Consider the following 96566-nt stretch of genomic DNA (forward strand, 5'->3'; position numbering starts at 1 on the left):
GGGTTGTGTTATTTTTTTACTTGTCATAAATTAATAATACACGAGAGCAGACCCTTTGTGGTCTGTTTTTTTTGTGCACAAAAAAACTGTTGCACGATCAGTTACCTGATTGTGCAACAGCTCCTTTTATCTTGCTATATATGATTAGATTGAGTTACATTGGTCGCACAGATTCCCATAACACTCATGTTGTTCATCAATCTTTTCACCGCATTGTGAACATTTTTTAGGGGGTAACTCTTTGAAAAATTCTACGATGCTAGCAATCATTATTCCAATCTTCCTTTCTATTTTTTTGTTATGATACTGTATTTATTTAGTTAAATTGTATTATAACAGAATGAGAGTGTCAATAAAAACCTTTAAAACATGAAAAAAACATGAGAATAAAGTATAGTTAATTTGATGGGCAAGCTATGTAATAAGGAGTGTGAGACATGAAGTTAACGGTGATTGGCCATTGGGGAGGCTATCCAAAAGTGGGAGAAGCCAGCTCTGGATACTTATTAGAACATAATGGTTTCAAGCTTTTAGTTGACTGTGGAAGTGCTGTATTATCACAGTTGCAATATTATTTAAAACCAACAGATTTAGATGCGGTTATTGTTTCGCATTACCATCCCGACCATGTTGCTGATATTGGCGTGTTCCAACATGCTTTATTAATTGGCAAATACACGGATGGATTTTCTGGAAATATACCGATTTACGGGCATCAAGAAGATCAAGCTGGATTTACAGCGTTAACGTATAAAAGTATAACAACGGGTGTAGCCTATATGGGCGATGAACCTCTACATATTGGTCCATTCCAGATTGAGTTTATCAAGACGATTCATCCGGTACCTTGTTATGCGATGCGCATAAAAGCTGGATCGAAAACGTTGATCTATACGGCAGATACAGCGTACTTTCCCGAATTAGTAGATTTCTCGCAAGATGGAGATTTATTATTATGTGAATCGAATTATTACAAGGATATGAAGAAATCAGCTTTCAATCATATGACAAGTGATCAGGCAGGGCAATTAGCTCAATTGGCGAATGTAAAGCAATTGGTACTTACACATTTACCACATTTCGGTGATTATGAGCAATTAATGTCTGAAGCAAAAGAAAAATATTCAGGGGATACAATTCTAGCTTCATCAGGATTAATCTTAACAATCTAATTAGGAGGTTTTCATATGCTATTTATTGATAATCAAGGGATTACAGATCCACGGGTAAACTTAGCGATTGAAGAATATGCATTAAAGCATTTAGATATTAACCAAGATTATTTATTGTTTTATGTTAACGAGCCATCCATTATCATCGGAAAAAATCAGAATACTATTGAGGAGATTAATACCGATTATGTAGAGAAAAATGGTATTCATGTTGTTCGCCGTTTATCTGGAGGTGGAGCGGTTTATCATGATTTGGGCAATTTAAACTTTAGCTTTATTAGAAAAGATGAAGGGGACAGCTTTCTAAATTTTAAAAAGTTCACAGAGCCTGTTGTAAAAGCATTGAATAAATTAGGAGTACAAGCCGAGATGAAAGGCAGAAATGATCTGGTTGTGGGAGAACGAAAAATTTCAGGGAATGCCCAATTCTCGACTCGCGGAAGAATGTTTAGTCATGGCACGTTAATGTTTGACTCGGAAATTGAAAATGTCGTGTCAGCCCTTAAGGTAAGAAAAGATAAAATTGAATCAAAAGGGATTAAATCGATTCGCAGTAGGGTTGCCAATATTTCAGAGTTTATGGGTGAAAAGATATCGACCAAAGAATTTAGAGAAATATTACTGCGCTATATTTTTGAAGATATTTCCCCTATACCGGAATATAAATTGACTGAACAAGATTGGGAAATCATCCACCAAATCTCAAAAGAGCGATACCAAAACTGGGATTGGAATTATGGAAAATCACCAAAATTTAATTTGCAATTCTCGCATCGTTTTCCTGTGGGACTTATTGAGTTTCGCTTAAATGTGCAAAAAGGCCAAATTACAGACTGTAAAATTTTTGGGGACTTCTTTGGTGTTGGGGATGTAGAAGAGGTTGAAAAAGCCTTAACGAATATTCGCTATGAACGTTCTGAAATTGCCCGCACATTAGAGCATTTGGACATCCCACATTATTTTGGTAATGTCGCTAAGGAAGAAATTATTGAGTTAATTTATTAATTCGTTTTTGTATAAAGAAGGACTCCAAAACTCAATTTGGGAGTCCTTCTTTTTGATATTCCAAACCTTCCTAATCTCCGGTTAAAATTAAATAGATGGACTAGTTCTAAATGAAGAAAAAAATTCTACATATAATAAGAGATGGACAAGGGGGGAGATTATGATTCGGAAATGGGCTTTTCGCGCCATTGTGTTGTATCTTTTATTCGGAATAGCAATATATGCTTATTTGTTTTTCCTTGCGAATACCACGATTCCAGAAGCGTTGCTTGGAACAGCGGTTGATCCAGCGACTTTTCTAAATGATCGAGAATTAATGCTAAGTGAAGATTATTCAAGAATTCGCAATTTACTTTTCTTCTTAGCAACGCCTTATGAATGGTTGTTTTATTTCCTAATTTTGATTTTTGGAGTATCTGCTGCATTTGAGAAATGGGCAAACCATACATCTAAGTTCTATGTCATTCGATCAGCCATTTATTTATTTTGGTTATCTCTCGCTTCTTTTATTGTTATGTTCCCTTTAAGTTATCTATCCTTTAGTATATCGAAATCGTATCAGATATCTACACAGACTTTTTCAAGTTGGATGAAGGATAAGTTAATTGATTTTTGGGTAAGTTATGGAACGACGTTCGTGGTGATTACCGTTTTGTATTTTTTAATAAAAAAGTTTCCAAAACGCTGGTGGCTTGCAGCTTGGGGACTGATGATTCCCTTCACCATATTTATGATGTTCGTTCAGCCGGTTGTGATCGACCCGCTATATAATGATTTCTATCCTTTAGAGGATAAAAAACTTGAAGCAAAAATTCTGGATATGGCTGATCAAGCAAATATTCCAGCTGAACATGTTTATGAAGTCGATATGTCCACGAAAACAAACTCGTTAAATGCCTATGTGACTGGAATAGGTTCCAATTCCCGGATTGTGCTCTGGGATACCACACTTGAACGGTTGAGCGATGAAGAGATTTTGTTTATTATGGCGCATGAGATGGGGCACTACGTTGAGAAGCATATTTACATTGGGATGGCCGGTTATATCGTCTTATCATTTGTAGGACTCTGGCTAACAGCTAAATTAATGGAGCACTGGTTAGCAAGACGTGGAAAAGCTTGGAAAGTAGAGAAGATGAGCAACCTAAGTTCATTGCCTGTTTTCCTTTTGATAACATCTGTTCTATTGTTTGCTGCCAGTCCACTAACGAACATGGTTTCTCGATATCAGGAATCGAGAGCGGACACATATGCGGTTGAAATGACCCAAGATAAAGCGGCAGGGATCGAATCGTTTCAAAGTCTAACAAAAGCAGGACTTAGTCAGGTCAATCCTCCATTGTTAGTGAAACTATTCCGGTATGGACACCCAACAATGCTGGAACGAATAAAAAAGATTGAGGAATATGACATTAATCATTGAGGAATATTTCGATTTTGCAGGTAGAAGAATCAACTTTTTTCTTCTACCTGTTTTTGGATTTGAAATCATGCTATACAAGGGATAAAGCAAAATAAAAATCCCCTTTTCAGGGGACTTAATAGCCAATAAGATCTTTTAATTCTTTTGATAATTTGTTAAAAGTATTTCGATCATTTTGATCAAGTGCATGGTCAATAGCTGCGCGAAGTTCCCGTTCTTTTCTTTGCTGTAGAAGGTCATTTAAAATAAATTCAACATACCATTGCATTTCTTGAGTATCATTTTTGTTTTGTGTCATTGTATATTCTTTTAGCAGCTCTTGGTAAGATTTTCTTTTTTCCATTGCTGATCACCTCTGACACTTTTTTTAATTATAACGAATAAACGAGAAAAAATCAATTGAATAATTGGAATTTTCTTATGGGTTTTTATTCACGGTACTTTTGGATTATTTTGACATTATTTAGTTTATGATTTATACTTATATGTGAGTTTAGAACTATATAAAGGAGTTGTATGAATGAGTAAAGAACTAATTGAGGAATACTTAATTAATCCATTTACCCTAATGATCCGCCGGATCGTAAAAGAAGGCAAAAGCATAACGGAAATCATTGAATTTGAAGAGATTTATTATTCGGCGGAGTCGCCACTTAGCATTGTCAAAAGAAATTGTGGCTACTATGGTTGCGATTACGAAGGTTCAAAGGATATGGTAGTACTAAATGAGGGAATACCTATTTAAATTCAATACTGGTAACGTATATCTTTCTTCCTTTTTGTTCGTAATGCACTTCATTAATGATGTCGTTAATCAAGTATTTTTTCTCCATTGCTTCAAGTGAGTCCCAGTTTTCCTTAACGTTCTTCAAAATATCCTGAATCTCTCCAAATCCGATTTGTTTTTTAGGCTCCTCAACCATATGTTCTTCGATAATGAGTTTTATTTCTTCTTCCTCTTTTTTAGCTTCATTCATTCTTTCTTTAAAATCTTCATATGACATTGCTTCGTCTGACCATGCGTATTGCCATTTTTTCTTTCTTCTTTCTATTTTCTCAAGTTCATTTTGTAAGCTATCAAGATCCACTTCTGGGATTTGTAGTTTATTTAATTCCTTTTCAGCAATTGTTGATACTGAAGATAAAACGTCTATAAAATCAACTTTGCCAATAAAATCTAAAAAGGCTTCTTCTATCCTTAATTCAGTAATGTTTTTCATTCCAGTACAAGTACCATTCTTTTTTCTTAAACATCTGTAATTTTTATAGGTTACTTGTATTCCGTTTGCAAGGGTGTAAAATGTTTTAAAACCCGTCAATGTTCGTCCACAATTAGCACATTTTAACTTACCAGAAAATATATAATCTCCTGCAATTCTCCAAGGTTCTGTATATCGTCTTTCTTCTCTTACTTTTTGAGCTTGATCATATTTTTCTTTTGATACAATTGGGTCGTGTGTGTTTTCAATAATTTCGTCATTCCACAAAAACGAACCGATATAAATAGGATTTTTGATAACTTTCATAAGCGAACTGTCTTGCCAAGGGTTTCCGTCTCTTGTTGTATACCCTTGTTCATTCAGAAATTTACATAGCCTATTACCGCCCATACCTTTTATATACAAATCGAACATTAACCTTACAATCTTTGCTTCGTCCTCTTTAATGATTAATTTACTTATTTTCTTGTCGAGATTATAGCCATATGGACGAAAGTTTAAAGGGTATTTGCCTTGTCTCGCTTTTTCAGTATAGCCCATACTAATTCTCTCGCCCATATTTTCTCTTTCCCATTGGGCCAGTGCCGCAACTATGGTAATGAACATTCTTCCCATAGCGGTGGTAGTATCGTATACTTCTGTAGCAGATTTAAATTTACAATCGTACTTTTCAAAAATCTCTAACATTCTATAAAGGTCCAAAACAGATCGAGTGAGTCGATCTAAACGGTATACTAAGACACAATCGACATCACCATCCTCTATGTCCTGCAACATCTCCTGCAGTTTCGGACGATTCATATCTTTGGCAGATATTCCCTCGTCTGGATAAATGCCTGCTACTTCCCATCCTTGTGAAACACAAAAAGCCATCAATTTTTTCTTTTGGGCTGAAATCGAGTAACCTTCTTTTGCTTGTTCTTCAGTGGATACTCTAATGTATATTGCAACTTTTTTTAAATCTAATGTTTTATCCATTATTAGCACTCCTCCTATTGAAAAAGGGCAGCTATTAAACTGCCCTAATTAATAACCTGGCCAGATTATTAATACATTTTTACTGCTTGTATAATTCTACCTTCTATAACTAAATCAATTTTAGTTAAATCAAAGGTTTGAGGCTGGTGTTCTGGATTACTGCTGAGTGGGATAAGTGTAATAATGTTTTCAGATCGAGAAATCTTTTTTACTGTTGCTTCATTCCCATTTATACGAACAGCAGCTATCTGACCGTTTTCTACCTCACATGTTTTTTCTACCAATACGAAAGAGCCGTCATTAAATTCAAGATTCATACTGTCCCCATTAATTTTTAAATAAAAATATTTCTTATAGGGGCTTAAAAAAGAAGTTAGCGTGGGCATATAACCCTCTATGTTTTGTTCTGCTAATAACGGTAAACCGGCAGCAATAGAACCAACTACTGGAATGTAAGAAATGTTTTCTTGCCTATTGTCAATCTCTTCATATGTAGTTGTATTTCCATAGGAGCTTTGAGCTTCTCTTACAACTAAGCTGTTTGGTCTGGAGGTTGTGTAGAAACTTGGATCAATATCATATTTGTGTACCCCTAAAGCCTCAGCAAGTTTTTCAACATTACCAGGATTGATTAAAGTTTTACAATTTAGGTAATCAGAAAGAGTACTTTTAGATATTCCAGAAACTTCACTTAGTCTAATTTGAGATGAAATCCCTTTTTCTTGCATTATCCTTTTTATATTATCTGCAATTTCTCTTTTTAGTGGTAAATCTCTGTCCATTTTGTCACCTCTATTCTTATTTGTTAATTTAATTATATCCGAAAAAATACGGATTGTAAATAATTATTCCGAATAAATTCGAATTAATATTATCAAAATAAAAAAACTTAAAATCCGAGAAAAACCGGTTGACAATCCGAATAAATTCGGATAATCTATAACCAATCACAAATTTTGGAGGTGAAGAGGATGAAAATCACGCTTAAAGCCGCCCGTGTAAATGCTGGTTTAAAATTAGTTGAAGCGGCGGAGTTATTTGGAATAAATAAAGATACGCTTTCCAAATATGAAAAGGACTCAACGAATGTTCCTAGATCTTTTTTTATAAAGATCGAACAGTTTTATAGAATTCCAGTTGAAAATATTTTTTTTGGTCCTCAATCCGAGTTTTTTCGGAAATCAAAAACGGCGTAAAGGAGGATGACTCTAAAAACGATAGAAAGTGAGTGGTTTACTTATGCAACCAGATAATGTTCCCGAACATATTAAAGAAAAAATCCTGCTGTTCTTTCTTGAAACAAGCGTACCAAGGATTCTAGCAAAGAGGGATAAGGAAAAGGAGGTGCAACCTAAATGAGTCAAAGAATGCCTGAAGTAGTCAATATATTGTCAATATCAGGCGGGAAGGACAGCACAGCGCTATGGTTATATGCTCTTGAAAAACACATTGAAAATCTTACTCCTATTTTTGCGGATACAGGCCATGAGCATCCTAAAACATACGAATATATAGATTATCTCCAAGAAGAGTTAGGAGAAATCACAATTGTTAAACCCGATTTTTCAGAACGAATAGAAAATAAACGCAATTATGTTCAAACGAAATGGCGTGAAGAGGGGATATCTGAAAAGATCATCCGGGATGCTTTGGAAGTTTTACACCCAACTGGAATCCCAATGCTAGATTTAGCAATTTGGAAAGGGAGATTCCCATCCACTCGAGCGAGATTTTGCACTCAAGAATTAAAAGTAATGCCGATTATGGAACAAATATATATGCCGTTGTTTGAACAGGGTGAACATGTCGTAAGCTGGCAAGGAGTAAGAGCACAAGAGAGTATTACAAGGGCTAAATTGCCGGAACGAGAAGAAACACCAGAAGGATTTGAAATTTATAGACCATTAATAAGATGGACAGCTGACGATGTGTTTGCAATGCATGATAAACACGGAATAAAACCTAATCCACTTTATAAAGAGGGCATGAGTAGAGTAGGTTGTATGCCCTGCATAAATTCAGGCAAAGCAGAAATTTTTGAGATAGCAAGACGTTATCCAGAAGAAATTGAGCGAGTAGCCGAATGGGAAAAGATCGTTGCTAAAGCATCGAAACGAGGAGGAGCAAGCTTTTTTCCACACGATGATATTGCAGGAAAAGGAATCTTTGAATATGTGGAATGGTCAAAAACTAGTTTTGGCGGCAGACAATATGATCTCGAAAAGTTGATTGGTTTTGAAGATGTTCCAGTTTGCTCTAGTCAATATGGATTGTGCGAATGATTTTGAACAACCACAGCCTTAACCGGCTCTCTTTTTTAACCTTGTTGCGGAAAATGTTGGTAAATATGTGGAATATTTCTAGGAGGTGATACATAGTGACGACTGCAAAAACTGGCATGTATGGGATGTGGAGTAAGAAATCCCAACGATTCATCTTTGGAATCCAAGAACCTAGTAAAACCAAAGCCAAAAAAGCTTTACAAAAAGAAATTGGAAATTTTAGCTATTATTTCTTTTGGCCGAAGGAAATTAAAGAAGGACACGAGCAATTTCTTCGTAAGGGCTTGGGGGCAAAATTAAAAAATAAATAAAGGAAGGTAAAAAGCAAATGATCACAGCTGGTACATGGTGCAAATTAAGCGCTGATGAAAAGCACATGTTTTTAAAGATACAAAGAACTAAATCGTTTCTGACTTGGAAAATTCGAAAGGAGGGGAAATAAATGCCACAAGTAAAACATGTGGAGGATCATCCAATAGAGGATGTTTTTGGATCGGAAATTCTCCCTGGGGACACTTATTGGGTTTTCAATGGAGTGATTGTCAATGATCTTAACTTAAGGGTTTATCTTTTGGAAAGACAGCAAGTTGAATGTTTCCAAGTAATGTAAAAAGGCCACTCTGCAAAGTGACCTATACAAAAACTAATCAAAGCCATTGTATCACACAGCGGGAGGTAAGGGAATGAACGATCTATCCATTTCAGAATTGATCGATAAGGGCGCAACTATAGAACTACGCTTCCATGGCGAAAGAAGTTTACGTGATGCCTATAAAAAAATTGCTCCATTTAGAAACCTTGGAAATATAAGAAAAGGTTCTTACAACAATATTCAATGGTTAAGAGTTGTTTCAAAGAAAATTGAAGTAACTGTATTTTACGAAGGAGGAAAATAGATGAAAGCAAAAACAATTAAATCTATTTTAAGAAAAAAACATAATAATTTCGTTGTATCAATCAAAGATGAAGAGGTTCGTAAATTAGTAGAAAAGAATTCAATTATCACTGGCGGCTCCATTGTATCCATGCTTTTAAATGAGCCAGTAAACGATTTTGATTACTATTTTACCGATAAAGAAACAGTTTTAAAAGTAGCAGATTATTATGTTAGAGAGTTTAACAGAGAGAAAGATTTTGATGCCAAAATTAGAGAAAAGAATGGCAGGGTGGAAATCTTCATAGAAAGTTCAGGAGTTGCCGGAGATCCAGAAGGTCACGAAACTGATGAATGTGAAAACTTAGATTTACCTGAAAGTGATGAGATGGAAAAGGAACAAGAAATCGAGAACTATAAGCCTGTCTTCCTTTCCACAAATGCTATCAGCCTTTTGGGGAAAGTTCAGTTAGTGATGAGGTTTTATGGGGATGCAGCTGAAATTCATTCAAATTATGACTTTGTCCATGCAACTTGCTATTGGAGATCAGAAGACGGCCATTTATCGCTCCCACGAGAAGCACTAGAAGCTATTATCACTAAGGAACTGGTTTATTCAGGTTCAAAATATCCACTTGCGAGCATAATACGTGCAAGAAAATTTATCAATCGTGGATGGCAAATAAATGCGGGGCAGTATTTAAAAATGGCCCTCCAACTTAATCAAATGGATCTGTTGGATGTGGATGTTTTAGAGGAGCAATTGACCGGTGTTGACTCAGCTTATTTCCACCAAGTCATTAGCTACGTTAGGAATAAACAGGAAGAGAATCCTGAATTCAAACTTGATAATGCATATTTATTTGAAGTTATTAACCGAATATTTTAATCAAAGGGGAGCGTGTAAACATGAATCTATACGAATTAAGCAATTCATATCAACAAATCCAATCCATGATCGAGGATGGGCAAGAGGGGCTTGAGGATACTCTAGAATCCATAAACGATGCCATTGAAGAAAAAGCTGTTGGGTATGCCAAGGTTATCCGTAATCTTGAGGGACAGGCTAATACAATCATGGAGGAAGAAAAGCGTCTTGCCGATCGTCGGAAACATCTAGAAAGAAATATCAAGAGATTAAAAGATTTCTTGGAAGCATCCATGATTAACAATAATCTAAGGAAAATTAAAACTGAATTGTTTTCCTTCAACATCCAAAAACATCCACCTGGATTGGAGGTTTTAGATGATAAACAAATACCAGAAGATTTTCTCATCCCACAGGATCCAAAGCTAGATAGGAAAACAATTATACAAGAGTTAAGGTCTGGCAAGGAAATTCCAGGTGTGCAAATTAAGCAAGGGGAGAGTTTAAGGATTAGATAAGGGGTGATTAGGTGTTTACTCCCAAAAAAGCGAGAAGAGAAAAACAAAAAGCAATCATCGGCTTTATCGGTCCGTCTGGTTCCGGTAAGACCGTATCGGCGTTAAGAACAGCTTATGGAATGATGAATGAAGCCTATCCAGATGCAAGTGAAGAAGAATTGTGGGCGAAAATTGGTCTTGCAGATACTGAACATAGTCGATCTTTATTGTACTGGAATGAGCAATTTGACGATATGCGAATAGGTGATTTTGTCCACATTGACTTCGATGCACCATATACAACAGAGCGTTATAACGGTGCTGTGAAATCTTTAAAAGCAGCAGGTTGTGAAGTGATCGTGATTGACTCTCTTTCCCATAATTGGCAAGGGGAGGGAGGAATCATTGAAACGCATAGCCATATGTCGGGCAACAGTTTTCAAAACTGGGGAAAACTTTCATCTGAAACTACCGATCTTATAAAAACTTTAACTAGAAATGATGTCCATATTCTTTGTACATTGCGGACAAAAACAGAGTATGCCCTTGAAGAAAATGAAAAAGGGAAGATGGCCCCAAAAAAGATTGGTACCAAGCCAGTCCAGAAAGACGAGCTTGAATATGAATTCATGATAAATTTCATTGTCAATATGGATCATACTGCTGAAACATCCAAGGATAATACCCGGCTGTTTGAAGGACAAGTTTTCCAGATAACTGAGGATGCAGGTAGAAAGCTGTATAAATGGCTTGAGCTTGGTGTTGATGTAAAGGCAGAAGAGGCAGCAAGAAAAGCCAAGGAAGAGGATAGACGTATTTCTATTGTCCACACAATTCAATCGATGATGGATGATTCTGACGAAGTAAAAGCGGAAGTGGAAAAACTCGAATTTAAAGCAAATAAGAAAGTCGAAAATTTCAATATCAAACTACTAGAAAGGGCTCTTGAAGTCCTACAAGGAGGAAAATAATTATGTCTATTTTTAAAGTTGATCACACTAAAGGTGAAGCATTTGAACCAATTAAACCAGGTGAGTATGAGGTAACAGTTGTAAATTATGAATTGAAGAAAGCAGAATCAGGGAATAACCGCATTATTGTGGATTATGAAATTCGTTCTGACGTGGAGCAACCATGCCAAGGTCAAAAGATTCTATACGATAACTTTACTGTCACTGATAATGCAATGTGGAGATTTCACCAAGCTTCAAGGGCGGCAAAGTTCCCAGATGGCGTTGAATTTGATTCATTCAAAGAATGGGCTGATACATTTTTAAATAAGCACATTCGCTTGTCTGTAGGTGAAAGAGAATATAACGGAAAAAAATATCCAGAAGTAAAGGCATTTAAGGAGTCAGAAGTTGATGCTCCAGCGCCAGTTGTGATAGATGACTCAGACATACCATTTTAACATATCAAAACACATCTAAAGTGAGGGGGAGGTAATCCCTCCCTCGTTTGTAGGGAGGGCAGCAATTGGATAAGAAAAATTATAATTTTAACGACATACCAAACGATTTAAAGCGACTTGCCCAATGGATCGTGTGGAAGACCGAAAAAAGAAAAGATAAGTTTACAAAAGTCCCTTATCAAGTCAACGGTGAGGAAGCACAGTCTAATAACCGCCGAACGTGGTCTACTTTTCCAACGGCAGTAAAAGCCTATCAAATAGGTGATTATGACGGGATTGGCTTTGTTTTCTCCAGGCAAGATCCATATATAGGGATTGATATTGATAAATGTGTAGCAGATGGGGTCCCTAATAATTTTGCATCTGAAATTATCGACATGATGGACAGTTACACGGAATTTTCCCCGAGTGGAAATGGCGTCCACATCATTGTCGAGGGGAAGTTGCCTGATTATGTTGCCGGCACAGGAAAAAAGAATACAGAGCTAGATTTAGAAGTATATCGTTTCGGAAGATACTTTACTTTCACCGGTCATCGAGAAAACGAAAATGGAATATATGAGCGTAATGATGAATTAGAAGAGTTATTTAACAAATATTTAGGTGAGAGAATAACCGATAGTTCTCCATCTCACTCTGATTCAAAGGAAATTGATCTTTCTAATGATGAGCTGTGGGAGAAGATGTTTAATAGCGCTAGTGGAGCATCCATTAGATCCCTATATGATGGAAACTTAATCAATAACGACCATTCAGCTACCGACATGGCTCTTTGTAATCACTTAGCTTTCTGGACTGGTAAAAGCGCTAATAAGATGGACAGCATGTTTCGCGAAACATCCCTCATGCGTGATAAATGGGATAAGGTCCACCACTCAAGCGGTGAAACATATGGAGAGCGAACCATTTCAATGGCGATCGCTGGGACGGCTGAATCAATTACAGATGGATCGGGGCAATCTGATTATTCCGTTACCATTAAGAATTCCAATGATGATGATTTTAAAAATGAAAAGAAATTTAGATTATCAGAGCTTGGGAATGCAGAACGTTTAGTATATCACCATGGTAAGAATTTAAAATATTGCAACGAGTATGAATGGTTAATTTGGAATGGGAAGTATTGGGAGCATGATAGCAATAGAGAAATCGAATCTTTAGCAGCGAAAACATTCAGAACACTTTATGAAAGTGAAGATGAGCCACTGCAAAAATGGGCGAAGAGATGTGAAAGCCGCTCAGTTAGAATGAACAGTATTTTAGATGCTAGACCAATGGTATCGGTCAAGAAAACCGATTTTGATTCTCATAAATATTTGTTTAACTGTGGAAACGGAGTAATCGACCTAAAAACAGGAGAGCTTCTCCCACATGATAGAGACTACCTCTTTACCAAAACATCAAATGTTCATTATGACAAGAACGCTGATTGCCCAAACTGGAAGATTTTTTTAGAAAGCATTTTCAAAAATGACGATGGAACAACTAATCATGAAATTATCAAATTTCTTCAAAAAGCTGTTGGTTATACGTTGACCGGGGATATTTCGGAGCAGGTCATGTTTTTCTTATATGGTACTGGTAGAAACGGAAAATCAACGTTTATTAACACGATCCAGACACTACTAGGCGCCTACGGAAGGCAAACCAACAGTGATACTTTTATCAAGAAGAAGAACGATAACGCGGTTAACAATGATATCGCACGATTAGACGGAGCACGCTTTGTTAGCGCTGTGGAAAGTGAAGAAGGGCAACAGTTGTCGGAGTCGTTGGTGAAACAAATCACTGGTGGAGAAAAGATTTCCGCTCGTTTCCTTAGACAAGAATTTTTCGAATTTACACCAGAATTTAAAGTGTTTTTTACCACTAACCACATTCCGATTATCAAAAATAATGATGAAGGGATATGGAGAAGAATTCGATTAGTCCCTTTTACTGTGACGATCCCTAAAGAAAAAGTTGATAAGGACCTTCCGAATAAACTTGAAAAAGAAATGCCTGGGATTTTTCGTTGGGCGGTTGAAGGGTGCTTGAAGTGGAAGCAGGAGGGGTTAGGAGAGCCGTCTTCTGTACGCAGGGCAACGGATAGTTACCGACAGGATATGGATATCTTAGGGCCATTTATGAACGAACATTGCATTATAAACCCAATGGCTAGGATTGAAGCGAAAATATTATTCGAAGAATATAAAAAATGGTGTTTTGAAAATGATGAAGGTTTTCCACTGAAAAATAGAGCTTTTTACAGAGCGATAGAAACCAGAGGATTCAAAAAATTCAACGGAGCAAAGAACAGAGTGTTTTTTAGTGGGATCGGATTATCAAGACTAAAAAATGAATCTTGGGTTAACGAAGGGGTTAACGAACAAGAAGAAAATGAGAAGTTTATTAACCAAAATAATGTAACTGAAATCAACAGAAAGAAGCTTTAACCCTAGTAGTATCAACGGTTACACTCTTGTTAACTATTTTAATTATTATTTATGGGTTAATGAGGGTTAACTAATTTACCTGTTCCATTTTATAAGAAAATAAAAATAAAAATATATATATACTCTATGGCGCTGGTAATGTAAAAACCATTAACCTTCATTAACCCGAAGCCTGAAACCCTTGTTGTATCAGCGTTTAAGTGGGTTAATAAACCGAAAATACTTATTAACCCTTCGATAACCCTAAGAAGGGATTTGAGATAATGCACCCAAAACAGATATGTAGTGACGTTCAAACAATGGGATCTCGTTTGGTTTTGGATGGAGACGATTTATACATTGAACATCCAGAGAATGTTTACCCTGAAATGGAGGATGTAATTAAATCTTATAAGTTGCGGATCATTAATTACCTAAAAGGGGACTACTCCAAACAAGAACATGCCGTTGTTCAAACGATCGAGAAAATAATTGGTTTTTACAGAGGGCATGAGCAGGATATTAATTCAAAAATCAATGCCTGGTTAAATCGGGATGATAAATCTACAAGAAAAGTTATGACTCTGTTTATCATCCTTTCTCGCAATGGATGGACAGGCGATGATCCAATTGACCAATACAGGGATGATACGACAGATGAACTTTCGTTGGAAATTTTTAATAAAGCAATGGCTTATTTCAAAGGAGGATGAGGCATTGAATGCGATCCATTATAGATTTACGGATAAAGAATTAAAAGAAGTAATAGATAGCCTTGTAATCATTGTGGATACAAGGGAGCAAAAGAATACCCATGTACTGGAGTATTTCCGTAAAAGAGAAATACCGTTTAAATTTCAAGCAATGAAAACCGGTGATTATTCTGCAATGATTCCAAAAAACGAAGAATTGGGAATCACACGAGATTTATATTTAACAGCAGCTGTCGAACGGAAAAATGGTGTAGATGAATTAGTAGGCTCCATTAAGGATCGTACACGCTTTGAAAACGAACTAATCCGATCAGCAAAGATACCATTTGTAATGGTTGTGGAAGATCTGGAAGGCTACCAGAAAATATTGAACGGTAATTACCGAAGTAAGTACGATCCAAAGGCGCTACTTGGAAGTTTGAAAACATTTGAAGCGAGATATAATTTTTCAACTGTTTTTATTTCTCCAAATACAACTGGGAATTACGTATATCACACACTTTTATATCATGCACGTGAATTTCTAAAACCATAAAAGAGGTGGTCTTGATGTTAGATCGCATAGATCGGGAACAATTGATTTTGCAAATTGCACTTAACACAAAAATCACAGAAGAAGCCCTGTTGAAAATGGACGATAAAAGAATCATTGATTTATACAAAGTAAAAGTACTAAAGGAGGAACAATAATGTCATTCGTAAATTTCAAAGCAGAAGTTAAAAAGGTAAATCTAAAAGCTGACGGGAAGAAGGAAGTCGTTCTTGAGGTGAGTGATCATACCCTCAACGAAAAGTTAAACATGCTTGCAGAAATGATAGATAGCAAGGTGGCGGTAGAACTAGATTCAATGGTGGTTAATTATAATGTCACATTAAATGCTCAAACGAATGAGCCTATTACAGAATATACAGTCGATCAAAGTGGTGTTGTTGAAGAGGTAAAACCGTCTCAAGAGCAACTTGAATTAGATACTGGTTTACCGCCTGAAAAAATTGAAACGAAGGAGCAAAAGGAAAAAGTTGATCGGGAGCAGATTGATAATTTTATCTTAGAAGGACTCGCTCCTAGTTACGATGATCTTCCGTATGACTTTGCGAATGTCGTGAAGAGACGCTTAGAAGGTGAATCATACCGGAAACTTGCAAGTGAGTTAGAAATTTCTTCTGGCAAGATTGTTGAGATTGTGGACGAGTATAGAAAGCGTGTTGCTCCATTGGCTCAAAAATGGGCTGAATGGAAAGAGAGCGAGGGAAAATAAATGCTCGGAAATAAATGGACTTGTGAAAAATGCAGTCGAGTATATGTATCAGCGGATTGGCCCGAAGAAAATTGTGATACTTGTGGAGAATACAGCTGGGCAGCAGATAACGATAAACCAAAAGACAACGTTAACCACCCAAGTCACTATACTGCGGGTCAAATTGAAGTAATCGATTATATCAAGGATAAGCTTACACCAGGAAAATACATTGGATACTGCACAGGAAATGTGCTCAAGTACGTATCTCGATACGATCATAAAAATGGCGTAGAGGATCTGGAAAAGGCTGCCGTTTATCTCAAGTGGGCGATCGAGGTGCTGAAAGATGAGCCAGACCACAATTAAAGATGGCATGCTCTATCCAATACTTACAAAAGATCGGTACAAACAGTGTATACAGCAAGGATGGGGGAAGCGCCGTATTTGTTCTAAATATGGATTAACGAAAGAAGAATTAACCCAGTTGGAAAAGGAGATTTTTTTGAAGGAGGAAGGGTGTAAAATGGCTACAAAAACAGCAGTAAAAAAGGTTAATACATTTGAAAAAGAATACCATGAAGCGATTAAACAGATCGAGCAGCTTGAAGAGAAGAATAAACGTTTGCACCTTGCGACTGATAATTTTAATAAAGAGATTACAGAACTGGAAGAAAAGCTAACAGGTGCTGTAGAAAAGAATAAGGACCAAGAAAAGACAATAAATAGCATTAGTAACGATAATACAGAAATGTTGTTGAAATTGGATTCCGAATACAAGAGAAACCAAACTATTAAAAGTTCCATGGATAGTTTAAAAAATGAAAATCTAAAACTAAAAAATGGAATCCTGAAGAAAGATTATGAAATCACAAACGTTAACCATGAGCACGCAAAGCTAGTGGATGAATTGGACGAACTCGTCAAGGAAAATAACGCTCTTAAAGCGCTGGTGAAGCTATGGTCGTGAAATGCTTTCAATGCGGAAAGACGTTCAAGAAGAAACGGAGCCATTTTTGTGGAGAATGTTTTAGGAAATTAATCGGGAGGGTTTCAAAATGAACTTTAAAGATTTTCAAGCTGATAGCATGCGGACTATGCCTAAAATAAATGACGAATTGGCAATGGCCAATTATTGCATGGGCCTAGCAGGAGAATCGGGAGAGGTCGTGGATCAACTCAAGAAAGTCATTTTCCATGGGCATAACTTTGATCGTGAAGCAATTGAAAAGGAGTTAGGCGATGTGCTCCATTATTTATCGGGGATCGCCACTCTTCTGGATATTTCCATGGAAGAGATAGCTTATAAGAATCTTGAAAAATTAAAAAAGCGTTATCCCGAAGGATTTAGCAAAGAAGCTAGTCGAAATAGGGTTGAATAATCATGAACTACGAAGAAGCCAAACGCCAATTAAAACATGCTCTTGAAAATCAGCAAACGATCTCCATTTCTAAACTTAAAAATTTAATGACGGCTCTGAATATAACTTTGGAGCCTTCTAGAGATAAAGAGGTTCGATATTTAAAGAACGAGATCCGGAAGCTGAATAAGAAGTTAAAGGGTCGGAATTGATAGAGAAGACGACACAACGGAAGGTGATTGAATGAGTAAATTTAAAGCTATAGTTTCTGCACATATTTGGCTTGATGACGATGGTCACAAAGATATCGAGATATTAACACAAGTCGATAATGACGATGATATAGGAGATATATTTTGTGATATTGACCACGCTTTACTTGATAACATTGATGTAGGCGATAGTACCGATTATTACTTTATGGCAATCGTTGAATCTGAATTTGTCAGAACTGAAACTTTAGAAGGTGTGGAATATGATGTTGAGCATTCTGTATCTGAAATAAATTCGGTAACTGATATTTAGGTCACATTTCGAACAATAAGCGAAGGAGATAGAGGGATGAAAAGAAAACTAATAGCGATTATGATGTTGTCTCTAATCATCATGTTAGGGGCATGTACTGCAAAAGATACTGTATCTCAAAACATTAGTAGAGATTCAGATGAATTTAGAGTAGTGAGACGTGTTGTGTTTTACAACTCCATCACAGACACTTACATGATGGAGATGACTGGAAATATAGCAATAGACATAAACCGTGATGGTGTTATAGAGGTAATCGCAAAGATTGGTCCCGATGAATATCAGAAGCATTATTTAGGATTGAGTGATAACGTGACCTACACAGTCGAGCAAATAGGCACAGTTGATGCTTCTGAATATAGATATAAGATGATTTTCAAGCCCGAAAGTATTATCCCAATTGATTTTGATTACAAAAGTGGGGAAGAACCAATGAATGAAGTTGATGAAGTCTTGGAGGGAGAATAATGAATATTAATAAAATGGTTGAATTGTCCAAGGCAATAGATAATGGTTTTCCCAACTCAAAAATAAAAAAATGGGTATCTGAAGAAAATCTTGAAGATATTGAATTAGATACAGAACACGGCTATGTAAAAATAGAGTTTTATCCCAAGGAGGATTCAGAATGACTGATCAGGAACGGTTGGAAGAAATACAGGAACAATTTGATTATGGAGCTAAAAACGGTTTTGAAGACTATAACGTTGCGCTAGCAGATATTAAATGGCTCATTTCCACTGTGGTGGAGCAGCAAAAGTTAATAGCCCATTGGAAAAAAGGATTTGAAAATGAAAATAAAATTGCTGGAAGGCTACGGAAAAAGTTTGAAAGATTAGAGAAGGAAAACGCCCGATTACAGAAGACTTTGGAATTTTATGCAGATAAGAAAACATACGAAACTAACGTAACCGATCAGTGGGAGCCCATTACTCCTATTGATCAGGATCAGGGAGATAAGGCACGTAGGGAATTGGGGGAATAACATGTTACAAACAACGAAGATCACATTCAAAAAAACCGAAGCTGAATGGTACAACTATCACCATACGTTAAAAGAGATCGCTAGGCTTCGTGAGGAAATTATGAATCCATTTGAGGAGGAACCGGATGATCCAACGATCGTGAAAGGAGCTAACTCAGTTAGGTCACCGGGTGATCCTACGGAGAGAATGGCAACAAGGTTAACGACAAGTAGGCAGTTAACTTATTTGATATCGATCGTTGAAGCGATTGAGCAAATATATAAGGCTTTGCCAGATACTCATAAGAAACTTGTTAAGCTTAGGTATTGGACTAAAAACAATCCAAAGACATGGGATGGGATCGCAGATGATCTCAAAGTAAGCAAACGACAGGCGATGAGATGGAGAGATGAAATCATCACGACAACGATAGATTTGTTAGGATGGAGATAATTGTCACTATAATGTCACTTTCGGGCTCTTAAAAAGGCTTATTATGATAGTGTGGAAAAATTATACAAATATCCCTTGCCTGTTACGGATCGTACAAGCAAGGGATATTTTTCTTATTGCAACCTTACTGGAAATATTAGACAATAGTCCTATGTATATCATAGGGGGATGATTAATTGAAAAGGGTGTTGTTTGTCTTTGTTGCCATATTGTTGTTGGCGGGGTGTGGAGACAAAAATAATTATAATGTTTCAGATAAAGAGAAACCAAAAGTAGAAGTGATATCCGAAAAAGAACACAATATCACACTGGTAACAAACGATGATTTGGAAATAACATTAAACAGTTCGAAGCACGAACGCTCTAAAGAGCTAGATACTGTAGAGTTTTTAATGACAATAGAGAATAAGAAAAATAAAACATTTGAATACAACTTTAGAAATTTACAACTTGATAGCAATCGTAATGTAGGTTTGGGGATGGACACTTTCGAGGTAAAACCTAATGAGACCATTCAAATTAAAGTTACGGGAATGGATACAAGTCATTTAGAATTCGAGGAATACATCGGTGGTGAATTCGTTTATAATGCCTATGACAGCGACATAAGGACTGACGAAGTAGCGTTCTCAGAGTATATAAATTAATTTTTAAGACACCCACTTAAATGTAGGTGTCTTTTTATTATACCTAAAAGGAGATGTAGAAAATGGATAAACCGTCGTTTACCTATCGAAGAGAAGGTTCAGGCCCAAAAATAAAGAAAAAGAAATTATTAGTAATTGAATTGCAGGATGAAAACTCAGTGCCGAAGGTATTTTATAAAGGTGAAGAGATTCACTTGAAAACAAATATAACCTTTGATTGGGAAACAACAACTGCTGATCCAAGCAAAGGTGGATTGACATACGCCATTGAACACTACGAGCATGGCAAGGTTCCCACGGTACTCAATAGGATAGAGCGCAGGGTCAATGGTCATGCTACTTGAATACAAAACAGAGGAACAAAAGAAATCTTTTTATAACTCTAATGCTTGGAAGAAGTTAAGGCTAGATGCATTAGAACGTGATAACTATGAGTGTCAACACTGTAAAGAAGCAGGGGGCGTTACGGTTGACAGTAAGAAGGTGGAAGGAAAGAAGAAAGAGATAGTACTCAACGTGGATCATAAGTATCCTATAGAACATTACCCGAAGCTTGCACTTGTATTGGATAACCTACAAACGTTGTGTGTCTATCACCATAATGTGAAAGAAGGCAGAGTATTTAAAAAGAGTAAACCGAAGTGGGACGATGAGAAATGGTAGAGGCCCCCGGTCAAAAACTTTTGTGAAAAATTCTTAGTGGAAGACCGGGCAGATGGCTCGTTTAAGCAGATGTATCAAAATATTTTGCCCCTCCCCTCCCTGGTAGTCGGTACAGAAAGAAGGTGATTAATTTGGATAAACAAAAAGTTGGCTTTCGGATGCGTGAAAAACGGAAAGAGCAAAAGCTTACACAGGTTGAGTTTGCTAAAACGGTAGGCATATCAACAAATTACTATGCAAGTCTGGAACAAGGGAAAAATTCTCCCAGTTTAGATGTACTGGCTAGGATTGCAAAAGCGTTAGATGTATCTGTACTTTATTTGTTAAACGACAGAATCGACGACATGGAAAGCCGAGTGGAGACAGAAGCTAGAAGGTTGAAGAATCTTTTCAAAAGCATCCCTCAAAACCAACTGGATGTTGCAGAAGGATTAATCACGCAAGCTGCACGGCTTAGAATTTTACTCGATGATAACTGGAAAGATATCTTGGAAAATGGGGAGTATGAAAAATTTAAACAAAGTGAAAATCAAGTGCCATATGACCGCAAAAGACCGATTGTTGAGAATTATGACAATCGTGATAAAACCTATCAGTCGATCATTAAACAACTAACCGATTTATTGCCACGAGCCAAACCGGATAGGAAATCGAAGTTACTAGGTCGATAGCCTATGCTGCATAACAAGTATGTTGAGGGTTATATAAAAAAATGGAAATGTGGCAAGATTTTACTTAACAAAAAGAGAATACAATTAATTTGTTTGATTGAAAAACATATACTGCCCCGTGACGATCTTTATTATTTTGATGATGAACAAATTGAAAACTATATAGAATTTAGTGAAAGCTGGTATTTTGAATTAGATGAATGGGAAACGTTTATAGCCCCATTCATTTTTTTATTTCATAGAGAAGATGATGAGCTTGTTTTTGATGAGTTTGTAATCAACATGGGGCGTGGCGGTGGAAAGAATGGTTTTATTTCTACTCTTGCCAATTACTTCATCAGTGAGCTACACGGGATTGATTATTACGATGTATCTATAGTGGCTAACTCAGAAAAACAAGCAAAGAGAAGTTTCCAAGAATGTTATCGCACCATCAAGAAAAAAGGAAACGAAGTTTTAGAAGAAGAGTTTGAAGCTTATAAAAGCAGTATCACAGGTTTAACTACTCAATCTGTTTTTGAGTATAAAACTAGTAATGCCGGTTCCCAAGATGGCGGTCGTGAAGGTACGGTCATCTATGATGAATACCACGAGATGGAAACTACAGAGATAGTAGACGTGTTTTCAGGTGGTTTAGGAAAAGTAGATTGTGGAAGACAATTTTTCATTGGTACCAAAGGATTCGTTCGTGAAGGATATTTTGATATTAAGTACCGAGAATGTGAGGATATCCTAAATGGCCTAATCGAATTTGGGGGGACTTTCCCCTTCGTTTGTGAATTAGATGACCTAGAAGAAATGGACGACCCTTCAAACTGGGCGAAAGCTAATCCAGCATTCCAAGAACCATTAAATAAACGCGGCAAAAGATTATTTAATACGGTCATGAAAGAATATACGAGGTTAGCAAATAACCCATCTGGTCGTGCAGCATTTGTCACAAAGCGAATGAACTTCATCGAAGATAATATGGAAAACTCAGTGGCTAGTTGGAAGGAAATAAAAGCTACTAATCGGCCATTTTTTGAACTCAACACAAAGCCTATTGGGTCCTTGGACTTTGGAAGTGTGAGAGACTTTGCAGCATGCGGATTATTATTTAAAAAAGGCGATGAGTTTGCTTTTAAAACATTTAGTTTTGCGATCAAACAATTCTGTGATGTGCATTATGGGTATTCTAATAGCGCAAATATCTTAGGCACAGAGAAAAAAGCACCTATAAAAGAATGGGAAAAACAAGGGTTGATGAAAGTCATTGATGAACCGTCGTTGAATCCGATGCACATCGTAAATTGGTTCATAAACATGCGTGAAAAATATGGTGTTGAAAAAATAATTGCCGATAATTATAAGCTAGACATATTGCGACCATTGTTAAAAGAACAAGGTTTTGAAGTAGAAGGAATTAGACGCCCCTCAAGTATCCATCCTTTACTTGCACCACGAGTAGAGGATGGTTTTGCAAATCACAAATTTATTTTTGAAGACAACCCATTAATGCGATGGTATACAAACAACATTTATGTAAAAGAAACGCAGGCGGGAAAGCAATTTTTAAAGAAAGAAGAAGTTAAACGTAAAACAGATGGGTTCCAAGCGTTTATCCATGCCTTATATCGAGCCAACGATTTAGAAGAAAACAATGTTGATGATGTACTAGATTTCCTTGATAACTTTGAATTTTAGAAGTAGAAATAAGACCGTGAAAGGAGTGTGACTGATAAATGGAATCTGTTTTATTAATCAATAGTATGTGGGATTACGAAATAATGCACTTATTTAAACAAGGTTTATCTGATGAAAAAATAGCCGAACAAATACCTTTTGGTATTGAATATGTTACTAGATTAAGAGGAAGATTAGCAGAATTATCTTATACGCAACAGAAAGGAGTGTGATCCATATCTAATCCACCATGAAAGGATGTGATTAAAATTTGAGTGTGTTCGATATGTTTAAACGAAATCGGGAGTTGGGCCAAGAAATCAACGAAATTCTCGATTTAGAATTTTGGGGATTGGAAGTTGATCAGCGGCTTTATTTAAAACAGTCTGCCATTGAAACATGTGTCAATTTAATGGGTAGGACCATTTCCACAGCTGATTTTCGCTTTATTAAAAATAAAAAACGTGTAGATCATGACTTTGATTATTTGCTCAATGTTCGTCCCAATTCAAACCAAAGCGCAGCTGAATTTTGGAAAGACTTTATTTATACGCTTCTTGTGGAAAATGAAGTGCTTGTCATTTTAAGTGATACTAACGAATTACTGATTGCTGATAGTTTTGACAAAATACCATACGCGTTATACGAAGATATTTTTAAAAGCGTAACTGTAAAAGGATACACCTTTAAACGTGATTTCAAGATGAGTGAAGTCATTTATATGACCTACAATAATAAAAAGTTTACTAGATTTTTAGACGGCATGTTTAAAGATTATAGTGACCTTTTTTCTCGTATGATCGAAACAAAGATGTATGAAAATCAAATTAGAGCATTGGCGGGAATTGAAACCACACAAAATTTAGATAAAGAAAATCAAAAAAAATTGCATAATTTTATTCAACGTTTGTATCAAAATTTTAGAAAAAGTGCATTCGCTATCGCTCCAAAAGTTAAAGGATTTGATTATGAAGAAATCACCAAGGGACAAGGTACTAAGTCTCAATCAGTTGAAGAGTTGGAAAAGTTAAGAAAAGACACCACAAAACAAGTGGCCAACATTTTAGGGATTCCGTCCGCATTAGTCCTTGGAGAGTTGTCCGAATATGAAACAGCGATGAAAGCTTATATCCGATTAACCGCCAAGCCTTTAGTAGAGCAGATCAAAGATGAACTAACAGCTAAGTTGATTGACGAGCGAGATTACAAGAATGGCTTGCAGCTGAAAGTTTACGGTGTAAATGAAAAGAGCCCTCTTGAAATGGCACAGGATGCCGACAAGCTAAGAGGTTCAGCCGTAGCAAACGGGCATGAAATACGTGAAATGATTGGGCTTGAACATTCTGATGATCCGATTCACGATAAATTCTTTATTACTAAAAACTACAATATGAGTGATAATGCAATTGAAGGAGGTGAGAAAGATTGAAGCATAAAATCAAAGGCGACATTATTTCATGGAATAGTTCCATTTGGGATTTGAATCAAAAAATGAAGTCCATCAAAGAGGATGAAGATATCACGCTTGAAATTAATTCCTATGGTGGCGATGTTTTCTTGGGAATCGACATCATGAATACATTACGATCTCACCAAGGCAAGGTAACAGTAATAATTACTGGTATCGCTGCAAGTGCCGCCTCTATAATCGCAATGGGTGCCGATACAATTAAAATGTTTTCCAATACCCAGCTTATGGTTCATAACGCATGGACTTATGCAACTGGTAACGCTAAAGAATTACGTAAAGTGGCTGACGACTTAGAATCAATTGGTGAATCTGTACTTGCATCATATACACACCGAGTTGACGCTGATACTGTTCAAAAGTTTCTCGATGAAGAAACGTATATGGCGGCCAGCAAAGCAAAAGATTATGGATTCATTGATGAAATTGTGGATGATGTAGCTGAAGAAGTGGAAAGTGAAATATTCTCAAATAAAGCTAAGGAATTCAATAGCTCTATTTCTAAAAATGATGATAATCAACTGGAAAATAAAATTGTTAATCTTGAAAATGAAATTGAAAGACTTAAGAAAAAATTAAATGAACAAGAGCCGAAACAAGAATCCAAACAGCCAGTGGCTGCTAAACAAAGAGGGTTCTTTTTTTAATTTAAAATTAGGAGGAAAATTGTATGACGATTAAATTAAATGGAAAAATGGAAAACTTTAAAGCTAAGAAAGAAACCTACACAAAATTATTGAAAGATGAAAATGCAACACCTGAACAGTTACAAAATGCAGTTGATGAGATGTTTGTTGCTTTGCAAGAAGATTTAACAGAAAAGATTACAGCGGATGCTCGAAACAGCTCACTTGATACGCAGGTGTTAGTGTCTCGTGGCAGTCATGTTCTAACATCAGAAGAAACAGCTTTTTATAATAAAGTTGTTGAGGATGGCGGTTTTAATGACGAATCAATTTTCCCTGAATCTGTACAAGATCGAATTTTTGAAGGGTTAGTAAAAGACCGTCCGTTGTTACAAGCAATTGGTCTTCAAGACTTGGGAGCAGTTACGAAATTCATTTATTCTGATCCGACACTTGCTTATGCTTGGAAAGAAATTTTTGGTGACATTTCTGGTCAAGTTAACAATGCTTTCCGTGACGAAAAAATCACTCAACTTAAACTAACAGCATTTGGTGCGATTCCGAACGATATGCTAGAACTTGGTCCAGTGTGGGTAGATCGCTACATGGTTACTCTTTTAATCGAATCTTTAGCCGCTGGTTTAGAATACGGTCTTGTTAATGGTCGCGGACCAGCACAAGATGAACCAATTGGATTATTAAAAGACGTTGATCCAGAAACCGGGGCAGTTACAGATAAAAAATCTTCGGGAAAATTAACGTTCGCTCCATCTGAACGTGGTGAAGTGGTTGTTGGTGAATTATATGGCATGCTTTCTAAGTTGTCTAAAGATGCAAAAGGCAAGTATCGTAAGGTGTTAAACAAAGTTGTAATGTTTGTTAACCCAATTGACTTATTAGCGGTCAATGCACGTCATACAATCCAAAATGATGCAGGGCAATTTGTAACGAACTTACCATACAACATTAAGCCTGTTGATTCAGAGGAAATCCCTGCTGGTAAGGTTGCTTTCCTTGTGCAAGGCGAATACATTGCCGCTATCGCAGGTGCTTATAAATTGAAGAAATTTGACCAGACATTAGCAATTGAAGATGCTTTGCTTTATACAATTAAACGATTTGCTAACGGTCGTCCAAAGGATAATCAAGCAGTGCTTGTCTATGACCTAGACATTCAATTCCCTGTACCTAGTGAGGAAACGCCCTAAACAGCCTGTAAATGTAAAGGCTAGTGGTACAACCGATAAGCAGACGAAGCTTATCTGGAACTAGCCTTTATACAGGGCTATTTTTTATAGACGAGAAAGGAGAATATTAATGGCATATAACGTCTATCAAGACGATGAATTGATTGCAGAAGAAATTAAGGATAAAGAGTACACTGTTACAGGTTTAACACCTAACACAGAGTATTCTTTTTCTGTTTCAGAAGTAATTGGCGATAAAGAGTCAGAACGGTCCGAAGCTATTATTGTAAAAACAAATTATAGCGATCCGACAGCTGTAGAAGTATCTCCAAAAACAAACAACCTTGAAGTTGCGGCTACTCGTAATTTAACGGCAACAGTTACGCCATCCACAGCTATACAAACAGTTAAATGGTCTAGTTCAGACGCTAAGATTGCAACCGTAGATGCTAACGGGAAAGTGACAGCCATTGCCGCAGGGACAGCAACCATTACAGCGGAATCAACAGAAAAAAATACCATTAAAGGAACTGCTACCGTTACTGTGACAGCTCCCGAACCTGAACCAGATCCAGAAGAACCGGAAGAATGAGAGAGGTGATCTAATTGGTCACTGATGATTTATTGAAAAAGTTTAAAAAACGTATGCACATTTTTCACGATGGTGAGGATGACAATTTGAAAGAGTTGTTGTCCTTTTCTATTGCCTTCGTTGAATCAAAAATTGGCGAGTTTGACATCAAGGAAAACAAAAAAGCAACTGAATTAGTCTTTGAGCGTACTCGATATGCCTACAACGATGCTCTTGAATACTTTGAAGACAATTTCCTAAGCGAAATTATTTCTTTAAGTCTTGAAATGGCTGGTGACGATGATGTGGAAGAATGAATACAAACCACCACGATTAAAGAGTAGTGATTTGCGTATTCCAGTTACGTTTTATGAATACGAAGAAAAGCAAGGACCACTGCCAGGACAAAAAGAAAAGAAAATTTTGTTTGAGTGTCTAGCTAAGATTGATGGCATTTGGCTTAAAGATATGGAGCGAGCTAAACAAAACGGCACCTTATCAGAAGTCACAGTTATCATTCGTGATCCGATCGGTAGTTATGTGCCCACTAATAAGCATTACATTGAGATTAACGATGATTTGTATCCTGATCATTATAATATCAAACACGTCCAGCCTGATGTGCAGGACCGTAGTTTCATCAATATTATTGGGAAATTAGCGTCATGATCAAGATGGAATTAAAAGGTGTGGATGAGTTACTTGCTGAGTTAGAAAGACGTTTCGGCAAAGAAAATATGGAGCGTATAAGCGATGAAGCACTTATAAAAGGCGCAGAATTATTTGTGAAAATATTAAATGCTTATATCGGTACAGGTGGAAAGTATGCTAAGGGTTGGTCTGTCGATGACACATCTATTGAAGGTCCAGTTTATATAGCCGGTATTAAAACAGTGAAGATACATTGGAACGGTCCCCATGGCCGTTATCGTATCATCCACTTGAATGAATGGGGTACGGTTAAAATACCTAATCCACCACGTAAAGGTGCCATTGCAAAAGCGCTGAGAGAGGCAGAACAAGTTTATCGTAATGCTGTAAAACGGGCCGTATTGGAGGGGATATGATGATTTGGACAATTTACAATGAATTAACGGCTGATGGAGTTATCAGTGATTTAATCGGCAATAGAATAAAATTTTACGAATACCCTGAACCGAATGATGTAAAGGAAACTCATATCATCATTGATCCTCTTGATCCCCCGAAGCCAGGTGACTTTGCGGATGATAACTGGCTTACCGATGATTATTTGTTCCAAATTGATGTGTGGTCAAAAGATATGGTCGCGCGCGATCTTATTGCTAATAAAATTCGTCACGTAATGTGGCAATTGAATTTTAGGCAAATAGGCGGTATGGATGAGTATGACAAGGAATATGACATTTATCGTGATGCCCGTCGATACCGAGGAAAAGCTTATAGAAAAGATTTTAATAGATTATAGGAGTGATATAAATGCCAGAAGTAGAAAAGAATTATTTATCCTTTACGGGATTGACTGATTTTTATTATGGGACAACAAAAAATAACGATTCAGGTATAAATGAAACAAAAGCAGAGCATCTAAAGTTTTTACAAAACATTAATATTACTACCCCACAGGAGATTGTGAAGGCATACGGAGATAACGGAGTAGCAGAAATGGCCATGTCCACAGATGCAACCCAATTAACTACTCAGTTCCACAAAATCCCGATTGAAGATCGTGTTGTTATTTACGGTTGGGAAACTGCCGATGATATGCACGGATTATCTGATAACCCTAACCCTCCATACATTACTTGCATGTTCACTCGTACGATGGAAGATGGTTCAACGGAGCATATTGGATTTACAAAAGGTAAGTTTAAGATGGCTGACGTTGAAGGGGAAACAAAGGGTGAGTCTGTCACGTTTGGCAGTGATTCAACAGAAGGGGAATTTATGGCTCGTGATGTGGACGGATTTAAAAAGAAAATGACATTTATCATTGTATCGGATGAACCAGGAGAAACAGAAAACCGCAATAAATTATATAAGAAAATCTTTGGAGTAAAGCACCCTGATGACGTAGAAACACCCTAATAAACCCGTAAATGTTACTGCCACGTCAACTGATAAAACAGTAACTTTAAAGTGGGAGTAATACAGGGATGGATCAATAAAGAGCAGGCCTATAAGGTCTGTTCTATTTTTTATTTGGAGGAATGAAAATGGCTAATTTAAAACGTGAAAAAATTGAACTTATTAAAAATCCTAAAGAAGTTAATAAGGGTGCCGAACCTGAGATTGAAAAAGTGTGGACCAATCCTTTCATTTCCTTTGGGACGTCTCGTGAAGCAGTGACATTACTGAATGACGTGATCGGTAATACAAAGATATCTGATGATGACAAAAACGATAAAATTATTGACTTTTTATCGGGTAAAGCATTTGGCGGCAAGATTACAAAAGATGATATTTATAATCGCTTACCCGGTCCAGGATACACTGACCAAGGAAGTGCTCAGGAAGTGTTGGAAGAATTGCTTTACTTTGTAGCAAGTGGACAGTTGACAGATGATACAAAAAACTTCCTAGCGGGGAAGAAATAACCCCGCAAAGCCTAATGAGAAGTATGGATAAATTCGCACGTGATCTTATGAAGGAAGGCAAGGACATCAACGAAATACTTGATATGCCTGTCCATTACGTTATGGAAGTACTAAAAGAAAAAGTTGAAGTCAAACAAGCAAATTCATTTTTTGATTTGTTAGGTTAGGAGGGATGCAAACTTGGAAAAAATTAAAGGCTTAGCAATTGAACTTGATTTAGACCACTTGTCCGTCGATAGAGGCCTTAGAGGACTAAAAGATAATTTACGAACTGTAAATAGTGAAATGAAACGTAATATGTCAGCATTTGACAAGTCAGATCGTTCTGTCGCTAAATATGAAACTCGTTTGTCTGGCTTGAACAAAAAATTAGAAGTACAAAAAGCGGCAGTCGCTGAAGCCAAAAAAGAATATGAAAAAATGGTCGAACAACATGGCCGTGGATCAAAAGAAGCTGAGAAGGCGGCAAGAGAATATAATAACCAAGCTGCATCCCTTAATAACTTAGAAAATTATATTAAGAGAACGAAAGATGAACTTGTTAAGTTCGAACGTGAACAACGGATTGCCAATTCAGCTTTTACCAAGCTTGGCGATAAGCTAGAAAAAGCTGGTGGGAAACTACAAACTGCTGGGAAAAAGATGGGTGAAGTTGGTAGTACTCTGACAAATAAAATCACCAAGCCAGCTGTGGGAGCCGCAACCGCATTGGCTACATTAGCCATATATAAAGGTTTTAAACGGTTAGTTGGTATTGATACAGCTAGAGCGCAATTAAAAGCGTTACGTTATGATGCTAAAACAGTTGATAAAATTATGGCGGCCGCTTTAAAATCCGTTGAAGGAACATCGTACGGGCTTGATGAAGCCGCCACAACCGCTGCAACTGCTGTAGCTGCCGGAGTAAAACCTACCAAAGAACTTGAAAAATACTTATCTTTAGCGGCAGACACCGCAGCTGTGGCCAACATACCATTTAACGAGATGGGCAATATATTTAATAAGGTACAAACTTCTGGAAAGGCTCAAAATGATGTCCTAAAACAACTATCTGAACGAGGCATACCAATCTATCAATACCTTGGTAAAACGATCGGAAAGAGCACAGCAGAAGTCGAGAAAATGGCAAGTAAAGGGAAAATCGACACCAAGACATTTTTAAAAGCTGTCGATAAAAATATTGGTGGAGCCGCTAAAATTATTGGTGAAGAGTCCTTTGTAGCAGCAGTAAAAAACGTTGGTTCGGATATTGGCCGTATTGGAGCTAACTTCCTTGATGCCGGCGGTAAAGGTGGAGGCTTCTTTTCTAAGTTAAAACCATTGCTTGTAGATTTTCGCGGATTGTTAGCAAAAGCAGAAGAAAAATCTGCTGATCTAGGCGTTAAATTTGGTGAAGCCTTCGAGAAAATGATCGAGAAGGCCAAGGAGTTAAAAGCACGTTACGATGATTTATCTCCTGCCCAACAAGAATTTGTCAATAAAGTTTTATTGATTGCGCCTGCTGTAGCAGTTGGGATAGGCCCTGCATTAACTTTGTTTTCCAAGCTAACGATAGTTAGCGGCGGAGTATTGAAAGTAGCTGGTAAATTATCAAAAGCTATTGGGGTTGCTCGTGGTGCAGGTTTGGTTGCTAGTCTAAGCAGTTTAGGGCCATTAGCGATTGGTGGCATTGCAGTTGCTGGATTAGTGGCTGTGGGTGGCGCTGTGTATGCACTGCATAAAAAGTCAGTCAAAGCTAAAGAGGTAAATCTTGATTTAGCTAAGTCGTTATCAGATGAAGCGACTGAATTAGAAAAAGCGGCTGGGGCATTTGATAAGCTGTCAGGTAAAGCAAAAATCAGCAATGCTGAATTGGCAGAGTTAAATGATTTAAACAAACGTATATCCCAATCGAGCAATCCGGGAGAGATTAAAGAACTTCAAATACAATACGATAATTTAGCGAAGAAATCAGGCTTATCCAAGGACGAATTAAAAAGGCTATTTGAAGCTAATGACGCCATTATAAAACAGTCTCCTGATATCGAAAAAACAATATCCGATCAAGGGAACGCTTTTGCTGAAAATACTGATGCGATTAAAGAACAATTGCAGGCAATGAGGGACTTGTCTGAAAGTGAACTTATTGGACAAAGGGCAAAACTGATAGAAGCGGAAAAAGCAGCAAGGAAAGAAATAGCGGATCAAACAGAAAGACAAGAATTTGCTCAACGCCATCTGATGAAACTAGGTGAGTACAGCAATCTGTCCCAAGATGAACTAAATAAAAAGATCGCTGAAACGCTAGAAAAAAAGAAAGGTGTTAATGCAAGTAGCCAAGAAGGAATGGAAATAGAACAAACCCTTGGCGATTTAGCCGCTGTGAAAAATGGCAAAATTGGAAATGCTGTTGATAAACTAAAAAAATATAATAAAGAAGCCCAACAATCAATTGAAAAAGAACAAAAAAAATTGGATGAATTGGAAGCGACAAATGTACTATTGGCTAATATTTATCTACAAAACGCAGGGATTAATAAAGAGGGAGAAAAAGGCCTTGCTCAGTTAGATGAGTCGATATTAAAGAATCAACAAGAAATTGAAAAGCTAGAAGAAAAGAAAAAGAAAACGGGGGAACTTTCCAAGAAAGATCAAGAGCGGCTTGGAAAATTATCAGAGGAACTTGAAAAACATGAGGACGCCAAACTAAAAATATTTGAACAAACAGGATTGTATAGCGATCTCAATAGTCTAGTTGATACACAGATAAATCAATTAGACAATGTTCAAAAGAAACATATTGCAAACTTAGCAAAAACTTCTGATATTAAGGTTGAAGAGGGCAACATCGTCAAACAGCTTCAAAATAAAAATACCGAATATGATAAAGGTATTGGAAAGCTTGAAAAACAAAAGAAAGAAGAAGGCGCTAATAAAAAAGAAATTGATAAGCAGATTAGTGCCCTCCAAAACAAAAAAACAAAGAACGATGAAGTAATAAAGAAAATCCTCGAAGAATTAGGATTGTGGGACAAAGTAAAAGGTTCGATTGATTCTGGTACCGAAAAAGAAAAGCAAAAGGGAAAAGCTACTGACGATACAACCGCTAAGGCTAAAAATCAGGGTGCCCAGATTGACAATAATAACAAGAAAACAGATGCAGGAATCAAGAAGGAACAGGAACGAACAAAGGAAGCCGGTAAATCGGTAGATAAGAATGTAACTGTAAAAGATAAGGGCACGGTTGCTTTACTTGATAAGAGAGCGCAAGCCGCAAAGGAGAAGATCGTTAGACTCAGAGATAATGGCACAGTGGCTGCATTAAATACAAAGGCCAGTGCTCCTAAGTCTAAACAAGTTAATCTAACACCTGGGGCGTCTCTAACCACTTTAAACAGACAAGCATCAAGTCCGATTACTAAGGTTATTAACTTTGTAAGTAAAGGGTTGCCTTTATTTTCAAAAGGGACACCTCCAGAAGGTCATAAAGGTGGACCTGCTGTTATTGGCGAAAAGGGTTCGGAGCTTGTGAAATTGCCAAGTGGAAGATCGTTTTTGTCGCCTAACACAGACACGTTGCTAGACTTACCGCGAGGAACACACGTTATCCCACATCAAGAAACAAAAAGTATTATCAGAAATGCTCCACGTTATGCGACTGGAACCGATGGCTGGGCTAGTTCGTTAGGCAACAGTGAATTTGCTAGATTACTAATGATGAATGGCAAGAGTGAGTCAAATGTTACTGTGCATGGGAATGGGGATTTTAGCGATTTACTTAAAGAAACTATAAAACAAAATGATTACCTACAAAAGATGGTCGATTTGCTTATGTCATTACTTGATAAAGACCTGGAAGCAGTCATAGCTTTTGAACCTGTTTATAACGCAATAAAACAACGGATAAACGAAGATGATTATAGTCAACGCAAGCAAAGGAGGCGGTAATAGATGATTTTTAACGGTATAGAAAAAGAGTATATTACCGTCTTACGAGGTAGAAAACGACCATTCTTTGAAAGAGATGGAGAAAGGCGTATTGAAGTACCTATTCTTATCAAACATGATGGTTTTTCTCATTATCAAAAATTAAAAGAGGAAATTGCGGAATGGTTAATTCACGAAGATGCAAAGGAACTTATTTTCAACGATGATGATGATGACCGCCGCTACTTTGCAATGACTGATGATATTGAAGAAGGTGACGAATACCTTGATATGTCCTTTGCTACCATCGTTTTTATTTGTCACAGTAAGTATAGTGACGAAAGAACCTTTACGCTCAACAAGTCCTTAACAAAATCCATTGATGGCCATAAATCTACACCATGGAAAACGAAAACAACATTCAGCGCGAATCAAACAGGATATGAAATTAAATTTAATAGTCCAGGTAAAACTGATTTACGTGATATTAATAAAGTAAAGCTTAATTATGATTTTGTTGCTGGTGACATATTGGAGATTGGCTATAGCAAACGGAGAGTTACTTTAAACGGTAAAGACATTACTAATACCGTAGTTATTCTACAAAGTAATTTCATTGAGTTGCCAATTGGACAAGTTGAGTTTACGACTAATCATAAGACGGAGTTTTATTACCATGAAAGGTATTTTTAGGAGGAGTATTAACTATGGAGGAAAATTCAAGAATTCAATATTATACCGAAAATTCAGAGGGAGTTACATGTTTAAAAAATTTTGATGCTTCCTTTCAATTAGATCAATTAGATCGAATAGAGAGGAAGCTAGACAAAATCCTAAGCACATTTGAGGAAAGAGGCAAATATTAATTTTCTTGTAAATACTCAAATGCAATAGTATTTATAACGTTGAGCATGAAGTGGCAATCCTCTTTTATAGTTGCACCAGGGCTGGTGTGTGATGCCATATTTCTCATTTTATAAGCTACTTCTAGTCGTGTATTGTCTCTTCTGGTTATTATTCTTTCGTTGACCAGTCTTTCTTTAAGTTTACCAAGTTGAGTGTCACCAGATTTTATTTTTTTTACGCCATTTTCTTCAAGGATTTTAAGACAAAGAGTTTCTAATACTACTCCTAAGGTTGCGGCACATGGTAAAAAGAGATTTTGATGATAAGCTGCCATAGCTTGGTCTAGTTGATATGCAAAATCGTCATCATTAACCAATTCTATTAGCGGTTTTAGATCTAGTAAAGAAAAAGGAAATTTATAGGCATCTTTTGCAAAATAGCTAAGTTTTTTTGTGTTTACAGTTTTAAATTGATCAATTTCTTTTTTTATCAGGTCTATGACTTTGCGTTTTAAACCTTGCACTGTAATATATCGACTCAAGTCAAACTGATCACTAACTAAAGTTATATTATGCTCTATACTCTCATAATGCTCTCTTGTTTCTAGCATTATTTGTGATTTGTCAAATCCATTAGCAGGTAAAAGCTTTTCGTAAAAAAAGCTATACGACTTTCTATAGCTATCTAAGTCATTTAAATCTGAGTGTTTTAACGTAATGAGTATTTCCTCTCGTTTTTCAGGTGTGGATAATATGTAAGTTTGTACTGCCTGACTCAAATTAAATTCATAAGGAAGAACAAAGGCAATTAATGAACAATTTTCTTTCTTTAGAAATCTAAACGGCTCAGGATTCTGTTCTAAACTATCTTTATTAAATGTTTCTAACCTTTCTAGGTAAATAGTTCTTATCTTATCTTCAGCTAGGTTTAGAGTTTTAATAATTTGTTCCTGTTTATCTGGTTTGTCTATCCCTTTGTAATCAAATTCAATTTTATGTTCTTCTGTCATAAATAAGCACCTCCATTTTCAACTATTCGACATATAGGTACAAAATCCTGCAAGAAAGGAGGAAACCGATGCTTTATATTTTTGACCAGGATGATAAATTTCAAAATATCATTACACCAGATACAGGGCTTATTGATACTTGGTTTAAGGATTATCAAAACCATTTAATCGATGAGCCTTTTGTATTTCACATAGAATCATCGTCCGAACTGCTACCTTTGATAATCGAAGAAAACCAAGTTGCTTTTAGTGACCGAGATAATCGATTACGTTTAATGCGAATCAAGGAGATATATGAAACATCTACCAACCATCAAGAGTATATTGTAACCGCAAAATGTGAACCGTCTTATCTCGAACTATATGATCATTTCATTGAAGATAGACGGATTACAGACGGGACAGCGCAAACCGCCTTGAATCGAGCGCTTGAAGGATCTCGATATATTGGAGAGGTTACAGTCGATTTAGGGCTTGCCAGCGATAATTTTTACTGGACAAACGGTATTGATGGGGTGTTTAAAATCATTAATACTTGGGGCGGTGCGTTAGTTGATACAATTACTCTCGATGAAGATAACGAGATTATTGAGCGTAAGATCATCATTCAACAACGTTTGGGTGCTGATAATGGCTTAATTGTAGAGCCAGATTACAACGCTGAAAGAATTGAGCGTAAAACATTATCTTATCCAATCACAGCTATGTGGGGGCAAGGTGCTAGTTTAGAGATAGAAGATGAAAATGGAGAAGCTACAGGCGGACATACCCGTTACATTACATTTGAAGATGTTGAGTGGAAAGTATCCAAAGGCGATCCAGTAGACAAACCTAAAGGGCAAAAATGGGTAGGAGATCCTCAAGCGTTACATGATTATGGTTATTTGCATGAAGGTAAGTTACTACACCGTTTTGGCCATTTTAGTAATCAAGAATACGAAACACCAGAAGAATTGCTTATGGCTACATGGCAAGCGTTACAGGAACAAACATCACCAGAGATAAGTCATGAATCTACGATAAATGTTGATAGACCGGTGTCTTTAGGCGATACAGTTACAATATTGGATCGTAATTATAATAAACCAATTGAATTACAGTCTCAGATAACTGGCTTGGAATATGACGTTTTAGACATTGATAAAGACGTTTTAATAATCGTTGGAAAATATGTGGACATGAATCAAAATCCACTTGAAAGAGACATCGAAGATTTAAAAGAGGCTGTAAATAAGCCGCGTCCAATTGGCCCGATCACAAATGATCGTTTCCCGGATATAAAGCCCGGCATACCATCTAATGTGGAAGCAACAGGGGCATTTCAAACGATACAACTATTTTGGGACTACAGTAGCGAGGTTTATATCTCACACTACGAGGTCTACGGCTCCCAGGTAAAAGACTTTGTCCCAGATACTCAGCATTTACTGTGGCGTGGTCGTGTATCATCCTTTGCCCATGAAGTGGATACAGATCAAACATGGTATTACCGTGTACGGGCTGTTAATACGAGGGGCACAGCAAGTGATTACGGTCCACAGGTTAGCGCATCGACAGTAAGGATTATCAGCGATGATATTCTTTTCGGTGAAATCATTGCCGACCACTTAGAGGATAATCTGGATATAGCTGATAAACTCGCCCAAAATACGGTTGACCGAATTAATAAAGGTCCCATGGAAGAAATTGTTTATACCCAACAACAGATCGAAGCCACAGAGGAAAGGCTCTCTAAAGAGTTAAATAGTCGTATAGGCGATGTCAGCGCCAATATCGATGGGTTGTATGATGTAGCAGATGATCTTAAAGCGAGGGCTGATGAGACAGACCAATTACTTGCTGAATATGGCGGGAAATTCACCTCAATCGAGACCGATATAGACGAGATCGAGGGGAGCATTTCTGCCACAATCACTAGTGTGGAGCGTATCGATAATACTGTTAATAGCCACAGTGCTACTTTGAGCGCACAAGCTGATTTGATTGCAGCTAAAGTGGATGATTTGACTTACAAAAAGGATAAGGATGGCTTAATTGAAAGCATTGAAGCTAATTCTTTGGAATTGAGTTTACTGGCCGAGGGATTGGAGCTAACTGTCACAAGGAAAGAATTTGAAGCGTTAGAGATTAGCGGCAGGAACTTAGCGAGAGGAACGAGTAGTAATTTAACCACAAGGATTATAGGACAGTATGGGGCTAGTAATTTACTTAAAGTTCCCATCGATGGAAAGCTTGTCTCACATGGTGACCAAGTTACTTTTAGTATTTACGTTCAGGATATTCCAGAAGGCGAAACGGTATACCCTAGATTAGACTGGTATAGGGATGATGGAACATACACCAACGATGTAAATCAGGCCGGGAGAATTTCAAGTAATGGAAGGATACAGATAACTGCAACAATACCGAATGACAAAAGTTTTACAGAAATTCGCGGTAGAATAATGCCTATTAGTTGGACATCAAGTTACACGGTTAAAACTAAAGAGGAACAGTTAGAACGCGGAAACAAAATGACTGGTTGGTCTCAAGCCCCGGAAGATATAGAAAAAGAATTTACTACAATAAGAGGCAGAGTCGCAACGACAGAAGCTACATTAAAAGTACATGCTGATCAAATAGTAGCCAAAGTTGAACGTAATCAAGTTTACATTAAAAGTGAAGTTGATACTGCTTTGGGTAAAAAAGTTGATTTTAATGTTTACGAGGGAAAAGTCAGTGGGATCACAACTGACTTGAATAGTGTGAAAACTAGAGTCTCTAGCACAGAAACAAAAATTAATGGCTTAACTGGTGAGATGTCCAGTGCTTTGAGCCAGATTGCTAGTTTAGATGTTAAGGCTAACGGGATTGTGCAGAATGTCAGTGAGATTAGGAAAGATTTAGACAATGTCGATATTATAAGTTTTGATGGTGGTTCAAAGAAGTTTGAAAATATAACTGCTCGATCTTTTGGTTCATCAAGTGTTACTGGAGCCTTAGTTATAAAAACTCCAATAACTTCTTCGTATATGACAAGAGTTTCTATAACTGGATATAACTATGTTAGTAAAAATTCTGATATAGATTTAACCATATCTTTTTACGCTTATACCAGCAACACTTTTCACCAACATAGTTTTAAAAGTGTTGGTAACTACCCTGTAAATAAAGTTAGACTGGCAAGAGAGAATGGTAGAACGGTAATCATTATAGAAGATGTTGGGAGTAAATGGGCATATCCAAAAATTTCGGTCGATAGTGCGATAATCGGACACAACGCTCCACCAGAATCCTATAAAAACGGATGGGATATTTTAATAGAAAACAATATATCAAAATATACGAATACGGTTAATATTTCTGGCAAGGATGTACAAGAATCGATCACCAAAGCCGAAGGAAGTATCAAAACCCTTGCAGGAGAGGTTGAATTAAGAGCATCTGAAATATCCTTAGTAGACAATAGGCTAAAGGCGGCAGAGTCTACTATAAATTTATTGCCTAATGAGATTGATTTAAAGGTTACGCAAGGGTTGGGTGCTTTACAAATAGGCGGAACAAATCTATCACCAAATAGTGATAAGCTAGATGGTCATTGGAATGCTTATCAAGGTTCAAAAATAACTTATTCAAAAGTTGATATGACAGAAGAGTGGGGATTTAAAGAAGCGTATCGTATAAAATCAAGTGGTGGTACTGAATATATCAAAGGTGTATGGACATCTACCAACAAGATTGAACCCATGACATTTAACGATACTTACACATATTCACTATACGTTAAGAATATGGGAAATTACCCTGTAAGAATACATTTAAACGGTCTTTCGCCTGGTGGTGGTTCACAAGCGACAGAATTGCAGAAAAACGAAAGTAAAAGAGTTGTAATGAGCGGGGTTAGGCGTAAAGATTATGATTGGTTTCAGTCGATTTTACGTGTAACAGACGTATCCCATACCATAGATGTCATTGTTGGTAGGGAACAGGTTGAGAAAGGTAGCAAAGCTTCTGATTGGTCACCTGCTGTAGAGGATATGGTAGGAGTAGATAATGTACTCGCTTCTATCAACCTATCTAAGGAAGGCGTTCGAATAGTTGGCGACAAGATCCATTTATCTGGCCAATCTTTGATAGACGATGCTGTGATTGGTACTGCTGCCATTGCAAATTTGTCTGTTACAAATGGAAAAATAGCCAAGCTAGCTGTAGATACTGGGCAAATTCAAAATTTAGCTGTTACAACAGGAAAGATAGCCAATTTAGCTGTGGACGATGCGAAGATTGCCAACGTATCAGTCACGAAGCTTAAAGCAGGGGAGATCGATACGTCCATCATTAAGATACGTGGTGGATCAAGTACAGATTATTCCCTCATCGATGGCTCTACTATGGAACTAAGAGGTCGATATAATCGAGCTTGGCAAGGATCAACTACAACGCATGACGTTCGTACCCGTTTACAAAACGGCCATTTGCGATTCCGGAATGACAGTTTGGGGCGCTCTCTTTATATGTCTGAATTCGGCATTTCAACTTATTTGGATGGAGAAGGTGAATCTGGCGGATCTTCCGGTACTATTTCTTGGTGGGATAAAACTTATTCAACTACAGGCGCAAACGGATTGACAATTAACTCTCACGGTGGGGTAGTGGCGCTTGAATCTGATAAAAACATCGTTGCTATTAACCCATTTAAAGATGACTCTAACAGCAAGTTTTGGTTCACACGCTCCAACGATTATAACGATGGCTATTTATCCTTTGGTAGTAATCTAGGTGCTCCTTCAATGGCGCTTAGGTTTTTTAATGGTAAAACGGAATTAGCTATGGTGGACTCAAACTATCAACGTGGAGGAAATACTACTTTTGATGTGGGAAATTTAAAAGTAAACACTATTAGAAAGCGTGACGGAAGTGGCGGTGTTTACTGGAATGGCTCTTCGGGCGGGACTACAACTGGTGGAAATCTAGATAACACCTTATTTGCAACAGGAATAAGGTCCAATGATAGCAACATTTATCTTGCTACCGATAATGGCGGAACTGTGCATATAACAGACTATGCAGGTTATAACTCCGGAAAAGGAATCACCTACAGAGATTTATATGCAAGACAAATTTTTGCCAACACTATGCAGTTCAATGCGGATGCAGGTGGTACACACTTGTATCTTAAACCCTCTGCAAGCGGAGAAGTAAAAATCACAGCGCCAAATACTACCGATATTTATCGCCCGTTGAAGACATCGAAACTCTATGAAACTTCAAGTGAAAAGTACAAACGTGATATTAAAATCTTTGAAGATAGCGCGCTTGATATGATAAATAAATCAATCATTTACGACTACGAAAAAGATGGTAGCTATGGCAGAGAAATAGGATTCATCATTGAGAGAGAGATGCCTGAATTATTGGTTGAAGGGGACGCAATTGATGGATATTCTCACCGAAGCTTAAACACAAAAGCCATTCAGGAGCTTGATGTAAAACTGGATACAAAATTTTATGACCTAGAAAGTCGATTGGATGAAAAAGACTTAGAAATACAGTATCTCAGACAAAAAATAACACAATTGGAGGAAAAAGTAGCATGAAAATTGAAATCGAAAACGGGAAATTAGCAGTGGCAATTAACTTTTTGTATGGCTTGAAATTGGCAAGAAAGCAGTCTAGATTCCGTAGGCATTTTATTAAGCTCATGCAGGATCGACTTAAACAGGTTGAAGAAGATCGGAAAGAGCTTCTACAGGAACATTCTCATAAAGACGAAGAAGGCAAAGCGATTGTAAAACCGGACGGCAATTATGACGTCAAGGATATGGTCGCTTTTTCTAATGATGTCAAAGAGTTGAATAGCGAAAAGCTGATCATCGAAGGAGGCGATAATCGTGAGATGATCCGTACCATTAAGGTTGTGCTCAAGAAGTTGGAGGACCAGGAATATGAAGGACAGGACAGTGAGATTTACGATTATCTAGCTGATCAATTCGATATTGACAACGAAAACGAAAAAACAGAAAACGAAGGAGAGGAAGAGAATGATGCAAATTAATCAAATTACACCAATGGAAGATAACGGAGAAATTAAAGGATTGAAGGTTTATTTTTCTGGGAATATCGCCGGGATTAATCTGAATGGAAATATTCCATTTGATAATGGGGAGTTCGAAGAATTTTTCCAGGGAAGTGAAATGAAGACGGCAGTTAAGCAAAAAGTAATTGAAAAGATTATGAACGGGGAAGCTCCTGCTGAATAAGGATTTTTATGATTTCATTTTCCTCCTAGTGTGTCGATAAAGGAAGTAGGAGGAGATTCTATGAAACCGGAAGTAACTATTCTAAAAGTTTATGAAGATGAAATTACAGAGTATGATTTTCCGATATATCTTACTGGTTATGATCCATACACTGACCAAAAATTCAAAGGAAGTTTCGTATACAGTAATGGTTTATTAAAGCCGATTTCATATTCTACGACAAAAGGAGAAAAGATAAGCAAGAAATTTATATCATGGGCAAATGCTGCTATTTTGAGTTTTAAAGAAGAATATTATAAGTGAAATAAATGAATACAGATTAGAGAGTTTATTGCAAAGAGTCCTTAGGGGCTCTTTTTCTATTGGCTGAAAACTAGAGAGAAGGGGGCGGATCGCTTGGAGGTTGGAGACATGGACGTGTGGAAAAATCAGGTGCAACAAGATATTAGCGATTTAAAGCAAGAACAGGGACAAATAAAAAACGACGTGGCGGCATTAAAGATCAACGACAAACTACAAGATAGTGAGATTAGTTACCTGAGGGACATGTTAAAAGAAATTCGCAACGATACCCAGTGGATAAGACGTAAGGTCACGGGAGCAATCATTACAGCAATTATCACGGCTGTAGTCGGTGGGCTAGTCGGTATTGTGTTGACAAAATTATTCTAGGAGGAAATTGAAATGAACAAAATCACAGCAGGTACATGGGCCAGAACAATCGTGTTGATTGTAGCCCTTATTAATCAGGTACTTACGATGTTTGGATTAAATCCCATCCCTTTTAGTGACGATGAAGTCTATAACGGTGTGACGGTGTTGTTTACCGTTATCGCCACTCTAATCGCATGGTGGAAGGATAACGATATTACAAAAGAAACCATTGATAAGAAGGAGCGAGCAGGGCTTAGATAAGCTTTGCTCTTTTTCATTTTAAAATTTGAAAGGATGATAGATTATGGTCAAAGTAGCATTAGATGCAGGTCACGGAGGATTTGGAGTCACACCAGGCAAAAGGACACCAGCAGGTGAATATGAGTGGAATTTTAATGACAAGGTAGTCGTGGCGGCCATTAAATATTTAAAGCAATATAAAGACGTAGAGGTATTGCGGTTAGACGATCCAACAGGAAAGACGGATGTACCATTAACCACACGAACCAACAAGGCTAATCAGTGGGGTGCGGACATCTTAATTTCAGACCACCACAACGCAAATACAGGTAAGTGGGGAAGTTGGACAGGAACAGAAGTCTATACCTATGACAAAAACCTCCCGAGTGCTGAAAAGCTTGCTTCGATTGTCCTTAAACATATTTTAAAAGCTTATGGACTTGCAAATAGGGGGCACAGGAGAGCTAATTTCCATATGCTTAGAGAGTCTAAAATGGACGCCATTTTAATCGAGGGTGGCTTTATGGACAGCACAATCGACATTAAAAAGCTTAGAGATGATAAAGTATTGGACGCCGCAGGAAAGGCAATCGCTGAGGGGGTCGCTGAATATTTCGGACTTAAAAAGGATACTTCTGCATCTAAGCCCAAGCCTGATACTAAGCCCACAGGGAACACTTACAAGGTACTTAAAGCAATCGGCGGCTATTCGACTGCAACGGATGCAAAGGCAAAGAAAAACAAGAAGACGACTGTTAAAGCAGGAACGTATCAAGTATTTAATAAATCAGGTGGCATGATTAATGTAACCACTAAGGCAGGCGTTCCAGGTAGCTGGATCAATCCCCAAGAAAACAAGGCAACTAGTAAGCCTAAGCCGAGCGGAAAGACCTTTTTGATCAAGGTAAAAGCAGATACGTTATGGTACTATGATAAGCCAGATTGGAATGCTAAAAAGGCGACAGTCAAAAAAGGTGAAGTGTTTACTGTGGTAGATACTCTAACGGTGAATGGATCGAAAATGTACAAGCTGAAAAGTGGCACATACATGACAGCTAATCCTAGTTATGTACAGAAAGTGTAATAAAAAATAGCCCTCACGCTTGTGGGGGCTTCACTTGAACAGTTTCTTAATCAATTTGAAAATATCAAACGTAGTGCGATTATAAACCTTATTATATACAGCTTTTTTAGGATTCCTGACTGCACCATATCCCCGCGGCATCTTCACCCCAGCCCGGTGAACCACTTGTCTTTTAATGCTAGTACGTGCGCTTACTCGCTTTTTTAGACTGGGTTTTCTCATTCCAATTTTAACTTTCATTTTTCAACACATCCTTGCGATCTTCCCAAACATCATTCAGCTTCAACGCATTATCCAAAGACAATTTCTTTATTTCTATTTCCCCATTTTTCAACCTTGTAATTGTACTACGATTAATTCCAGTTAATAGTTGGATTTTGTAGGCTGTTAAATCAGACTGGAGCAGCGATTCAATATTTCGAATGATCTCATGCTTAGCGTTCATCATTCAATTCCTCCAGCTCTTTTTGTAGTTTCTTTTTCTTGCGAGTTAAAACCAAACCCCAAATGCCTAAGGCCCCAGCAACACTCCATATAATTGCCATCAGTATATAAAACATAATTTATGTGGTATACTTAGTGAAAGAGGGAAGGGGCTTAACCCCCTCTTCTCTTTCTTCTAATTTCTAGCCTTAGCTTTTCATTTTCTAACTTTGTCTTTTGGTTGCTGAGCCATAATTGACGCATTGTTAGAATTGAAATAGCTAGGGCTATTATTTTACCTAAGCATTCCACTTGTTCCCCTCCTTTCTATACTTTTATTATACCATTTTCGTTGCACGTGTGCAACGTTTTTATGAATGTTTTTCCGTTTATTTTCTTTTATTGTACCAATCGATCGGATCCATTTTTTCCACATTTCTTATTTGCTCAATCGTGCAACTTGTAGATCGACCATTCTTTAAGGATAAGTGTATTTGATTGTCTGTATAGCCAGACACCATACATTCTACGTCTTTATAATAGTTACCGTCTTTTTTTAACGCATTAGCTTGTATAGCAACAGGGATATTATTTATAAAAGCTTGATACAACACTTGAGAGATTTCTTCTTCCGTCATTTCTTTTTTCGGCTCAACCTCTATTAGTCGGCTGTCCACTTTCTCTTTTTTGAGTGCTTCGTTATGGTCACTTAGCATTAGGCCCATCCATTTCATAATTCCCCGATCTTTATAACCTATCTGCTCAGGAGTGATGCGGATTATATTTACTTCTTCCATGTTAACCATTCCCTTCCTGACTTATATTGAAATTATTATATCAGAACGAATGTTTGTAAATCAACTTGAAATAGATCGTACGTTCTTATATAATTAACATAAAAGAGAGAAAATATACAGGGGGAATTTTAGGATGAGCAACTTACAAAAAGAACTTTTTTCAGCGATTAAGGATTATGTGGAGGTTAAGGGGTACTCTCCTTCCTATAGAGAATTGAGGGACATACTAGGTGTTAAATCAGTATCTACAATTTCAAGAAATTTGGACAGGTTAAAAGAAAAAGGTTATGTTTCTTTTATGCCAAGTTCCCCGAGAACACTATCCATAAATAAAGAGATTATTTTTGAATAAAAAGAATCCCCGTCATTTATTTGGCGGGGTTTAGTTATTTTTGTTTACTGTAAAAATCAGCTACAGAGCATCCTAGTAATTCAGCTAACAGTAAACCTTTTTCAAAAGGGATGAACAGCTCAAACTTTTCATATTTCCTTAATTGTCTTGTTGTAGACCCTATTTTCTCTGCTATGTAATCTTTCCTCAGACCACTTTCATTTATCAAATCTTCAATATTACATTTCCACATCTTATATCACCAATGTAAATATTCTTTAAATTGATTCAAATTCCTTCTTAAATAAACTAAAAAATTATAAGCTACCTTAAAAATTCGGGTGGACATGCATTATTTAGGTATTTACCCATACACTGAATTAATCACTGAATAGGAGAGTGACATCATGGACCCTTATACGTTTGGCATGGTTAGTGTGGGAGTGGCTGGCGGATCACTGGTTGTCGTTTCATATTTAGAGTCTCGAGGGGTAGTGATTAATAAAACGTTGATCGGCATAGCCTTGGAAGCTTCAAAACTTGGTGCAATTTGGTATCTAATGAAAGAGATGGCAAAAGTTTTTCTGTAGCCTTGACGAGTGAAACGAGGAAAAGGAAGAATACAATAAGTATTCTTAGTTGCCGCTAGAGTGAAGTTTTAAGAAGCTTGTACAATGCTTGATGTAGCAACGAAAGAACAGTTCAGTGAATCCTTCTCACGATGAAGACTAAACTGAACAATACAGTGAAGAGGTGAGTCTATGATAGAGTGGCTTATTCCCCCTGCATTAGTCCTGGGAGCTTCCATGATCCCCAATAAAAAATTAAGCAACTGGAAATACGATCCTAAATATATTTATCAACATTCTTGGTTGACACCCATCGGAAAAGTTAGGAAAGTGATCTATCACAGCTTTGAAGATTATCCTCACATGCTTGTGGGAGGTACTACACGATTTGGTAAAACCGTATTTTTAAAGAGTTTATTCACATCTCTAATACTATCCAATCCAGACCGCGTGAGAATCCATGTGATTGATCTCAAGGGAGGTTTAGAATTTGGGGAGTATAAACGTCTTCCACAGGTGTTAAACGTTGCAGACGACCTTTTGAGCGCATGTAAGCTTTTGGACATTGTGTACAAAGAAATTAAGGAACAACAAAAGAGATTTAGAGAAAAAGGCTATAAAAATGTATCGGATACGAATATAAGAAAAAGAACCTTCATCATTGTGGATGAAGGAGCAGAAATGTCGCCTAAATTGGTTAGCAAAGAAAATAAGCCATACGCTGAATTGGCTCAAAATTACCTTGGAGAGATCGCAAGGATCGGGGGAGGGTTAGGTTTTAGATTGATCTTTGCCACCCAGTATCCAGTGAGAGAAGCCGTACCTGGGCAAATCAAAATGAACATGACAGCTAGGGTTGCTTTTAAAATTCCGGAGCAAGTAGGTAGCCGTGTCATTCTGGACGAAATAGGAGCAGAAGAATTGGATCCAGTAAAGGGGAGGTCCATCTATAAAGTGGCCAATAAAATAGAAATGCAATGTCCTTATATTAACGACAAGATGATGGAGGGATATTTTAATGAACAGAACAGAGATGATCCTAACGCTAATTGATCGATTAGGCGTAGTGAGTGTAAGGCAGCTTCATGACATTTTAAAGCTTGGTACTTATCGCAATACCTGTAGAGTCATTAATCAACTTTCTACTTATCTTAATGTGGTCAGAAGCAAGGAAAAGATTGTCTATCTTAATAAGGAAGGGAGGGAACTGATCGCTTCTAATAATGAGGTTAAAAAATCTATCCTATTTGATCACATGCTCTTAGCAAATGAAGCTTATATTTATTTTAACTGCCCAATTGACTGGAAGAGAGAACAGATCACAGAAGTGATCAAAGAACCAGAATACAGCTTCAGAATACAGGTTAAGGGATTGAAGCAAGCTGTGGAAAGTAAAAAGATTATCAGCGATTCCATATTTACTCGTAATGGCTATGTTCATTTAATCGAGATCGACAACACTAGGCAGATGTCCGATAATCTTAAAAAAATCAAAAACTATGAATCGATGTGGGATGACATCAAACAAAAATATAAGCTCCAGCCAATTCTTTATTTTTTCACCGTTTCGGAAAACAGGAAAAGAAAGTTGGCCAGAGCCTGTAAAAGTTTAAGGGCAGAGGTATTGAGTTTTAGTGAAATAAAATAATTAAATTTTCATTTAGTACTATCATAACCTACGAAGGACGAAGAAATGGAACAACGAAATTAATTAATATTACCCACAAAGCACCGATCCTCTTAGAATCACACACACCAATTTATTTTTTCCCAACTAAGTCACCTCAACACGAACTTTGCGTATGGATTGCCCATGATCAAGTAAAATCTAGTCGAAAAGGAGACACTAACACTACAACAGTTGTGACGTTTCGAAATAACGGTGAATATACCGTTTCCATCTCGGTTACTCCTTTTAAAACCCAAATGTTACGAACAGCTATGCTTAGAATCGAATATGAGAAAAGTATTGAAAGGATTGAAATGTATAATCTATTAAAGCAATCCTATTTTATGAAAGCTTCTGAGGAAGGAAGACCCTATCGGCCATATAAATAATGTAGGCCAAAGATGATTTCACAAATGGAGGCTGGGACATAATTAAAATACCAAGCTCAAAGATGAGCAACGCATTACCTTAGCGAAGGGAAATATATGCGAGAAGTATGGCAAGCCCCGGGAGGAGGAGCCTGAAGAGACTTGCCACTCGTAGCGGAAAGTAAAGTATATTTCTGAAGCGGGGGATATGCATCATACCAGCTCGTTTTTTTCTTTGGTGAAAATACTTATGTCTCAGCCTTGCTATCTCTTCTTTCCAATCTAACCCCTCCAATAATTCTTCAGTTCCATGCTGCTATTTTGGATTAAAATAATTTCTTCATAGCTTTTATAAGTGACCAGTTCAATTATTTCTAAATCATATGGGGGAATCTTCGTCATACAATTCAATCTCGTTATTGGAGTGTTTGGCTTTATTTCGTTTTCTCAGCTATAAATCATTTGACAAGCAGCAAATTATGGAAAAAGATAAGAGGGAGAGAGATTAACATTAAAATGCGTGTTCAAGAAGCCCGATAAAAAGGACCAAGGCAGCGTAGCTTTGAGAAACGGACTTGTACAGGATGTACTGACTTCCGTGTTGCCCACAGGACGTGGGCGAGTTTAACGGAAGTTCCTCAGTTCCAATACGTGAGTACCGGAAAAGCAAGCCAACGCAGAAATTCGATGTGTCATTTTTGTTGGGCATTTTGAACAACCTCTTAAAGGGAGTGAGTTGGATGGAAAGAAAACAAGGAATGAAACCTGAAGATTTATACGAATTGAAAACAGTGGCAGATCCACAATTTTCACCAAATGGAGAAGAAGTGGTCTATATTGAGACTTATATAGATAAGGAAAAAGATGATTATGTCTCCAATCTTTTTTACATGAATTTAGATGAAAAGAAACCTATACAATGGACCTTTGGTCAAGGCAAAAACTCTTCACCTGTGTGGGCTCCAGATGGAAAACAGCTTGCTTTTGTTTCTTCTCGAGACGGTAAGCCACAAATCTATATCCTTTCTAAAAATGGTGGAGAAGCGCGGCAAATTACCTTTTCTAAAAATGGGGCAACAAATCCAGTCTGGTCTCCATGTGGGAAAAAATTAGCTTACTCAACAAAAATCAAACAAGATGAGTCGGTTCATGATCGTCCAGAGAAAGAGAAAAAAGATAAGGATATAAAACCACTGATTGTTGAGAAAATGAAATATAAATCCGATTCAGGCGGCTTTCTTGATGTAGAGCTAATTACACAGATTGCTGTTGTCGAGTTGGAGCGAAATCAGCTTGAAGCATTAACAAACAAAACATATGATTGTTATTTAGAAGCATGGTCGCCAGATGGAAAATACATATCCTATACAGCTAATGCGGCGGAAGACACAGATTTTTCCTTTGTAAGTGATCTCTTTTTACTTGAATTAGAAACGAAACAAAGCAAAAATATAACAGCTGAAATAGGTAGCTTTTCCCAGTCTTCATGGTCACCGAACAGCCGTTATGTGGCTTACGTAGGAAGCGAACGTGAATATGAAAATGCTACACAAGCAAAACTATGGATATATGATGTAGAGAAAGAGACAAAGATTTGCCTTACAGAAGCGCTTGATGCACCAGTTGGTGATTTTATTGTCGGTGATTTCTTACAAGGTGTTGTGTCTCCACGCGTTCAATGGTTAAATGATAGTCAAAGTTTTTATTTTCAAGTAACTGATCATGGAAACACGATGATCTATTTCGGGAATATCTCTGGAGAAATGTATCCCGCACTTAATGACGATGAACATGTATATGGTTTTTCTCTTAATACGAAGAACGATACGGCAGTTGCCTGTATTAGCTCACCGACTGAGCCGAGTGATCTGTATTATGTATATTTGCAGACAGGAAAGAAAGAACAGCTTACAGCGATAAATAAAGAGTTTCTAGCGACAAGAGCATTATCTTCTCCCGAGATGATTGAATTTCCAGGAAAAGACGGTTGGAATGTCCATGGGTGGATTATGAAACCAGTTCATTTTCAGGAGGGGAAAAAATATCCAACAATTTTAGAGATTCATGGTGGTCCCCATGCAATGTATGGTAATACTTATTTTAATGAGTTTCAAACACTTGCATCTGAGGAATATGTAGTATTATATATCAATCCTCGTGGAAGCCACGGCTATGGACAAGAATTCGTCAATGCTGTTCGTGGAGATTATGGTGGGGGAGATTATGAGGATTTAATGGCTGCTATGGATTTTGCCCTTCGTTCCTTTGAATATATTGATCAAGATCGGCTTGGCGTGACGGGTGGCAGTTACGGTGGATTTATGACTAATTGGATTGTAGGGCATACAGATCGTTTTAAAGCAGCTGTTACTCAGAGGTCGATTTGTAATTGGATAAGCTTTTATGGTGTTAGTGATATCGGCTATTACTTCACTGAATGGCAAATCTTAGCTGACCTAGAAGAAATAGATACTTTATGGAAACATTCACCGCTCAAATATGTAAAGCAAGTACAGACACCACTATTAATTTTACATAGTGAACAAGATTATCGTTGTCCGATTGAACAAGGAGAACAATTATTTATTGCATTAAAGAAGAACGGTAAAAAGACGAAGTTTATTCGTTTCCCTGAATCCAATCATGAATTATCGCGGAGTGGAAAACCAGATTTTCGCGTTAAACGCTTAGAATATATCCGTGACTGGTTTGCAGAATATATAGTGCCGATTGCCTGATGGCTGCTTCACTGCAAAATTCTAGTTACTCGCATATCCATACTTGTTTTCGAGATGGAACACCGGACGAATTTCGGTGTTCCTAAGGTAAGAATCATTACGAACTGCACATACATAACCTACCTTTTAAGAGCAGATTTTTTTTGATATAATCTCTAGTAGAATATCTTGCATAATGGATCGAGGAATAACAAATTATGGACTTTCATTCGTTTAAAGACTGGTTCACATTGGAAAATATTACGGATTTGATTGACCAATATCGCTCATTTGGGCCATTACCAGGAATTTTATTGCCATTGCTTGAAGCGTTCCTGCCTTTTTTGCCTTTGTTTCTTTTTGTATTAGCGAATGCGAATGCTTTTGGACTAGGATTAGGATTTCTATATTCTTGGATTGGTGCCTCGGTTGGCGCACTTCTCGTTTTTTTGCTTGTTCGAAGATATGGAGATACACGTGTATTTCGCTTTTTATTAAAACGTAAAAAAATCCAAAGTTTAACAATGTGGTTGGAGAAAAAAGGATTTGGTCCTTTATTTCTTTTATTATGCTTTCCATTCACCCCTTCAGCTATTGTAAATATTGTAGCTGGAATATCAAAGATTAGTGTTTACCAATATATGATCGCCGTTATTGGCGGGAAAGCAGTGATGATTTTCATATTAAGTTTTATCGGCTATGATATTATCTCATTAATCACTCAACCGATTCGGACGGCTATTGTGCTTGTAATCATCACGATTCTTTGGTTTATCGGCAAACAAATTGAAAGTAAAATTGTCGATAAGGTACAAGAGCGAGGGTAAACGGAGAAGTTACATAAATAGCATAAAAAATTAACAAAAATCTAAAAGTTACCTATGTTAGGTAACTTTTTTCAATAGGAATATGTGTTCTTTATGTTATAATAAAATTATTAAAGTAATTATACCCTCCATAAATAAAAGGAGTTGGAATAGATGTCTTTTCGATTTGTGATTGGGCGTTCAGGAACAGGAAAAACGACCATGTTTTTAAATGAAATAAAAGAGAAATTGGAAAATGAACCAAACGGACATCCGATTTTGTATATTGTTCCAGAACAAATGACCTTTTTGTCCGAAACCCAGCTAATCCATACATCTGGCGTTTCCGGGATGATCCGTGCTCAAGTGTATAGCTTAACAAGACTTGCTTGGCGTGTTCTACAGGAAACAGGCGGGGCAGGACGGAATCGGATTACGAGTACAGGTATAAATATGTTTATTCGTAAAATTGTTGAAGATCATAAAGAAGAACTAAAGCTATTTAAGAAAGCTTCGGATAAAACGGGATTTATTCAGCAAATCGAAACAGCGTTAACTGAATTTCAGCATTATTGTATTACACCTGAGGAACTGGCTGAGAAAAAAGCAGATTTAGCATTCGGAGCCGCAACCCGGGTGCTTGCTGATAAATTGCATGACCTAGAACTTTTATATCGCAAGTTTATTCAGGGGTTAGAAGGAAAGCATATAGGGACAAATGATTATTTAGATTTACTTGCAGAATCCATTAAAGATTCTAGCTACCTAAAAAATGCGGAGATTTATATAGATGGATTTCATCATTTCACACCACAGGAATATCGAGTGATTGAGGAATTGACAAAGCAGTGTAAACGAGTTTCGATCGCCCTTGTGCTTGATCGTCCATTTAAATACGGGATGGTACCAGATGACTTATATCTATTTAGAACGGCAGGAGAAACCTATTCTCGATTGTTTGAGCTTACACGTTCGAATCAAGTTGAACTAGAGGACGATGTCTTTTTATATCATACAAAGAGATTCGAAGAAGCAAGCCTACAACATCTACAGTCACAGTTTGAAAGGCGGCCCCTTCAAGCTTATTCCGAATCTCCAGCGATTGAATTAAAGATTGCTACGAATCGTCGATCAGAAATAGAAGGAATCGCTAGGGAAATTCGTCGGCTTGCTATGGAAGATGGATTTAGATATAAAGATATCGCGATTTTGTTGAGAAATGGACATGAATATCAGGAAATACTAGAATCGGTTTTCTACGATTATGATATTCCCTTTTTTCTTGATCAAAAACGAACGATGCTCAATCATCCTTTGATTGAATTTATTCGCAGTGCTCTGGAAGTGATCAGTAATCGATGGCGATATGAACCTGTTTTTCGCATGGTGAAAACGGACCTTTTATTTCCACTAAATGAAAATCTATCGAGACTAAGAGAGAAAATGGATCGACTTGAAAATTATTGTTTGGCCAATGGAATAAAAGGAGAGCAATGGACAAATTCAAAGAAATGGATATATAAACGTTACGCTGGTTTGGAGCTGGAAAATCTACCGCAAACAGAGGAAGAAAGAGAGCTAGAGGATGAAATAAATACGTCTCGCCAGCTCGTTGTCGCGCCGTTACAAAAATTAGCTAGACGAATGAAAAAGGCGCAAAATGGCCGAGAATTATGTGAAGCTGTCTATCTCTTGTTGGAGGAGCTAGAAATTCCAAGAAAACTTGAAATACGGAGTGTCGAAGCAGAGAAGTTAGGAAGACTACATGCAGCTAGGGAGCATGATCAAGCATGGGATACGGTCATGGGATTATTAGATGAATTTGTTGAAATCCTAGGTGATGAGCCATTATCTATCACAAAATTTATTGCGATATTGGATGCAGGGTTAGAGGCTGCGAAGTTTTCTTTGATCCCACCTGCTATCGATCAAGTCACTGTTGCTAATATGGAATTATCCAGACTTTCTTATGTGAAAGTTGCTTTTATAGCAGGATTGAATGATGGTGTCTTGCCGGCAAGCTTTGAAAACGAAGGTGTTTTTTCAGATGAGGATCGGACAAGTCTAGAACAAACGGGGATAAAACTGGCTCAAAATGGCAAGGACCTTGCTTTGGATGAGGATTTTATTGCTTATCGGGCTCTGACGATTGCGAGTCAGCAAATATACGTTTCTTATCCACTTGCAAATCAAGAGGGAAAAGCGCTATTGCCTTCTCCATACTTAAAAAGAATTCAAACATTATTTCCAGATATGAAAACAAGCTATGAAGTGAATGAACCAATTGAATTAGAGTTTGAGGAACAATTATCCTATATCTCTCATCCGACCACAGCCATTGCTTATTTATCAAGGCAATTGCAAATGAAGACAAGAAATTATCCAACCGCTGATTTTTGGTGGGATGTGTATAATTTTTTTATAGAGAATCCAGAACGAAAAATAAAAGCAGAGCGCATTTTTTCCAGCTTGTTTTCTCATAATCAGACGAGAAAATTATCAGATGAAACAAGTCAAGCGCTGTATGGAAAAGAAATAGTGGCAAGTGTGTCAAGGATGGAATTATTTCATGCCTGTCCATTTTCACATTTTAGTGCACATGGGCTGCGGTTACATGAAAGAGATATTTTTCGATTGGAGGCCCCTCATATAGGGGATCTATTCCATGCAGCCTTAAAATGGATCGCCAACAAAATCAGACAGCAGGACTTAGAGTGGAGACTATTAAAATACTCAGAATGTGTAAAATTAGCGAAAGAGGCAGTTCATGAGTTGGCTCCTAAGCTCTTAAACCAAATATTATTAAGTACCAATCGCTATTTTTATATTAAGAGAAAACTGGAACAAATTATTGCTAGAGCTACTTTTACTCTTGGACAGCATGCGAAATCAAGTGAATTTGATCCAGTCGGAGTAGAGTTAGCTTTTGGTCCATTTAAAGATTTGCCGCCTTTAACCTTTTCGCTCAAAAATGGGACAAAAATGCAGCTTCAGGGGAGAATTGACCGGGTGGACAAAGCAGAAGATGAGAATGGGCTTTACTTAAGGGTGATCGATTATAAATCTAGTGCGAGAGCATTGGATTTAAATGAAGTTTTATATGGATTGTCTCTACAAATGTTGACCTATTTAGATATTGTCATCACTCACGCACCGCGATTAATTGGAACAGATGCCATTCCAGCGGGTGTTCTCTATTTCCATGTTCATAATCCGATGGTGGAAAGTGAGCAAAATTTATCCGAAGATCAGATTGAACAGGAAATTTTAAAGCATTTTAAAATGAAGGGTCTGCTTCTTGGACAGGCAGATGCGATTCAATTAATGGATACTTCCTTAACTTCTGGGACATCGAATCTTATCCCGGCGGGTTTGAAAAAAGACGGTCACATAACTTCTAAATCCAGTGCCGCTAGTCGCGAAGATTTTGGCGCTTTGCAACATTATGTAAGACAACTTTATAAAGATTCCGGGGATCGGATTATGGACGGCCAGGTAGATATTGCTCCATATAAGTTAAATGATCGAACACCATGTCAGTTTTGTGCTTTTAAACCTGTTTGTCAGTTTGATCCTTCACAAGAGGAAAATGATTATCGCCTGATCCCCAAACGAACAGTGGACAATGCTTTGGCGACGATAAAGGAGGCTGTCTATGAAAACGAGCATTCCCATAAAGCCTAAATCTGTTACATGGACAGATGATCAATGGAAGGCCATTATGGCAAAAGGACAAGATATTTTAGTTGCAGCAGCAGCAGGCTCAGGAAAAACTGCTGTCCTGGTAGAGCGGATCATAAAAAAAATAATAGCCAAGGATGACCCAGTGAATGTCGATCAACTTTTGGTCGTTACATTCACAAATGCAGCGGCTGCGGAAATGAGACACAGGATTGGCGAGGCGTTAGAGAAGGCGATCGAGGAAGAGCCAGCATCGACTCATTTACGCAGACAATTAGGTCTCTTAAATAGTGCTTCATTCTCCACTTTGCATTCATTTTGCTTAAATGTGGTCAGAAGTCATTACTATTTAGTTGATATTGATCCAGGCTTTCGAATTGCTGATCAAACAGAGGCTGATCTTCTTCGGGATGAAGTGCTGGATGATGTTTTTGAATATGAATATGGCTTGGAAGAAAATGAAGCTTTTTTCCAACTTGTCGATACGTTCACAAATGATCGAAGTGATCATGCTTTACAAGAATTAGTATTTAAATTGTATGATTTTTCGCGGTCACACCCTAATCCTGATCAATGGTTAGAGCAAATTGTGACGATGTATGATCTTAAAGATGATCAGGTGATTGATGAGTTACCGTTTATGAATGCATTAAAATTTGATATTCAGCTTCAGTTAGCAGCAGCAAAGGACATGCTTCGTTCAGCAGTGGAAATCGCCCAACTTCCTGGTGGACCTTCTCCACGGGAAGATAACTATCTTGATGATCTTTTAATTGTAAAAGATCTAGAAGAGGCCTATTTACAAGGTTGGGAAAAGCTTTATGAAAGAATGAATCAATGGAAATTCTCAAGGGCAAAAACCTGTAAAGGAGAGGAATATGACCCTGCATTGATCGAGGAAGCGGATCAATATCGAAAACAGGCGAAAGCGATATTAGAAAAATTGAAAAAAGAGCTTTTTTCAAGAAAGCCAGCTTCATTTTTAAAAGATATGAAAGAAATGAAAATGGTTCTAAAAAACTTAATCGAATTAGTAAAGACTTTTGCCCAGCAATATTCATTGAAAAAGGCAGAGAAAGCACTTGTTGATTTTGCTGATTTGGAACATCTCTGTTTAGAAATTCTATTAAATAAGGCAGATTCGCTGATCAGCCCTTCGGAAATTGCCCTCTCCTATCGTAATCAGTATAAAGAGGTTATGGTGGATGAGTATCAAGATGTCAACTTGGTTCAAGAAACCATTCTACGTCTTGTCACAGCTGAAAATGAGAATGAAGGGAATTTATTTATGGTTGGGGATGTGAAGCAATCGATTTATCGTTTTCGCTTAGCAGAACCGAATCTTTTCCTAGATAAATATTTACGTTTTTCTTCTATTGGTGAAGAATCTGGGCTGCGGATTGATTTATCTAAGAATTTTCGCAGTCGAGGAGAAGTCTTAGAAGGTGTTAATTTTATCTTTAAACAAATTATGGGGTCGACAGTGGGGGAAATAGAATATAGTCGAGATGCGGAGTTAGTCAAGGGAGCGGGATACACAGAAATTGAATCAGATCGTTTTCCAGTAGAAATTGCGCTTGTGGATCGATCAGATGAGCGTGAAGAACCACCAGCTGAAAATGAAGATCACGAGCTAATGGAACTTGAACAAGCACAATTAGAAGCTCGTTTCATCGCCCAAAAAATTAGGACCATAATCGATGAGCGAAAAACTATCTATCATGTAAAATCGCAAGAGGAAAAACCAGTCCGTTACAAAGATATTGTCATCCTTGTACGTTCACTCGGAATGGCGCCAAATATTGTTGATGAATGTAAAAGCTTAGGAATACCGGTGTACGCGGATCTATCAACGGGGTATTTTGAAGCAATAGAAGTGTCCATTATGCTGTCTTTATTAAAAGTGATAGACAATCCGGATCAAGATATTCCGCTTGCTGCTGTACTCCGATCCCCGATTATCGGTCTAAATGAGGAAGAGCTTGCACATATTCGGATCCAATCAAGGAAAAAAAGCTATTATCATGCTATGAAGCAATTTATTGCCACTTTACCTGACCCAAAATATACACGGGCACATCAGCGTGTATCACAGCTATTTTCCCAATTAGACGAATGGAGAAGTATGGCTAGAGAAGGCTCCCTATCAGAATTAATCTGGCAATTATATCGAGATACTGACTTCTATGAATTTGTTGGTGGACTCCCTGGAGGAAAACAACGTCAAGCAAATCTTCGTGTCTTATATGATCGGGCTTGTCAATATGAGATAACCTCTTTTCAAGGTTTATTTCGTTTTCTAAGATTTATTGAGAGAATGCAAGAGCGAGGTAATGATTTAGGTGTAGCTCGAACGCTCGGTGAGGAAGAAGATGTCGTTCGTATTATGACCATTCATTCCAGTAAAGGATTGGAATTTCCTGTCGTCTTTGTTGGAGGAATTGGAAAAAAATTTAATATGAGGGATATTCAAAGCAGTTTCTTATTTGATAAGGAATATGGATTTGCTAGTAAATACGTCAACCCAGAAAGAAGGATCTCTTATCCTTCACTACCGCAAATCGCTTTACGAAAAAAGAAAAAAATGGAGCTATTAGCAGAAGAAATGAGAATTTTATACGTTGCTATGACAAGAGCAAAGGAAAAATTGTATTTAATTGGCAGTGTAAAGAATCTCGAAAAAGCAGTGAAAAAATGGTCAAATGTAGGGAGAACATCTGGGTGGTTACTTCAAGACCACGAACGAGCGGCTGCGACCTCTTATTTGGACTGGATCGGCAGAGCGCTCATCAGGCATGAACAAACGGAGGCATTTTCAAACGGAATGGAGTTCACTCCACTTCAGCATCCTTCGCAATGGAGAATTGAGATCGTAAATCAGAATTCTTTGTTAGAGGAAAGGGGCGAGGAGGAGTCGGCTGATGGAGAATGGTTGAAGAATGTTCGCGAAGGAGAGGTTATCCCAGTTACTTCACCTGTAAAAGAAGTGATCTATAAAAGATTGGATTGGAAGTATCCACATTCAATCGCCACAGAAAAGATGTCGAAGCAATCAGTGACAGAGCTTAAAAGACTTTTTGAAATAAAGGATGAGGCCAGCGGTACTCAACTGGTCAATCAGGTGCAAAAACCTTTGTATGATCGACCAAAGTTCATGAAGAAAAAAGGCCAATTATCCTCAACTGAAATTGGAACAGCAATGCATACAGTGATGCAACATATTAATCTTTCACTCCCTCCGACATTAGCATCCATTGAAGAGCTGTTGGATGAACTTATAGGCAAGGAAATCCTTACATTGGAGCAAATGGAAGTTATTCCAAGTGAGCAAATTGTCCATTTTTTTGAACAAAAGCTGGGGAAGGCATTGCTGGCAGCAAACAAAGTATATCGTGAAGTACCTTTTACGATGGGAATTCCCGCCCATAGAATATATTCTGATTGGGAAAGTCAAGAGGAGAATATTTTGGTGCAAGGAATTATTGATTGTGTTTGGGAAAACGATGAGGGGATATTTCTATTAGATTACAAAACAGATACGATCCAAGGGAAGTTTCCAGGTGGTTTTGCACAAGCCAAACCCATCCTTGCTAAACGTTATCAAGTACAGTTAGATCTATATGAGCAAGCCCTACAGGAGATATGGGGAGTTCCTGTAAAAGAGAAATATTTATATTTCTTTGATGGAGGTCATTTATTGTCCTTATAAAACTCGTACTTACTCTATTATTGTTTGGTAACTAGAAAAAGAGGAGTGTCCAAAAAAGCCAGCTCATCACCTTTTTTGGACATCCTCTTTAATTATTCCCAACAGTTGGTTGATCAATTAAACTACTATCGACAGTTCCATTTGCACTAATTCCATTTAAGATAGCAATTAATGCTCCGGTACTGTTGGAACCAGATCCTGCGGTTGCTTTGCTACTTGCTTTTGGAGAGATAACAGCCGTATCTCCAAAATGCACAGTTCCGCCCTCTACATTAAAAATTTGTACAGGTCCAATTAAAGCAGGCATTTTTTATTCTCCTTCCTCTTCATTTAAAATTTCAGCTGGTAGATGTCTTATATGATGAACTCTTGAATCCATGGATACATTACGAGTGTTTCCAATTTGCGTAATGGCAGAAGCGGACAGTCCCATGATTTTGATACTTCGTACTTGAATATTCGGTAAAGCATTATATTTTTCAATTCTGGGAAGCTCAGGGAGTGGCGGCATAGATGGAGTTTCAGAAAAAATAGCATATGCATCAAAATTTCCTTCATTGCCAAGAAAGATTTCCTCTTTGCGGTGATCCGCCAATGCTCGGGAGAAGCCTCTTGTTTGAACCGTGTCACCAATTTCAAGAATGGAGCTGAAGACTATATTGGTGATATTAATGATTCGAACCATTGAATTACGTTTCCACATTTTCATTCTCCAATGGAAGTGGAAAGGGTCCGATAATTAAGGATTCTGGTGGGGTATCGAAAGAGGAGGCTAATTGAATTGTGTCTGCATCTCCAACTAATAATAATGAAGAGGTGGTAACACCTGTAATTTTGATATCTCCCACACAAAGTTCTCGATTAATGACATGTAAATTCATCCTAAGTCTCCTTTTTTATTTTCTTGCCCTTGAGGTACTTGGGATATAAAAGCATAGATCCCCTGATGAATATCTTCAACAATCTGCTGATAAATATTCTCTGTTTGCTGGTCCTCTGTTTGCTCTCGATTTGAATGATGTAAGGATTGCTGAATATAATGGTCGATTCTAGCGGGCAATTGTTTTTGAATATCTTCTTTGATGAGTTTTCTATACTGGATATTTAGTTTCTTACTCACCTTTTTTTCCGTTTCTTCTACAATTGAATCCACATTCTCATCTAGGTGTTGATTCACCCTTTCGATAAGCTGCTCCTTTAATTGCGTACGATCGCTATATGGTTTTAGGGGCAGTGACATGTCTTCGATGTTATCAAGGTCAGAGGGGTTTAATCCAATGTTTAATGTCCCTTCCAATGTCTCGACCTTTAATTGATCAAATTTATATTCTAATTTTTCCACAACGATGGACGGCTTTTGCTTCAATTGCTTAAGCTCCGTATTTATTGTATCTAGAGAAGTTTTCAGCTGTTTCAGTTCTTTTTGCTGATGTTGGACTTGTTCGTACAGTTGTTGTAAGTAATAAGGGTCCATTTTGCACCACCTTCCAACAGAATATTCATTAGCTCAAAGGAACAAGGCTCGGCTCTGCCGTTGTTTCACCGACGGTTTCAAGGTTTTTTGGTACCGCTGGTGCTGGAGTTGTGTAACCTCCTGTGTTGTAGAGATGAGAAGCAGGGGTGATCACACCTGCAGTTCCGATCTGCAGAACCGAGGAATTGGTTAGAGCACCAATCTTAATTGCTTGGATATGAATAGTTTGTTGAACATGAATCGTCATAACATTCTCTCCTAATAAAAATTTATAGCGTAAACATGATGCCTTGATCTAGTGTATCGTTGTCATACGTATTTGTAGCAGAATAATGGTTCGTAACAGTGATTTCATCTCCTGTATTAAATGATCCAGCTCCTGCAAATACTTTAGATGAAGAAACAGGATGTAGTTGAAAAACATCCCCAACATTAAAAATTCCAGAGCCACTTATACTAATGATTTGAACGGCTCCGACAAAACCTGGCATGACCGTTCACTCCTTTTTTTCCGTTTCTTAAGACATGTTCAATAATGTGGGAATTTTTAATTCGAGAGATTGTAACAATTTAGTTTATGAAAAGAGAAAAGAAATTGTGCTATCATACCAGTAAGGTTAGAATAAATAGGATGCTAAGAAAAGGAGATGGGGGAGAGGGATAAGTGATGGAACGTTCTATAGGGCCCATTTTAACAAGGGATCGACTACAGTCGCTTGATAGTTTAAGAGGGTTTTCTCTACTAGGAATTTTTATTGTCAATATGCTCAGTTTTCATTCGCCTTTTAGTTATTATAACCCGTATGAATGGTGGCAATATGACGATTTAACCTCTTATATGTGGGTGGATATTTTCGTGCAAGCAAGCTTTTATCCGATATTTGCAATGATGTTTGGCTATGGCATGGTGTTAATGCAGGATCGCTTTCGTATAAAAGATACTTCATTTTTGAAGGTAAGTGTGCGTAGGCTTCTCGTCCTACTGGTATTTGGAATCATTCATGCTTTTCTCGTTTGGCATGGAGACATTCTTATTACATACGCATTAATGGGGTTATTATTACTTCCTATGCTCAGATTATCTGGTCCACTTTTATTGTCTATCGGGGCTTCCATATATATACTGCCACAATTATTTATGAGTTTTATATTCATCATGATATCTGTCATCGATACTTCCACTCTCGGAGAATTTACAGATATTATGAATCTAGAACTCTCTGCTGAGGTTTATGCTGAGGGCACATTTTGGGAAATCACTCAAAGACGAATATTAGATTGGTATATGGCGAATGGTCCGGCAAATTTTGTTATGATCATCTTTATGATCCTTCCTTTAATGATGATCGGAGCAGGAGCAGCAAAATTAAAATGGCTAGAAAAAGCGAATCATCGCAAAGGATTATGGATTATAGTATTTTTTGTGTTTTTATTACTTGGTTTGGCTGGAAAGATTCTACCCCTTGCATTTGGTCAAACCATTAGTTATCAATACATACAGGATATGGTTGGGGGCCCATTATTAAGTGTCGCTTATATTGCCCTTATCGTCTTATTGATGTCTAATCGGTTTATTGCAAAAATATTCCAACCTCTTGCGAGTGCTGGGAGAATGTCGATCACTATTTATATAAGCCAATCGATTATTGGAACATTGATTTTTTATTCATATGGATTAGGTTTGTATGGAAAGATATCCGTAGCAGAGGGCACCTGGCTAGCAATTGGGATCTTTGTTTTACAAGTTATTTTTGCGGAAATTTGGTTGTCTAAATTTAAGCAAGGTCCTGTAGAAAAGCTTTGGCGCATTTTTACTTATGGACGAAATAAGAAGACATGAGCTGCGACTGAGAGTGATAAGAGACAAAAGCTACAATATTGTGAAATAGATGGTTAATTCTGTGGTTTTCAGCCTATATATGATAATATGAAAGCAAATTGTTATCCAGTTGTTATTTTGAGGAGGAAAGATATGTTTGATAATACACATGCCCATATTACGACATGGGTGATCGCAATCATCTTATTTATCGTTGCTGTCGCTCTGCATAAAAGTGGCAAAGAAAAGGCAATGACTATTGTACAAATGATCTTACGTGTTTTTTATTTGTTGATTATCACAACAGGAGTGTTGCTTTTTTCTAAATGGAGCAGCGTTGACCCAGCTCTTTATGGGGTGAAGTTTCTCTTTGGAATAATCGTCATTGGAATGATGGAAATGGTTTTGATCCGGACAAAGCGTGGTAAAAATACAGGCATGTTCTGGGCAATTCTTATCATCGCTTTTATCGTCACTTTTTATCTTGGTGCAAGGCTTCCACTTGGTTGGAACTGGTTTGCATCTTAAAAGATGATGTTCAAAAAGTCCAATAAAAATGACTTTGAACACGCTAAAAAACCGCATGATTGCGGTTTTTTTCTTGGAGGTTATGAAAGTTGCTAAAAAAGATAATGATTATAATTCTATTTAGTCAAATACTCTTGCTAATGACTGTTACAGTTAGTGCAGAAGAACAGTATGGACAAGAATGGCAAGATGAGATGATTTATTCCCTTATGGTTGATCGTTTTGCAGATGGAAATGTGGAGAATAACTTTGATGTCGATGTCAAAGATCCATTGGGTTATCAAGGTGGGGATTTCCAAGGAATTATCGACCAGCTCGATTACATAGAAGAAATGAATTTCACAGTTGTGCAACTTTCTTCTATTTTTACGAACGAAGAAGGTGGATTTCATGGGGAATGGGTTAAAGATTATACACAGCCCGAGCCTCATTTTGGCACGATGAAGGAATTTAACCAACTTGTAGATGAAGTACACAAAAGAAAAATGAAATTAATTCTGGAAATTCCAGTGATGTCTTCAGAGGAATATCCGAATATTGAAGACACTCTCTTAGCGGCGACTCGATCTTGGATTGATACTGGGATCGATGGGATTCAGCTAAATCATCTTGGAGAATTATCTTCAAATTATTGGGAACACTTTATTTCGGAAATTAAAAAAGCAAAATCAGATATATGGATTACTGGATTTGAAAAGGACTCAGATCAAGCCGAATTAGAGGCTTATGAGCAACTTGGATTTGATGGTATGGTGAATGTTCCTGTAAATCACTTATTGAGAGAAGAGTTTTCAGAACCCAATCAATCTTTTCAATCCTTGTTTGATAGATGGGGAGAAAATGAAGAGAATAATCCTCGAAGGTTTACTTTTTTTGATCATCAGTATACGCCTAGATTTACAACAGAAATGCTTGCAGGCGAGATCTACCCGATCACTGGCTGGAAACAGGCATTAGTATTTTTATATACTCAACCAGAAATTCCGATGATTTATTATGGGACGGAAACGACTGTAGAGGGAGAAGAAATGCCTGAAAATATTCCTTTAATGAATTTTCGGTCCGACAAGGAATTGAGTGAGTATATTACAACGTTAGGACAAATTCGTAAGGAACAGCCAGCCTTAACAAGGGGGACAATTGAAATCCTCTATGAGAAAGATGGAATGGTTGTCTATAAACGACAATACGAATCAGATACGCTTGTGGTTGCGGTCAATAATACGACTAAAGATCAATCAATTCGTTTAACGAAAGAGCAATTAGAAGACGAAAAAGAATTAAGAGGTTTACTAAATAGTGATCTCGTGAGAAGTGCAGATGGAGAATATCATCTTGTTATTGATCGAGACCAATCGGAAATCTATAAAATGACGGAAAAAAGTGGATACAATTTCGTATTTATCCTTTCCATTTTCCTCGTATTCGTTCTATTTGGTACGTTTATGTATATGGCATGGCGGAGAGGAAAGAACAAACCGATTGAATAAAATGTTGCCAAAAAGCATCTGAATCTTACTATAAAAGAGGAGCCTTCCAAAAGTCAGTTCATGGACCGTTTTGGAAAGTTCCTCTTTGCTGCTTTACCTTATGTATGAATGATTATCGATAATTGACAAATTGAACATCAATTGGAAGATCAGCCTCTTTGATGAGATGAATGATTTGCTGAAGATCATCACGGTTTTTGCCAGTTACACGGATTTGTTCGTCTTGTGTTTGGTTTTTCACTTTGATCCCACTTTGTTTAATGAGTGTATTGATTTTTTTAGCATTTTCTTTGTCAATCCCTTGAACAATCTTCGCTCTTTGTCGAACCGTACCACCAAAGGAAGATTCAATTTTGCCATAATCCAGATTCTTAATCGCAACTTCTCTCTTGATTAGTTTACTAAGTAATACATCTTTTAGCTGTTTCATTTTAAATTCATCATCAGAAATAAGCACAAGCTCATCATCTTGTAAGCTGATTTCACTTTTACTTCCTTTAAAATCATATCTTGTTTGAATTTCTTTCATGGCAATATTAATCGCGTTCGTGACTTCTGATAAATCTACTTTTGAAACAATATCAAATGAATTTTCTTTTGCCATCTTTTTCCCTCCCATAATATGTTTGCCTTTCATTATAGTAGATTAAAGTTGACGGAACAACTTTCTGGCCCACATGATAAGGGTTAAAATGGTATTGGACTGTACGTGTCGCCTATTTTAAAAAGCAAGCAAAAAGAGGAGCGATCACGCTCCCCGAAATTTAAAGATGATCTGTTTTCTTTGAATACTGCTTTTTCCCAGTTTTACGATTTCTTTCACGTACTTCATTTTTAGCTTCTTGTTCCGCTTGGTTATCCCTACCCTTTTTGTCGTTATCTGAAGTGGTATAACGCATTTTTCCAATCTCCTTTCATGTGGAAATGATGCTTAGTTTTCCATTTTAATGGAGATATTATGCTTGTTCACTGTTTAAGAAAAAAATCGCTAATGTACCTGGACCAGCATGGGAAGCGATCACAGCGCCAATAATATTGATATAGAAATTTTTTGTGCCAAATCGTGCTTCAATCATTTTTCTCATTTCGAGGGCCAGTTCTTCATCATCCCCATGGCTTATCCCAATCGTCTGATTTTGCAAGTTGACACCGCGCTCCTCCATCACATCTAGCATTCGCTTTAGTAATTTTTTCTTTCCACGAATTTTTTCAATTGGAACGAGTTTTCCGTTCTCGACATGAAGAAGAGGTTTAATATTTAGTAATCCACCTAAAAAGGCTGAAGCTTTGGATAGTCGGCCGCCTCTTGCCAAGAAATCTAAATCCTCAACTGTAAATAAATGTTCCATATGTTGACAATGAAATTCAACATCGGCAATGATTTCCTCTAGTGTAGAACCGGCTTTCAATTGTTCAGCTGCTGCTTTTACGCATAATCCATAGCCAATAGAGGCACATTTTGTATCAATAATTGTTAGGTCTAATTCTGGGTATTCTTCTTTTACCTGGTCACGGATCATAACAGCAGTTTGGTAAGTACCCGATAATTCAGAAGAAAAAGCAATATACAACCCTTTCTGCCCTTGTTTTGCTAAATTCGTAAATAATTCCTGGAATCGTTGGGGGGATACTTGAGACGTTTTGGGCATTTTCCCAGCACGAATTTCTTTGTATATTTCATTCGGTGTTATGGTTTCCAAATCTAAATAATTATTGTTATTTACATGAACTTGGAGAGGAATTAAGTGAATATCTTGCTCTTGAAAATATGATAATGGCAAATCAGATGCACTGTCTGCAAATAGTTTTACTGTCATCCCGAATCACTCCTATCGCTAAAATATAATAAAGGCGAGGTTAATTTTCTTAAGTGTACCGATTTTATCTGAAAAGTACAATCACTATTTGGGAAAAGACAGGTAAAACAGCACACCATTTGGCACTTAATCGTTATAGTGATAAGATGAAGATACTTGAAAGTCAATTTTGTAAAGGGGAACCAGCATGATTGAGATTCATAATGAAATGGTAAAAAATATTCCACTTCTCCATGTCGTAAAGAGCGAGCATCGGAATCTTGTTCGACCGATGGTGTTTTTTATTCATGGATTTACATCCGCAAAAGAGCATAATCTTCACTTTGCTTATTTATTGGCAGAAAAAGGATTCCGGGTCGTATTACCGGATGTTGATCTTCATGGTGAAAGAAATAATCAGCAAACCCGCAAAGAAATGATGTTCCAGTTTTGGAGAATCGTTGTACAGACAATTGCTGAATTAGAAGAGATAAAAAACGAATTCGTTGATAAAGAACTGGCTGAAGCTGAGAATGTCGGACTTGTTGGCACTTCAATGGGTGGCATAATTACTTTTGGAGCCTTGACACAGTATAAATGGATTAAAGTAGCTGTTTCCTTAATGGGAAGTCCTAATTATGAGAAATTAGCAAGAGGGCAAATTGCACAATTAAAAGAAGCGGGGATACAGCTTCCCTTTTCAGACGAAGAGTTGGAGCATGAATATGAAACTTTAAAACCATTCGATTTGAGTGTGAGCCCAGAAAAACTAGCACAACGACCTCTATTGATTTGGCACGGAAAACAAGACCCGATTGTGCCATTTCAGCCCACATATGACTTTTATAAGAAACACAAAGAGGAATATACAGAAGTACCTGCCAATCTCCAATTTATTATAGAGGAGAAAACAGGGCATAAGGTAAGCCGTGAGGCGCTTTTAAAAACAGTGGATTGGTTTGACGAACATTTATCTCCTCAACATGATACTGCAATAAATATATAGGATATAGAACTTGAGATCATTTTAGTTTGATTTTTTGACTATTTTGGTATGATAGAAGCAAGGTAACACTTCTAAAAGGAGGAAAAAAGCATGGATGAAGCTTTGAAAGAAAATATATTTGGTGCACTAGAACAAGTGATTGACCCTGAACTCGGTATTGATATTGTCAATCTAGGATTGGTGTATGATGTTGATATGGATGAAAATGGATCAACCAAAGTGACGATGACATTAACATCAATGGGCTGTCCATTAGCCCCTGTTATTGTTGATCAGGTGAATGCTGCACTTGCGGATATACCTGAGGTGAAAGAACTTGATGTCGATATCGTTTGGAGTCCACCTTGGTCAAAAGATAAAATGTCACGTTATGCAAAAATCGCTTTGGGTATATCCTAAAAAAGACTAACCGAGTATTGAGTACGTTAGTTAAGTTCATTGACAGAATGGCGGAAAGCTCCTTTTGGAAGCCTTCCGCTGTTTTTCGTAAGGAAAAGATAAGAGCGAATGAACGAGAGGGTGTGATTAGATGGATCTAAGCAATATGACGATGACCATGCAGGAGGGTTTTGTTGAGGCACAGCAAAAAGCCATAAAGGAGAATCATCCTGAACTGGATATTATTCATCTATGGTATGCCTTATTAGAGAAAAATGATAGCTTATTGGCTGGTTTATATGAACGTTTAGGAATAGGGAAAAGTGAAATTCAGCAACAAATTGATCAGTATATTGCAGCAAAACCTGAAGTGACAGGGGAAGGGATAAAAGGCGGACAGTATCTTAGTTCGGACCTCCAGAATTTAGTGCGGACGGCAGAAACAGTGAAAGCAAAGATGGACGATGAGTATGTATCTGTCGAGCATATGGCCTTAGCTTTAATGAAGCTGCCTTACAATGAAATATACAAATTTTTAGCTCAAAAAGGGATCACAGAAAAAAATCTAAAAAATGAAATTGACCGGATTAGAGGAGGACAGCATGTGACTTCACAAAACCCTGAAGCAACGTATGAAGTATTGAAAAAATATGGAAGAGACCTTGTTGCAGAAGTAAAGGAAGGGAAGCTTGACCCTGTTATTGGCCGCGACCAGGAAATACGGAATGTTGTACGGATTTTATCAAGAAAAACAAAAAATAACCCGGTTTTAATTGGAGAACCGGGTGTTGGGAAAACAGCGATTGTTGAAGGGCTGGCGCAAAGAATTGTCAGGAAAGATGTACCAGAAGGACTAAAGGATAAAACCATTTTTTCTCTGGATATCGGTTCCTTAATTGCAGGGGCAAAATTTCGAGGTGAATTTGAAGAACGCTTAAAAGCTGTATTACAAGAAGTGAAGAAAAGTAAAGGAGCGATTCTTCTATTTATTGATGAAATTCATACGATTGTAGGAGCTGGAAAAACAGAGGGAGCAATGGATGCCGGCAATATGTTAAAACCAATGCTGGCACGGGGAGAGCTGCACTGCATTGGTGCAACCACCTTAGATGAATATCGACTTTATATTGAAAAAGATGCGGCTTTAGAGCGCCGTTTTCAAAAAGTACTAGTCACAGAGCCAACTGCAGAAGATACGATTTCTATCTTACGGGGGTTAAAAGAACGTTTTGAAATTCACCATGGGGTCAATATTCATGACAGGGCTTTAGTGGCTGCAACGACCCTATCTGATCGCTATATAACCGATCGTTTCCTTCCAGATAAGGCAATCGATCTTGTAGATGAGGCTTGTGCTAATATCCGAGTAGAAATTGATTCGATGCCAACAGAGCTTGATGAAGTAACAAGAAGAGTGATGCAATTGGAAATCGAGGAAGCAGCTCTTCGGAAAGAAGAGGATGTAGCAAGCAAAGAACGCCTCGAAATTCTGCAGAAGGAATTAGCAGATCTAAAAGAAAAAGCGGATGAAATGAAGGCGAAATGGCAAGCTGAGAAAGATGAAATTTTACAACTTCAGGGAAAAAGAGAGGAATTAGAGAAATTCCGCAGACAGTTAGAGGACGCTGAAAATCAATATGATCTAAACCGTGCCGCAGAACTCCGCCATGGGAAAATTCCAGCAATTGAAAAAGAGTTGCAAGCAATGGAAGCGAGAGTGATTGCACATCAAGAAGATGAAAACCGCCTTGTGAAAGAAGAGGTTACGGAAGACGAAATTGCTGAAATTGTTTCACGCTGGACGGGTATCCCTGTCATGAAATTGGTTGAAGGGGAAAGAGAGAAATTATTAAAATTGGGATCCATTTTGCATAAGCGTGTGATAGGACAAGATGAAGCGATTGAACTTGTGAGTAATGCAGTTCTCCGGGCAAGAGCAGGGATCAAGGATCCGAATAGACCGATTGGTTCATTTCTTTTCCTTGGACCTACAGGGGTGGGGAAAACAGAATTGGCAAAGGCTTTAGCAGAAACTCTATTTGACAGTGAAGAGCATATGATTCGTATTGATATGTCCGAATACATGGAAAAACATGCCGTATCACGTTTAATCGGGGCACCACCTGGATATGTTGGCTATGAAGAAGGGGGACAACTAACAGAGGCCGTCCGTAGAAAACCCTATTCTGTTATTTTATTGGATGAAATCGAGAAGGCGCATCCTGAAGTATTTAATATTTTATTACAAGTGCTGGATGATGGACGGATTACCGATTCTCAGGGAAGACGGATTGACTTTAAAAATACAGTGATTATTATGACTTCCAATATTGGTTCAGCTCACCTACTGGAACGTGAAGGGGATCAAGAAGAAATTGACGAAAAAACAAAAGAGCTTGTATTGGGGCAATTACGAACTGCCTTTCGACCAGAATTCCTCAACAGAATAGATGATACCATTTTGTTCAAACCACTTACATTTAATAATATCGTGGGCATTGTAGAGAAACTAGCTAATGAACTACAGCAACGTTTAAATGAACAAAATATACAATTAGAAATGACAGAGGCGGCAAAACGTTTTATTGCTGAGGCAGCATATGATCCAATATATGGTGCTCGTCCGCTCAAAAGATATATGCAAAGTCATATCGAAACAAAACTGGCAAAAGAAATAATTGCCGGGCATGTCCATCCTTTTACTACCTTGAAAATCGATGTAGAAGACGAGGAAATTATAATCAGAAATGCAGTCAATGCCTAACAAGAAAAGCGCAAGGCGCCCGCCTATCGGCGACAAGCAAATGTTCTGAGACAAAGAAAGGCGTTCTTTGCCTTTCATTGGCTCAGGTTATTTGACCTCGAGCCGATGGCGCCTGGAGCTAGACATCAACCGCAATGTAAACAGTTATCCACAAGCGACAATTTTATAGTTTCCTTAACAAGAACAAAAGCGCAAGCGCCTTGATGTAAGAAGAAAGGCTAAATTCGCGCCGTCCTGGTGGCAGACTCAAACGCGACGACAATCGATACGTCTGCACTAGTACATCCTGTACGTCGCAACGCCGATGGACTTGCTTCTGCGATCTTTGAGAGGATAGGAGCTGAAGCAAGGCATCGACCGCAACATAAGCAAGTTATCTTCATGCTAGAATTTTACAAATGCCTAAACATCAAAAAACTCGCCAAAAAATGGCGAGTTTTCTTAACGTTCGCTAGCTGGTTGTGGTGATACTGATACTGCCCCGATTAAGGAAACCAAAACAAAGATCACAACACCAAAAATGGACGCAGTTCCAAATTCATATGGAGTACTATTCATAGAGCTAATAACATAACTCACTACATGTCCAAGAATGAAGGCCCATACAAAGGTCATAACGAATTTCATATTACATCCTCCGAAAATTAGTCTATTTTCCTATAATGAATAACTGATACATGAATAATTCAATCATATCATAGCGATAAAAATTAATAAAGTGAAACCTTCCACAGTGATGATGGGCCAATGAACTTTAAAGGATTGTTGTAATAAAGATAAAGAGAGGGGGAATATGCATAGTCTAATAATAACAGTGCAAATAGGGAGATGAAAAAACAATGAAATCTGCTATTGTTTTAGGAGCACGGCAACAATATGGATTTAAGCTATGTGAAGAATTACTGGAACAAGGTTATCAAGTGAATGCAATGGATTTTAATCAATGGCAAACAACTGAGCAGGAAGAAAAATGGTTATTTATTGGAAGGAATGCGAACTTACATTATGCCCCTTTACATGAAAATGAAAATATTTCCGATAATCAAGCCTTAATGCTCATTGTCCCCTTAATTGACTTTTATTCGCGGCAGAAAACAGAAGTACACGATGCATTACTTTCTATTTTAAAAAAACTGAATGAATTGCAGGCTCGAACGCCGCTTGTGCTTATTCAGCCATTGACTATACAGCGCTCCTATTCAACATTTTCTCAAGAAATAGAGAAAATCAAGGAAGATAGAATTAAAATGGGTGGGGGTGTGTTGGAATATCACATTATGATAGGAAGAGACATGGACAATGAAGATATTTATTTTAGAGAGAACGAAAAAAGTGGATGGATCAGAAATATTGAAAGCAAGAAAATACTTAGTTCTATGTGTCGACACATAGAAGAGAGAATACAAAACGAAGAATCGTAAGGAGGACACCTTTAAGTAAAAATAGTTTGTTGCCCAATCATTTACTGGTTTTATTTATCCCGAATTAATAACTGGCAGTAAGACCCCCTTCCAAGAATTTGAGGTGGAAACGAGAATTGTAAGTGAGGGGCAAACTGCCAATAAATACCCGATTGGTTCAGGCCTGCAGGACGCAGGTCACAAAGGGGTTGCGACGCACAAGACGTACTAGTGCGGGCGAAACGACAGGATGCTGCGAATTTAGCCTTTGATCCTTTACATTCAGTGGGGATGAAAAAAACCCACTGAATGAAGTTTCACTTTATGGAAAAAGAGGGAAAGCTAATTAAATGACGAAGTATATAAGTGAATTAGTCTTACAAATCAAAAGAGGGCAGGAAAGCGTCTGGCGAATACAGGCAATTTACAATGAAAATGTATGATGGTATACTTAGTACCAAGTCTTAATATATGATGATAATGTTTGTATTTAGAAAGTGGGGGCACAGGATGGGTGTTGGAATAATTGGGATTGGTAAGTATACTCCTGAGAAAGTTTTAACAAATAAAGATTTAGAGCAAATGGTGGATACCTCTGATGAATGGATTCGTACTCGTACAGGAATCGAAGAGAGAAGGATCGCTTCAGATGATATAAATACTTCCGATATGGCCTATCAAGCTGCAAAGCAAGCTATGGAGGATGCTGATGTGTTACCAGAGGAGATTGATTTACTTATGGTCGCAACAGTAACACCAGATCAGCCGTTTCCTACGGTATCTTGTATTCTCCAAGAACGACTAGGTTGTAAAAATGCTGCAGCTATGGATCTTAGCGCTGCCTGTGCGGGATTTATGTATGGTATGATAACAGCTAAGCAGTTTATTGAAACAGGTTCATATAAAAATATATTAGTAGTAGGTGCAGAGAAATTATCGAAAATTACGGATTGGGATGATCGCAATACAGCTGTGTTATTTGGTGATGGGGCTGGTGCAGTGGTTTTAGGCCCTGTTTCCGAGGGCAAAGGCATTCTAGCTTTTGAATTAGGGGCAGATGGATCTGGTGGCAAATATTTGTATCAAGATCAACATATTATGATGAATGGCCGAGAAGTGTTCAAGTTTGCGGTACGCAAAATGGGTGATGCTTCCGTCAATGTGATCGAAAAAGCTGGTCTTACGAAAGATGATGTTGATTTCTTAATTCCGCATCAAGCTAATATCCGCATTATGGAAGCTTCTAGAGAACGTTTGGAATTACCATTAGAAAAAATGTCAAAAACTATTCATAAATATGGAAATACTTCATCTGCTTCCATCCCACTTTCCTTGTATGACGACTTAGAATCTGGAAAGATTAAAGAAGAGGATGTCGTCGTCATGGTAGGTTTTGGCGGAGGTCTTACGTGGGGTGCCATTGTTATGAAGTGGGGGAAATAACAATAAAAGCGGAAGACGGTTGAAACGGGAACTCAGCTAAGCTCATCACGTCCTGCGGGATAGCGGTAAGTAAATACTTTCCAAGTCGAAAGGGTGCTGTATTCTGATATTTGACCTCAAACTCTACCGCCTAAAGCTAGACAAACAAAATCAGGAACATTAAAATTAATAATTTATAGAGGATGTTCAAAAAGTCTGGTAAAAATAACACTTTGAGATAGGGATCTTTGACTAAGTACCGACACGTCCTATGTCGAACCACGAAGTCACCACAACCTCGTTGGCTTGCCTGTCGGTGTTGCTGGCAGGACGTCAGCACTTTTAACTGACTTGGTCTTTTTTATCCTCCTTTTTGAACACGCAATTATCCTTCTTTTTTTATTAAAGGAGCTGGAAAAATTGAAAAGAAGAGTTGTAGTAACAGGGATAGGCGCTATTTCTCCTGTAGGGAATGACGCGAAAACATCATGGGAGAATGTTATTGCTGGAAAATCTGGTGTGGGACCTTTAACGAGATTGGACCCAGAGCAGTTTTCTGCGAAGGTAGCGGCAGAAGTAAAAGACTTCGATATTGAAAAATATATCGAGAGAAAAGAAGGCCGTAAAATGGATCGATTTACCCATTATGCATTAGCTTCTGCGATGATGGCAGTAGAAGATGCACAATTAAAGATTGATGAAACGAATGCAGACCGAGTAGGGGTTTGGATTGGTTCTGGAATTGGCGGACTGGAAACATTAGAAAATCAATTCGAAACATTTCAAAAAAGAGGCTATCGTCGTGTAAGTCCATTTTTTGTACCGATGATGATTCCGGATATGGCAACTGGCCAAGTGTCCATTTATCTTGGTGCAAAAGGAGTTAACTCATGTACTGTAACAGCTTGTGCAACAGGCACGAACTCAATTGGCGATGCTTTTAAGGCTATTCAAAGAGGCGATGCAGATGCCATGATTGCTGGCGGTGCTGAAGCTCCGATTACCCGAATGTCTTATGCTGGATTCTGTGCGAATACGGCATTAACAACAAATCCTGATCCTCAGACAGCGAGTCGACCGTTTGATCTAAATCGTAATGGTTTTGTCATTGGAGAAGGTGCGGGGATTGTAATTTTGGAAGAGTTGGAACAGGCTTTAGAACGTGGAGCCAAAATTTATGCTGAAATTGTAGGCTATGGATCGACTGGTGATGCTTATCATATCACGGCACCTGCACCAGATGGTGAGGGTGGCGCAAGATCGATGAAAATAGCGATCGAGGATGGTGGATTGAAACCTGAGGATATTCAATATATCAATGCGCATGGGACAAGCACGGACTATAATGATAAATTTGAAACAACAGCTGTAAAGACTGTTTTTGGTGACCATGCTTATCAATTAGCCATTAGCTCAACTAAATCGATGACAGGCCATCTCTTAGGAGCTGCAGGTGGTGTAGAAGCTATTTTTACTGTAATGGCGCTTAAAGAAGGAATCCTGCCTCCAACGATCAATTATGAAACACCTGATCCAGAATGTGATTTGGATTATGTACCAAACGAATCACGCTCAGCTAACATCACTGCTGCAATTAGTAACTCCCTTGGTTTTGGTGGACATAATGCCACCATAGCTTTTAAAAAATATGAGTAAAAAACTCGGCCCTCACCCGGTTAATATAAAAAATTGAATGAGGGCTAATTAAATATGAGTAAGAAAAAGAGATATTGCATTGGCAGTATCTCTTTTTCTTGTTGTGTATAAACCAAATTGATGGTAACCGTAAGAATAAAAAGTTAAGATGTAAGTAAAAAGGCTCCTTTTAAAATATTGTTTACGTATATAAAGATACGAGGTGGATACACGAATGAACATACTAATTGTTGAAGATGACATTAACATACAAAAGCTAATAATTTCCAGCATACAAGAAGTGGAGAGCGATGTAGAAGTTTATACTACAGATCGTTCAATGAGTGCGCTCGAGATTGCAACGGAAAATTCAATTGATATATTCATCTTAGATATTCAACTCACAGATTATAAAGGCACGAAATTGGCAAAAGAATTAAGGACGATGGAACAATACCGATACACACCAATGATTTTTGCTACAGCTCTGGCAAACGAAGAAATAAACGCTTATCGAGAAATCAAATGCTATAGCTTTTTAATAAAACCTTTTACGAAGGAAGAAGTAAAGCAAACAATTTCAGAAGCAATCGATTATCGCAATCATTTTAGTGAAAAGATAAAATCGATTCGTATTGAGCAGAAAAGTCATATATTTGAATATAATCTGAGTGATATCATTTATATAGAGTCTTTTAGAAAAAAGATGACCCTTCATTTACAAACTGATCAAAATGGTATAACGATTGAAGAAATATCAGGTTATACGCTAAAAGGCATGTTAGAACTTATAAATGATGCTCAATTTGTTCAATGCCATAAAAGTTATATTATTAATAAAAGCTATATTGTTCAGATTTCAAAGGTAGAGGGGCAGATAGCTTTAAAGAATGTTCAACAATCGATACCGATTGGAAATAAATTTAGAACTCAATTGCTGGGGAATATATGATGGACTTTTTTCATTTATTTGCGCAAACCTTTTTGGATACATTATCCATGTATTTGTTATCTAGCTTTATTGCAAAACATCAGATAAAGTTAGATAAAAAAAGCATATATTGGTTTCTGCTCTTTCAACTTTTTTGTATCATTGTACGATTAGAATTTATTTCGGCTACAAATATCTCCTTTAATCAAGTTGATTTTCTAAATTATGATATTCTACCAGTGAATTCATTTGGTGGGGTGTTATTTTTACTCCTGTCCATGCTCGTACTGAACAGCTTATTTTTTAAGTTGACGAATGTGGCTGTTGTATTTACAACAATTCTTACATTTGTTTTATGGATGCTGATTCGAATGTTCAGTGTTGTTGTCACCGGCATTTTTATGGAGCCGGATTTAATGTTGTCTTCTTATGTATATCGTGTATTAACAGTGCTTCTAGCAGGGGTCATTTATTATAAACTCTCTATTATGTTGTTGAATTCATACACAATACGTAAAAGTATCTTTGCAAAAGTTATGTTGGTGAACACACTCATTGCACTATTACTTATAGTGATTTATGTGAATTTCGATACAACGATTCTATTGAAGAATATCTTATATATTGTCATTGCCTTTTCATTTGTCATCATCATTAATCTGTGGATTGTATATGAGCAAAGCGATTCGGTTAAACGAGAAAAACGCGTGGATGCGATTGAGCATTATATTCCAGTTATTGATGAAATGGTATCCGAAATACGTGCAAGACAACATGAATTTAATAACAAGCTACTTGCCATTACGAGTATCGTAGAAACCGCAGACGATTTGTTGAGTGCAAAAGAACAAATTCGGACATATACACACAATGTGGTAACGACAGACAAGTTGAATGAAGTGTTATTAAGTGACAGTAAAGTCATTGCTGGATTTTTATATACAAAAATGAAGATGGCGGAGTTAAAAAAAATTCAAATGAAGACAGAAATTCATACAAGCTTTCAACAAATACATGTAGAGGAATATGAGATTGTTGAAGTGTTAGGAATTTTACTCGATAATGCGATTGAAGCATGTCAACCTTATGATAAAATTTATGTTCAAATTAATCGTGTGGAGGAACAAATTGAAATTAAAGTGTCTAATCCACATAGTTATATTGTAAAATCTACGTTTATAAAGATGTTTGATAAAGGGTACACGACTAAAAATATTCATTCGAGAACAAGAGGCTTCGGTTTGTATAATGTGAAGCAGATTGTTTTGCAATGTGGAGGGAAGCTGATCACGAGTAATCTGGAAATCGATGGTCGCAATTATGTGACAATTGGTGTGCAGCTACCATAATGATCGATCAATGGATAAGTATGAACAAGGGTTTTAGAGGAATGAAAAATATTGATTCCTCTAAAACCCTTGTCTGTTTCTTACGTATTGTAGAACATTTCAATCAAGGTTATAGTAACCGCAGGAGGTTTAGAAAATGAAAAAATTACTATTACTTGAATGGAAGAAAGTGAAGTGGCCAGTACTTATTATGCTGTTTGTTGCGACGGCGGCATCGATGATATTATCCAGTACATTGTATAAGAATTACTCACTTGAATATGATCTTGAGGCATGGGAAGTTGGAATGGAATATATTATTTTTTTATTTCCACTTATTGCGACACTACCAGTAGGTTGGTTAGTCTACTATGAGCGAAAGGACAACTTTTTAATTTATACCCTTCCAAGAATATCTAAGAACAGATATTTATTATCGAAATGGATTGTTCTGGCAGGAAGTACAGGGGTAACAATGTTTATTATCATGTTTGCGGGCGTGCTTATCGCGCTTTATATAAAGCCGGAGATTATACCTGATCTGACATTACTCGATCCTATAACAGGAGAGCTTACATCATCTATACTTTCGAACCACTTCTTTGGGGAATTATTTGCACATCAACCACTTGTTTATGGATTATTACTAAGTGTATGGCGTGGGGTATTAGCAGCACTCATCTCAACGTTTGCCTTTTTATTATCTCTCTATGTCGAAAATCTGTTTATTATTTTAACTGGCCCCTTTATTTACGAAATTTTAGAAAACTTTATTTTATCCGTACTTGGCATTCCACAATATCGCTTAGTAACAGCATTTGATCCAACTGCAGTGAGCTCATCTGTGATTAACGGCTATTCTTTTCTGGGTGGCCCACTTCATTTAGTGATTCTTATGGTTTTATTATTGGTGTATTTTAAGAGAATAAAGAAAATGACTGTGTATCCATCGTAGGAGGGTTCGGGATGAAGGCAATTATGTTGCGAGAGGTTCGGCAATTTTTCAATGGGAGAATTTTGTTGCTATTATTTGGTTGCTGCCTATTCGGATTCACAGAAAGACGGGATACAAGTCTTTCCTATGAGCAATTCATTTTAAATATGATAGCTGAGCATTATTACTTAACCTACTTCATGATTCCAGTATTTCTTCTTTTTACATATAAGAGTTTAGAAGAGGATATGGATTATGTTTTAATCAGAAGTCGTTATTATTGGAAATACTTTTTAGCGAAAGCGTCAGGTTTTTTTATAAATATAATAGGCTTTGTTGGTTTTCAATTTGTTGCAATAATGTTAGTAGGTATAGGACTTCAGAAAGATAATTCTTTTTCACTTATTAAGAATCATTTTTCAGGAAGTGAAGAACTTTTTATAGAATACGCTAAGTATTTTCATACACCATTGTTTGCTTCAAGTGTAGCAGCTATCTATATGGTTGTTGGATTGACAGTACTATTTATTGTTTTCTTATTACTTCATCATTTTCTAGAGAAAAAAATAGTCTTAATTGTCATGATCACTCTTTATTTTTTTATGACATTAGGAATTAAAGTTCCAGGTTTGAATCGCATTCCTTTTTTCTTTATGGATAATTACATTATTCTTCATCATAACTTTACTGAAAATGGCAAAATTGTGATGAGCTTAATATCGATGCTGCTGCTATTGATTGTTGCTGCAATTCTTGTAAAATATTTTTGGAGAAAACGACTTACTTGGGCAATAAAGGTGCAAGGAAAAGGCATTACATTTTATTATGCAAGGTATTTATTTACTAAAAAGAATGCAGCAATTTTACTTGTGATTTTACTTTTTATTAGTTTATGGCGAATGATTAATATCTCTTTTGCGGAAAATCCAAATGCTGAAGATTTTTTCTTGTCAATGTTTTACGGGCATGGCGTAAATGAGTTTCATATGCTTCGTTTTATAGAAATGCTTATTTTAAATGGCGGACCGCTCTATTTGTTTGCTATCTTTATTGAGTCAATCAGTAATGAACAAAGCTTGGGGTTAACCATAAGATTAAAATATAAACGTAATTGGGTTCGGACAATTTTACAAATTACAGCTGTATTCATCACGTTTTATGTGGTGCTAATGATTGGAATCGGGGTTGTTCTATGTGTAATGAATAATCTATCAATTTCTGGGTTAACAGTATTTTTGATTCAACTATCCATACTCAAGTTTCTAGACATCCTTTTTCAATTTTTCGTATTCCTTATACTGTTTACTTGGAAAAAGAATGTCACGATGGCTTTCTTAATTGTTTTAGCAACGAATGGGCTGAGTTTATTTCCCGTGACATGGATGATTTACTTTCCAACAGGTTTATCAAGTATGGCTAGAAGTAGCCTTATACTTGGGCAAGCAGGTGTTACATTTCAAATTGGAGTGCTCATTTTAGGTAGTTGTGTTTTACTTCAGTGGGCTTACATCAAGTTTCATGGTTATAAAAAGGTATTAGGAGGATGAAAAATGAATTATGATATTCAAGTAAACAATGTATCAAAAACATATGACAGTGTTTCGATTTTAGATAATGTGAATTTGATGATTGAGAAAGGAACAACTGTTGGCATTGTTGGTGGGAACGGTAGTGGGAAGTCTGTGTTATTTAAAGTAATTTGTGGATTTACAGCTCCTGATACAGGTACAGTCGATATTAGAGATAAACGTTTAGGGAGAGACATTGATTTCCCAGAAGATGTAGGTGTTTTTATAAACTCTCCAGGTTATATTAGTCTTTATAATGGTCTGCAAAATTTAAAGTTCCTTGCGGATATTAATGGAAAAATAGGTATTAATAAAATCAAAGAAACGATGAAAATTGTCGGGCTAAATCCTGATAATAAAGCGAAGGTAAAAGACTATTCACTTGGTATGAAACAAAAACTTGGTATTGCGCAAGCGATTATGGAAGATCAAGATATTGTTGTGTTAGATGAACCCTTTAATGCGCTGGACTATAAGACATATAATGATATTAAAGAGATTATTAAACATTTACAAGAGCAGGATCATACAATGGTGCTAACAAGCCATAACTATCAGGATATTGAGGAGCTATGTGATATTGTTTACTTAATTGATGAAGGCCGATTAAAACCACTTACGGACAAGTTAAAAGAGGAGTATTTTAGCAGATAATCCTAGGTATCAACCAGATGAGTGTAAACAATTTAGATTATGTCTTTATGAAGAAATTAACAGCATATCTGTTTTATAACACAGTCAATTTTGTCTGTTGCTAAGAAATGGTCACTAATCAATATCCATACAGAGGTTGGGACAAAAGTATTTCTACGAAGAAAAAGCCCGACTACTAAGGTGCATAAATCCCTGTTCCTGAAAAGGACTAGGCGGAAGCAACAAGATATTGTGCTTTGATCCTGTCACCAGGACGGGCGTGATCCGAGATCTCACCGATATTTTCCGACGAACGTGATGTTTTAGCTTCGGCGTCGCTCACATCCTGTGACCGACGCCGACCTTCCACAGGAGTCTAGGTATATTTCCTCTACTAAGGAAATGCAATGTTCGTCTTTGGTGTTTTGCATTTTAGTTATCTCACAACCTCGCTACAATTTTTTATCAGCGAATACTTGAAAATTCCTTCCTTAATTCTGAACCACCCACCACTATTCCTACAATGAGAAATGGTATTTAAGAAAAAACGAAAAAAAGGTGCTTGACAAGAAATGCAAGTGCGTGTAATCTGTAAATCGTAACTGTTACGATTTACGTTTTTAAAAAAAAAGGGGATGGATAAATTTGAAGAAGACTCTTATATACTTATTAAGCTTAATGACTTTAAGTATTTTTTTAGTGGCTTGTCAAAATGTGAAGGAAGAGACAGCCACCAGTAATCAATCCGAAGAGGAGGAAACAGAAGTACATACATCTGGAGAGATAGATATAGAAGGTGTCGCTGACCACTATCATACAGGAGATGCCATCGAGCTGGCTGCCGTGCCTAGTGATGAAGTCGATTATGACCACTGGCAGTGGCATACGAAGGAAGATGAACAGTCCGATTGGGAAGTCGTCTCTGGGCAAGAAAACGAAACATTCACAGGGGAAGCAGTTACTAATGGTTTAGAAATCAAAGCTATTTTATACGATAATGACAATGAAATATACGCAGAATCTGCCCCTGTTACTGTAGTAATTGATGATCACCATGGACATGATGAAGAAAGCAGAAACATTTACAAGGGATACTTTGAAGATGAGCAAGTGAAAGAGCGAGAATTATCAGATTGGGATGGAGATTGGCAATCTGTTTATTCATATCTTTTAGAGGGAGATTTGGACGAGGTATTTGAACATAAAGCTGAAGAAGGGGATATGACTTCAGAAGAATACAAAGACTATTATACAGTCGGCTACGAAACCGATGTAGAGCGTATTACGATTGAGAATAACATGGTTACCTTCTTTACAAATGGTCAGGAAATGTCAGGGGAATACACAAGTGATGGGTATGAAATTCTGGAGTATGAAGCAGGCAATCGAGGGGTTCGCTTCATTTATAAATTAGTCGATGAATCAGAGGATATGCCAAAATTTATTCAGTTTAGTGATCATAACATTTTCCCTACAGACTCGTACCACTTCCATTTATATTGGGGAGATAACCGTGAAGAATTATTAGAAGAGGTCACAAACTGGCCAACATACTATCCTTCTGACATGGATGCAGCGGGATTGGTCCGTGATATGTTGGCACATTAAACGCATAGGTAAGATACATTGCTTTTTTTCTTCCTACTTCTCTTTTAAACTATCATTTCATAGCATTTTTACAAAAGAGCTCGGTTGATGGATGAGTTCTCGTAGGGGACGATTGTTTGTTTTTATAGATCTGTTTGGCTATGAGTGACAAATTACACAAACTGTAAAAGAGATACCTCTTTCTTAGCAGGTAGAAGCTGAAAAAAGCATGTTCTTCATAGCATTTTTCACAACGGAAAATAGTAATGGACGAAAAACAACTTTTTCAATGCTTGATAATAAACGAATGACTCATGTATGTTTATCCAAGAAGCTGACGATTTGATGGAAGTCAATATTAAATTTGGCACCATTCGATCAATCCTATTCAACCCTCATTTTAAAACGAAGGTTATGAATGAATGGGATTGGCCAACAAAAAAACGCTTCTGTTTCATACGTTGAAGTACAGTTGATTAAAACAGTGCTTCGATATGTAGGGAAAAAACTGGGCCAATGGTCCAACGAAGTTCAGCATTACCTGCGTTATCATGCCATTGAAACTCACGGCCTTTGTGGTCGTGTTTTTTTATTCACCCTTCTTTTACTATTTAATAAAATGTAATAAGTTTTGTTCCATAGTTAATCGTTTAGATTTGTGGATTTTAAGGGGGAATAGACATTGGGGTAATGGAGACAGATCAATGGGGAGAAAAGTATTTTGAGGAGCCATGGAGAATGGGGAAGTTAGCGCGCCCTGAAATTAAAGATGAGCATGATTTCTATCACTATTTATTAAGATTTGGCATGTATGAGCCATCGAAAAAAAGTTTGCATTTATTTAACCAACTCAAGCAAGAAAAGGTTTGGGAACGTATCGAGAACATTTATCGAACATACCGAAAAAAATGGGAAGGTCCAAGTGTAAATATATACTTGTTTCCAATAAACCAGGATAGTCATTTTTTTATGAAAAAACTTCAAGGCCGTGCAGGTTTATCTTTTTCTGACACTATTTTTCTGTTCATTTCTGCAGGTTTAAGTGATGAACAATTAGAATCGCTGTTTGTTCATGAATATCACCATGCAGCCAGAATGACAGCCTATAAAAAGAAGACAAATGAGTATACTTTATTAGATTCCATTTTATTTGAAGGCTTGGCCGAAACAGCTGTATTAAATAGTTGTGGAAAAAAATATACCGCTTTTTGGACCGAGGCCTTTACAAAAGATAAATTAAGAGAAATGATGGAGAAATTTTATTTACCATCTTTTCAGATCAAAAGAAATGATACTAAGCATGATTACTTACTATTTGGGGGTAGAAAAGGAATCCCAAATATGATGGGATATGCGATCGGGTACGAAATTGCAAGGGGGTATATTCGAAACAATCAGATCACGATGAAAGAAACTTTTTCAATTTCCTCTGATAAGTTAATAGAAAACAATTCCTTTCTATCTGACTAGAAAAGGTATACCTCTGTTTTCAGCGCATATATATGAATTGGGACAAGTTGACCAATAGAATAAGCTTGCAAATCTGTTGGATGTATTAAATCCCCTATCCTATGACCCTAAGAACAAATTCATGAGAGGCGGCAATACGGCCCTTTAGGACGTCGGAAAAAATATATGGGGAAGTGCCAATCAATGATATTTAGAGCCATACTATTTTTAACGGGATTTTGTTTAGCTGTGTCAGGTGGAGTTAGTTTAATTGGGTATTTAAATTTGATGGCGTTGGGAAATAATTGGATGGACTATATAAGTTTTGTAATGAAACGACCAGAAAGTTACTTAGTTCCTTTAGGAATTTTCATGATCACCTCTGCTCTAATGGATATAGATAGAAAAATGGATGATTCCATTCCAAAGGAATAAATTTACTCTCGCCTGCCTATACTGATTGACAAATAGTAATGAAGTGAGGGATTAAAATGCTATATCTTCATGATGTATGGGTGAATTGGTTCGAGGGGGAAGAGAGCGGTTATAATGTTTGCCATTTTCATGAATGGAGGAGAGGGGAAGATGTGATCGAGCTTTTAGATCAGGTGCCTTTATTACTAATAGATACCGCTCTCTTTCATTACATTGAAAATAATATGGCAGAATTACCACAACAATTAATGAATGATATTTACAAAAAAGCATATTTAAGAAAAAATCATGAACGAGTTCAACTAGAAAATTGTTTTGTTGTAACGGATCGTAAAGGGATTATTGCTGTTGATACGCTTGGTTATAATATCCCACTAAGAAAAAGCAGGCTTATTCCCCGTCAAGAGCAGCTCGTTTATGAAATGACAGAACAAAGTAAAAAGACACACTATAAATGGAAGGAAACTGATAGGAAAAAAGAGCATCATATTTTAGCACCAGCACCTACGTTAATGTTTGGATTGACTAGGAAAGAAAGGCAGTTAAAGCATCTAATGTTTATGGCTCTTGATCAGCTTTATGCCTCCAAAAACACCTCAGAAATAAGATATTGGTACACTGAATGGGCGCCACATCGGTATCAGGACATTCAAACTATGCCATTTGAGGAAGTTTGGGAATGCCTCTATGAGGAAACAAAGGTTGGCTGGTCCAGTAAACATCTCAAGCTATGTGAAAATATGATTAAAGGACAACCATTCTTTGAAAAGCTATGGGAAATGGAATCTGACTCAAAAGTAAATTAACAAAGAAAAGCGCAAGGCGCCCGCTACCTTCGACAAGCAAATGTTCTGAGACAAAGAAAGGCGTTCTTTGCCTTTCATTGGCTCAGGTTATTATGCAGAACATCGGCTAAGTTCGCGCCGTCCTGGCGCAACGCCGATGGCGCCTGGAGCTAGACACCAACTGCAAAGGTAAGCTAGTTATCCACAAACCGGAAATTTATAAATTCCTAGACCAGAACAAAAGCGCAAGTGCCAGCTAACCAGGCCGCTTGCGCTGAATCTTAAAAAAACAAATTATCTTCTTTTTCTTCCCAAACCCATGGCGTTTTCCATTTTTTTCACCATTTTATTTGCTTTTGTAGCTGCTTTTGCAGCACCCTCATCCAAAATATCATCCAATTCTTTTGAATCCACTAATTGATAAAAGCGTTCTTGAATAGGCGTAATATAATTTAAGACAACCTCAGCTAAATCAGCTTTGAAGTCCCCATAACCTTTACCAGCATACATTTCTTCAAGTTCTTTTATACTTTTATTTTCAAGAATAGAATAAATGGAAAGCAAGTTCGATACACCCGGTTTATTTTTTTGATCAAATTGAACAATTCCATCTGAATCTGTTACAGCGCTTTTTATTTTCTTTGTGATTTGCTTAGGTTCATCTAGCATTGTAATGAAAGCACGTTGATTCGTATCTGATTTACTCATTTTTTTCGTAGGATCCTGTAGGGACATTACTCTAGCACCTACTTTGGGAATCCGTACCTCTGGAATAGTAAATATATCATTGTAACGATTATTGAATCTCTCGGCTAAATCCCTCGTCAATTCTAAATGTTGCTTTTGATCTTCCCCAACAGGTACTAAATCTGTCCCGTATAATAAAATATCTGCCGCCATTAAAGGTGGATATGTTAATAGTCCAGCAGAGACAGCATCTTTTCCTTCAGATTTATCTTTAAATTGAGTCATTCTTTCTAATTCGCCAATATAAGCTATACATTGCAACATCCAAGCTGCTTGGGAATGAGCAGGGACCTCTGATTGAACAAATAAAGTAGCCTTTTGAGGATCTAAACCAGCGGCGATATATAAGGCAGCTAAAGATCGAATGTTCTTTCTTAAGGTTAATCGATCTTGAGGAACTGTAATAGCATGTTGGTCTACTACACAAAAATAACAATCATAATCATTTTGAAGCTCAATAAACTGTCTGATTGCGCCAATATAATTACCAAGGGTAATGACGCCACTCGGTTGAATACCCGAGAAAATTGTTTTCATCTAAAAATCCTCCTTAAGCAACTAGCTCTTTTCCATTTTAAAAGAAATGTTTTACCTTAAACCATCAGAGGTATAAAGGAACCATATAAGATTATTATTCCCTCATTATACCTGCTCATAGAGGGACAAGCAAGCAAGGTACAAAGTACCAAACTGCTCGTCAAGCAAGAGGAAATGGGAAAAGTTATTTAATTAAGCTAAAAATATTGTTAGAATGAAAATGACATAATCTAACAAGAAAAGATAAAGTTCAACTCACAATCAATAGGGTTTTTTATTCCCACTGATTGAAGAAGATCAAAGGCTAAGATTGTAACATCCTGTCGTTTGGCCTGCACTAGTACGTTCTATACGTTGCAATGCCTTTGTGATCTATGTCTTGCAGGCTTGAACTATCGGGGATCTACTGACAGTTAATCCCTCACTTACAATGCTTGTTTTACTTTGAATTGTTGTAGTGGGGGGGCAATACTGCCAGTTGATTCGGGATAAAAATAGATATTTTATTTAAAAGGGAGAGATTGTTAGTGAATTGGAAAAAGGGACCTCTGATTATGGGGATTGCTGCTGTATTGTTGTGTTTGACTTCCATAACAGCTGCTGCAGAAACGAAATTTTCAATACAACCTTTGAAGGGGAGAGAATTATTAGTTGATAATAAAATACTTCCAGATGTGATGCCACGATTTGTATATGATTCAGGGAGAGAGTTTGAATATCCGGATGCTGTGAGAGGTGTTTATGCCACTGGACATTCAGCTGGCGGAGGTCGCTTTGATCAGTTAGTTGATATGATTGATTCGACAGATCTGAATGCAATGGTGATTGATATAAAGGACGATTGGGGAGATGTTACATATAAATTACCAAAAGATTCTCCACACGCGGATATATCCCAAGATTACATAACTGATCCTGAAAAGATGATGGATTCTTTAGAGGAAAAGCAAATTTATCCAATTGCTCGAATTGTCGTTTTTAAGGATTCCAAACTATCGAAGGCAAAACCAGAGCTATCTTTTAAAGAAGGAGGCGAGGTATGGGCGAATGGGAAGAAGGAATCCTTCGTTAATCCATTTATGAAAGAGGTCTGGGATTACAATGTTGAGATTGCAATTGAAGCAGCTAAATTAGGGTTTCAAGAAATCCAATTTGATTATGTTCGTTTTCCTGAAGGGTTTGAAACTAGAGATGAATCGTTAACTTATGGTCTGGGCGATTATGAAGATATGGATGAGGATAATGTTCAAAAAAGGGTTCATGCCGTAACCGATTTTGTTGCTTATGCAAAAGAGAAGCTTGCGCCATATAATGTAAAAGTATCTGTGGATATATTTGGTTATACGGCTACACTTCCTGAAGCACCAGGAATTGGCCAAAATTTCCAGAAGATATCTGAAAACGTTGATGTTATATCATCAATGATTTATCCAAGTCATTGGACCTCTTATTTTGATATTGAAAAACCTGATTTGGAACCATACAAACTTGTTAAAGAATATTCAAAAGTCGAAAACGCCAAACTTGAAGAATTAAAAAATCCACCGATCTCACGTCCGTGGTTGCAAGATTTCACCGCTTCTTATTTAGGATCAGGAAATTATCAAGTATATGGTAAGAAGCAAATTGAAGACCAAATAAAGGCCCTTTATGATGAAGGAATCGATGAATTTTTATTATGGAATGCAGGGAATACTTATACAGAAAATGTTGATTATATGATTGGGAAAAAGTAGAGGCTGTCTTACACAATTTGTGTTTAAGGGGAAAGATTTTCATTATGCAGTATGAAGCCATTGATTTTGGGGATAGTAAAAAAAAGGAAGTTCTTGTTTAAAATTAATCTATTAGGGGTAATGAAGGAATAGAACATCAAATTGTAACAGCAATGTGTTTTTTGTGTAACAGATGAGAAAATACATAAAAGAACCTATTCATCATGCCGAATTTGGTGTATAATACATATGTAAGGTTGTTTTATAATCATTAAAACAATATGAGTCTGTTACTTACATATAACTGTTTACATTATGTAGTTATTCATTCAATAGATGAAGCAGGAATTTTAATTCTAATTAGGAGTGTGGTTCTATTATGGTAACGTTGTACACTTCACCTAGCTGCACATCATGCAGAAAAGCAAGAAATTGGCTTGAGCAACAAAATATTTCTTATAAAGAAAGAAATATTTTTTCAGATCCTCTTACATTAGACGAAATAAAGGAAATTTTGCGTATGACAGAGGATGGGACCGATGAGATTATTTCGACTAGATCTAAGATTTTTCAAAAGCTAAATGTTGATCTAGAATCATTGCCCCTACAACAATTATTTGAATTGATTCAAAAAAATCCAGGACTCTTAAGACGTCCCATTATTTTAGATGAGAAACGATTACAGGTTGGATATAATGAAGATGAAATTCGACGTTTCCTTCCTCGTAAGGTTCGGACTTATCAGCTTCGTGAAGCGCAAAAGATGGTCAATTAATCATATCGCGTATGGAATGTTTGAAAAGGCTAAACCTACTCTGTCGTGTATCGACTAGTGGGCTGGCCTTTTTTCATCATTATCAATAAAAGCGTAACCGCTCGTTTAGCGCCGTCCTGGTGGCGGACTTTGATCGCGACGCGCCGTTCTGTTGCTTCGTCTGAGCTGCTACAACCTGTATGTCGCAACGCCAATGGTGTCGCATCTACGAGCCTCAGGCCGATGACGCTTGGAGCGAGACATAGACCGTGACATCAGCATGAACATGCAAATTATTTAGTGTGGATGTAAGAAACTTGGCTATAAGCAAGAGGGAATTTTGAAAATGACCTTGATTTTCTCTCCTATGTTAGATAAAATAAGCAAAACATGGAATTAAGTATAGGCATTAGAGGATTTTAAACTTTAAGGTAGCTTTTGTTTCCATTTATTCGCTACTTATCATAAAATAGAAGTACAAGGAGAATAATATACACTCATTCTTTCTGAGGATAAGAATCTCCGATACGGGATCGTGATCCCTTCACCAACTATTATAGAAGGGAGTGTTGATTTTGGAGATTGAACGCATCAATGAAAACACAGTCAAGCTGTATATATCTTATATGGATATAGAAGAACGTGGGTTTGATCGTGAAGAAATTTGGTACAATCGGGAGCGCAGTGAAGAATTATTTTGGGAAATGATGGATGAAATTCATGAAGAAGACGAGTTTCTTAATGAAGGACCGCTTTGGATTCAGATCCAGGCTCTTGATAAGGGGCTTGAAGTGATCGTTACAAAAGCTCAACTATCTAAAGATGGGCAGAAGCTTGAACTTCCGATTCCCGATGAAAAAAATAATGAAATACCAGTTGATCATGCGATTGAGGACTTGCTCGATCAAAATTTTCAAGTGAATCATTACGGGAAATCAAAACTCATATTTGAATTCGTCTTTGAATTTAAAGATTTTGAAGATATCCTTTCCCTTTCCAAAAATAAAAACTTAGACGAACAAATTAATACACAGTTGTTTTCATGGAAAGATGTTTATTATTTACACGTTCATTTTCCAGACGAACAATTTGATGACAAAAAAATAGACAATGCACTAAGTATTCTTCTTGAATATGGGCAAGAGAGTAACGTAACAGTTCATCGTTTGGTCGAATATGGTAACAAAATTATTGAGAAAGATGTATTCTCCACTCTAAATCAATATTTTGAATAAATCACCGATTTCTAAAAGAAATCGGTTTTTTTGTCTAGCTCCAGCGCCCAGCGACTAGCCAACTTTCGGTGCCTGCTTGCGTAAGTCAACATCGATTCTCCCTTCGCCTTCGGGTTCTTCGTGTTTCCTTTATCTCGTCAGTCTCCTAAAAAGTTTGTACGTCGCTAAACGGGCGCTTGGGCTTTTCTTATGGTTAAGGAAACTATAAAATTCTTGGCTTGTGGATAAGTTATAATTTTGAGTTTTGTCATCCAGCTCCAGCGCCTAGCCTCTCGAGGTCAAATAACCCTGAACCTATGAAGGGAAAAAGCCCCTTCCTAGGTTCAGGAACATTTGCTTGTCGGGGCTGATCAAGGCGCTTGCGCTTTTGTTCCCTAAAATACTTTTTGATCATCGATTAAAAGGATTTTATCAGGTAGTGGCGAATAATGTAGAGAAAGGAGTGAAAAAATTGTTAACTGCATTAAATGAAAAAGGAAAGCTTATATCATTGATTAATGTTCCCCAAACTTTTACGAAACGAAATAGGACCTCCCATTATTATTGTCCCGTATGTGAAGACCCCTTAATTCTAAAAGCTGGAAAAATTCGAATTCCTCATTTTGCTCATAAGCGCTCCGCCGAATGTTCCATCCTCACGACTGAACCTGAAAGTCCCAGGCATTTATTAGGAAAAAAGCATTTATACCAACATTATAAGGCGAAAGGATTAGATATTTATTTAGAACATTACCTTCCTGAAATCCGACAAAGACCTGACCTTTTTTTAAAGGCAGGCGACCTCACATATGCTATTGAATATCAATGCTCTCCATTACCTAGACAACGTTTGGAAGAAAGAAATGCAGGTTATCAGAAACTCGAAATTCTACCTATATGGATTCTCGGAAGTTCACCTTACAAAAAAAGAAAAAATAGTACGTTTGTGTTATCAGATTTTCAATTTTCCCTCAGTACGCATCACCCCGATTCTGGATTAACCCTCTTAAGTTATATACCTGAGAAAAAGGCTTTTCTCCAGCTTTCACAAATGATTTCCATAACATCTAATAAGTTATTAGGAGTGTTACAAGAGTTCCCAATTCTGAATGATAAAAAGTACGCTTCTGTTTTTGATGAGTGTGCTTATGATGCTCAAATTTGGTTGAATGAAAAGAGAATGTGGTTACAACAAAAAGTACATTATGGGGATCTTCATCAAGATTCTTTTTTGAAAACGGTATACACAGCCGGACATAATCCTTTTCTCTTGCCGGAAATATGTGGAATCCCTGTTCCACATGCGCACATCATACATGAATCACCTGTTATTTGGCAATTTTATTTATATCTTGATTGTATACAAGGACTACCAGTTGGACAAAAGCTCTCATTGAAATGGGTGAAACAAAAAGTACTAAAACGAATTAATCAAGGTTTGATTAAGATTCGGAAATTTCCGCTAGATATTCAAAACCAATATAGTTGGGAAATTACTATTTTAGAATATTTTTCTATGCTTACGGCAATGGAATATTTTTCGCAAATAGGTGAAGACTTATTTATGATAAAAAAATCAGTGAAGAAGCCTGAAAATATGGAGGAGACAAGGAGCAAGGAAAAGGAAATATTCCAAAAAGATGCTTTGCGTAAACTAAACGCACCTAATCCTTAAAGTTGCAGGGATTTGGATAAAATAGGTAGAATAGGTAATAGAGGATGAAAATATAACCAGTCAAGATTAGAGGAGGAAGATTATGACGAAAGAAACAACAATTAAATCATTGCCACAGCGGTCAGAGATAACAGAGGAAATGACTTGGCGTTTGGAGGATATTTTTCCAACAGATGAGGCGTGGGAAAAAGAATATGAAGAGATCAAAACACTTGTCAAACAAGCTGGCCAGTATAAGGGGACTATTGCTGAAAGTGCAGCGAAACTAAATCAAGTTCTGCAATTTCAAGGACAGGTGTTTGAACGACTAGGAAAATTATTTACATACGCCCATATGCGCTATGACCAAGATACGGGAAATTCTCATTATCAAGGGTTAAATTCACGAGCTGAAAGCTTATATTCAATCGTTGCAAGTGAATTTTCCTATGTAGTTCCAGAGATTTTGGCAATGGACGAAGACAAGATTGCGCAATTTGTTGAAGAAAATAGTGAGTTACAAGTGTACCGTCATGCCTTAGAAGAAATTAACTTGCAGCGTGGTCACGTTTTATCAGCAGAACAAGAAGCAATGCTTGCTCAAGCTTCTGAGGCTCTAGGTTCTGCAAGTACTACATTCGGGATGCTGAATAATGCGGATTTAGAATTTCCAGTTATAAAAGATGAGAATGGGGAAGAGGTTCAGATTTCTCATGGGAATTATATTCGTTTCCTTGAAAGTCAAGATCGTGAAGTAAGGGAATCAGCTTTTAAAAAGGTATATGAAACATATGGCCAGTTCAAAAATACATTTGCAAGTACGCTAAATGGAACTGTAAAGAAAGATAATTTCTTTGCTAAGATTCGAAATTATGATTCCGCTCGAGAATCAGCATTAGCGGGAAATAATATTCCTGAAAGTGTTTATGATAATCTCGTCAATACTATTAATAAAAATTTACATTTACTCCATCGTTATGTGAAGCTGCGTAAGAAAATTATGAAGCTTGATCAGCTCCATATGTATGATTTATATACGCCGCTTGTAAAGGAAGTCAAGATGGAAGTAAAGTATGAGGAAGCAAAAGATATTGTAGTGAAAGCTCTTGCTCCACTAGGCAGTGAATATATAAACATTTTAAATGAAGGCTTTGAAAATAGATGGGTAGATGTGGTTGAAAATAAAGGGAAGCGCAGTGGAGCTTATTCATCAGGTGCTTATGGGACAAATCCATATATTCTTATGAATTGGCAGGACAACGTCAATAATTTATTCACTCTCGCTCACGAATTCGGGCACAGTGTTCATAGTTATTACACACGCAAACATCAACCTTATCCATATGGAAATTATTCGATTTTTGTTGCGGAAGTTGCTTCCACAACGAACGAATCAATTCTTAACGAATATATGATACAACATGCAAACAATAAACAAGAACAATTGTATTTATTGAATCATTATCTTGAAGGTTTCCGTGGTACTGTTTTCCGTCAGACAATGTTCGCAGAATTTGAACATCTTATTCATCAAAAAGACCAGAATGGAGAAGCACTAACAGCGGATCTATTGACAAAAGAATATTATGAACTAAATAAGAAATATTTTGGGGAAGAGGATATTGATATTGATGATGAAATCGGCCTAGAATGGTCGAGAATTCCTCATTTTTACTATAATTACTATGTGTATCAATATGCGACAGGTTTTAGTGCAGCCGCAGCCTTGTCTAAGCAAATTTTAGAAGAAGGAGACCCTGCCGTTAAGCGTTATCTAGCATTTTTGCAGGCAGGAAGCTCTGATTATCCTATTGAGGTGCTGAAAAAAGCAGGTGTAGATATGACGTCTGCAGAGCCAATTGAAGCAGCTTGCCAAATATTTGAAGAAAAATTAAACGAAATGGAAGCCTTGCTTTCAGAATAACTATTAAAAGCGAAACTTTCTATCAGCTGGATAGGAAGTTTCGCTTTATTTTTGTTAAGGAAACTATTGGAAACTATAAAATTCTTGGCTTGTGGATAACTGTTTACATTACGGTTGGTGTCTAGCTCCAGGCGCCATCGGCTCGAGGTCAAATAACCTGAGCCAATGAAAGGCAAAGAACGCCTTTCTTTGTCTCAGAACATTTGCTTGTCGCCGATAGGCGGGCGCCTTGCGCTTTTCTTGTTTGCTTAAGTCTGAGTTTGCTCTTTTACTGTATCTAATTGGTTTCTTTCTTTTCTTCATCTTTTACCTTCCAAAGTTTCCCCGGCCAAAAAGCATATCTCTCTAATACAGTGGTAATTGCGGGAACAAACAGTGGGCGGACAATAAATGTATCCATTAAAATTCCGATAGCAGTCACGGTCCCAAAGTGGACCAGTACCTGCATTGGCATAACAGCTAAGACAGCAAAAGTACCAGCTAGAATTATTCCTGCTGAGCTGATGACGCTACCTGTTTCACTTACACCTTCTGCAATGGCTTGTTTTAAAGGAATACGTTTTTTGCGTTTGTTCCAAATATTCGCGACTAGAAAAATATTATAATCTTCCCCTAATGCGACTAAAAAAACGAATGAATAAAGCGGGATAAGTCCTTGGATGGCAGGAACGTTGAATCCATAATGCAGGACAATCCAGCCGATTCCGAGAGCGGCTAAATAAGAGAGCCCCACTGTGAGTAATAAATAAATAGTCGCAATGATTGATCTGAAATAAACTAAAAGTAAAATTCCAATGATTAATAACACGACAGGTATGATGATTGATTGGTCTCTGTTTGTAATTTGTTTTGTATCATATAATGTCGCTGTTTCTCCGCCGATCCAAAGATTGTCTTGAGGATTGTTGATACCTGCTTCTTTTAGACTCGAAGATATAACAGAACGAATATCCTCGATTTTTTCAACAGCTTCTGGTGAATATGGATCCATAGCAAACGTGATTTCGTATAATTGGTAATCTTCATCTTTGCCATGTTCTGGTTCAGATACGTTATCTATATACGTAAGATTTTGCAAATCTTGTTGAAGAGAAATATCTTTTTGGGTTGTCTGGATCATCACCTGTGTAGGTGCCACTTCTCCAGGTGGATAATGATCCGAAATAATCGAAAATCCTTCTCGTGAAGGCATATCTGCTGGGAATGAATCCAATAATCCATAAGTAAATTGGATTTTCGGTACAAACGAAATGAAAATTCCTAATAAGACGAAACAACTAATGATAATGGTCCATGGTTTTGTTGTGACGATTTTTCCTAGAGCTATACCAAATACACTTTTATCTCGCTGCCTGCGTAATTTCTTTCCTTTTTTTGCTTCAAGCTTTTGAATCATTTCTTCCGTTCTAGGGATGAAAGGAAAGAATGCAACTCGGCCTAGCAAGGTAAGAAAGGCTGGTAATAAAGTTAGCGCTGTTACGCCCATAATTAATATCGAAACACTAAATGGGATGGCAAATCGATCGTAGGAAGCATAATACGCCAGACTAAGCGTTAGCAAGCCTAAAACAGTTGTGATTGCACTCATCAGGATTGCGCTGCCAGTATTTTCAATCGCCTTTTGCATCGCCTTATATCGATCAGGTTCATGCCTTAATTCATCACGATATCTAGAAATGAGAAATAAGCAATAATCTGTGCCGGCACCGAAAAGTAAAACGGTCATGATGGAGATTGTCTGTTGATCAACTTCTATCCAGCCATTTTTTGCTAAGAATCCGAGTATCGGACTGATCAATCCATAAGCAAAGCCAACTGTAATTAAAGGAATAATCGCTAGTAAAGGGGAGCGATAAAGGACAATTAATAAAAGCAGTACAATTGCTACAGTGGCCATTAATAAAGTGAAATCTGCATTGCTAAATAATGATACTGCATCTGTTTGAATCCCAACTGGACCGGAAATGCGGACATGGAGTCCTTCTTTATCTAAGTGATCATCTAATACAGCGTGGTTGAAAGCCTTATTAATTTGCTCCTTTACTTCCTCTATCCCTTTTTGTAGTTCTTTCGTTGAAGCGGCTGAATCAAAAAATACGGGGGTTGTTAAGGCAGCCTGATCTTCTGATGCGGCTTGTGCTAATGCTTGTGCAGGCGCTTTATATAGAGGCGGTACAAAAGTCTGCTTGTTCACAGGGTTTTCTTCTAAACTCTTAAATAATTTTTGGATATTTTCGAAATCAGTATCTGTTAATCCAGCTTCCTGATACCAGACCAGAAGTAAAGGAGTTCCTGTATCATTTGGAAACTGCTCATTTACTAACTTGGAAGCCCTAATGGAAGAAGCATCATCGGGCAGTAGTTGATTTGAGTTTGTTTTTTGGCTATTAATCTGAGGCCAGGTAACAGAAAGGACACCAAGTATGATCACCCAAATGACCGTTGTGACCCAACGACTTTTCATTCCGGAAACAAAGGATCCCCAGTTCCACTTTTTCATATGCACCATCCTTCACTTAAGTTGTATTATTTTACCATATTATAATTATATATACTGGTTAGTCAATTAAAAATAACTTTCTTTTAATATGGACGAAGTTGGAGGAAATTCTAATTTTATATTAAAATAAACTTATATGAATATCAAAAAGCGTGGAAAGAAGGGAGTATAGTGTCAAAGAAACGTGCGATTGGAAGACCACCAACTGATTTGTTAAAAAAGCCGACGAAGGAAAAAATTGAAGATCATGCTCAAACTTTATTTTTGAATTATTCCTATCAAGAAGTATCAATGGATGATGTTGCCAAAGCTGCTAATGTAACGAAAGCAACTGTTTATTACTATTTTTCAAATAAATCTCGTTTATATACAGAAACGATGATACGGATGTTGGGACGAATTAGGAAACAAGTTCAAGAGATCCTACAAAAGGAGCAATCGTTTGATAAAAACTTATACGAGGTGGCAGAAAGGTTTTTAACAGCGACCCTTCACCTTGATATTGATGCGTTAACACGGGGAACTGAAACCGCATTGGAAGAAAAAGACTGGCAAGATATGAATCAGGCTGTAGAGGGAATTTATGATGCCTTGGAGCAAGGTTTCCAAGCGGCAATGGATAAAGGACAACTACACTCCACTTTTTCAAGCAAATTTAGTTCCAGAGTATTTTTCTCTTTATTAAATGTAGGGAATGGTCTAAATAATATTGAACAGAAAAAAGAGGATGACATAGAGAAAAACACGAAGGATATTATCCGCTTTTTTCAAAAAGGCGTTTTACAATAAATGCATGATGACCAATTGTTTTGTAAGATATAGAATCTTAGTTTATGCCTCTAATCTAAGTTCCGCCCCCTTTTGATTAGTCCTTGCTTCTGTTTATATATGCTTACATTCATTCGCATACGAAGCTTGGGGTATCATCAGAATCCTAATAAGTTGTAAGCGACCGAACGGGTGATCATTTTTTGTTCGCTCGGCAAATTAATGAAATCCTCGAAATCTATTTTTTCCATTCATAAAAGAAACCAGTGAAAATAAGCCAACAAAAAGGAGCGGAGACGTGATATAAATCGGAATTAAGCGCATTAATGCTAAAATATGAAGGAAGAAACATGTGATAATAAATACAATAATAAGAAGGAGACTTACCTTTCGCATCATTTGGACTCCTTTCATGGTTGTACCTTTATTCCATTCATATATATGTATACAACCTTCTTTTCATGATAAAAAGCATCCCTTCAAAAGGATGCTTTTTAACAATTTACATTGCGCTTTGGCCTACAGCTTCCGTTTGCGTAAGTCAACATTGGCTCATGCTTCGCCGTGCTGTCTAGCTACAGACGGCAGGAGCGAGAGACTCGAAGGATGCGAGTCCATCGGTGTTTCGACAGACGTCGAGCCTTTACCGATGTTCCGCAAAATAACCCTAAATCGCAGAAGGGAAAATTCACCCTTCTTCGTTTCAGGAACATTTGCTTGTCGGGGCTAATCAAGGCGCTTGTGCTTTTGTTCTTGTTAAGGAAACTATCACTAGCGTTGCATTAAATTTCCAGCCAAAAGTCAAGAGGAAATAACTATGCCAAAATTATGAATAATGGCAATTATCACTATAAAAGTCCATAAAAAAAC

General features: G+C 37.2%; 109 protein-coding genes and 1 pseudogene. 89 read left to right on the top strand and 21 right to left on the bottom strand.

From position 1 onward, the window contains the following. Nucleotides 1–144 precede the first annotated feature (144 nt). Nucleotides 145–270: a protein YhfH gene (yhfH, locus tag KI375_RS22120; protein WP_212975578.1), complete on the bottom strand. Its 126-nt coding sequence runs from the start codon at nt 268–270 to the stop codon at nt 145–147. A 167-nt stretch (nt 271–437) separates the two neighbouring features. On the opposite strand from yhfH, the gene KI375_RS22125 reads away from it, so the two are divergent. From KI375_RS22125 to KI375_RS22135, 3 genes are all read left to right on the top strand, one after another. Then, nucleotides 438–1172: an MBL fold metallo-hydrolase gene (locus tag KI375_RS22125; protein WP_212975579.1), complete on the top strand. Its 735-nt coding sequence runs from the start codon at nt 438–440 to the stop codon at nt 1170–1172. 15 nt (nt 1173–1187) lie between these two features. Next, nucleotides 1188–2177: a lipoate--protein ligase gene (lplA, locus tag KI375_RS22130; RefSeq protein WP_212975580.1), complete on the top strand. Its 990-nt coding sequence runs from the start codon at nt 1188–1190 to the stop codon at nt 2175–2177. Between the two features lie 160 nt (nt 2178–2337). Further along, on the top strand, nt 2338–3600 hold the full coding sequence (locus KI375_RS22135; protein ID WP_212975581.1) for a M48 family metallopeptidase: 1263 nt from the start codon (nt 2338–2340) through the stop codon (nt 3598–3600). 115 nt (nt 3601–3715) lie between these two features. Here the strand turns inward: KI375_RS22135 and KI375_RS22140 are convergent, their stop codons facing one another. Further along, nucleotides 3716–3943 (bottom strand): IDEAL domain-containing protein, encoded by a 228-nt coding sequence (locus KI375_RS22140; RefSeq protein WP_207450862.1) that lies wholly within the window; start codon nt 3941–3943, stop codon nt 3716–3718. Nucleotides 3944–4120: 177 nt separating this feature from the next. Between KI375_RS22140 and KI375_RS22145 the strand changes: the two genes are divergently transcribed. Beyond that, entirely contained in the window at nt 4121–4345 is a 225-nt protein-coding gene (locus KI375_RS22145; RefSeq protein WP_212975582.1) for a competence protein ComK, read from the top strand. On the opposite strand, the gene KI375_RS22150 is transcribed toward KI375_RS22145, so the two are convergent. Together KI375_RS22150 and KI375_RS22155 are read right to left on the bottom strand one after the other, a co-directional pair. Continuing rightward, complete coding sequence (locus KI375_RS22150; RefSeq protein ID WP_212975583.1) at nt 4338–5798, bottom strand: recombinase family protein; 1461 nt, start codon at nt 5796–5798, stop codon at nt 4338–4340. The genes KI375_RS22145 and KI375_RS22150 overlap by 8 nt on opposite strands. Before the next feature lie 68 nt (nt 5799–5866). Then, on the bottom strand, nt 5867–6580 hold the full coding sequence (locus KI375_RS22155) for a LexA family protein (RefSeq protein WP_244852954.1): 714 nt from the start codon (nt 6578–6580) through the stop codon (nt 5867–5869). A 189-nt stretch (nt 6581–6769) separates the two neighbouring features. On the opposite strand from KI375_RS22155, the gene KI375_RS22160 reads away from it, so the two are divergent. From KI375_RS22160 to KI375_RS22370, 44 genes and pseudogenes are all read left to right on the top strand, one after another. After that, nucleotides 6770–6994 carry a helix-turn-helix domain-containing protein gene (locus tag KI375_RS22160; RefSeq protein WP_244852956.1) on the top strand — a complete coding sequence of 75 codons (225 nt, stop codon included), beginning with the start codon at nt 6770–6772 and terminating at the stop codon, nt 6992–6994. Between the two features lie 159 nt (nt 6995–7153). Further along, a complete protein-coding gene (locus KI375_RS22165) occupies nt 7154–8080 on the top strand; it encodes a phosphoadenosine phosphosulfate reductase domain-containing protein (RefSeq protein WP_244852959.1) in 927 nt (308 codons plus the stop codon). A 95-nt stretch (nt 8081–8175) separates the two neighbouring features. Beyond that, nucleotides 8176–8391, top strand: a complete 216-nt coding sequence (locus tag KI375_RS22170; RefSeq protein ID WP_212975584.1) for a hypothetical protein — start codon at nt 8176–8178, stop codon at nt 8389–8391. A 131-nt stretch (nt 8392–8522) separates the two neighbouring features. Continuing rightward, nucleotides 8523–8690 carry a YqaI family protein gene (locus KI375_RS22175; protein ID WP_212975585.1) on the top strand — a complete coding sequence of 56 codons (168 nt, stop codon included), beginning with the start codon at nt 8523–8525 and terminating at the stop codon, nt 8688–8690. A 73-nt stretch (nt 8691–8763) separates the two neighbouring features. Next, on the top strand, nt 8764–8976 hold the full coding sequence (locus tag KI375_RS22180; protein ID WP_212975586.1) for a hypothetical protein: 213 nt from the start codon (nt 8764–8766) through the stop codon (nt 8974–8976). Next, nucleotides 8977–9843 carry a Gabija anti-defense Gad2 family protein gene (locus KI375_RS22185; protein ID WP_212975587.1) on the top strand — a complete coding sequence of 289 codons (867 nt, stop codon included), beginning with the start codon at nt 8977–8979 and terminating at the stop codon, nt 9841–9843. A 20-nt stretch (nt 9844–9863) separates the two neighbouring features. Further along, entirely contained in the window at nt 9864–10340 is a 477-nt protein-coding gene (locus KI375_RS22190; RefSeq protein WP_212975588.1) for a siphovirus Gp157 family protein, read from the top strand. An 11-nt stretch (nt 10341–10351) separates the two neighbouring features. Continuing rightward, nucleotides 10352–11290 carry an AAA family ATPase gene (locus tag KI375_RS22195; protein WP_212975589.1) on the top strand — a complete coding sequence of 313 codons (939 nt, stop codon included), beginning with the start codon at nt 10352–10354 and terminating at the stop codon, nt 11288–11290. Nucleotides 11291–11298: 8 nt separating this feature from the next. After that, nucleotides 11299–11730 (top strand): DUF669 domain-containing protein, encoded by a 432-nt coding sequence (locus tag KI375_RS22200; RefSeq protein WP_212975672.1) that lies wholly within the window; start codon nt 11299–11301, stop codon nt 11728–11730. Between the two features lie 65 nt (nt 11731–11795). Beyond that, nucleotides 11796–14165, top strand: a complete 2370-nt coding sequence (locus KI375_RS22205) for a phage/plasmid primase, P4 family (protein ID WP_212975590.1) — start codon at nt 11796–11798, stop codon at nt 14163–14165. 263 nt (nt 14166–14428) lie between these two features. Continuing rightward, on the top strand, nt 14429–14857 hold the full coding sequence (locus tag KI375_RS22210; RefSeq protein ID WP_212975591.1) for a hypothetical protein: 429 nt from the start codon (nt 14429–14431) through the stop codon (nt 14855–14857). Nucleotides 14858–14861: 4 nt separating this feature from the next. Then, nucleotides 14862–15392, top strand: coding sequence for an ERCC4 domain-containing protein (locus tag KI375_RS22215; protein WP_212975592.1), 531 nt, complete (start codon nt 14862–14864; stop codon nt 15390–15392). Nucleotides 15393–15406: 14 nt separating this feature from the next. After that, nucleotides 15407–15547, top strand: a complete 141-nt coding sequence (locus KI375_RS22220; RefSeq protein ID WP_212975593.1) for a hypothetical protein — start codon at nt 15407–15409, stop codon at nt 15545–15547. Then, complete coding sequence (locus KI375_RS22225; protein ID WP_212975594.1) at nt 15547–16116, top strand: 2-methylcitrate dehydratase; 570 nt, start codon at nt 15547–15549, stop codon at nt 16114–16116. Before KI375_RS22220 ends, KI375_RS22225 begins: the two co-directional genes overlap by 1 nt. After that, on the top strand, nt 16117–16464 hold the full coding sequence (locus tag KI375_RS22230; RefSeq protein ID WP_212975595.1) for a DUF3310 domain-containing protein: 348 nt from the start codon (nt 16117–16119) through the stop codon (nt 16462–16464). After that, nucleotides 16445–17065, top strand: coding sequence for a coiled-coil domain-containing protein (locus tag KI375_RS22235; RefSeq protein WP_212975596.1), 621 nt, complete (start codon nt 16445–16447; stop codon nt 17063–17065). Before KI375_RS22230 ends, KI375_RS22235 begins: the two co-directional genes overlap by 20 nt. A gap of 88 nt (nt 17066–17153) precedes the next feature. Further along, nucleotides 17154–17477, top strand: a complete 324-nt coding sequence (locus KI375_RS22240; protein ID WP_212975597.1) for a nucleoside triphosphate pyrophosphohydrolase family protein — start codon at nt 17154–17156, stop codon at nt 17475–17477. 2 nt (nt 17478–17479) lie between these two features. Further along, complete coding sequence (locus KI375_RS22245) at nt 17480–17668, top strand: hypothetical protein (RefSeq protein WP_212975598.1); 189 nt, start codon at nt 17480–17482, stop codon at nt 17666–17668. A gap of 31 nt (nt 17669–17699) precedes the next feature. Continuing rightward, nucleotides 17700–17981, top strand: a complete 282-nt coding sequence (locus tag KI375_RS22250; RefSeq protein WP_212975599.1) for a hypothetical protein — start codon at nt 17700–17702, stop codon at nt 17979–17981. A gap of 36 nt (nt 17982–18017) precedes the next feature. After that, nucleotides 18018–18449: a beta-sandwich lipoprotein gene (locus KI375_RS22255; RefSeq protein WP_212975600.1), complete on the top strand. Its 432-nt coding sequence runs from the start codon at nt 18018–18020 to the stop codon at nt 18447–18449. Beyond that, nucleotides 18449–18613 (top strand): hypothetical protein, encoded by a 165-nt coding sequence (locus KI375_RS22260; RefSeq protein ID WP_212975601.1) that lies wholly within the window; start codon nt 18449–18451, stop codon nt 18611–18613. The genes KI375_RS22255 and KI375_RS22260 overlap by 1 nt, the downstream gene beginning before the upstream one ends. Further along, nucleotides 18610–18966, top strand: coding sequence for a hypothetical protein (locus KI375_RS22265; protein WP_212975602.1), 357 nt, complete (start codon nt 18610–18612; stop codon nt 18964–18966). Before KI375_RS22260 ends, KI375_RS22265 begins: the two co-directional genes overlap by 4 nt. A gap of 1 nt (nt 18967) precedes the next feature. Next, complete coding sequence (locus tag KI375_RS22270; RefSeq protein WP_212975603.1) at nt 18968–19399, top strand: transcriptional regulator; 432 nt, start codon at nt 18968–18970, stop codon at nt 19397–19399. Nucleotides 19400–19575: 176 nt separating this feature from the next. Continuing rightward, a complete protein-coding gene (locus tag KI375_RS22275; RefSeq protein ID WP_212975604.1) occupies nt 19576–20046 on the top strand; it encodes a lipoprotein in 471 nt (156 codons plus the stop codon). A gap of 62 nt (nt 20047–20108) precedes the next feature. Beyond that, nucleotides 20109–20390, top strand: coding sequence for a hypothetical protein (locus KI375_RS22280; RefSeq protein WP_212975605.1), 282 nt, complete (start codon nt 20109–20111; stop codon nt 20388–20390). Continuing rightward, nucleotides 20380–20709 (top strand): HNH endonuclease, encoded by a 330-nt coding sequence (locus tag KI375_RS22285; protein WP_212975606.1) that lies wholly within the window; start codon nt 20380–20382, stop codon nt 20707–20709. The genes KI375_RS22280 and KI375_RS22285 overlap by 11 nt, the downstream gene beginning before the upstream one ends. A 158-nt stretch (nt 20710–20867) precedes the next feature. Beyond that, nucleotides 20868–21026, top strand: a pseudogene (locus KI375_RS27550) (helix-turn-helix domain-containing protein); the annotation flags it as partial. Between the two features lie 27 nt (nt 21027–21053). Further along, nucleotides 21054–21380: a hypothetical protein gene (locus tag KI375_RS27555; protein ID WP_244852977.1), complete on the top strand. Its 327-nt coding sequence runs from the start codon at nt 21054–21056 to the stop codon at nt 21378–21380. A gap of 3 nt (nt 21381–21383) precedes the next feature. Next, nucleotides 21384–23066, top strand: coding sequence for a terminase large subunit domain-containing protein (locus KI375_RS22295; RefSeq protein WP_212975607.1), 1683 nt, complete (start codon nt 21384–21386; stop codon nt 23064–23066). Nucleotides 23067–23104: 38 nt separating this feature from the next. Beyond that, nucleotides 23105–23278 carry a hypothetical protein gene (locus tag KI375_RS22300; RefSeq protein ID WP_212975608.1) on the top strand — a complete coding sequence of 58 codons (174 nt, stop codon included), beginning with the start codon at nt 23105–23107 and terminating at the stop codon, nt 23276–23278. A gap of 44 nt (nt 23279–23322) precedes the next feature. Then, nucleotides 23323–24474, top strand: coding sequence for a phage portal protein (locus KI375_RS22305; RefSeq protein WP_244852979.1), 1152 nt, complete (start codon nt 23323–23325; stop codon nt 24472–24474). After that, nucleotides 24471–25160, top strand: a complete 690-nt coding sequence (locus KI375_RS22310) for a head maturation protease, ClpP-related (RefSeq protein ID WP_212975610.1) — start codon at nt 24471–24473, stop codon at nt 25158–25160. The genes KI375_RS22305 and KI375_RS22310 overlap by 4 nt, the downstream gene beginning before the upstream one ends. Nucleotides 25161–25183: 23 nt before the next feature. Further along, complete coding sequence (locus KI375_RS22315; protein WP_212975611.1) at nt 25184–26347, top strand: phage major capsid family protein; 1164 nt, start codon at nt 25184–25186, stop codon at nt 26345–26347. Between the two features lie 109 nt (nt 26348–26456). Next, the gene (locus KI375_RS22320; RefSeq protein WP_212975612.1) at nt 26457–26918 is read left to right on the top strand and encodes an Ig-like domain-containing protein; all 462 of its coding nucleotides are present in this window, start codon (nt 26457–26459) and stop codon (nt 26916–26918) included. A gap of 53 nt (nt 26919–26971) precedes the next feature. Next, nucleotides 26972–27214 carry a phage gp6-like head-tail connector protein gene (locus KI375_RS22325; protein WP_212975674.1) on the top strand — a complete coding sequence of 81 codons (243 nt, stop codon included), beginning with the start codon at nt 26972–26974 and terminating at the stop codon, nt 27212–27214. Further along, on the top strand, nt 27198–27566 hold the full coding sequence (locus KI375_RS22330; RefSeq protein WP_244852963.1) for a phage head-tail adapter protein: 369 nt from the start codon (nt 27198–27200) through the stop codon (nt 27564–27566). The genes KI375_RS22325 and KI375_RS22330 overlap by 17 nt, the downstream gene beginning before the upstream one ends. After that, entirely contained in the window at nt 27563–27964 is a 402-nt protein-coding gene (locus KI375_RS22335; RefSeq protein ID WP_212975613.1) for a hypothetical protein, read from the top strand. The genes KI375_RS22330 and KI375_RS22335 overlap by 4 nt, the downstream gene beginning before the upstream one ends. Continuing rightward, complete coding sequence (locus KI375_RS22340) at nt 27964–28344, top strand: hypothetical protein (protein ID WP_212975614.1); 381 nt, start codon at nt 27964–27966, stop codon at nt 28342–28344. The genes KI375_RS22335 and KI375_RS22340 overlap by 1 nt, the downstream gene beginning before the upstream one ends. A gap of 11 nt (nt 28345–28355) precedes the next feature. After that, nucleotides 28356–28964, top strand: a complete 609-nt coding sequence (locus KI375_RS22345; RefSeq protein WP_212975615.1) for a major tail protein — start codon at nt 28356–28358, stop codon at nt 28962–28964. Nucleotides 28965–29092: 128 nt separating this feature from the next. Beyond that, complete coding sequence (gene gpG, locus KI375_RS22350; RefSeq protein ID WP_212975616.1) at nt 29093–29473, top strand: phage tail assembly chaperone G; 381 nt, start codon at nt 29093–29095, stop codon at nt 29471–29473. A 23-nt stretch (nt 29474–29496) separates the two neighbouring features. Then, nucleotides 29497–29640 carry a phage tail assembly chaperone GT gene (gene gpGT / locus KI375_RS22355; protein WP_212975617.1) on the top strand — a complete coding sequence of 48 codons (144 nt, stop codon included), beginning with the start codon at nt 29497–29499 and terminating at the stop codon, nt 29638–29640. Between the two features lie 13 nt (nt 29641–29653). Beyond that, nucleotides 29654–33400, top strand: a complete 3747-nt coding sequence (locus KI375_RS22360; protein WP_212975618.1) for a tape measure protein — start codon at nt 29654–29656, stop codon at nt 33398–33400. A gap of 3 nt (nt 33401–33403) precedes the next feature. Continuing rightward, nucleotides 33404–34072, top strand: a complete 669-nt coding sequence (locus tag KI375_RS22365) for a distal tail protein Dit (protein WP_212975619.1) — start codon at nt 33404–33406, stop codon at nt 34070–34072. Nucleotides 34073–34086: 14 nt separating this feature from the next. Next, the gene (locus KI375_RS22370; protein WP_212975620.1) at nt 34087–34245 is read left to right on the top strand and encodes a hypothetical protein; all 159 of its coding nucleotides are present in this window, start codon (nt 34087–34089) and stop codon (nt 34243–34245) included. Here the strand turns inward: KI375_RS22370 and KI375_RS22375 are convergent. Next, nucleotides 34242–35234, bottom strand: a complete 993-nt coding sequence (locus tag KI375_RS22375; protein WP_212975621.1) for a hypothetical protein — start codon at nt 35232–35234, stop codon at nt 34242–34244. The genes KI375_RS22370 and KI375_RS22375 overlap by 4 nt on opposite strands. Nucleotides 35235–35302: 68 nt before the next feature. On the opposite strand from KI375_RS22375, the gene KI375_RS22380 reads away from it, so the two are divergent. The 7 genes from KI375_RS22380 to KI375_RS27560 all read left to right on the top strand — a co-directional run bounded on the left by KI375_RS22380 (nt 35303) and on the right by KI375_RS27560 (nt 43451). Then, complete coding sequence (locus KI375_RS22380; RefSeq protein WP_212975622.1) at nt 35303–40810, top strand: hypothetical protein; 5508 nt, start codon at nt 35303–35305, stop codon at nt 40808–40810. Further along, the gene (locus KI375_RS22385) at nt 40807–41268 is read left to right on the top strand and encodes a hypothetical protein (RefSeq protein ID WP_212975623.1); all 462 of its coding nucleotides are present in this window, start codon (nt 40807–40809) and stop codon (nt 41266–41268) included. The genes KI375_RS22380 and KI375_RS22385 overlap by 4 nt, the downstream gene beginning before the upstream one ends. After that, entirely contained in the window at nt 41255–41473 is a 219-nt protein-coding gene (locus KI375_RS22390; protein WP_212975624.1) for a hypothetical protein, read from the top strand. The genes KI375_RS22385 and KI375_RS22390 overlap by 14 nt, the downstream gene beginning before the upstream one ends. Before the next feature lie 60 nt (nt 41474–41533). After that, a complete protein-coding gene (locus tag KI375_RS22395; protein ID WP_212975625.1) occupies nt 41534–41776 on the top strand; it encodes a hypothetical protein in 243 nt (80 codons plus the stop codon). A gap of 108 nt (nt 41777–41884) precedes the next feature. After that, nucleotides 41885–42145, top strand: a complete 261-nt coding sequence (locus tag KI375_RS22400) for a hemolysin XhlA family protein (RefSeq protein ID WP_212975626.1) — start codon at nt 41885–41887, stop codon at nt 42143–42145. 12 nt (nt 42146–42157) lie between these two features. Further along, the gene (locus KI375_RS22405; protein WP_212975627.1) at nt 42158–42388 is read left to right on the top strand and encodes a phage holin; all 231 of its coding nucleotides are present in this window, start codon (nt 42158–42160) and stop codon (nt 42386–42388) included. Between the two features lie 43 nt (nt 42389–42431). Next, entirely contained in the window at nt 42432–43451 is a 1020-nt protein-coding gene (locus tag KI375_RS27560) for an N-acetylmuramoyl-L-alanine amidase (RefSeq protein WP_244852965.1), read from the top strand. Between the two features lie 30 nt (nt 43452–43481). Here KI375_RS27560 and KI375_RS27565 read toward each other — a convergent pair whose 3' ends face one another. The 3 genes from KI375_RS27565 to KI375_RS22425 all read right to left on the bottom strand — a co-directional run bounded on the left by KI375_RS27565 (nt 43482) and on the right by KI375_RS22425 (nt 44671). Next, nucleotides 43482–43691: a hypothetical protein gene (locus KI375_RS27565; RefSeq protein WP_244852968.1), complete on the bottom strand. Its 210-nt coding sequence runs from the start codon at nt 43689–43691 to the stop codon at nt 43482–43484. Next, complete coding sequence (locus KI375_RS22420) at nt 43681–43899, bottom strand: hypothetical protein (protein WP_212975628.1); 219 nt, start codon at nt 43897–43899, stop codon at nt 43681–43683. The genes KI375_RS27565 and KI375_RS22420 overlap by 11 nt, the downstream gene beginning before the upstream one ends. Before the next feature lie 364 nt (nt 43900–44263). Continuing rightward, the gene (locus KI375_RS22425) at nt 44264–44671 is read right to left on the bottom strand and encodes a hypothetical protein (protein ID WP_212975629.1); all 408 of its coding nucleotides are present in this window, start codon (nt 44669–44671) and stop codon (nt 44264–44266) included. Between the two features lie 133 nt (nt 44672–44804). Here KI375_RS22425 and KI375_RS22430 point away from each other — a divergent pair, with 133 nt between their 5' ends. Continuing rightward, on the top strand, nt 44805–45023 hold the full coding sequence (locus KI375_RS22430; protein WP_212975630.1) for a LexA family protein: 219 nt from the start codon (nt 44805–44807) through the stop codon (nt 45021–45023). Nucleotides 45024–45057: 34 nt separating this feature from the next. On the opposite strand, the gene KI375_RS22435 is transcribed toward KI375_RS22430, so the two are convergent. After that, nucleotides 45058–45255: a helix-turn-helix domain-containing protein gene (locus KI375_RS22435; RefSeq protein ID WP_212975631.1), complete on the bottom strand. Its 198-nt coding sequence runs from the start codon at nt 45253–45255 to the stop codon at nt 45058–45060. Between the two features lie 154 nt (nt 45256–45409). Here KI375_RS22435 and KI375_RS22440 point away from each other — a divergent pair, with 154 nt between their 5' ends. The 8 genes from KI375_RS22440 to addA all read left to right on the top strand — a co-directional run bounded on the left by KI375_RS22440 (nt 45410) and on the right by addA (nt 58521). Beyond that, nucleotides 45410–45592, top strand: coding sequence for a hypothetical protein (locus tag KI375_RS22440; RefSeq protein WP_212975632.1), 183 nt, complete (start codon nt 45410–45412; stop codon nt 45590–45592). A 171-nt stretch (nt 45593–45763) separates the two neighbouring features. Next, the gene (locus KI375_RS22445) at nt 45764–46624 is read left to right on the top strand and encodes an FtsK/SpoIIIE domain-containing protein (RefSeq protein ID WP_212975633.1); all 861 of its coding nucleotides are present in this window, start codon (nt 45764–45766) and stop codon (nt 46622–46624) included. Next, nucleotides 46590–47219 carry a replication-relaxation family protein gene (locus KI375_RS22450; RefSeq protein ID WP_212975634.1) on the top strand — a complete coding sequence of 210 codons (630 nt, stop codon included), beginning with the start codon at nt 46590–46592 and terminating at the stop codon, nt 47217–47219. The genes KI375_RS22445 and KI375_RS22450 overlap by 35 nt, the downstream gene beginning before the upstream one ends. A gap of 23 nt (nt 47220–47242) precedes the next feature. Next, complete coding sequence (locus tag KI375_RS28030; RefSeq protein ID WP_374706892.1) at nt 47243–47629, top strand: competence protein ComK; 387 nt, start codon at nt 47243–47245, stop codon at nt 47627–47629. 719 nt (nt 47630–48348) lie between these two features. Beyond that, nucleotides 48349–50346, top strand: a complete 1998-nt coding sequence (locus KI375_RS22460; protein ID WP_212975635.1) for a S9 family peptidase — start codon at nt 48349–48351, stop codon at nt 50344–50346. A gap of 197 nt (nt 50347–50543) precedes the next feature. Beyond that, nucleotides 50544–51152 (top strand): TVP38/TMEM64 family protein, encoded by a 609-nt coding sequence (locus KI375_RS22465; RefSeq protein ID WP_212975636.1) that lies wholly within the window; start codon nt 50544–50546, stop codon nt 51150–51152. A gap of 153 nt (nt 51153–51305) precedes the next feature. Beyond that, the gene (addB, locus tag KI375_RS22470) at nt 51306–54815 is read left to right on the top strand and encodes a helicase-exonuclease AddAB subunit AddB (RefSeq protein WP_212975637.1); all 3510 of its coding nucleotides are present in this window, start codon (nt 51306–51308) and stop codon (nt 54813–54815) included. Further along, a complete protein-coding gene (gene addA / locus KI375_RS22475; protein ID WP_212975638.1) occupies nt 54787–58521 on the top strand; it encodes a helicase-exonuclease AddAB subunit AddA in 3735 nt (1244 codons plus the stop codon). The genes addB and addA overlap by 29 nt, the downstream gene beginning before the upstream one ends. A gap of 88 nt (nt 58522–58609) precedes the next feature. Here the strand turns inward: addA and KI375_RS22480 are convergent, their stop codons facing one another. The 6 genes from KI375_RS22480 to KI375_RS22505 are packed head-to-tail and all read right to left on the bottom strand — an operon-like array spanning nt 58610 to nt 60486. Continuing rightward, entirely contained in the window at nt 58610–58828 is a 219-nt protein-coding gene (locus KI375_RS22480) for a spore germination protein (RefSeq protein ID WP_212975639.1), read from the bottom strand. A gap of 3 nt (nt 58829–58831) precedes the next feature. Further along, nucleotides 58832–59224 (bottom strand): spore germination protein GerPE, encoded by a 393-nt coding sequence (locus tag KI375_RS22485; RefSeq protein WP_212975640.1) that lies wholly within the window; start codon nt 59222–59224, stop codon nt 58832–58834. Further along, nucleotides 59211–59402, bottom strand: coding sequence for a spore gernimation protein GerPD (locus tag KI375_RS22490; protein WP_212975641.1), 192 nt, complete (start codon nt 59400–59402; stop codon nt 59211–59213). Before KI375_RS22490 ends, KI375_RS22485 begins: the two co-directional genes overlap by 14 nt. Further along, nucleotides 59399–59995 carry a spore germination protein GerPC gene (gerPC, locus tag KI375_RS22495; protein ID WP_212975642.1) on the bottom strand — a complete coding sequence of 199 codons (597 nt, stop codon included), beginning with the start codon at nt 59993–59995 and terminating at the stop codon, nt 59399–59401. Before gerPC ends, KI375_RS22490 begins: the two co-directional genes overlap by 4 nt. A gap of 28 nt (nt 59996–60023) precedes the next feature. Beyond that, nucleotides 60024–60242 carry a spore germination protein GerPB gene (locus KI375_RS22500; RefSeq protein ID WP_212975643.1) on the bottom strand — a complete coding sequence of 73 codons (219 nt, stop codon included), beginning with the start codon at nt 60240–60242 and terminating at the stop codon, nt 60024–60026. Nucleotides 60243–60264: 22 nt separating this feature from the next. Beyond that, nucleotides 60265–60486 (bottom strand): spore germination protein, encoded by a 222-nt coding sequence (locus tag KI375_RS22505; protein WP_207450878.1) that lies wholly within the window; start codon nt 60484–60486, stop codon nt 60265–60267. Between the two features lie 176 nt (nt 60487–60662). Here KI375_RS22505 and KI375_RS22510 point away from each other — a divergent pair, with 176 nt between their 5' ends. The 3 genes from KI375_RS22510 (at nt 60663) to KI375_RS22520 (ending at nt 63832) form a co-directional block, all read left to right on the top strand. Further along, on the top strand, nt 60663–61835 hold the full coding sequence (locus KI375_RS22510) for a DUF418 domain-containing protein (RefSeq protein WP_212975644.1): 1173 nt from the start codon (nt 60663–60665) through the stop codon (nt 61833–61835). Between the two features lie 132 nt (nt 61836–61967). Beyond that, nucleotides 61968–62342 carry a YisL family protein gene (locus tag KI375_RS22515; protein ID WP_212975645.1) on the top strand — a complete coding sequence of 125 codons (375 nt, stop codon included), beginning with the start codon at nt 61968–61970 and terminating at the stop codon, nt 62340–62342. Between the two features lie 89 nt (nt 62343–62431). After that, a complete protein-coding gene (locus KI375_RS22520) occupies nt 62432–63832 on the top strand; it encodes an alpha-amylase family glycosyl hydrolase (protein ID WP_212975646.1) in 1401 nt (466 codons plus the stop codon). A gap of 112 nt (nt 63833–63944) precedes the next feature. Here KI375_RS22520 and KI375_RS22525 read toward each other — a convergent pair whose 3' ends face one another. From KI375_RS22525 to KI375_RS22535, 3 genes are all read right to left on the bottom strand, one after another. Further along, nucleotides 63945–64436 (bottom strand): YajQ family cyclic di-GMP-binding protein, encoded by a 492-nt coding sequence (locus tag KI375_RS22525; protein WP_212975647.1) that lies wholly within the window; start codon nt 64434–64436, stop codon nt 63945–63947. 160 nt (nt 64437–64596) lie between these two features. Beyond that, nucleotides 64597–64731, bottom strand: a complete 135-nt coding sequence (locus KI375_RS22530; RefSeq protein ID WP_212975648.1) for a DUF3941 domain-containing protein — start codon at nt 64729–64731, stop codon at nt 64597–64599. A gap of 57 nt (nt 64732–64788) precedes the next feature. Beyond that, nucleotides 64789–65649 carry a DegV family protein gene (locus KI375_RS22535; RefSeq protein ID WP_212975649.1) on the bottom strand — a complete coding sequence of 287 codons (861 nt, stop codon included), beginning with the start codon at nt 65647–65649 and terminating at the stop codon, nt 64789–64791. A 187-nt stretch (nt 65650–65836) separates the two neighbouring features. Here KI375_RS22535 and KI375_RS22540 point away from each other — a divergent pair, with 187 nt between their 5' ends. The 3 genes from KI375_RS22540 to clpB all read left to right on the top strand — a co-directional run bounded on the left by KI375_RS22540 (nt 65837) and on the right by clpB (nt 69776). Beyond that, nucleotides 65837–66634, top strand: a complete 798-nt coding sequence (locus KI375_RS22540; protein WP_212975650.1) for an alpha/beta fold hydrolase — start codon at nt 65837–65839, stop codon at nt 66632–66634. Nucleotides 66635–66724: 90 nt separating this feature from the next. After that, on the top strand, nt 66725–67033 hold the full coding sequence (locus KI375_RS22545; RefSeq protein ID WP_207450893.1) for a metal-sulfur cluster assembly factor: 309 nt from the start codon (nt 66725–66727) through the stop codon (nt 67031–67033). A gap of 130 nt (nt 67034–67163) precedes the next feature. Next, entirely contained in the window at nt 67164–69776 is a 2613-nt protein-coding gene (gene clpB, locus KI375_RS22550) for an ATP-dependent chaperone ClpB (RefSeq protein WP_212975651.1), read from the top strand. Between the two features lie 441 nt (nt 69777–70217). On the opposite strand, the gene KI375_RS22555 is transcribed toward clpB, so the two are convergent. Continuing rightward, entirely contained in the window at nt 70218–70403 is a 186-nt protein-coding gene (locus KI375_RS22555) for a YjzD family protein (RefSeq protein ID WP_207450895.1), read from the bottom strand. A gap of 212 nt (nt 70404–70615) precedes the next feature. Between KI375_RS22555 and KI375_RS22560 the strand changes: the two genes are divergently transcribed. The 13 genes from KI375_RS22560 to KI375_RS22620 all read left to right on the top strand — a co-directional run bounded on the left by KI375_RS22560 (nt 70616) and on the right by KI375_RS22620 (nt 83904). Further along, nucleotides 70616–71197 carry a hypothetical protein gene (locus tag KI375_RS22560; protein ID WP_212975652.1) on the top strand — a complete coding sequence of 194 codons (582 nt, stop codon included), beginning with the start codon at nt 70616–70618 and terminating at the stop codon, nt 71195–71197. A gap of 489 nt (nt 71198–71686) precedes the next feature. Then, nucleotides 71687–72619: a beta-ketoacyl-ACP synthase III gene (locus tag KI375_RS22565; RefSeq protein WP_212975653.1), complete on the top strand. Its 933-nt coding sequence runs from the start codon at nt 71687–71689 to the stop codon at nt 72617–72619. A 399-nt stretch (nt 72620–73018) separates the two neighbouring features. Continuing rightward, nucleotides 73019–74254: a beta-ketoacyl-ACP synthase II gene (gene fabF, locus KI375_RS22570; protein ID WP_212975654.1), complete on the top strand. Its 1236-nt coding sequence runs from the start codon at nt 73019–73021 to the stop codon at nt 74252–74254. 214 nt (nt 74255–74468) lie between these two features. Continuing rightward, on the top strand, nt 74469–75185 hold the full coding sequence (locus KI375_RS22575) for a LytR/AlgR family response regulator transcription factor (RefSeq protein WP_212975655.1): 717 nt from the start codon (nt 74469–74471) through the stop codon (nt 75183–75185). Further along, on the top strand, nt 75185–76513 hold the full coding sequence (locus tag KI375_RS22580) for a sensor histidine kinase (RefSeq protein WP_212975656.1): 1329 nt from the start codon (nt 75185–75187) through the stop codon (nt 76511–76513). The genes KI375_RS22575 and KI375_RS22580 overlap by 1 nt, the downstream gene beginning before the upstream one ends. Before the next feature lie 136 nt (nt 76514–76649). Then, a complete protein-coding gene (locus KI375_RS22585) occupies nt 76650–77447 on the top strand; it encodes a hypothetical protein (RefSeq protein ID WP_212975657.1) in 798 nt (265 codons plus the stop codon). Between the two features lie 11 nt (nt 77448–77458). Beyond that, nucleotides 77459–78973 carry a hypothetical protein gene (locus KI375_RS22590; protein WP_212975658.1) on the top strand — a complete coding sequence of 505 codons (1515 nt, stop codon included), beginning with the start codon at nt 77459–77461 and terminating at the stop codon, nt 78971–78973. A 3-nt stretch (nt 78974–78976) separates the two neighbouring features. Next, nucleotides 78977–79648: an ABC transporter ATP-binding protein gene (locus KI375_RS22595; RefSeq protein ID WP_212975659.1), complete on the top strand. Its 672-nt coding sequence runs from the start codon at nt 78977–78979 to the stop codon at nt 79646–79648. Between the two features lie 624 nt (nt 79649–80272). Continuing rightward, the gene (locus KI375_RS22600) at nt 80273–81235 is read left to right on the top strand and encodes a ZinT family metal-binding protein (RefSeq protein WP_244852970.1); all 963 of its coding nucleotides are present in this window, start codon (nt 80273–80275) and stop codon (nt 81233–81235) included. A gap of 397 nt (nt 81236–81632) precedes the next feature. Next, nucleotides 81633–81839: a hypothetical protein gene (locus KI375_RS22605; protein WP_212975660.1), complete on the top strand. Its 207-nt coding sequence runs from the start codon at nt 81633–81635 to the stop codon at nt 81837–81839. Between the two features lie 113 nt (nt 81840–81952). Further along, nucleotides 81953–82684, top strand: coding sequence for a DUF2268 domain-containing putative Zn-dependent protease (locus tag KI375_RS22610; protein ID WP_212975661.1), 732 nt, complete (start codon nt 81953–81955; stop codon nt 82682–82684). Nucleotides 82685–82867: 183 nt separating this feature from the next. Further along, a complete protein-coding gene (locus KI375_RS22615) occupies nt 82868–83098 on the top strand; it encodes a YuzI family membrane protein (protein ID WP_212975662.1) in 231 nt (76 codons plus the stop codon). A 56-nt stretch (nt 83099–83154) separates the two neighbouring features. Continuing rightward, entirely contained in the window at nt 83155–83904 is a 750-nt protein-coding gene (locus KI375_RS22620) for a YjbA family protein (RefSeq protein WP_212975663.1), read from the top strand. Nucleotides 83905–84177: 273 nt separating this feature from the next. Here the strand turns inward: KI375_RS22620 and trpS are convergent, their stop codons facing one another. Continuing rightward, entirely contained in the window at nt 84178–85167 is a 990-nt protein-coding gene (trpS, locus tag KI375_RS22625; protein WP_212975664.1) for a tryptophan--tRNA ligase, read from the bottom strand. 554 nt (nt 85168–85721) lie between these two features. Between trpS and KI375_RS22630 the strand changes: the two genes are divergently transcribed. From KI375_RS22630 to pepF, 5 genes are all read left to right on the top strand, one after another. After that, complete coding sequence (locus tag KI375_RS22630) at nt 85722–86903, top strand: putative glycoside hydrolase (protein WP_212975678.1); 1182 nt, start codon at nt 85722–85724, stop codon at nt 86901–86903. A gap of 358 nt (nt 86904–87261) precedes the next feature. Continuing rightward, nucleotides 87262–87657, top strand: coding sequence for a transcriptional regulator SpxA (spxA, locus tag KI375_RS22635; protein WP_158320567.1), 396 nt, complete (start codon nt 87262–87264; stop codon nt 87655–87657). Between the two features lie 554 nt (nt 87658–88211). Then, nucleotides 88212–88871, top strand: coding sequence for an adaptor protein MecA (gene mecA, locus KI375_RS22640; RefSeq protein ID WP_207450904.1), 660 nt, complete (start codon nt 88212–88214; stop codon nt 88869–88871). A 451-nt stretch (nt 88872–89322) separates the two neighbouring features. Further along, nucleotides 89323–90525: a competence protein CoiA gene (locus tag KI375_RS22645; RefSeq protein ID WP_212975665.1), complete on the top strand. Its 1203-nt coding sequence runs from the start codon at nt 89323–89325 to the stop codon at nt 90523–90525. 82 nt (nt 90526–90607) lie between these two features. Continuing rightward, the gene (gene pepF / locus KI375_RS22650; RefSeq protein ID WP_212975666.1) at nt 90608–92428 is read left to right on the top strand and encodes an oligoendopeptidase F; all 1821 of its coding nucleotides are present in this window, start codon (nt 90608–90610) and stop codon (nt 92426–92428) included. A 277-nt stretch (nt 92429–92705) separates the two neighbouring features. Here pepF and KI375_RS22655 read toward each other — a convergent pair whose 3' ends face one another. Beyond that, complete coding sequence (locus tag KI375_RS22655; protein ID WP_212975667.1) at nt 92706–94928, bottom strand: MMPL family transporter; 2223 nt, start codon at nt 94926–94928, stop codon at nt 92706–92708. 171 nt (nt 94929–95099) lie between these two features. On the opposite strand from KI375_RS22655, the gene KI375_RS22660 reads away from it, so the two are divergent. Next, entirely contained in the window at nt 95100–95717 is a 618-nt protein-coding gene (locus tag KI375_RS22660) for a TetR/AcrR family transcriptional regulator (RefSeq protein WP_212975668.1), read from the top strand. The last annotated feature ends 849 nt before the right edge of the window (nt 95718–96566 follow it).

Origin of the sequence: Bacillus sp. J14TS2 (genome assembly GCF_018333015.1) — a bacterium.
GTDB lineage: Bacteria > Bacillota > Bacilli > Bacillales > Bacillaceae_C > Lederbergia.

Bases quoted from the DNA above. Each gene is read 5' to 3' on its own strand.
- yhfH (WP_212975578.1), bottom strand. From the start codon at position 270: ATGATTGCTAGCATCGTAGAATTTTTCAAAGAGTTACCCCCTAAAAAA.
- KI375_RS22125 (WP_212975579.1), top strand. From the start codon at position 438: ATGAAGTTAACGGTGATTGGCCATTGGGGAGGCTATCCAAAAGTGGGA.
- lplA (WP_212975580.1), top strand. From the start codon at position 1,188: ATGCTATTTATTGATAATCAAGGGATTACAGATCCACGGGTAAACTTA.
- KI375_RS22135 (WP_212975581.1), top strand. From the start codon at position 2,338: ATGATTCGGAAATGGGCTTTTCGCGCCATTGTGTTGTATCTTTTATTC.
- KI375_RS22140 (WP_207450862.1), bottom strand. From the start codon at position 3,943: ATGGAAAAAAGAAAATCTTACCAAGAGCTGCTAAAAGAATATACAATG.
- KI375_RS22145 (WP_212975582.1), top strand. From the start codon at position 4,121: ATGAGTAAAGAACTAATTGAGGAATACTTAATTAATCCATTTACCCTA.
- KI375_RS22150 (WP_212975583.1), bottom strand. From the start codon at position 5,798: ATGGATAAAACATTAGATTTAAAAAAAGTTGCAATATACATTAGAGTA.
- KI375_RS22155 (WP_244852954.1), bottom strand. From the start codon at position 6,580: ATGGACAGAGATTTACCACTAAAAAGAGAAATTGCAGATAATATAAAA.
- KI375_RS22160 (WP_244852956.1), top strand. From the start codon at position 6,770: ATGAAAATCACGCTTAAAGCCGCCCGTGTAAATGCTGGTTTAAAATTA.
- KI375_RS22165 (WP_244852959.1), top strand. From the start codon at position 7,154: ATGAGTCAAAGAATGCCTGAAGTAGTCAATATATTGTCAATATCAGGC.
- KI375_RS22175 (WP_212975585.1), top strand. From the start codon at position 8,523: ATGCCACAAGTAAAACATGTGGAGGATCATCCAATAGAGGATGTTTTT.
- KI375_RS22180 (WP_212975586.1), top strand. From the start codon at position 8,764: ATGAACGATCTATCCATTTCAGAATTGATCGATAAGGGCGCAACTATA.
- KI375_RS22185 (WP_212975587.1), top strand. From the start codon at position 8,977: ATGAAAGCAAAAACAATTAAATCTATTTTAAGAAAAAAACATAATAAT.
- KI375_RS22190 (WP_212975588.1), top strand. From the start codon at position 9,864: ATGAATCTATACGAATTAAGCAATTCATATCAACAAATCCAATCCATG.
- KI375_RS22210 (WP_212975591.1), top strand. From the start codon at position 14,429: ATGCACCCAAAACAGATATGTAGTGACGTTCAAACAATGGGATCTCGT.
- KI375_RS22220 (WP_212975593.1), top strand. From the start codon at position 15,407: ATGTTAGATCGCATAGATCGGGAACAATTGATTTTGCAAATTGCACTT.
- KI375_RS22225 (WP_212975594.1), top strand. From the start codon at position 15,547: ATGTCATTCGTAAATTTCAAAGCAGAAGTTAAAAAGGTAAATCTAAAA.
- KI375_RS22230 (WP_212975595.1), top strand. From the start codon at position 16,117: ATGCTCGGAAATAAATGGACTTGTGAAAAATGCAGTCGAGTATATGTA.
- KI375_RS22235 (WP_212975596.1), top strand. From the start codon at position 16,445: ATGAGCCAGACCACAATTAAAGATGGCATGCTCTATCCAATACTTACA.
- KI375_RS22240 (WP_212975597.1), top strand. From the start codon at position 17,154: ATGAACTTTAAAGATTTTCAAGCTGATAGCATGCGGACTATGCCTAAA.
- KI375_RS22245 (WP_212975598.1), top strand. From the start codon at position 17,480: ATGAACTACGAAGAAGCCAAACGCCAATTAAAACATGCTCTTGAAAAT.
- KI375_RS22250 (WP_212975599.1), top strand. From the start codon at position 17,700: ATGAGTAAATTTAAAGCTATAGTTTCTGCACATATTTGGCTTGATGAC.
- KI375_RS22255 (WP_212975600.1), top strand. From the start codon at position 18,018: ATGAAAAGAAAACTAATAGCGATTATGATGTTGTCTCTAATCATCATG.
- KI375_RS22260 (WP_212975601.1), top strand. From the start codon at position 18,449: ATGAATATTAATAAAATGGTTGAATTGTCCAAGGCAATAGATAATGGT.
- KI375_RS22265 (WP_212975602.1), top strand. From the start codon at position 18,610: ATGACTGATCAGGAACGGTTGGAAGAAATACAGGAACAATTTGATTAT.
- KI375_RS22270 (WP_212975603.1), top strand. From the start codon at position 18,968: ATGTTACAAACAACGAAGATCACATTCAAAAAAACCGAAGCTGAATGG.
- KI375_RS22280 (WP_212975605.1), top strand. From the start codon at position 20,109: ATGGATAAACCGTCGTTTACCTATCGAAGAGAAGGTTCAGGCCCAAAA.
- KI375_RS22285 (WP_212975606.1), top strand. From the start codon at position 20,380: ATGCTACTTGAATACAAAACAGAGGAACAAAAGAAATCTTTTTATAAC.
- KI375_RS27555 (WP_244852977.1), top strand. From the start codon at position 21,054: ATGGAAAGCCGAGTGGAGACAGAAGCTAGAAGGTTGAAGAATCTTTTC.
- KI375_RS22295 (WP_212975607.1), top strand. From the start codon at position 21,384: ATGCTGCATAACAAGTATGTTGAGGGTTATATAAAAAAATGGAAATGT.
- KI375_RS22300 (WP_212975608.1), top strand. From the start codon at position 23,105: ATGGAATCTGTTTTATTAATCAATAGTATGTGGGATTACGAAATAATG.
- KI375_RS22315 (WP_212975611.1), top strand. From the start codon at position 25,184: ATGACGATTAAATTAAATGGAAAAATGGAAAACTTTAAAGCTAAGAAA.
- KI375_RS22320 (WP_212975612.1), top strand. From the start codon at position 26,457: ATGGCATATAACGTCTATCAAGACGATGAATTGATTGCAGAAGAAATT.
- KI375_RS22325 (WP_212975674.1), top strand. From the start codon at position 26,972: ATGCACATTTTTCACGATGGTGAGGATGACAATTTGAAAGAGTTGTTG.
- KI375_RS22330 (WP_244852963.1), top strand. From the start codon at position 27,198: ATGATGTGGAAGAATGAATACAAACCACCACGATTAAAGAGTAGTGAT.
- KI375_RS22335 (WP_212975613.1), top strand. From the start codon at position 27,563: ATGATCAAGATGGAATTAAAAGGTGTGGATGAGTTACTTGCTGAGTTA.
- KI375_RS22340 (WP_212975614.1), top strand. From the start codon at position 27,964: ATGATTTGGACAATTTACAATGAATTAACGGCTGATGGAGTTATCAGT.
- KI375_RS22345 (WP_212975615.1), top strand. From the start codon at position 28,356: ATGCCAGAAGTAGAAAAGAATTATTTATCCTTTACGGGATTGACTGAT.
- gpG (WP_212975616.1), top strand. From the start codon at position 29,093: ATGGCTAATTTAAAACGTGAAAAAATTGAACTTATTAAAAATCCTAAA.
- gpGT (WP_212975617.1), top strand. From the start codon at position 29,497: ATGGATAAATTCGCACGTGATCTTATGAAGGAAGGCAAGGACATCAAC.
- KI375_RS22365 (WP_212975619.1), top strand. From the start codon at position 33,404: ATGATTTTTAACGGTATAGAAAAAGAGTATATTACCGTCTTACGAGGT.
- KI375_RS22370 (WP_212975620.1), top strand. From the start codon at position 34,087: ATGGAGGAAAATTCAAGAATTCAATATTATACCGAAAATTCAGAGGGA.
- KI375_RS22375 (WP_212975621.1), bottom strand. From the start codon at position 35,234: ATGACAGAAGAACATAAAATTGAATTTGATTACAAAGGGATAGACAAA.
- KI375_RS22380 (WP_212975622.1), top strand. From the start codon at position 35,303: ATGCTTTATATTTTTGACCAGGATGATAAATTTCAAAATATCATTACA.
- KI375_RS22385 (WP_212975623.1), top strand. From the start codon at position 40,807: ATGAAAATTGAAATCGAAAACGGGAAATTAGCAGTGGCAATTAACTTT.
- KI375_RS22390 (WP_212975624.1), top strand. From the start codon at position 41,255: ATGATGCAAATTAATCAAATTACACCAATGGAAGATAACGGAGAAATT.
- KI375_RS22395 (WP_212975625.1), top strand. From the start codon at position 41,534: ATGAAACCGGAAGTAACTATTCTAAAAGTTTATGAAGATGAAATTACA.
- KI375_RS22400 (WP_212975626.1), top strand. From the start codon at position 41,885: ATGGACGTGTGGAAAAATCAGGTGCAACAAGATATTAGCGATTTAAAG.
- KI375_RS22405 (WP_212975627.1), top strand. From the start codon at position 42,158: ATGAACAAAATCACAGCAGGTACATGGGCCAGAACAATCGTGTTGATT.
- KI375_RS27560 (WP_244852965.1), top strand. From the start codon at position 42,432: ATGGTCAAAGTAGCATTAGATGCAGGTCACGGAGGATTTGGAGTCACA.
- KI375_RS27565 (WP_244852968.1), bottom strand. From the start codon at position 43,691: ATGAAAGTTAAAATTGGAATGAGAAAACCCAGTCTAAAAAAGCGAGTA.
- KI375_RS22420 (WP_212975628.1), bottom strand. From the start codon at position 43,899: ATGATGAACGCTAAGCATGAGATCATTCGAAATATTGAATCGCTGCTC.
- KI375_RS22425 (WP_212975629.1), bottom strand. From the start codon at position 44,671: ATGGAAGAAGTAAATATAATCCGCATCACTCCTGAGCAGATAGGTTAT.
- KI375_RS22430 (WP_212975630.1), top strand. From the start codon at position 44,805: ATGAGCAACTTACAAAAAGAACTTTTTTCAGCGATTAAGGATTATGTG.
- KI375_RS22435 (WP_212975631.1), bottom strand. From the start codon at position 45,255: ATGTGGAAATGTAATATTGAAGATTTGATAAATGAAAGTGGTCTGAGG.
- KI375_RS22440 (WP_212975632.1), top strand. From the start codon at position 45,410: ATGGACCCTTATACGTTTGGCATGGTTAGTGTGGGAGTGGCTGGCGGA.
- KI375_RS22445 (WP_212975633.1), top strand. From the start codon at position 45,764: ATGATAGAGTGGCTTATTCCCCCTGCATTAGTCCTGGGAGCTTCCATG.
- KI375_RS22450 (WP_212975634.1), top strand. From the start codon at position 46,590: ATGAACAGAACAGAGATGATCCTAACGCTAATTGATCGATTAGGCGTA.
- KI375_RS22460 (WP_212975635.1), top strand. From the start codon at position 48,349: ATGGAAAGAAAACAAGGAATGAAACCTGAAGATTTATACGAATTGAAA.
- KI375_RS22465 (WP_212975636.1), top strand. From the start codon at position 50,544: ATGGACTTTCATTCGTTTAAAGACTGGTTCACATTGGAAAATATTACG.
- addB (WP_212975637.1), top strand. From the start codon at position 51,306: ATGTCTTTTCGATTTGTGATTGGGCGTTCAGGAACAGGAAAAACGACC.
- addA (WP_212975638.1), top strand. From the start codon at position 54,787: ATGAAAACGAGCATTCCCATAAAGCCTAAATCTGTTACATGGACAGAT.
- KI375_RS22480 (WP_212975639.1), bottom strand. From the start codon at position 58,828: ATGCCTGCTTTAATTGGACCTGTACAAATTTTTAATGTAGAGGGCGGA.
- KI375_RS22485 (WP_212975640.1), bottom strand. From the start codon at position 59,224: ATGTGGAAACGTAATTCAATGGTTCGAATCATTAATATCACCAATATA.
- KI375_RS22490 (WP_212975641.1), bottom strand. From the start codon at position 59,402: ATGAATTTACATGTCATTAATCGAGAACTTTGTGTGGGAGATATCAAA.
- gerPC (WP_212975642.1), bottom strand. From the start codon at position 59,995: ATGGACCCTTATTACTTACAACAACTGTACGAACAAGTCCAACATCAG.
- KI375_RS22500 (WP_212975643.1), bottom strand. From the start codon at position 60,242: ATGACGATTCATGTTCAACAAACTATTCATATCCAAGCAATTAAGATT.
- KI375_RS22505 (WP_207450878.1), bottom strand. From the start codon at position 60,486: ATGCCAGGTTTTGTCGGAGCCGTTCAAATCATTAGTATAAGTGGCTCT.
- KI375_RS22510 (WP_212975644.1), top strand. From the start codon at position 60,663: ATGGAACGTTCTATAGGGCCCATTTTAACAAGGGATCGACTACAGTCG.
- KI375_RS22515 (WP_212975645.1), top strand. From the start codon at position 61,968: ATGTTTGATAATACACATGCCCATATTACGACATGGGTGATCGCAATC.
- KI375_RS22525 (WP_212975647.1), bottom strand. From the start codon at position 64,436: ATGGCAAAAGAAAATTCATTTGATATTGTTTCAAAAGTAGATTTATCA.
- KI375_RS22530 (WP_212975648.1), bottom strand. From the start codon at position 64,731: ATGCGTTATACCACTTCAGATAACGACAAAAAGGGTAGGGATAACCAA.
- KI375_RS22535 (WP_212975649.1), bottom strand. From the start codon at position 65,649: ATGACAGTAAAACTATTTGCAGACAGTGCATCTGATTTGCCATTATCA.
- KI375_RS22540 (WP_212975650.1), top strand. From the start codon at position 65,837: ATGATTGAGATTCATAATGAAATGGTAAAAAATATTCCACTTCTCCAT.
- KI375_RS22545 (WP_207450893.1), top strand. From the start codon at position 66,725: ATGGATGAAGCTTTGAAAGAAAATATATTTGGTGCACTAGAACAAGTG.
- clpB (WP_212975651.1), top strand. From the start codon at position 67,164: ATGGATCTAAGCAATATGACGATGACCATGCAGGAGGGTTTTGTTGAG.
- KI375_RS22555 (WP_207450895.1), bottom strand. From the start codon at position 70,403: ATGAAATTCGTTATGACCTTTGTATGGGCCTTCATTCTTGGACATGTA.
- KI375_RS22560 (WP_212975652.1), top strand. From the start codon at position 70,616: ATGAAATCTGCTATTGTTTTAGGAGCACGGCAACAATATGGATTTAAG.
- KI375_RS22565 (WP_212975653.1), top strand. From the start codon at position 71,687: ATGGGTGTTGGAATAATTGGGATTGGTAAGTATACTCCTGAGAAAGTT.
- KI375_RS22575 (WP_212975655.1), top strand. From the start codon at position 74,469: ATGAACATACTAATTGTTGAAGATGACATTAACATACAAAAGCTAATA.
- KI375_RS22580 (WP_212975656.1), top strand. From the start codon at position 75,185: ATGGACTTTTTTCATTTATTTGCGCAAACCTTTTTGGATACATTATCC.
- KI375_RS22585 (WP_212975657.1), top strand. From the start codon at position 76,650: ATGAAAAAATTACTATTACTTGAATGGAAGAAAGTGAAGTGGCCAGTA.
- KI375_RS22590 (WP_212975658.1), top strand. From the start codon at position 77,459: ATGAAGGCAATTATGTTGCGAGAGGTTCGGCAATTTTTCAATGGGAGA.
- KI375_RS22595 (WP_212975659.1), top strand. From the start codon at position 78,977: ATGAATTATGATATTCAAGTAAACAATGTATCAAAAACATATGACAGT.
- KI375_RS22605 (WP_212975660.1), top strand. From the start codon at position 81,633: ATGAATGGGATTGGCCAACAAAAAAACGCTTCTGTTTCATACGTTGAA.
- KI375_RS22610 (WP_212975661.1), top strand. From the start codon at position 81,953: ATGGGGAAGTTAGCGCGCCCTGAAATTAAAGATGAGCATGATTTCTAT.
- KI375_RS22615 (WP_212975662.1), top strand. From the start codon at position 82,868: ATGATATTTAGAGCCATACTATTTTTAACGGGATTTTGTTTAGCTGTG.
- KI375_RS22620 (WP_212975663.1), top strand. From the start codon at position 83,155: ATGCTATATCTTCATGATGTATGGGTGAATTGGTTCGAGGGGGAAGAG.
- trpS (WP_212975664.1), bottom strand. From the start codon at position 85,167: ATGAAAACAATTTTCTCGGGTATTCAACCGAGTGGCGTCATTACCCTT.
- KI375_RS22630 (WP_212975678.1), top strand. From the start codon at position 85,722: ATGGGGATTGCTGCTGTATTGTTGTGTTTGACTTCCATAACAGCTGCT.
- spxA (WP_158320567.1), top strand. From the start codon at position 87,262: ATGGTAACGTTGTACACTTCACCTAGCTGCACATCATGCAGAAAAGCA.
- pepF (WP_212975666.1), top strand. From the start codon at position 90,608: ATGACGAAAGAAACAACAATTAAATCATTGCCACAGCGGTCAGAGATA.
- KI375_RS22655 (WP_212975667.1), bottom strand. From the start codon at position 94,928: ATGAAAAAGTGGAACTGGGGATCCTTTGTTTCCGGAATGAAAAGTCGT.